The 115,343-nt window shown below is 43.8% G+C and carries 102 protein-coding genes and 1 pseudogene (1 of these 103 only partly in view); 32 read left to right on the top strand and 71 right to left on the bottom strand.

Going from position 1 to position 115,343, the window contains the following annotated elements; genetic code table 11:
• Positions 1-64 precede the first annotated feature (64 nt).
• From ybgF to ybgC, 7 genes are read right to left on the bottom strand one after another with little or no spacing between them, the layout of a single operon-like run.
• A complete protein-coding gene (gene ybgF / locus E2K93_RS14890) occupies positions 65-826 on the bottom strand; it encodes a tol-pal system protein YbgF (RefSeq protein ID WP_135439860.1) in 762 nt (253 codons plus the stop codon).
• 17 nt (positions 827-843) lie between these two features.
• Positions 844-1,386 (bottom strand): peptidoglycan-associated lipoprotein Pal, encoded by a 543-nt coding sequence (pal, locus tag E2K93_RS14885; RefSeq protein ID WP_135439859.1) that lies wholly within the window; start codon positions 1,384-1,386, stop codon positions 844-846.
• A gap of 48 nt (positions 1,387-1,434) precedes the next feature.
• The gene (gene tolB / locus E2K93_RS14880) at positions 1,435-2,790 is read right to left on the bottom strand and encodes a Tol-Pal system beta propeller repeat protein TolB (protein ID WP_135439858.1); all 1,356 of its coding nucleotides are present in this window, start codon (positions 2,788-2,790) and stop codon (positions 1,435-1,437) included.
• Between the two features lie 8 nt (positions 2,791-2,798).
• A complete protein-coding gene (gene tolA / locus E2K93_RS14875) occupies positions 2,799-3,791 on the bottom strand; it encodes a cell envelope integrity protein TolA (RefSeq protein WP_135439857.1) in 993 nt (330 codons plus the stop codon).
• A 4-nt stretch (positions 3,792-3,795) separates the two neighbouring features.
• Entirely contained in the window at positions 3,796-4,218 is a 423-nt protein-coding gene (gene tolR / locus E2K93_RS14870; protein WP_135439856.1) for a protein TolR, read from the bottom strand.
• A gap of 15 nt (positions 4,219-4,233) precedes the next feature.
• Complete coding sequence (gene tolQ / locus E2K93_RS14865; protein WP_135439855.1) at positions 4,234-4,935, bottom strand: protein TolQ; 702 nt, start codon at positions 4,933-4,935, stop codon at positions 4,234-4,236.
• A complete protein-coding gene (gene ybgC, locus E2K93_RS14860; protein WP_135439854.1) occupies positions 4,925-5,338 on the bottom strand; it encodes a tol-pal system-associated acyl-CoA thioesterase in 414 nt (137 codons plus the stop codon). The genes tolQ and ybgC overlap by 11 nt, the downstream gene beginning before the upstream one ends.
• A gap of 517 nt (positions 5,339-5,855) precedes the next feature.
• Here ybgC and E2K93_RS14855 point away from each other — a divergent pair.
• Both E2K93_RS14855 and E2K93_RS14850 read left to right on the top strand, forming a co-directional pair.
• Positions 5,856-6,845 carry an XdhC family protein gene (locus tag E2K93_RS14855; RefSeq protein WP_135439853.1) on the top strand — a complete coding sequence of 330 codons (990 nt, stop codon included), beginning with the start codon at positions 5,856-5,858 and terminating at the stop codon, positions 6,843-6,845.
• Positions 6,842-7,432 (top strand): nucleotidyltransferase family protein, encoded by a 591-nt coding sequence (locus tag E2K93_RS14850; RefSeq protein ID WP_135439852.1) that lies wholly within the window; start codon positions 6,842-6,844, stop codon positions 7,430-7,432. Before E2K93_RS14855 ends, E2K93_RS14850 begins: the two co-directional genes overlap by 4 nt.
• Positions 7,433-7,508: 76 nt before the next feature.
• Here E2K93_RS14850 and ruvB read toward each other — a convergent pair whose 3' ends face one another.
• From ruvB to aspS, 4 genes are all read right to left on the bottom strand, one after another.
• Positions 7,509-8,516: a Holliday junction branch migration DNA helicase RuvB gene (gene ruvB / locus E2K93_RS14845; RefSeq protein ID WP_135439851.1), complete on the bottom strand. Its 1,008-nt coding sequence runs from the start codon at positions 8,514-8,516 to the stop codon at positions 7,509-7,511.
• Positions 8,517-8,527: 11 nt separating this feature from the next.
• Positions 8,528-9,154 (bottom strand): Holliday junction branch migration protein RuvA, encoded by a 627-nt coding sequence (gene ruvA, locus E2K93_RS14840; protein ID WP_135439850.1) that lies wholly within the window; start codon positions 9,152-9,154, stop codon positions 8,528-8,530.
• A 114-nt stretch (positions 9,155-9,268) separates the two neighbouring features.
• Entirely contained in the window at positions 9,269-9,796 is a 528-nt protein-coding gene (ruvC, locus tag E2K93_RS14835) for a crossover junction endodeoxyribonuclease RuvC (RefSeq protein ID WP_135439849.1), read from the bottom strand.
• Between the two features lie 174 nt (positions 9,797-9,970).
• The gene (gene aspS / locus E2K93_RS14830; protein WP_135439848.1) at positions 9,971-11,743 is read right to left on the bottom strand and encodes an aspartate--tRNA ligase; all 1,773 of its coding nucleotides are present in this window, start codon (positions 11,741-11,743) and stop codon (positions 9,971-9,973) included.
• 416 nt (positions 11,744-12,159) lie between these two features.
• Between aspS and cmoA the strand changes: the two genes are divergently transcribed.
• Together cmoA and cmoB are read left to right on the top strand one after the other, a co-directional pair.
• Positions 12,160-12,894: a carboxy-S-adenosyl-L-methionine synthase CmoA gene (cmoA, locus tag E2K93_RS14825; protein WP_135439847.1), complete on the top strand. Its 735-nt coding sequence runs from the start codon at positions 12,160-12,162 to the stop codon at positions 12,892-12,894.
• Complete coding sequence (cmoB, locus tag E2K93_RS14820) at positions 12,894-13,862, top strand: tRNA 5-methoxyuridine(34)/uridine 5-oxyacetic acid(34) synthase CmoB (RefSeq protein WP_135439846.1); 969 nt, start codon at positions 12,894-12,896, stop codon at positions 13,860-13,862. The genes cmoA and cmoB overlap by 1 nt, the downstream gene beginning before the upstream one ends.
• Positions 13,863-13,989: 127 nt before the next feature.
• Here the strand turns inward: cmoB and E2K93_RS14815 are convergent, their stop codons facing one another.
• The gene (locus E2K93_RS14815; protein ID WP_135439845.1) at positions 13,990-14,877 is read right to left on the bottom strand and encodes an ATP-grasp domain-containing protein; all 888 of its coding nucleotides are present in this window, start codon (positions 14,875-14,877) and stop codon (positions 13,990-13,992) included.
• Between the two features lie 154 nt (positions 14,878-15,031).
• Between E2K93_RS14815 and E2K93_RS14810 the strand changes: the two genes are divergently transcribed.
• Positions 15,032-15,421 carry a hypothetical protein gene (locus tag E2K93_RS14810; RefSeq protein ID WP_135439844.1) on the top strand — a complete coding sequence of 130 codons (390 nt, stop codon included), beginning with the start codon at positions 15,032-15,034 and terminating at the stop codon, positions 15,419-15,421.
• Between the two features lie 77 nt (positions 15,422-15,498).
• Here the strand turns inward: E2K93_RS14810 and E2K93_RS14805 are convergent, their stop codons facing one another.
• Entirely contained in the window at positions 15,499-16,035 is a 537-nt protein-coding gene (locus E2K93_RS14805) for a redoxin domain-containing protein (RefSeq protein WP_228445335.1), read from the bottom strand.
• 274 nt (positions 16,036-16,309) lie between these two features.
• Positions 16,310-18,160 carry a M1 family metallopeptidase gene (locus tag E2K93_RS14800; protein ID WP_135439842.1) on the bottom strand — a complete coding sequence of 617 codons (1,851 nt, stop codon included), beginning with the start codon at positions 18,158-18,160 and terminating at the stop codon, positions 16,310-16,312.
• 217 nt (positions 18,161-18,377) lie between these two features.
• Here E2K93_RS14800 and rnt point away from each other — a divergent pair, with 217 nt between their 5' ends.
• Positions 18,378-19,067, top strand: a complete 690-nt coding sequence (gene rnt / locus E2K93_RS14795) for a ribonuclease T (RefSeq protein WP_135439841.1) — start codon at positions 18,378-18,380, stop codon at positions 19,065-19,067.
• A gap of 157 nt (positions 19,068-19,224) precedes the next feature.
• On the opposite strand, the gene E2K93_RS14790 is transcribed toward rnt, so the two are convergent.
• From E2K93_RS14790 to fadR, 4 genes are all read right to left on the bottom strand, one after another.
• Positions 19,225-19,614 carry a hypothetical protein gene (locus E2K93_RS14790; protein ID WP_135439840.1) on the bottom strand — a complete coding sequence of 130 codons (390 nt, stop codon included), beginning with the start codon at positions 19,612-19,614 and terminating at the stop codon, positions 19,225-19,227.
• A 164-nt stretch (positions 19,615-19,778) separates the two neighbouring features.
• Positions 19,779-20,384, bottom strand: coding sequence for a peroxiredoxin (locus tag E2K93_RS14785; protein ID WP_135439839.1), 606 nt, complete (start codon positions 20,382-20,384; stop codon positions 19,779-19,781).
• Positions 20,385-20,515: 131 nt separating this feature from the next.
• Complete coding sequence (locus tag E2K93_RS14780; RefSeq protein ID WP_135439838.1) at positions 20,516-20,848, bottom strand: Grx4 family monothiol glutaredoxin; 333 nt, start codon at positions 20,846-20,848, stop codon at positions 20,516-20,518.
• Positions 20,849-21,005: 157 nt separating this feature from the next.
• Positions 21,006-21,716, bottom strand: coding sequence for a fatty acid metabolism transcriptional regulator FadR (gene fadR / locus E2K93_RS14775; RefSeq protein ID WP_135439837.1), 711 nt, complete (start codon positions 21,714-21,716; stop codon positions 21,006-21,008).
• Positions 21,717-22,024: 308 nt separating this feature from the next.
• Here fadR and nhaB point away from each other — a divergent pair, with 308 nt between their 5' ends.
• Both nhaB and dsbB read left to right on the top strand, forming a co-directional pair.
• On the top strand, positions 22,025-23,611 hold the full coding sequence (gene nhaB, locus E2K93_RS14770) for a sodium/proton antiporter NhaB (RefSeq protein ID WP_135439836.1): 1,587 nt from the start codon (positions 22,025-22,027) through the stop codon (positions 23,609-23,611).
• 151 nt (positions 23,612-23,762) lie between these two features.
• Positions 23,763-24,284, top strand: a complete 522-nt coding sequence (dsbB, locus tag E2K93_RS14765; RefSeq protein ID WP_135439835.1) for a disulfide bond formation protein DsbB — start codon at positions 23,763-23,765, stop codon at positions 24,282-24,284.
• A 72-nt stretch (positions 24,285-24,356) separates the two neighbouring features.
• Here the strand turns inward: dsbB and E2K93_RS14760 are convergent, their stop codons facing one another.
• A complete protein-coding gene (locus E2K93_RS14760; RefSeq protein WP_135439834.1) occupies positions 24,357-27,428 on the bottom strand; it encodes an AAA family ATPase in 3,072 nt (1,023 codons plus the stop codon).
• Positions 27,428-28,609 carry an exonuclease SbcCD subunit D gene (locus E2K93_RS14755; RefSeq protein ID WP_135439833.1) on the bottom strand — a complete coding sequence of 394 codons (1,182 nt, stop codon included), beginning with the start codon at positions 28,607-28,609 and terminating at the stop codon, positions 27,428-27,430. Before E2K93_RS14755 ends, E2K93_RS14760 begins: the two co-directional genes overlap by 1 nt.
• Positions 28,610-28,852: 243 nt before the next feature.
• Between E2K93_RS14755 and E2K93_RS14750 the strand changes: the two genes are divergently transcribed.
• From E2K93_RS14750 to E2K93_RS14740, 3 genes are all read left to right on the top strand, one after another.
• Positions 28,853-29,647 (top strand): hypothetical protein, encoded by a 795-nt coding sequence (locus E2K93_RS14750; RefSeq protein ID WP_135439832.1) that lies wholly within the window; start codon positions 28,853-28,855, stop codon positions 29,645-29,647.
• A 77-nt stretch (positions 29,648-29,724) separates the two neighbouring features.
• Positions 29,725-30,180, top strand: coding sequence for a methylglyoxal synthase (locus tag E2K93_RS14745; protein ID WP_135439831.1), 456 nt, complete (start codon positions 29,725-29,727; stop codon positions 30,178-30,180).
• Between the two features lie 18 nt (positions 30,181-30,198).
• Positions 30,199-30,456 carry a hypothetical protein gene (locus tag E2K93_RS14740; RefSeq protein ID WP_135439830.1) on the top strand — a complete coding sequence of 86 codons (258 nt, stop codon included), beginning with the start codon at positions 30,199-30,201 and terminating at the stop codon, positions 30,454-30,456.
• Between the two features lie 84 nt (positions 30,457-30,540).
• Here E2K93_RS14740 and kdsA read toward each other — a convergent pair whose 3' ends face one another.
• From kdsA to rpsB, 24 genes are all read right to left on the bottom strand, one after another.
• Positions 30,541-31,383, bottom strand: coding sequence for a 3-deoxy-8-phosphooctulonate synthase (gene kdsA / locus E2K93_RS14735; RefSeq protein WP_135439829.1), 843 nt, complete (start codon positions 31,381-31,383; stop codon positions 30,541-30,543).
• Positions 31,384-31,398: 15 nt separating this feature from the next.
• Positions 31,399-32,643 (bottom strand): DUF819 domain-containing protein, encoded by a 1,245-nt coding sequence (locus E2K93_RS14730; protein WP_135439828.1) that lies wholly within the window; start codon positions 32,641-32,643, stop codon positions 31,399-31,401.
• Between the two features lie 102 nt (positions 32,644-32,745).
• Positions 32,746-33,558 (bottom strand): tetratricopeptide repeat protein, encoded by an 813-nt coding sequence (locus E2K93_RS14725; RefSeq protein WP_135439827.1) that lies wholly within the window; start codon positions 33,556-33,558, stop codon positions 32,746-32,748.
• Between the two features lie 62 nt (positions 33,559-33,620).
• Positions 33,621-33,983 (bottom strand): SirB2 family protein, encoded by a 363-nt coding sequence (locus E2K93_RS14720; protein ID WP_135439826.1) that lies wholly within the window; start codon positions 33,981-33,983, stop codon positions 33,621-33,623.
• A 396-nt stretch (positions 33,984-34,379) separates the two neighbouring features.
• Positions 34,380-35,591, bottom strand: coding sequence for a serine/threonine transporter SstT (sstT, locus tag E2K93_RS14715; RefSeq protein WP_135439825.1), 1,212 nt, complete (start codon positions 35,589-35,591; stop codon positions 34,380-34,382).
• Positions 35,592-35,608: 17 nt separating this feature from the next.
• Positions 35,609-37,003, bottom strand: coding sequence for a tRNA lysidine(34) synthetase TilS (gene tilS / locus E2K93_RS14710; protein ID WP_135439824.1), 1,395 nt, complete (start codon positions 37,001-37,003; stop codon positions 35,609-35,611).
• 89 nt (positions 37,004-37,092) lie between these two features.
• On the bottom strand, positions 37,093-38,049 hold the full coding sequence (gene accA, locus E2K93_RS14705; protein ID WP_135439823.1) for an acetyl-CoA carboxylase carboxyl transferase subunit alpha: 957 nt from the start codon (positions 38,047-38,049) through the stop codon (positions 37,093-37,095).
• A 109-nt stretch (positions 38,050-38,158) separates the two neighbouring features.
• The gene (dnaE, locus tag E2K93_RS14700; protein ID WP_135439822.1) at positions 38,159-41,638 is read right to left on the bottom strand and encodes a DNA polymerase III subunit alpha; all 3,480 of its coding nucleotides are present in this window, start codon (positions 41,636-41,638) and stop codon (positions 38,159-38,161) included.
• On the bottom strand, positions 41,638-42,249 hold the full coding sequence (rnhB, locus tag E2K93_RS14695; protein ID WP_135439821.1) for a ribonuclease HII: 612 nt from the start codon (positions 42,247-42,249) through the stop codon (positions 41,638-41,640). The genes dnaE and rnhB overlap by 1 nt, the downstream gene beginning before the upstream one ends.
• Before the next feature lie 60 nt (positions 42,250-42,309).
• Entirely contained in the window at positions 42,310-43,455 is a 1,146-nt protein-coding gene (gene lpxB / locus E2K93_RS14690) for a lipid-A-disaccharide synthase (protein WP_135439820.1), read from the bottom strand.
• Between the two features lie 23 nt (positions 43,456-43,478).
• Positions 43,479-44,249: an acyl-ACP--UDP-N-acetylglucosamine O-acyltransferase gene (gene lpxA, locus E2K93_RS14685; RefSeq protein WP_135439819.1), complete on the bottom strand. Its 771-nt coding sequence runs from the start codon at positions 44,247-44,249 to the stop codon at positions 43,479-43,481.
• A gap of 4 nt (positions 44,250-44,253) precedes the next feature.
• A complete protein-coding gene (fabZ, locus tag E2K93_RS14680; RefSeq protein WP_135439818.1) occupies positions 44,254-44,703 on the bottom strand; it encodes a 3-hydroxyacyl-ACP dehydratase FabZ in 450 nt (149 codons plus the stop codon).
• Positions 44,704-44,742: 39 nt separating this feature from the next.
• Entirely contained in the window at positions 44,743-45,774 is a 1,032-nt protein-coding gene (gene lpxD, locus E2K93_RS14675; RefSeq protein WP_135439817.1) for a UDP-3-O-(3-hydroxymyristoyl)glucosamine N-acyltransferase, read from the bottom strand.
• An 8-nt stretch (positions 45,775-45,782) separates the two neighbouring features.
• The gene (locus tag E2K93_RS14670) at positions 45,783-46,304 is read right to left on the bottom strand and encodes an OmpH family outer membrane protein (protein ID WP_228445333.1); all 522 of its coding nucleotides are present in this window, start codon (positions 46,302-46,304) and stop codon (positions 45,783-45,785) included.
• Between the two features lie 75 nt (positions 46,305-46,379).
• Positions 46,380-48,845 carry an outer membrane protein assembly factor BamA gene (bamA, locus tag E2K93_RS14665; RefSeq protein ID WP_135439816.1) on the bottom strand — a complete coding sequence of 822 codons (2,466 nt, stop codon included), beginning with the start codon at positions 48,843-48,845 and terminating at the stop codon, positions 46,380-46,382.
• Between the two features lie 44 nt (positions 48,846-48,889).
• Positions 48,890-50,248 carry a sigma E protease regulator RseP gene (gene rseP, locus E2K93_RS14660; protein WP_135439815.1) on the bottom strand — a complete coding sequence of 453 codons (1,359 nt, stop codon included), beginning with the start codon at positions 50,246-50,248 and terminating at the stop codon, positions 48,890-48,892.
• Positions 50,248-51,453: a 1-deoxy-D-xylulose-5-phosphate reductoisomerase gene (gene ispC, locus E2K93_RS14655; RefSeq protein WP_135439814.1), complete on the bottom strand. Its 1,206-nt coding sequence runs from the start codon at positions 51,451-51,453 to the stop codon at positions 50,248-50,250. The genes rseP and ispC overlap by 1 nt, the downstream gene beginning before the upstream one ends.
• Positions 51,454-51,460: 7 nt before the next feature.
• The gene (locus tag E2K93_RS14650; protein ID WP_135439813.1) at positions 51,461-52,327 is read right to left on the bottom strand and encodes a CDP-archaeol synthase; all 867 of its coding nucleotides are present in this window, start codon (positions 52,325-52,327) and stop codon (positions 51,461-51,463) included.
• A gap of 3 nt (positions 52,328-52,330) precedes the next feature.
• Positions 52,331-53,035 (bottom strand): polyprenyl diphosphate synthase, encoded by a 705-nt coding sequence (gene uppS, locus E2K93_RS14645; protein ID WP_416316113.1) that lies wholly within the window; start codon positions 53,033-53,035, stop codon positions 52,331-52,333.
• Positions 53,036-53,182: 147 nt separating this feature from the next.
• Complete coding sequence (gene frr, locus E2K93_RS14640; protein ID WP_416316112.1) at positions 53,183-53,704, bottom strand: ribosome recycling factor; 522 nt, start codon at positions 53,702-53,704, stop codon at positions 53,183-53,185.
• Positions 53,705-53,791: 87 nt separating this feature from the next.
• A complete protein-coding gene (gene pyrH, locus E2K93_RS14635; RefSeq protein WP_135439810.1) occupies positions 53,792-54,535 on the bottom strand; it encodes a UMP kinase in 744 nt (247 codons plus the stop codon).
• A 148-nt stretch (positions 54,536-54,683) separates the two neighbouring features.
• On the bottom strand, positions 54,684-55,172 hold the full coding sequence (locus tag E2K93_RS14630; RefSeq protein WP_135439809.1) for a hypothetical protein: 489 nt from the start codon (positions 55,170-55,172) through the stop codon (positions 54,684-54,686).
• 72 nt (positions 55,173-55,244) lie between these two features.
• Positions 55,245-56,096 carry a translation elongation factor Ts gene (gene tsf / locus E2K93_RS14625; RefSeq protein ID WP_135439808.1) on the bottom strand — a complete coding sequence of 284 codons (852 nt, stop codon included), beginning with the start codon at positions 56,094-56,096 and terminating at the stop codon, positions 55,245-55,247.
• 112 nt (positions 56,097-56,208) lie between these two features.
• Positions 56,209-56,937: a 30S ribosomal protein S2 gene (gene rpsB, locus E2K93_RS14620; RefSeq protein WP_135439807.1), complete on the bottom strand. Its 729-nt coding sequence runs from the start codon at positions 56,935-56,937 to the stop codon at positions 56,209-56,211.
• Between the two features lie 441 nt (positions 56,938-57,378).
• On the opposite strand from rpsB, the gene map reads away from it, so the two are divergent.
• From map to dapD, 3 genes are all read left to right on the top strand, one after another.
• Positions 57,379-58,224 (top strand): type I methionyl aminopeptidase, encoded by an 846-nt coding sequence (gene map, locus E2K93_RS14615; RefSeq protein WP_135439806.1) that lies wholly within the window; start codon positions 57,379-57,381, stop codon positions 58,222-58,224.
• A gap of 117 nt (positions 58,225-58,341) precedes the next feature.
• Complete coding sequence (glnD, locus tag E2K93_RS14610; protein WP_135439805.1) at positions 58,342-60,963, top strand: [protein-PII] uridylyltransferase; 2,622 nt, start codon at positions 58,342-58,344, stop codon at positions 60,961-60,963.
• A gap of 81 nt (positions 60,964-61,044) precedes the next feature.
• Positions 61,045-61,875, top strand: a complete 831-nt coding sequence (dapD, locus tag E2K93_RS14605) for a 2,3,4,5-tetrahydropyridine-2,6-dicarboxylate N-succinyltransferase (protein ID WP_135439804.1) — start codon at positions 61,045-61,047, stop codon at positions 61,873-61,875.
• Positions 61,876-62,020: 145 nt separating this feature from the next.
• On the opposite strand, the gene E2K93_RS14600 is transcribed toward dapD, so the two are convergent.
• Positions 62,021-63,049, bottom strand: a complete 1,029-nt coding sequence (locus E2K93_RS14600) for a zinc-binding alcohol dehydrogenase family protein (protein WP_135439803.1) — start codon at positions 63,047-63,049, stop codon at positions 62,021-62,023.
• A gap of 344 nt (positions 63,050-63,393) precedes the next feature.
• Between E2K93_RS14600 and E2K93_RS14595 the strand changes: the two genes are divergently transcribed.
• Positions 63,394-64,410: a DUF1214 domain-containing protein gene (locus tag E2K93_RS14595; RefSeq protein WP_135439802.1), complete on the top strand. Its 1,017-nt coding sequence runs from the start codon at positions 63,394-63,396 to the stop codon at positions 64,408-64,410.
• Positions 64,411-64,576: 166 nt separating this feature from the next.
• Here E2K93_RS14595 and E2K93_RS14590 read toward each other — a convergent pair whose 3' ends face one another.
• A complete protein-coding gene (locus tag E2K93_RS14590) occupies positions 64,577-65,431 on the bottom strand; it encodes an enoyl-CoA hydratase/isomerase family protein (RefSeq protein ID WP_135439801.1) in 855 nt (284 codons plus the stop codon).
• A gap of 233 nt (positions 65,432-65,664) precedes the next feature.
• A complete protein-coding gene (locus E2K93_RS14585) occupies positions 65,665-67,482 on the bottom strand; it encodes a DEAD/DEAH box helicase (protein WP_135439800.1) in 1,818 nt (605 codons plus the stop codon).
• Positions 67,483-68,137: 655 nt separating this feature from the next.
• Between E2K93_RS14585 and E2K93_RS14580 the strand changes: the two genes are divergently transcribed.
• Together E2K93_RS14580 and E2K93_RS14575 are read left to right on the top strand one after the other, a co-directional pair.
• Positions 68,138-71,245, top strand: a complete 3,108-nt coding sequence (locus E2K93_RS14580; protein ID WP_135439799.1) for an efflux RND transporter permease subunit — start codon at positions 68,138-68,140, stop codon at positions 71,243-71,245.
• Between the two features lie 20 nt (positions 71,246-71,265).
• Complete coding sequence (locus E2K93_RS14575; protein WP_135439798.1) at positions 71,266-72,327, top strand: efflux RND transporter periplasmic adaptor subunit; 1,062 nt, start codon at positions 71,266-71,268, stop codon at positions 72,325-72,327.
• Positions 72,328-72,497: 170 nt separating this feature from the next.
• On the opposite strand, the gene E2K93_RS14570 is transcribed toward E2K93_RS14575, so the two are convergent.
• The 18 genes from E2K93_RS14570 to E2K93_RS14485 all read right to left on the bottom strand — a co-directional run bounded on the left by E2K93_RS14570 (position 72,498) and on the right by E2K93_RS14485 (position 92,646).
• Positions 72,498-73,487: an efflux RND transporter periplasmic adaptor subunit gene (locus E2K93_RS14570; protein ID WP_135439797.1), complete on the bottom strand. Its 990-nt coding sequence runs from the start codon at positions 73,485-73,487 to the stop codon at positions 72,498-72,500.
• On the bottom strand, positions 73,487-73,972 hold the full coding sequence (locus E2K93_RS14565) for a magnesium transporter (RefSeq protein WP_135439796.1): 486 nt from the start codon (positions 73,970-73,972) through the stop codon (positions 73,487-73,489). Before E2K93_RS14565 ends, E2K93_RS14570 begins: the two co-directional genes overlap by 1 nt.
• 440 nt (positions 73,973-74,412) lie before the next feature.
• On the bottom strand, positions 74,413-75,432 hold the full coding sequence (locus tag E2K93_RS14560; RefSeq protein WP_135439795.1) for a lyase: 1,020 nt from the start codon (positions 75,430-75,432) through the stop codon (positions 74,413-74,415).
• A 218-nt stretch (positions 75,433-75,650) separates the two neighbouring features.
• On the bottom strand, positions 75,651-76,412 hold the full coding sequence (locus E2K93_RS14555) for a hypothetical protein (RefSeq protein ID WP_135439794.1): 762 nt from the start codon (positions 76,410-76,412) through the stop codon (positions 75,651-75,653).
• A gap of 154 nt (positions 76,413-76,566) precedes the next feature.
• Positions 76,567-78,051, bottom strand: a complete 1,485-nt coding sequence (locus tag E2K93_RS14550) for an NADH-quinone oxidoreductase subunit N (protein WP_135439793.1) — start codon at positions 78,049-78,051, stop codon at positions 76,567-76,569.
• On the bottom strand, positions 78,048-79,565 hold the full coding sequence (locus E2K93_RS14545) for a complex I subunit 4 family protein (protein ID WP_135439792.1): 1,518 nt from the start codon (positions 79,563-79,565) through the stop codon (positions 78,048-78,050). Before E2K93_RS14545 ends, E2K93_RS14550 begins: the two co-directional genes overlap by 4 nt.
• The gene (nuoL, locus tag E2K93_RS14540; protein ID WP_228445331.1) at positions 79,562-81,448 is read right to left on the bottom strand and encodes an NADH-quinone oxidoreductase subunit L; all 1,887 of its coding nucleotides are present in this window, start codon (positions 81,446-81,448) and stop codon (positions 79,562-79,564) included. Before nuoL ends, E2K93_RS14545 begins: the two co-directional genes overlap by 4 nt.
• Positions 81,449-81,450: 2 nt before the next feature.
• Positions 81,451-81,759: an NADH-quinone oxidoreductase subunit NuoK gene (nuoK, locus tag E2K93_RS14535; RefSeq protein ID WP_135439791.1), complete on the bottom strand. Its 309-nt coding sequence runs from the start codon at positions 81,757-81,759 to the stop codon at positions 81,451-81,453.
• Positions 81,752-82,345: an NADH-quinone oxidoreductase subunit J gene (gene nuoJ, locus E2K93_RS14530; RefSeq protein WP_228445617.1), complete on the bottom strand. Its 594-nt coding sequence runs from the start codon at positions 82,343-82,345 to the stop codon at positions 81,752-81,754. The genes nuoK and nuoJ overlap by 8 nt, the downstream gene beginning before the upstream one ends.
• A 60-nt stretch (positions 82,346-82,405) precedes the next feature.
• Positions 82,406-82,933: an NADH-quinone oxidoreductase subunit NuoI gene (nuoI, locus tag E2K93_RS14525; RefSeq protein ID WP_228445329.1), complete on the bottom strand. Its 528-nt coding sequence runs from the start codon at positions 82,931-82,933 to the stop codon at positions 82,406-82,408.
• Positions 82,926-83,942, bottom strand: coding sequence for an NADH-quinone oxidoreductase subunit NuoH (gene nuoH, locus E2K93_RS14520; protein WP_135439790.1), 1,017 nt, complete (start codon positions 83,940-83,942; stop codon positions 82,926-82,928). Before nuoH ends, nuoI begins: the two co-directional genes overlap by 8 nt.
• Positions 83,932-87,012: an NADH-quinone oxidoreductase subunit NuoG gene (gene nuoG, locus E2K93_RS14515; protein ID WP_189637788.1), complete on the bottom strand. Its 3,081-nt coding sequence runs from the start codon at positions 87,010-87,012 to the stop codon at positions 83,932-83,934. Before nuoG ends, nuoH begins: the two co-directional genes overlap by 11 nt.
• Complete coding sequence (nuoF, locus tag E2K93_RS14510; protein WP_135439788.1) at positions 86,999-88,381, bottom strand: NADH-quinone oxidoreductase subunit NuoF; 1,383 nt, start codon at positions 88,379-88,381, stop codon at positions 86,999-87,001. Before nuoF ends, nuoG begins: the two co-directional genes overlap by 14 nt.
• The gene (gene nuoE, locus E2K93_RS14505) at positions 88,365-88,988 is read right to left on the bottom strand and encodes an NADH-quinone oxidoreductase subunit NuoE (protein ID WP_135439787.1); all 624 of its coding nucleotides are present in this window, start codon (positions 88,986-88,988) and stop codon (positions 88,365-88,367) included. The genes nuoF and nuoE overlap by 17 nt, the downstream gene beginning before the upstream one ends.
• 11 nt (positions 88,989-88,999) lie before the next feature.
• Complete coding sequence (gene nuoC, locus E2K93_RS14500) at positions 89,000-90,811, bottom strand: NADH-quinone oxidoreductase subunit C/D (protein ID WP_135439786.1); 1,812 nt, start codon at positions 90,809-90,811, stop codon at positions 89,000-89,002.
• The gene (locus E2K93_RS14495) at positions 90,808-91,446 is read right to left on the bottom strand and encodes a NuoB/complex I 20 kDa subunit family protein (RefSeq protein ID WP_135439785.1); all 639 of its coding nucleotides are present in this window, start codon (positions 91,444-91,446) and stop codon (positions 90,808-90,810) included. Before E2K93_RS14495 ends, nuoC begins: the two co-directional genes overlap by 4 nt.
• The gene (ndhC, locus tag E2K93_RS14490; protein WP_135439784.1) at positions 91,446-91,922 is read right to left on the bottom strand and encodes an NADH-quinone oxidoreductase subunit A; all 477 of its coding nucleotides are present in this window, start codon (positions 91,920-91,922) and stop codon (positions 91,446-91,448) included. The genes E2K93_RS14495 and ndhC overlap by 1 nt, the downstream gene beginning before the upstream one ends.
• Before the next feature lie 235 nt (positions 91,923-92,157).
• Positions 92,158-92,646, bottom strand: a complete 489-nt coding sequence (locus tag E2K93_RS14485) for a GNAT family N-acetyltransferase (RefSeq protein WP_135439783.1) — start codon at positions 92,644-92,646, stop codon at positions 92,158-92,160.
• 202 nt (positions 92,647-92,848) lie between these two features.
• Here E2K93_RS14485 and E2K93_RS14480 point away from each other — a divergent pair, with 202 nt between their 5' ends.
• Entirely contained in the window at positions 92,849-93,217 is a 369-nt protein-coding gene (locus tag E2K93_RS14480) for a hypothetical protein (RefSeq protein WP_135439782.1), read from the top strand.
• 59 nt (positions 93,218-93,276) lie between these two features.
• On the opposite strand, the gene E2K93_RS14475 is transcribed toward E2K93_RS14480, so the two are convergent.
• The 6 genes from E2K93_RS14475 to E2K93_RS14450 form a co-directional block, all read right to left on the bottom strand.
• Positions 93,277-93,945, bottom strand: coding sequence for a cyclase family protein (locus E2K93_RS14475; protein WP_135439781.1), 669 nt, complete (start codon positions 93,943-93,945; stop codon positions 93,277-93,279).
• Between the two features lie 109 nt (positions 93,946-94,054).
• On the bottom strand, positions 94,055-95,128 hold the full coding sequence (locus E2K93_RS14470; protein WP_135439780.1) for a HupE/UreJ family protein: 1,074 nt from the start codon (positions 95,126-95,128) through the stop codon (positions 94,055-94,057).
• Positions 95,125-95,988: a peptidyl-prolyl cis-trans isomerase gene (locus E2K93_RS14465; RefSeq protein ID WP_135439779.1), complete on the bottom strand. Its 864-nt coding sequence runs from the start codon at positions 95,986-95,988 to the stop codon at positions 95,125-95,127. Before E2K93_RS14465 ends, E2K93_RS14470 begins: the two co-directional genes overlap by 4 nt.
• A 106-nt stretch (positions 95,989-96,094) precedes the next feature.
• Complete coding sequence (locus E2K93_RS14460) at positions 96,095-98,005, bottom strand: DUF3604 domain-containing protein (protein ID WP_228445327.1); 1,911 nt, start codon at positions 98,003-98,005, stop codon at positions 96,095-96,097.
• Between the two features lie 232 nt (positions 98,006-98,237).
• Positions 98,238-100,628 carry a Lon protease family protein gene (locus E2K93_RS14455; RefSeq protein WP_135439778.1) on the bottom strand — a complete coding sequence of 797 codons (2,391 nt, stop codon included), beginning with the start codon at positions 100,626-100,628 and terminating at the stop codon, positions 98,238-98,240.
• A gap of 100 nt (positions 100,629-100,728) precedes the next feature.
• A complete protein-coding gene (locus E2K93_RS14450; protein ID WP_169130072.1) occupies positions 100,729-101,220 on the bottom strand; it encodes a zinc ribbon-containing protein in 492 nt (163 codons plus the stop codon).
• A 205-nt stretch (positions 101,221-101,425) separates the two neighbouring features.
• On the opposite strand from E2K93_RS14450, the gene leuS reads away from it, so the two are divergent.
• From leuS to lipA, 14 genes and pseudogenes are all read left to right on the top strand, one after another.
• Entirely contained in the window at positions 101,426-104,005 is a 2,580-nt protein-coding gene (gene leuS, locus E2K93_RS14445) for a leucine--tRNA ligase (protein ID WP_135439776.1), read from the top strand.
• Positions 104,005-104,517 (top strand): LPS assembly lipoprotein LptE, encoded by a 513-nt coding sequence (lptE, locus tag E2K93_RS14440; protein WP_135439775.1) that lies wholly within the window; start codon positions 104,005-104,007, stop codon positions 104,515-104,517. Before leuS ends, lptE begins: the two co-directional genes overlap by 1 nt.
• A 13-nt stretch (positions 104,518-104,530) precedes the next feature.
• Positions 104,531-105,586, top strand: a complete 1,056-nt coding sequence (gene holA, locus E2K93_RS14435) for a DNA polymerase III subunit delta (protein ID WP_135439774.1) — start codon at positions 104,531-104,533, stop codon at positions 105,584-105,586.
• Between the two features lie 22 nt (positions 105,587-105,608).
• Positions 105,609-106,262: a nicotinate-nucleotide adenylyltransferase gene (gene nadD / locus E2K93_RS14430; RefSeq protein WP_135439773.1), complete on the top strand. Its 654-nt coding sequence runs from the start codon at positions 105,609-105,611 to the stop codon at positions 106,260-106,262.
• Positions 106,263-106,345: 83 nt separating this feature from the next.
• On the top strand, positions 106,346-106,669 hold the full coding sequence (rsfS, locus tag E2K93_RS14425; protein ID WP_135439772.1) for a ribosome silencing factor: 324 nt from the start codon (positions 106,346-106,348) through the stop codon (positions 106,667-106,669).
• Positions 106,670-106,674: 5 nt separating this feature from the next.
• The gene (gene rlmH / locus E2K93_RS14420) at positions 106,675-107,145 is read left to right on the top strand and encodes a 23S rRNA (pseudouridine(1915)-N(3))-methyltransferase RlmH (protein WP_135439771.1); all 471 of its coding nucleotides are present in this window, start codon (positions 106,675-106,677) and stop codon (positions 107,143-107,145) included.
• Positions 107,146-107,151: 6 nt separating this feature from the next.
• Positions 107,152-109,116, top strand: a complete 1,965-nt coding sequence (gene mrdA / locus E2K93_RS14415) for a penicillin-binding protein 2 (protein ID WP_135439770.1) — start codon at positions 107,152-107,154, stop codon at positions 109,114-109,116.
• Positions 109,116-110,236, top strand: a pseudogene (gene rodA / locus E2K93_RS14410) (rod shape-determining protein RodA). The gene mrdA and the pseudogene rodA overlap by 1 nt, the downstream one beginning before the upstream one ends.
• A 103-nt stretch (positions 110,237-110,339) precedes the next feature.
• A complete protein-coding gene (locus E2K93_RS14405) occupies positions 110,340-111,209 on the top strand; it encodes a septal ring lytic transglycosylase RlpA family protein (RefSeq protein ID WP_135439769.1) in 870 nt (289 codons plus the stop codon).
• Positions 111,210-111,389: 180 nt separating this feature from the next.
• Positions 111,390-112,553: a serine hydrolase gene (locus E2K93_RS14400; RefSeq protein WP_135439768.1), complete on the top strand. Its 1,164-nt coding sequence runs from the start codon at positions 111,390-111,392 to the stop codon at positions 112,551-112,553.
• Between the two features lie 90 nt (positions 112,554-112,643).
• Positions 112,644-113,426: an aminotransferase class IV gene (locus E2K93_RS14395; protein WP_228445325.1), complete on the top strand. Its 783-nt coding sequence runs from the start codon at positions 112,644-112,646 to the stop codon at positions 113,424-113,426.
• Between the two features lie 126 nt (positions 113,427-113,552).
• Positions 113,553-113,816: a DUF493 family protein YbeD gene (gene ybeD / locus E2K93_RS14390; protein WP_135439766.1), complete on the top strand. Its 264-nt coding sequence runs from the start codon at positions 113,553-113,555 to the stop codon at positions 113,814-113,816.
• Positions 113,817-113,972: 156 nt separating this feature from the next.
• Positions 113,973-114,629: a lipoyl(octanoyl) transferase LipB gene (gene lipB / locus E2K93_RS14385; RefSeq protein ID WP_135439765.1), complete on the top strand. Its 657-nt coding sequence runs from the start codon at positions 113,973-113,975 to the stop codon at positions 114,627-114,629.
• On the top strand, positions 114,626-115,343 hold the 5' portion of the coding sequence (gene lipA / locus E2K93_RS14380; protein ID WP_135439764.1) for a lipoyl synthase. The gene runs 266 nt beyond the window's last position; the window shows 718 of its 984 coding nt (coding positions 1-718); the start codon lies at positions 114,626-114,628; the stop codon falls past the right edge of the window. Before lipB ends, lipA begins: the two co-directional genes overlap by 4 nt.

The following is a 115,343-nucleotide window of genomic DNA, read 5'->3' as shown; positions in this document are numbered from 1 at the left end:
ATAAGAATAAAAAGGGCAATCATCCTTAGATATTGCCCTTAAAAATTCCTACGTTGCCAAATTATTATAGACTGGCTAAACGTGCTTTTGCCAATTGAGCTGCCGAAGATCCGGCATATTCTGAGATAACACGTTCGAACAGGGATTTTGCTTTTGCATTATTTCCTTGTTTTTGTGCGACCATGCCCAGTTTCAACATCGCATCACTGCGCTTAGTAGAACTTTCATAGTTATTGATAACTATATTAAATTCTGCTTCTGCACCGCTTAGATCGGCCTTATTAAACAACAATTGCCCTAACCAATAATGGGCATTCGCTGAATAACTCGAGTTCGGATACTGTTGAGTAAAGTTTTTGAACTCAGCAATCGCTTGATCATAGCGTTTCTCTTTTAAGACCAGATTAACGGCACGATCATAGGACTGATTCTCAGTTAGATTGGAAGAGTAATCTATTGACGATTGAGAAGCACCACCTGCATTCGATGCAGCAGCTGCTGGTGCTTGTGATAATCGACGATCAATCTCCTGATATAGCTCACGTTGACGCTGCAGGATTTGATTAATCGTATAGGCTTGCTCTTCGGTTACACCCCTTAGCTCACTGACTTCCGTTTGTAAGTCATCGATTTGCTGTTGCATATCGATCAGCGCTCGATTTCGTACTTGCAACATGCGCTGCAATGATTCGACATCGGTAGGTTGAGATTGATTAACATTAGCCGATTGCTCGTTAATGTCGAGGACAGGGGCAGGTTCAGCAGCAAGTGCACTATTGGCACCTGCTGCAACCGCAAAACCTAAAAGAAGTTTATACGATTTCATCGATTATTCCGCCTGAATTAGTATACCAATACAGCGCGACGGTTTTTAGCGAACGCACCTTCTGAGCGATCGTTAACCGCTGGCTTTTCTTCACCGTAAGATACAGTTTCAATTTGTGAAGAAAGTACACCAGAGTTTTCTAGGTATTTTTGTACGGCTTGTGCACGACGCTCGCCAAGAGCGATGTTGTATTCAGGCGTACCACGCTCATCGGCGTGACCTTCGATAACAACTTTAGTGTTAGAGTTTTTCACTAAAAATGTAGCGTGCATATCTAAGATAGACGTTACAGACGTGTCTAATTTCGCAGTATCGAAATCGAAGTAAACTGTGTTAGAAGCAGAAAGCTTTTCAGCTTCTTCTTGCTTGATTTGCTCTAGGCGAGCAATTTCAGCTGCTTTTGCCGCTTCTGCAGCTTCTTGCTCAGCTTGTGCTTGAGCCGCTGCATTATTTGCTGCAATTTGTGCTTCTTCATCAGTGGTATCGTTTGAAGAACAGGCTGCTAGAGCCAACATTGGCAAAGCTACTGCCATGCTTTTTACTAATTTATTTAAACGCATTATGTTTCCTTAATTAATATAAATTTTATTATTTTAAATTTATTGTTCTTATAAAAACGGTGACCATGCCGGTGATTTTACCTGGCCATTTTTAGCCGGTAAGCGGGCCTTAAAACGACCGTCCACAGACACAAGTCCCAGTACCTGACGATTACCGTGCAGGGTACTGTAAATTATCATGCCGCCATTGGGCGCAATACTTGGTGATTCATCCAGGCGCGTTTTGGTTAGCACCTGAACTTGCGCGTACGAGCTTAGCTCTTGTTTGGCAAGATGGTATTGTCCTTGTGTTCTGTTCACCATAACCAGCTGACTGCCATCTGGAGTGATTGAACCGCCTAGATTCATCTCACCATCAAACGTCAGACGTCTCACTTTACCATCAGCTAAATTTACGCGATATAGTTGCGGTTTTCCACCCCGTTCTGATGTAAAAATCAAAGATTTTCCATCAGGCGACCAATTTGGTTCAGTATCAATCGCTCTGTGGCGGGTAATACGACGTAACTTTTTAGTTTCCAATGCCATAACATAAACTTCTGGGTTACCATCTTTAGATAATACCAGTGCCATGTTTTTGCCATCAGGCGACCAACGAGGTGCACCATTGATGCCTTTATAGCTAGAAAGAACCTCGCGTTCAGCGGTGTAAATATTCTGAATATATATTTGCGCTTGACGTTTTTCAAAGGTCACGTAAGCCAACTTTGTGCCATCTGGAGACCAAGTTGGTGACATCAGAGGCTCAGACGAGCTTAATAAGACTTGTTCGTTATAACCGTCATAATCCGCCATAACTAACTGATATGGCTTAGCGCCACTATCGCGTACGACAATGTACGCAATTTTGGTTAAGAAGGCACCACGTGTACCAGTTAGTTTTTCATAGACAACATCAGAAATTTGATGCGCTTTAGGACGCAATAAATTGGCTGTGATGTACTGGGTTGGACGAGAATTAACTAATACATGGGAATTACCTTGCACTAACTGGCCATTTTGCAATGCTTGCCCTTCGCCGCCGGTCATTTGACCACGAATAATGTCGACCAATTTGAATGAAACCAAAAAGCGACCATCGTCGGTCTTTTCAATCTCGCCCATCACCAAGGCTTCTACGCCCATTGACGCCCACGCTTGGTAGTCAATGTCTTCAACCTTAGATGGTGCCTGTGGCATGTTCATAGTGGCTACTGGGTTAAACTTGCCACTGCGCAATAAATCTTCACTGATAATTTTAGCGATGTCTTGCGGCAATGGCTCTGCGCCATCATACGAAAAAGGCAATACGGCAATCGGTCTTGCGGTATTAACACCGCCGGTGATCACCAACTCCAGTTCAGCATGGGCTTTCGTTAAAGCCAAGCAACATAAAGATAAGGTTAATAATAATTTTTTTAGCATAGTCTTCTTTAATTAAACTCTGGTGCGTAAGTAATGATGATGTTTTCTAGTTGTTCAAACACTAACGGATCTTTCGATACAGGCAAAGTTCCGGCCTTATTAACTGCTTTAACCGCTTCTTGGCAAACCGCTCTATCGCCTTCGACCGCAGATGCGCTAATAACAAAGCCGCTAGAAGCCAGCTTAATACGTACTTTACAGGATTTACCGCGCATTGTGGCCTCGTCCTGAATAAAGTTGCGCTCAATAGATTGCACAATCAAGGCACTGTATTTATCAACTTCGCTCATCACCTGTTGGCTTCGAGCGCTTTGACGCGCCGCCATCTCTTCTTGCATTTGTTGTTCTAACAAACGTTCTTGCTCGGCTCGCTCTGCCGCTTCTTTTTGCTTGCGCTCTTGCTCGGCTTTCTTACGACGTCGCTCCGCTTCAGCTTGACGTGCCGCTTCTTCTTCACGTTCACGTTTCGCTTTTGCATCAGCTGCCGCTTTTTCAGCCTGTTTGCGCTCAGCAACTTTCTTTTGTCGCGCTTTTTCTGCAGCGGCTGCTTTGGCTTTCGCCGTTCTCGCAGCGTCTTCAGCTTTTTTGCGTTCAACTTCTTTTTTCTTACGATCGCTTTCTAACTTTTTAATGCGATCCGCTTCGGCTTGACGCTTCTTGCGCGCATCGTCAGCACGGCGTTCAAGATCCTTAATACGTTTTTGCTCACGCTCTTTCGCTCTTTGTTGTTCGCGTTTGAGCTTATCTACCTGTTGCTGCAACTTCGATTGATCAACAACCACCGCATCAATAACCTGCAATTGCGGTTTCGGTGTCGGCTTTTGCTTTGGCGAAAAATCAGTGTTTGCCATCAAAATAATCGCAAATACCGCATGAACAACCACCGCTGCACCAAGGGCGATTAGGTAATTTTGCTTGATGGTTTTGCCGTCGGGTAGATAGGTAAATATGCCCATACATCTATCGACTAAATTAGCAATCATCTTCTTGATAACGTTCACGCGATTAACTCTCCGGTGACTCAGTCATCAAACCAACCGAAGGCACACCAGCGTTTTGCAACAACACCATAAGCTGAATAACGGAATTGTAATTAACATTACCATCACCATTAACCACCACGGGTGTTTCAGGGTCTACGGTGAGTCGCGCCTTAACCAAGGTCGCGAGCTCATCAGGCTCTAACGGCTCACTTTTGCTTTCACCAACGTTTAGATAAAAACGACCATTAGCATCAACACTGGCTACCAAAGGTGTTTTAGAATCTTCCGATAGTGCCTCTGAATCCGCTTTTGGTAAGTCGACCTTTACCCCTTGTGTAATCAAAGGTGCTGTTACCATAAAAATAATCAGCAAGACCAGCATCACGTCAATATAAGGAACAACGTTGATCTCAGCTACGCGTTTGCGTTTGGAACGAACATACATAGTCGCTCTCCCGAATTACTGAGCAGGTTGCTGAGATTGTTGTGACATAGCCACAGACTGACGTTGTAAAATGCTGGAAAACTCTTCCATAAAGTTACCGTAACTGTTCTCTAGCTTTTCAACGCTGTGTGAGAAACGGTTAAACGCCATTACCGCAGGAATCGCAGCAAATAATCCCATCGCCGTTGCGATCAAGGCTTCGGCAATACCAGGTGCAACCATGGCTAGGGTTGCTTGTTGTACAGCACCTAAGGCAATAAATGAATTCATGATCCCCCAAACCGTACCAAACAAACCAATATATGGACTGATTGAACCAACTGTCGCTAAAAATGATAGGTGGGTTTCTAATTCGTCAACCTCGCGAGATAAGGCGACGCGCATGGCGCGGTGAGTACCATCAACGACTTCCTGAGACGACGCGCCTGGGTTTTTACGAATGCGGGCAAATTCTTTAAAGCCGGAAACAAATAGACTTTCTAGGCCGACAAAATTGCCTCGAGAATTGATTTCTTTATATAACTTACTTAGATCAGCGCCTGACCAGAATTTATCTTCAAATGATTGGGCATGATTCTTGGCATTATTTAAAACTTTTGAACGCTGAATGATCATGGTCCATGAAGCAATAGAGAAACCTAGTAAGGTCAACATTACTGCTTTTACGAGTAAACTGGCTTGCAAAAATAAATCAAAAAACGATAGTTCAGCGTGCACTGGTTAATGCTCCTAATATGACTTGAGGAATCGGGCAAGGTCGGGCTTTTTCTAAATTCACACTAGCAACCAACACAGAGATACTGCACAACAGCACACCGTCTTGGTTGTGTATATCTTGCTTAAATTGCAAACTTGCCTTTTTTAAATTCGAAATTGTTGTTGTTATGGTTAGTAAGTCATCCAGTTTTGCGGACGCTTTGTTATCCATTTCTACTTTTCTGACCACGAAGCCAAGTTTTTGTTCAAGAAAAAAAGATTGGTTAATACCTAAGGCTCGTAACCATTCTGTGCGCGCACGTTCAGCAAACTTTAAATAGTTTGCATAATAAACTATGCCACCGGCATCGGTGTCTTCGTAATAAACTCGGAGCTGATAGGTAAAATTATTATTTTTATCCATGAATGGTTCTTTGAGTGGCTACCACAACTATAAGGCCCTATCTTACGTCATATCTGGCCTTGGCCTCAAGTGCAGGCGGTTATTTTTTGCAGATTTTATAAGCAATACAACAAAAAAAATGGCGAAAAAATGCGAAGGCAAGAATTAGCGCAAATTTTTGTTATCCATAATAGGTCACTTTGGGTGACCTAAAACGTTAATAAATATTTAACAATCAGGCTTTATACGCATACATTACGGCAACAACTGCATATTTAGTCATTTTTTTCACACCACCCATTTCACATTAGATTTTCTTATGTGAAAATCAAAAAAATCTTGTTTGTTGCTGAAAAAAAATCTCTATAGAATGCGCGCATCTCAGAAACATCTCTTGTTATTTATTGTTCCTGGATTTATTTAACTTCCTACTATCAACTCTTATTGTTGTGCCCACTTGAATTCAAGTGGGCTTTTTTTTTGCCAAATAAACAATTAATCAGTAAGTTATAAGCAATGCTTTCAACTTAATATGCTCATGCAACTTACCGATATAACCGTTTTAGAACATGCCAATACCTTATTAAGCAATAATCACAGCTTTTGGTTGTGTACGATTACTAATACTTATGGTTCAGCCCCCCGCCCTATAGGCTCACTATTTATCACTGACGGTGTACAACGGTTTGGTTCCATATCTGGTGGCTGCCTAGAAGACGCATTTGTTGATATGCTAAATAACGATTATTTTAACAAATGTAATCAAACCTTTGTTTACGGCGAACATGGCCAACAAGCCGCCAGTTATGCTGAACTGCCTTGTGGTGGACGGATCCAATTGCTTATTGAATACGTTGACGCCAACCAAATTGAGCGGGCTTACTTTCAACAATGGTTAGACTTAGCACATGCCCAGCGCCCCTATCAAAGAATGGTACGCTTAGACTCCCAATCGCGGCAACTGTGCGCTATCGACACTGACGCTAAGCCTTTGCAAAACGTTGAACAAATTGGCGATGACATTACGCTGCATTATCAGGAGATATTTCAATTATTGTTAATTGGTATAGGCTTGGTTAGCGAACAAATCGCTCGCCTCGGGTTATTAAGTGGTTTTAACGTCAAAGTGTGTGACATGCGCAAAGAACTCAGCAATACCTGGCAGTTCGACAAGAAACGCGGCGGTGTGGATATTACCTGGATGTCCCCAGATGACTTTGTCAGTCAATACACGACAGCCAATAGTGCAGTATTGGCCTTAGCCCACGATCCAAGATTAGATGATGTCGCATTAATGACGGTATTTGAAAGCAAAGCATTTTATATCGGAGCCATGGGCTCCGTGCGCACCACAGAGAAACGTTTAGAACGATTAAAACGTATATGCGGTTTTAATGACCAGCAATTAAGCCGCCTTAATGCGCCAATTGGTTTGCACATCGGCAGTAAAACACCAGTAGAAATCGCCATTGCCACCATGGCTGATATTATTCGTGTGCGACACGGTGTAAGTAAACAAGAGTTATGATGACAGACCTGCCAGAGCAACACGTTGCGATCATTTTAGCCGCCGGTTATTCCAGACGATTTGGTGCAGATAAACGTTTTGTTGGTGAACCACCATTGCTGTTGCAAACACTGGCAACAGTAAAGTGCCATTTTGACACTGTCTATTTAGTGCATCGTCACGAGGATGCAAAACTTATCGAATTAATAGACGATAAGGCAATTCAATTAATCGCAGCACCGGCGGTCGATATAGGTTTGGGTAGCAGTCTAGCGGCGGCAATGTCGCGCATCACTCAACAATCGGCGGTTGCTTGGGTATGGGTGTTTCTAGCGGATATGCCAGACATTCGTGGGCAAAGCATTATTTCATTAAAACAGGCGGTGTTGCCTGAGCATATCATTCGGCCAACATATCGGGCACAACATGGTCACCCTGTGGGGTTTTCTAAACCGTATTTTCAGCAGTTGATTAAGCTTTGTGGAGATAGTGGCGCGGCACATATTATAAAAGCTAATAGTGCACAGTTGATCACTGTGGAAGTCGACGATAAGGGCACCATAACCGACTATGATCGCCCTGAGCAACTCTCTCAAAAGTCTAAATAAAGTCTCTAAATAAGTATCTAAACAAGCTCAATAAAAGAGACGCTTAACAAGTTTTGCGCTAACGCGTAAAAACCAATTAGCGTTCCGGCATATCAAGACCAAAATGCAAATACGCCTTGGACGTGACAATACGACCTCTTGGGGTGCGTTGCAAAAAGCCTTGTTGAATCAAGAAAGGTTCAATAACGTCTTCAATGGTTTCTCGTTCTTCACCAATTGCCGCAGCGATATTATCGAGCCCTACCGGTCCACCATCAAATTTCTCCATAATGGCCAGCAATAACTTGCGATCCATTAAATCAAAACCTTCCGAGTCAACCTCAAGCATATTTAACGCTCTAGCTGAAACGTCTTGATTGGCAACACCATCGGCTTTGACTTCGGCATAATCACGCACACGACGTAACAATCGGTTGGCAATTCGAGGGGTGCCGCGAGAGCGTTTGGCAACTTCTAAAGCACCATCGTCATCCATTTCTACATTTAAGAAATGCGCGCTACGGGAAATGATGTGCTTTAAGTCACTTACTTTATAAAATTCTAAACGTTGCACGATACCAAAACGGTCTCGTAATGGCGACGTTAATGCGCCGGCACGGGTTGTCGCGCCAATCAATGTGAACGGTGGCAAATCAAGTTTGATCGAACGTGCTGCCGGACCTTCACCAATCATGATGTCGAGTTGATAATCTTCCATCGCGGGATAAAGAATTTCTTCCACCATTGGGCTTAAACGGTGAATTTCATCAATAAAAAGAACATCGTTCTCTTCAAGGTTGGTTAACAATGCCGCTAAGTCACCGGCCTTTTCTAATACCGGGCCCGAGGTGGTACGTATATTAACGCCCATTTCATTAGCAACGATATTGGCAAGCGTGGTTTTACCTAAGCCTGGAGGCCCAAAGATCAGCAGATGATCAAGCGGCTCTTCGCGCTTTTTTGCTGCTTGAATAAAGATTTCCATCTGCTCTTTTACATGGTCTTGACCAGTGTAATCGGCAAGCATTTTCGGGCGTATTGCCCTATCGATGGTTTCTTCTTCTTTACTTAACGTAGGTTGTATTAAACGATCCGCTTCAATCATAATTCTTTAACTTATAACATCGATTTCAAGGCATCACGAATAAGCTCTTCAGAACTCATTTCTTGCTGATATACCGCTTTTACCGCTTTATCAGCCTGTGCCGGTTTATAGCCCAGCGACACCAGTGCGGTAATGGCATCTTCTTTCGCTGTTGTTACCGTCGCAATAGCTACTTCGCCGTCCATCATATCTAAGCTAATGGCATCAGTGACCGGCGTTTCAATATCGAGTCCCCAGTCTTTTAATTTATCGCGCATTTCAATGAGCAGGCGCTCTGCGGTTTTCTTACCTACCCCAGGAATTTTTACTATGGTAGTGACGTCATCAAGATTTACGCAATGAACAAACTGATTTGCCGACATGTTTGATAAGATAGCTAACGCCAGTTTTGGCCCGACGCCATTGACCTTAATCAGTAAACGAAATAGCTTACGTTCTGTTTGATTGGCAAAACCATATAATTGCTGCGCGTCTTCGCGAACCGCAAAATGGGTATAGATAATCGCTTCTTGACCGAGCTGAGGTAGATGATAAAAGCTGGTCATCGGTAAGGTGACTTCATAACCAACGCCGGCACATTCCAATAATATTTCCGGTGCCTGTTTATCAACAAGCAAGCCGCGCAATCTTCCTATCACTTTGTATCCTGATGTTATTCTTTATTGCTATGGGTTATACAGTAACACTGTATAAATATATAGTAAACTATTTTCCCTATTCGGCAAGTCAATACAGACCTGCGTTTTGGAAAACTATCGCAAACGTCCGCGTACGGTTTTCTTTGCCTGACCGGCCATCTTTATTAAAGAGTCATAACTATGGGCGTGACAGATAGCGACCGCTAAGGCGTCAGCAGCGTCCGCTTGTGGTATCGACGGTAACTTCAATATCGAGGTAACCATATGTTGGACTTGTTCTTTTTTTGCCGCACCTGTGCCAACAACGGCTTGTTTAATTTGTCTTGCGGAGTATTCGGCAACATCAAGTTCAGCATTCGTTGCCGCAACGATAGCGGCTCCACGCGCCTGACCTAATTTCAAAGCGCCGGCAGGGTTCAAGCCCATAAAGACTTGCTCAATGGCAAACATATCTGGCTTAAATTGGGTAATGAGCTCACTCACCCCCGCAAAAATGACTTGCAAACGCGACGCGATATCATCGCCGGCAGACAAGGTTTTGATGCAACCGCTGCCAAGGTATTGAAACTTACGGCCCTGTTTATAGATCACACCGTATCCGGTGATGCGAGAACCGGGGTCGATGCCAAGAATGATGCTCATACTGATATTATTTTACCGATGAATGACGACGGTTAGAGTTAGCATAAACGCAAATAGGTGTGATGCCAACCAATGTATCGCAGCATTATGTGCTGCGGTTGACCGCGACTTATGCTCGAACATAAAAAAGCCTCGAATGCTCGAGGCTTATTAACTCGCTTTAGTGACTAAAGATTACTGCTCTTCTTTAGGCTCAACAACAGATGCGATACCCAGTTCTTTCAACTGCTCTGGGTTTGCTTGACCTGGTGCGTTAGTCAATGGACACGCCGCGGTTGTTGTTTTAGGGAACGCCATAACGTCGCGAATTGATGTCGCACCCGTCATTAGCATAACCAAACGATCCAGACCGAATGCCAAACCGGCATGTGGTGGCGTACCGTAGCGTAATGCTTCTAATAAGAAACCAAACTTCTCTTGCGCTTCTTCATCAGAGATGCCCAAAATTCTAAATACCGCAGCTTGCATTTCTTGGCTATGGATACGTACTGAACCACCACCTAACTCGACACCGTTAAGAACCATGTCGTACGCATTAGATAGCGCGCCAATTGGATTTGCTTCTAGCTCTTGTGCGGTTAATTTGGTTGGTGCAGTAAATGGGTGGTGCAATGCATGCAAGTGACCATCGGCCTCTTCAAACATTGGGAAATCAACGACCCATAGTGGCTTCCATTCATCGCTAACGATGCCAAGGTCTTCACCAAGCTTCAAACGCAATGCGCCAAGCGCCTCGGTTACGACGGTGTAGTCATCGGCACCAAAGAAAATGATGTCACCAGATTTTGCATTGGTACGTTCAAGTAACGCCGCTACTGCGGTTTCTGGCAAGAACTTTAAGATTGGCGACTGGATGCCGTCCATGCCAGCATCGATGTCATTAACCTTCATCCATGCCAAACCTTTGGCACCATAAATACCGACAAACTTGCCGTATTCATCAATGTTTTTACGAGAGAACGTCGCTGCCGCACCTGGCACACAAATTACCGCCACGCGGCCTTTAGGATCATTTGCAGGGCCATTAAATACTTTAAATTCTACGTCTTTCAAAATATCCGCAACATCAATCATCTCTAATGGGTTACGCAAATCAGGCTTATCTGAACCATAACGGGTCATCGCTTCTTGGTAACTCATGTGCGGGAATGTGCCCAGATCAACATTTAATAAGTCTTTGAACAATTCGCTGATCATGGTTTCAGTTACTTGCATAACTTGGTCGGCGGTCATGAATGATGTTTCGATATCGATTTGGGTAAATTCAGGCTGACGGTCAGCACGCAAATCTTCATCACGGAAACATTTTACGATTTGGTAATAACGCTCTTGACCAGACATCATAAGCAATTGCTTAAACAACTGTGGCGATTGCGGCAAGGCAAAGAAGTTACCCTTGTGCGTACGGCTTGGTACAAGATAATCACGCGCACCTTCAGGTGTTGCCGCGGTTAGGATTGGTGTTTCAATATCCATGAAACCTTGGCTTTCCAATGAACGACGCACGGCTGATGTAACTTGGGCACGAAAACGTAAACGCTCAGTCATTTCTGGGCGGCGAAGATCTAAGTAACGATACTTTAAACGATTCTCTTCGCTGTTTTCTTGGTTAAAGTCGATTGGCAATGGCGCTGCTTTGTTCAGGATATTAAGCTCTAAACCTAATACCTCAATCGCACCTGTTGCCATATCTTTGTTTACTTGCGACTCAGGACGAGCGCGAACTTTACCTTTAACTTGTACGCAAAATTCATTACGTAACGTGTTCGCCACTTCCAAAACTTCTGGCAAATCCGGATCGAAAACTACTTGTACAATACCTTCACGGTCTCGCATATCAAGAAAGATTACCGCGCCCAAATCACGACGACGATTAACCCAACCACATAATGTAACTTCTTCACCGATGTGAGACTCATTTACCTCACCACAAAATACGCTACGCATTATAATTTATCCTGCTCATGTCTATTACTGGTCTGATCCTTTGCAGTGTTATTATGACACTGCTGCGCTAAGCCTTTTCTCTAGCTCAGCTCCTCGCGTATAACGCCATAAGGAACAAGACAAAAATCAAAGGCGGATATTATAGCGAATAGCGGTGCAATGTCACCTATTGGCTCGATATTTTACGAGAATAAATCGACACAACTTGCTTGCTGTTCAGCCACAAACATAAAAATTCAGGCTTTTTGGCTCGCAAAGCTGATAAAACGAACAAAAAGACGTCGTTAATACTCGTTTAAGCTTTTGTTTATCTGGTATAATTTGCCTAGACTCAATAAAAGATTGCGATATCATCCGTGTGGTTTCATGCAAAGTGTATAGCGCAGCCAATCAATTAAAGATTCAACAAACAGTTAATGACAGATAAACAGACCGATATAATTTATTCAAAGCCGCAAGCAAAGGTAGGCGATTTCCGTTTCGATGCACAGGTCGTTGAAGTATTCCCGGATATGATCAAACGATCTGTTCCTGGCTACTCCAACATCATAGAAACCATAGGCCAGCTGAGTAAGCGCTATGCACAGAGCAACAGTAACATATACGATTTAGGCTGTTCACTTGGTGCCGCAAGTTTGGTGATGCGTCAAAACATAGATGCCAACAACTGTAAAATTATCGCCATCGATAGCTCCAAAGATATGGTGCAGCGCTGTCAAATGCACGTTAATGCTTTTAAAGCAGCAACCCCATGCGAGGTTCATGAAGGTGATATATTAGAGTTCCCAATGGAGAATGCCTCGGTCGTGGTACTCAATTTCACCCTACAGTTTATTGAACAAGATAAACGACAACAATTGATGGATAAAATCGCGGAGTCATTATTGCCTGGCGGTATATTGATCCTGTCGGAAAAAATATATGATGGCGATGAAACCTGCCGAGAGTTGCTCAATGATTTGCATCATGATTTTAAACGAGCGAATGGTTACAGTGACCTAGAAATCGCCCAAAAACGTGCGGCCATTGAAAACGTCATGCGACCAGATGTTCTAGAAACCCATTATCAGCGTTTACGCCAAGCCGGCTTTAGTCATGCCACAAGCTGGTTTCAATGCTTTAACTTTTTCTCACTTATCGCCATAAAATAATGAATAACGTATTTAACCAATTCTATCAGCAAATCGCCGGTAACCGTCTGGCGCATTGGCTTACGCAATTACCTGAGCAATTAGCGCACTGGCAAAAACAAGAACTGCACGGCGAATTCAAGCAGTGGCAGAAAACTTTAGAGGCACTGCCACAAACAACACCATCAATGATTGACGTTAAAGACGGTGTGACTATTGGCGCTGCAGATGACATTCCTTTAGGCCAACAAAAACGCATAGAGGCGTTACTGAAGAATTTCAAACCTTGGCGCAAGGGACCCTATCACGTCCATGGTATTCACATAGATACCGAATGGCGTAGCGATTTTAAGTGGGATCGTTTGCAACCTCATATCAGTGATCTTAGTAACCGCTACGTATTAGATATAGGCTGTGGCAGCGGTTACCACTTGTGGCGCATGCGCGGCGCAGGGGCAAAGTTTGTGGTTGGCATCGATCCGACGCAATTATTTATGATGCAATTTTTATCGATGCAGCACTTTATTCAAGACCCTGCGGTAAATTTATTACCACTGGGCGTTGAGCATCTGCCTGAGCTAAAAGCCTTTGATACAGTGTTTGCTATGGGGGTTTTGTATCACCGCAAATCACCGATTGATTTCTTGCAACAACTTAAAGCACAACTGGTAAAAGGTGGTGAGTTAGTGTTGGAAACCTTAGTCATTGAGGGCGATAAAAATACCGTGTTAGTGCCGGGCGATCGCTACGCAAAAATGCGTAACGTGTGGTTTTTACCAAGTTGTGATGCCTTAGTGTTCTGGATGCAGCGCTTAGGCTTTAAGAATGTGCGCGTGGTCAGTATCGATCAAACCGCATTTGAAGAGCAACGCAAAACCGACTGGATAGATACCGAATCATTGCAAGACTTTCTTGATCCAAATGATGCCAACAAAACCATTGAAGGACACCCTGCACCATTACGTGCCATCATAGTGGCCAACACCTAAGGTTATCTGTGGCAGATACCCGCGTTAGGCGTTAGGTATTAGCTATTAGCTATTAGGCAAACATGAACAACAAAAAAGGACGCTCATAGCGTCCTTTTTTTTATCACTTGTCGTCAATCTGAGTGACTTATAGATTGTGCTTTCTCGCCATTCGCTCAGCAAACAACGTGGCAAATAATGGAGCTGAATTTTCATCCATATTGAAATACAAAGACGGCTCAATTAACTCTGCTTCCATCATGGCAAATTTATCGCCGATTCGCACAAAATCAACACGAGCGTACATTGGCATTTCATCAATCTGGGCAAGTTTTGCCATGGCATGCTCTGCTTGCTCACGTAATACAGGTTCAGCATCAACCAATTTAAGTCGACCACCGTGCTCTTCTTGAACGCGAAAATCATTTTCTTTTGGTGTCTTTAAAATACTGTGGCTGTATTGACCATCAAAGTAAAAACACGAATATTCACCTTCATTGATGACGCTTTCAACAAACGGCTGCACCATAAAATCACGTGACGCAAATGCGTTAGCTAAATCTTGTTTATACTCTTGCCAGTTTTGCGTGGTTAGCCAAAAGGTGTTGTCGGCATTGGCACTGACACAAGGCTTGATGACAATTTGTTGGGTATCAAAGCGCGCAAAGTATTCACCAACCAGGGCTTCATTGTATTGCTCTTCCCAGATAGTCGGGACGATGTTTACCGAATACTGCTCTAGCTCTCGCAGGTACTTTTTATTGATGTTCCATTCGACAATGTTGATTGAGTTCTCAAGCACGGCACGGGATTGTTCAATATCAGTAAGTACTTGCATGAACAATGGCGCATCATCTTGATAATCCCACGGGGTGCGAATTAGCACAACGTCGTATTGGTTCCAATCAACGTTGCTCTGGCGCCATGACACCATATGGGTTTGCCAGCCAAGTTCTAGCAATGGCTGATCGAATAAATGATCGTATGCCTCAAAATCATCTAGGCAATCCATGGTTAAAATAGCGCAATGTTTCAACAGACATCCCCTTACAAATTGAATTAAAAGTGGTTTTTATCACCGTAAAATAATACGGTAGGTAAAATTGTTGGCAGAGTTTAACCTGTTTTAGTTGACCGCAACAACCGAAACCACGTAAATTAACAAAAGATAATAACAGCAGGACCTGTTCATGAAAAAAATAACAACATTGACCGCGCTAAGTTTACTGTGTTTCGGTATCAACACTGCGATTGCCGAGCAATCTCAACCACTTGCTACATCATCTGATAGCGAGCAAGTCGGCAGTGAGTCCACCATAAATATTCCGGTATTAAATGATGCTCATATTTTTTCTCAATTCAATGATGAATTGCCAGCGATGGTGACCTATTTTACCAAGTCAGACTTTGACCAAGTTCGACAGTTTTACAGTGAGCAATTTGGCGCGCCAAGTTCAGATAGAATCCAGTACGGTCGCCTAGAGTTGCATTTTGATCACTTAGGCAATGACGTACGAGTTATTGTTGACGAACAACAAAGTCATCATGAAGTCGATGTGATCATGGTTGCTAAGCAATAAAGTCTGCATCTTTTAGACAAATAAAAAGCCTGCAATTGCAGGCTTTTTTGCTTGTAAGGGGTTAGGTATTGCCCGCCTTAAGGTGCATGCATACCACGTATCGGGTAGTTATTGTCTGGGTTGCGTATCCAACCAATACCATTAACCAGTGCCTCTAATTCAGGACGTACAAATGGGTTATTTGAGATATCAACCACGTGCAAATTGCCTTGTTCATTGACCACAAACAAGCCAGGCTCAGCAAATACATGATCGGTTTCTTGTGGTGAGCGTGGGTCAGATAAATACAAACCTAGAGTTTGCATTTGGGCGATACTCAAACCATAAGCAAAAGGGAAATTGACAGACAACTGCGTTTTGTGTTGCTGCAGTTGTTCTAAACTGTCCGCCGATACCGCAATAATATCTACGCCAACATCAAGCAATGCTTGTTGGTAGTTTTGCAGATTATTCAAATATTTTGTGCATAATGGGCAGTGCCGACCGCGATAAACCAACACCAATTGCCAATCAGCGTTAGCCTGTCTCGATTGACCCAGTCGTACCGTATCACCACTCTCTAGCACAACATCTATTGCTGGAAAGTGATTACCTGCGCTTAATTTAAGGCTCATAGTCGTATCCGTCATATTCAAAGTCGCTCTATTCACATCACAGTAATGGTTTATCGAGTTTAAAATGAATCAAAGTCTAGGCTTACTAGACTCAAGAACTTGTTCATCAGTGTAGTTAATCCACTGTACAGTGACGCCTTGGTGACATTATTTATTGCGGTATTCATTTTAAAGCTCTCGTCAAAGTGTAGTAAAAACTATGCCAACCGAGAAACTTCATAAAAAAAAGCCCAAGTCAGCAACGCACTTGGGCTTTAATTAAGGTAAATACATTTTATTTGCTGAGGATATCGTCAACAGTACCTTGCGCTAATGGATGATAGCCTGGGCGAGCGATGGCAAATACACGTTTGGCAAACACATGACCTTGCTCTGATTCAGCAAGCTTTTTATACAAAGGCACAATCAGCTTACGGCGACCAATGGCAATTAAATACTGCTCTAGTTCAGGCATAATCACATCATAGCCAGAGTGCAACGCCAATAAATACCATGCATGTGCAATTTCGGCGTTTTGACTCTTGGTTAAATTAAACGCTTTGTCTAATTCTGCCATCTTCTCTTCATTTAAATCACGATCCAAACCATTAATGAAATAAAGCCATTCATGCACGGTCCAATTGGCGGTTGGTAACTGACTTAGTGTTAACTCGCCCGCCTGCCATTGACGCTTTTGCTGTTCGACTTTTACAAACACATCGGATTGTGGTTGTGGTGCATCAGCGGGTAATCCGGTTCCAAAAATCCACTCATTCACTTCTTTATCGGCAACAATACCCGGGTATTTGTGGATTAAATGCGTATTTAAATAGCTGATAAACTCTTTGGTGCCGATTGATTTAAACGCAAAGTGATTAAAATAATCCAACACGAATGGGTCAAATTTTTCGCGACCAAATCGCTGCTCTAAAAACATTAGAAATAATTGGCCTTTAACATAAGGCACATCACTGAACGCCGCATCTGGGTCTCGACCTTGTAAATCGAGGTACAGTATCGAATCGCTGGCTGGCAAATCGGCTAGGTCAGTCTGCAAGTCTGCAACACCTAACACTTGCTCCATAATGGCTCTGTCGTTGCCAAATACGCGCTCCATAATGCGGTTTTCAACATAAGAAGTGAAACCTTCGTTCAACCAAAGGTCACGCCAGCTTTCGTTGGTGACTAAGTTGCCAGACCACGAATGCGCGAGTTCATGGGCAATCAAGTTAACTAATGATTTGTCGCCGGCGACTACAGTTGGCGTAATAAATGAAAGTCTCGGGTTTTCCATGCCGCCAAAAGGAAAGCTCGGTGGCAATATCAACAAGTCATAACGTCCCCAGCGATATTCGCCATACATGGCTTCAGATACGTCAATCATATCTTGGGTATCGTTGAATTCAGCAACCGCGCGTTCAAGGATATACGACTCCGCATAAACGCCGGTTTGTTCACTCATCGCTTTAAACTGTAGGTCACCCACACCGATAGCAATTAAATAGGCCGGTATGGCTTGTGGCATAGAAAAGAAATAATCGCCATCTTTTGTGGCATTTGGTTCATTATTGGCACTCATTACCGCGAGTAACGCCGGATCGGTTTTAATGCGAGCCGTATAGGTCATACGCACCGCCGGGGTATCTTGAATCGGGATCCAGCTTCGCGCATGTATTGCTTGGTTCTGGCTGAACATAAACGGGTATTTTTTACCTTGGGTTTGTTCTTTACCTAACCACTGCAGGCCCGATGCTTTTTCGGTTGATTGATAGTAAATTCTAACCGTTTTCGCTTGAAACTTAGGGTCTATGGTTAATTTTGAGCCCATAACGTCATCTCGAGATGCTAATTGGTGTGCGACGTTATGCCACTTGCCCTGCTCATCTTGTGCCATCGCACGGTCGATAATAAGGTCACGGGTATCAAGCACCACTAAGGTCGGTTCATCCTGCAACCAATTTAATGTCAGATCAGTAAACCCTTTGACCGCTTTTTGTTGAAAATCTATTTCAAGGTCAAGATAGGCGTGAGTTACATTAACTTGATCGTAATTGGCATAGGTTAAATTGTCTTTAACTTCGGCAACTGAGGCAAAAGACAGCAGCAACATGCTACAAAGCAAAGAATTGAAAAGCTTTATCATAATTATCCATCGTTATAATTTATATCACCGCTGATAGTCTACTTGGCAAGCCACTGTTTGCAAGGCCAATCATGATAATGCCTAGATAAATTGATAATAGTGGTAAAAACCTTGCTGGAAATGAAAACAACAGATGAATTTTTGCGGGAGATTTGCGATAATTTTGCATCCTAAGTAAAAATACTTCAATTAAATCAAGGCTTGCACTGCATTCGCTGTTATGGATTCTGAAAAATCACTTTTTGCCCGCCGTTTTCGCGGCTATTACCCAGTCGTAATCGACGTTGAAACCGCAGGCTTTAATGCCAAAACCGATGCTTTGCTTGAGATCGCCGCCAGTATCTTGCACATGGATGAAGTTACCGGTTTGATGTCGATAAAAGAAACCCTATGTTTTAATGTTAAGCCATTTGAAGGTGCCAACTTAGAGCCAGCGGCGCTTGAATTTACAGGTATCGACCCGCACTGTGCGTTACGCGCTGCCATCGATGAAGCGGAAGTATTAAAAACCATCTTTAAACGTATTCGCAAAGAAATGAAAGGCTATGGTTGCAAGCGCGCGATTATGGTCGCTCATAATGCTGCTTTTGATCTGGGCTTTGTCAATGCCGCAACGGAACGTTGTAATATCAAGCGCAGTCCGTTCCACCCATTTGTTAGCTTTGATACAGCCAGTTTATCAGGTTTGGCGCTAGGCCAAACCGTATTAGCCAAAGCATGTGAAAGTGCCGGCTTGGGCTTTGATAACAAAGAGGCACATAGCGCGTTATACGATACCGAGAAAACCGCTGAGCTATTTTGTTTTATCGTCAATAAATGGCAACAACTTGGTGGTTGGCCGATTGCAGAAGAAGCAGAACAAGAGCAAGAGCAAGAGACGAAACCTGAAGACGGTTCTGACGCGAGTTAGCATTAGCTGTTTCACCAATGTAATAACTCATACGCAACCAAACCCGTACGTATCATGCACCTATGCCTAACTGGGCCTAACTGGGCCTAACTGGGCACAAATTGGCCACAACAAAGCATAGGTATACACTTCTATATATGTGATTAACCGTATTTGGTTAAGAGCTTTTCGCGCCGTAACGCATCAAGTTTATCCGTCTAGATTGACGTCGTACATACATAATTTTTAATGCAAACAATGCCAATGGTAAAGCGATGCCAATACCAATGGCGTCGGCCTTATATTTTACCAAGACAATCGATACCGCAATAAAAGCCCAAGGATAATACTCGTAGACGAATTGTGGCAAACGCAAGCCAGGCACAGTTTTACTTATACGGGTTTGACGTCGATAGTCTGAACGCATAACCGACACCATTGCTGAAGCGACATATAACAATAAAGCCGAGATATGGGCGATGATATCATCGAAGCGAAAAAAAAGCGCAACGCTGGCTCCGAAATAAATCAGCGGTAGCTTTTCATAGATAGGTTTACTTAGTCTCATATTGTCATTCCATGATCCGTTATTATTTTACCCCTTACGACATTGAAACTAATGTCAGGTAAATAAACGCGCAGGAAGGTTATTACTCCCTACTTCCTTATTCTAGTCTACAAAAAAAAAGCTGCTTAAAAAAGCAGCTTTTGCAAAAATGTTTAAATTAATGCTTATAATTCGTCAGCATTGTCAGAAAGGTAAGATGCAACACCTTCTGGAGAGGCCGTCATACCTTTGTCACCTTTGTTCCAACCCGCTGGACATACTTCGCCGTGCTCTTGGTGGAAAGAAAGTGCATCAATCATACGCAACATCTCGTCAACGTTACGACCTAATGGAAGATCGTTAACCACTTGGTGGCGAACATTACCTTCTTCATCGATTAGGAAAGAACCACGGAAAGCAACACCAGCTTCTGGGTGCTCAACATCGTATGCTTGACAGATTTCGTGTTTAACGTCAGCAACTAGAGTGTATTGAACTGGACCAATACCACCTTCGTTTACTGGCGTGTTACGCCATGCATTGTGAGAGAATTGAGAATCGATAGAAACACCGATTACTTCAACGCCACGGCTCTTGAAATCATCCATACGGTGATCGAATGCGATCAACTCAGAAGGACATACAAAGGTGAAGTCTAGTGGATAGAAAAAGATAACTGCTTTTTTGCCTTTGATGGCTTCGCTTAAGTTAAAGTTATCAACAATTTCACCGCTTCCTAGTACAGCTGCAGCAGTAAAGTCAGGTGCTGAACGACCTACTAATACACTCATGGTTTTCTCCATTTTCGTTAACGCTAATGATTTAGCTAAATAAAATTATTATTTGGCGCAACAATATATTGCGCAATAAACCTGTAATTAAATATGGCGATGATTATCGCAATTACAAGCTCTTTATTGAATTATTCTGCGTCTTTATATTTTTCTGCTGTTTCTTTGATCAAAGGCTGTAGTTCACCTTGTTGAAACATTTCTAAAATAATGTCACAACCACCTACAAGCTCACCATCTACCCATAACTGTGGGAAAGTTGGCCAGTTTGCATATTTTGGCAGTTCTGCGCGAATATCTGGGTTTTGAAGAATATCAACGTAAGCAAATTTCTCACCACATGACATCAATGCCTGAGAGGCTTGCGATGAAAAACCACAACTCGGTAGCTTAGGTGAACCTTTCATAAAAATTAAAATAGGATTTTCAGCAATTTGCTGTTTGATTTTTTCGATAGTTTCCATAGATTCCTCTAACAATCTTGCCTGCGCCAGGCACAAGGAAAGCGCACCAATTAAAAGTCTGACTAGTTTACTAGGGTTTAAGGTAAAACGACAACCGCTTTTCAACGATTGTCGTTATTTTTTAGATCACTTTTATCTATAAGAGTTGAATAACTGCTTATTGGGCAAGCTCAGTTAATACCTGATCTTTAATTTCATTCCAAACTGGAATTTGCATTAATCCGTGTTCACGAACCGCATACACTGATTCGGTAAATTCACCTTGCTTAGCGAGTTCAATCAAACGCTTATAAAAATCAATACTGATTTGTCGTGCATTTTGGTTGGCAAAATAAATACCACCCAAGCGCGAATATAGATTTTTAAAACCATTAAGAACCAAAACATAGATTGGATTATTCGATGCCAGCGCTAAGTCATGGTGCAATTGGTAATCTTTTTCAGCGAATGTTTCGCCGTCATCGGATGCATCAATGGCATTTTCTAACAACTCAATCACTTTATCAGGGTTGTTTTTTATCGCGCCACGAATATAGATCGCACTGATATTGGTACGAGCCGACAATAAGTTTTCAACCAGATCAGGAATACCTTCTTGGTCTAGCTCGGCTAATCGGCCAAGGATATTTAGACCACATGTTTCCCAAAAATTATTTACTTTAGTTGGTTTACCATGCTGAATCGTTAACCAACCATCGCGAGCGAGTCGCTGTAGGACTTCACGCAAGGTGGTACGAGTAACGCCGATCAGCTCAGATAACTCTCTCTCGGCAGGCAATATAGATCCAGGTGGGAAGCCACCGTTCCAGATAGATTCAACAATATATTGTTCTGCAAACCCTGCTGGACTTTGAGCTTTTATAATCATTTATTATTCCATCGCTAGGTCCAACTTTAATAACAACGGATGTTGCTTGGACCCAAAAAACTGTTGATATGTTAGTGCTTATATAAACTGATTGTACCAGACTCTGTCAAGGTAAAATACTCGTTAAATCTCGTTAAATTTCGTTAATAAAAGCTAATTAGCAGTTTACCGAATGCTATCAGTACTTTAAAATACGGGCGCTTTAAAAAAATACCACCTATATTTGTACAAATGTCTGTAAAACACTGTAATTGGTGATTAAATTTCGTACAAAACTTATTTAGTACCGAGTAACTAGAGGCTGCGGCATGCAACAATCCTACTCACAAGCTCTGTTTAAGAACTTTCTGGGGCAAGCACCACAATGGTATAAGCTGACGATTGTCGGTTTTTTAATCCTCAACCCTATCCTGTTTTTCTTTATCTCACCTTATATAGCAGGTTGGGCATTGGTCCTTGAGTTTATCTTTACCTTGGCCATGGCTCTAAAATGTTATCCGTTGCAACCTGGTGGTTTGTTAGCTATTCAGGCTGTTGCAATTGGCATGACGACGAGCAGTCAGGTGTTGCATGAAATTGAAGTGAATCTTGAAGTACTGTTGCTACTGATCTTTATGGTTGCCGGCATTTATTTCATGAAAAACTTGCTGCTGGTGATGTTTACTAAAATCATAACCAAAATTCGCTCTAAGATTGTGGTGTCATTTATGTTCTGTTTCGCCAGTGCATTTTTGTCGGCTTTCTTGGACGCATTAACCGTTATCGCAGTTATCATCAGTGTTGCCGTAGGCTTTTACTCGGTCTATCACAAAGTCGCCTCAGGCAAGCACCATTCCCATAATCACGATTCAACCAGCGATGACGAATTGCCGGATTATTCTCGTCAAGATCTAGAACAATTTCGCGCCTACCTAAGAAACCTATTAATGCATGCGGGTGTTGGTACAGCGTTAGGTGGGGTAATGACCAAGGTTGGTGAGCCACAAAACTTGATTATTGCTGAGCAGTCGGGCTGGGAATTTATCGAATTTGCGATTCGTATGTCGCCTGTGACCATCCCTGTATTGATTGCCGGTTTGCTCACCTGTGTTTTGCTTGAGAAGTTTAAATGGTTCTCATACGGTGTTCATTTGCCAGACAATGTACGCAAGATTCTGGTAGATTTTGATGAAGATGAAACGGCATCACGTACCCGAGCGGACAATATGAAATTGGTTGCCCAAGGTGTTATTGCGCTTTGGTTGGTTATCGCTTTGGCGCTGCATTTGGCGTCCGTTGGTCTGATTGGTCTAACGGTCATTATTCTTGCCACGGCATTTACTGGTGTCATAGAAGAGCATCAAATCGGCCACGCTTTTGAAGAGGCGCTACCGTTTACCGCGCTATTAGCGGTATTTTTTGCGGTGGTTGCGGTTATTATTGACCAGCAATTGTTTACGCCTGTGATTGCTTGGGTGCTAACCTTTGAAGGCGATATGCAGTTGGTTATGTTCTATCTCGCCAATGGCTTCTTGTCGATGGTCAGTGATAACGTCTTTGTTGGTACGGTTTATATTACCGAAGTGAAGAATGCCTTAATTGAAGGCCAGATTACTCGAGACCAATTTGATATGTTAGCGGTTGCCATTAATACAGGTACCAACTTGCCATCGGTTGCAACACCAAACGGTCAAGCGGCATTCTTATTCTTGTTAACCTCTGCCTTAGCGCCGCTGATTCGCTTGTCATATGGCCGAATGGTTTACATGGCTTTACCGTATACCATTGTCTTAACGATAGTTGGTTTGATTACCATTCAATCAGGGATGTTGGTTGAATATACCGACCTGTTTTATGAGATGGGCATTATTGAGCATCATTCTATCGTAGATGGCAGTGGCGACTCAGGCCATTAATCATTACTTACAGAAAAGCGCCTAATTGGCGCTTTTTTTATGGCTAAAATGCCGTTAAATTGTTGATTAAGATCAGCAATCACCGTATTGTTTGCTGAGATAATTTTCTAACATAATCGTTATATAAAAATACTTAACAGGCAGGAAGTTAATGCTTAAAAAATTAAACGACTTTGTTCTCAACCCGCTTTCTTGGTGGCTATTAGCGTTATCGGCGCTTGGACTCGAGCTTAGCGCTCTTTACTTTCAATACGGCATGAAGCTAGAACCATGCATCATGTGTATTTATCAACGCGTTGCCATTTTGGCGATCATGGTGGCCGGTGTCATTGGTGCCGTTGGCAACAAATATACCTTGCTACGATTAATCGGCTTTGCTATCTGGGCGGTTGGTGCCATTTGGGGTTTAGCTCTGGCGGTTGAGCACGTTGAAATTCAAGCCAATGCAGGCTCGCTGTTTTACACCTGTGATCTGGTGCCTAATTTCCCAAGCTGGATGCCACTGCACGAATGGATACCATCATTATTCGAAGCCACTGGTGACTGTGGTGAAATAAGCTGGCAATTCCTCGGCTACTCGATGCCGCAATGGATGGTCGTTGTCTATGGTGTTTACACCGTATTGTTTGCGATTTTCTTTATCAGCAGAGTGTCCCAATTATTTAAAAAATAATGGTCATATATTACGACAAAGGGGCCTAGTGGCCCCTTTTTTTTATCACTGGCGGACGTAACGGCTTATGGGTTACACCGTCATGCTAATAGCACTGCCATCACGCTGACTCTTAACATCGATTCGCTTAGCCATTTGTTCTTTTAGCTCACTGACATGGGATATGATGCCGATAGTGCGACCCGTTGCCTGTAAATCAACTAAGGTTTGAATGGCCAACTGCAGTGAGTCTTGATCTAAGCTGCCAAAACCTTCGTCGATAAACAAGGTATCGAGCACGATTCCTCCTGAGCGCTGCTGAACCACGTCACTTAGCGCCAACGCCAGCGCCAAAGACGCCATAAACGATTCGCCACCAGATAAGGTTGCAACCGGCCTTGCTTTGCTACTGTAACTATCAAATACCGCCAAATCTAAGCCCGCTGTGACATTGCGCTTCTGCGCACTTTCGTCTTGACGTATTAATTGATATTGGCCACGACTCATCAGGTGCAATCGTTTCGAGGCAATGGCTAACACACTGTCGAGTAAGTCGGCGAGAACGAAGCGTTCTAATGACACCCTTACGTTGCCACGACCAGACGCCGCCAAAGCCAGATTTCCTATCACCTCATATTGACGTTTATTGTCACTTTGTTGATCTTCAATGGCGCTGATTTTACGTTGCGCATCACGTAAACGGTTATGCTGCATTGTGGTTTGTGAAAGCAGCTGTTCTGCGGCAATTAAGTTCTGCTGGGCAAGGTCGAGCTTTTGTTGCAATGCGTCTAGATTGGGTTGTTGCTTGTCCTCAAGCTGTTGCGCCAGAGCACTAATTTGGCCTTTTATTTGCTGGCGTTGCTCTTTGTGCTGGGTAAGTTGTTGCTGCAAGGCAGCAACCTGCTGTTCATCGAGTTCGACCACTTTAAACGCCTGCTCATTAGCAAAACCATGTTGCTCTAGCGCCGCTAACCACACTTGCTGTTGTGTATTAAGACGTGCGGATACCGTCGCTATATTCTGCTTGCCCTGATCAATATGTGCATTGATTGCGGTGACTTGTTGCAACAGTGCCTGCACCGCTTTTTCAGTCTCGTCATGAGTTTGTTCTAACTGAGCTATTTGTGCTGTCAATTCGGCTATTTCGGCCTCTAATACGCCCGCTGTACGGTATTTTTCAGCAAGCGTCTCACTGGCTTGTTGCAGTGCTTGTTGGGCACTGGCTTTGGCAGCAACCAGCGTAGGCAATTGTTGGTTTAATTGTTCAATATTCTGGGCAAGCGGCGCTAATGATTCACTCATTTTTTGCTGGTTTATTTGCCATTTTTTGATGTTATCGGCAACCGTCGTCAACTCCTGAATACGCAGCTCCAGCCGACTAACATGCTGCCTTACCTCAACCCTATCGGCGGAGAATCTATCAGCAAATTGCTCTTTAAGCTGTTGATTAATTTGTGCAATACGTTGTTCGAGTTGTTGACTTAGTAACTGTTGCTGCTGTTGATTGGTATCCGATTTTGCTAATCGTTGTTGCTGCTGTTGCCAAGCTGTTTGTGCTTGCTCCAACGTTGCTTGATCAACGCTGTTATCGCCACTTGCCTGACATGGCGCAGGATGCACAGCGGAACCGCACACTGGACATGGCTGGTTTATCTCAAGTTGAGCGGCCAATACTGCCGCTTGATTGGCATGATAATGACTCGCTTGTTGATGATAATGCTGCTCAGCTTGTTGCCATAGTCGATATTGTTGCTGGTAAGCCTGTTGCGCTTGCGTTAAATCGTTTTGAGTGCGTATCAGCTTTTGATTGAGCTGATCTCGTTCGTCCAATAATATTGCTTGCTGCTGTAAATTTTTCAATTCAAGCATTAACTCGTTTTGCTGGCCCAGTTGTTGTTGGCTTTGTTCAATTAACAGACGGCCTTTTTCACTGCGCTCAGCAATGGATTTATGCTCTTGTTGTTTGCTTTGCAGTAATAATTGTGCGTCTTGCAATGCCTTATCGTGGTCTTGATAATACTGCTGAGTTTGGGCAAAGCTTTGCTGCACTGGTAGCAAGGACTTTAACCCCGCAATACGATGTAATATCTCATCCCGCTGTTGCAGTTGTTGTTTGGCCGATTGCCATTGCTGTGTGGCATGTTGATGTTGTTTGTTAAGCTCAAGTTGCTCGTTTAGCCACACCTTTTTCTGCGTTTCAATTTGTTGAACGTCAGCCTTTAGCTGGTCTAACGCTTGTAATTGCGGCTTAATTTTTTGTGCGGTTAACGCCAGTTCAATTTTCTGCGCTAAAGCCTGCATAGCCTCACGTTGGCTTTCGATTGCGGTGAGTTTTTCTGTCGCTATGGCATGCAACTGAAACTGCTTACTTAGGCTTTCGCCATCTTTATATTGGCCTAAGCATAATTGACGATTAGCGTCTTCAATATGTTTGGCTTGCTGTTGCTGCTCGCACAATTGTTGTTGCTGTACAATTTTTTCCTGCAGTTGTTCATTACTGTCGACCAACACTTCGCTCAAGGTTTCATCAATCTTACTTTTAAATTGACTGTATTGGCGTTCAATTTGCAGGGCACGCTCTTTAATTTGTGTTTCAATTTTTTGATAAATGTCAGTGGCAAATAGCGTCGATAAAATCGCTTGACGGTCGCTTGAGTTGGCCAGTAACAATTCGCGAAATTTGCCCTGTGGTAATACCATGACCTGGCGAAACTGATCCACGCTTAATCCGACAATTTGCAAAATGTATTCGTCGGCATCCTTTTTCTTTTTGGCGACGAGCAGCTGTTCTGTGCCATCGTCAAGCAACTGCAATAATTCTGCGGTGGCGTTGTGTTTGACCAATTTATCGCCGCGTTTACCCGCTCGCATTTGCGAAGGTGTGCGGGTTATTCGATAGCGCTTGTCTTTAATGGCAAATTCTAGACCGACCGAGGTTAAGGTATCATCGCTGGCATGATCGCTGCGAATGCCCTGCTCTTTGCGCGCTTCGTCGGTCGTTTCGCCATATAAGGCGTAACATATAGCATGTAACACCGAAGACTTACCCGCGCCAGTTGGACCATCGATTAAAAACAGCGGATTATCACCTAGGCTGGTAAAATCAACTGTCTGCGTTTTTGCAAAAGGGCCGAATGCGCTGATGGTTAAATTAATCAGTTTCATTATTCGCCCTCCTGGTGTTGTTTCGCTTGATCAATACAGCTGTGTAACAAGTCACGTTGCGGTTGACTTAAATCCATGCCCATCACTTGTTGATAAAATTCAGCGAACACATCGGCTTCGGATTTTTGATTGTCAAAGGCAATTGGCTGATGTTGCTGCTCACTTTGAGCGAAATTAACCCGTTCGAGTTGCAAAATATTTGGGTAAACAGAGCGTAATTGCCCCATCGGATCAAGCATGATTTCAGTATCGGTTAGTTTGGCAAGATAATAATCATCGCTCGCTTTACCATGCTCTGTTATATGATTCTGGCCTTGTTCTATTAATTGTTGCAAGGTGCCTTCGAGCACTTTAACGTCGCGTTTCGCGGTTAATGGTAGTGAGGTCAAGGCGATGTCTTTGCCTGATTCTAATTCAACCAAGGTGACCGCTTTTTGTTGTTTGTATTCGGAAAATGAATACTTTAATAACGAGCCGGAGTAGCGAATATGCGGCTTACCCTTATATTGTGGTCCGTGTAAATGACCAAGGGCAACATAATCAAATGGCTCTAAAGGCTGCCAGCTCACTCTGTCTGCACCACCTATCGATAATGGTCGTTCTGAATCAGACTCACTGGCGCCATCAAGAAAACAATGTGAAATTAAAACCGCTGCCATATCACTATGGTGCAAATTTTTATGAGCTAATATTTGTTGCGCGCAATAACTGTGAGCCTGATCGTAACTGCGAATTGTTTGTGCGTTATCATCGTCTTTAAAAGTCAATCTCACTTCACTGGGATCATGATATGGCACGCCATAAAAAGCCACTTTCTGACCGGCTTTTTCGACGATCACAGGTTGTTCGATGTCCGCTAAGTCGGCAAGAATATGCACGCCAGCGTGCTGCATTTGCTTAGCACCAAAACGAAGACGTTTGGCGCTATCATGATTACCGCTGATCATTATAGTGGTCACGTTAAGCTGCTGAATTTCATTAATAAAGTCATCAAGGATTTGCACCGCTTCGGCTGGCGGCACAGAACGATCGAAGACATCGCCAGCGATAATTAACGCATCGACCTGATATTCGACTAAATAGCGCTTTATTTGTGCCAACACGTATTGTTGATCATCAAGAAGAGATTGGTTTTGAAACAACCGGCCAATGTGCCAGTCAGAGGTATGAAGAAAGCGCATCCTGTGTCTTTTCATTTAAACGACAATATTGATAACAAGATTATGCCAGAGATAAAGATGAGTGCACATAATTAATCGAGGAAAAAATCGGCCAATGCCAAGTTTTGCTGTTGATTGATGCTGGCGGGTATTTTAGTGCTAACGCTGTGCCTAATGCCCTGCTTGCTATGGTGCTCGTTGATGCCCTTGTTGACGAGATAGTTACATGCTACATTGCCTTTTTTAATACTGATTCAACTCGCTATGCTAGCATCATTATTTAAACCATCTCCTCTTCTCGATGCAGACTCTAAACAGTGGCTAATCGATACCTTTATTTGGGCCGTCGAAAACTTTGGCGAATCCTATTTCAAAGAACAAAGTCAGCTGATTCTACCAACAAACACTTTCTATCCCGGTAAAGTCAGTAGCGTTGAAGAAATGACGCAATTGGTGTTTCGAAATACCCTAGATTATGCCGGTATGCAGGATTGGCCAATCAGCCTCTACTCACCAGAGCAATACGCGCAATTACCGAACATCATGCCACAACTTGGTTTTACAGACGCATTGCGCGGTAATGATATTCAAGTCAGTCATAATGATTACCAGCAAGGCTCCGCTATGCGTATCCCGCTGAGCTTTAACCCACAACAAATAAATCAACCACAAGACCTAGTTGCCACTATGGTGCAACAGTTGTCAGCGGCTTTAATCCAGTATCGAAAGTCGCCGATCCCAGGTTCAGAAAAACTCGCCCCCCAAGCGGTCGATGTTGTTGCAAGTGTAATGGGCTTTGGTGTTATTTTTGCTAATACTGCGTATCAATTTAAAGGTGGCTGTGGCAGTTGCTATAACAAAATGGCGAATCGACAAGCCAGTTTGCCGGAAGCGGATACGGTATTCACGTTAGCGCTGTATTGCGTCGCTAAAGGGATAGATAAAAAACACGTTGTTCCCCACCTAAAATCACATTTACGTGGCCATTATAAGAAAGCCATCAAAGAGTTATCAAAGGATGGGATTAACGATTTAGCCAGTATGAAACTGCATCGGTAATGTTTCATAGTCAGTTAACACTTGCCCTGAGCGTGAAAAAGGCTTACAACAGAGTAAGACACATATAGGACAGGCAAATGAACTATAAACAGGTTACCACCGCTGCCAACAAAAATATTGCCTTGGTTGCCCATGACAATATGAAAGCAGCATTGATTGATTGGTGTAAACAACACAAACAACAATTGATTAAACACAGGCTTTTTGCCACCGGTACAACGGGCGCGCAATTAGAACAACAAGCAGGATTGGATATCAACAAGCTAATTTCAGGTCCTCTTGGTGGTGATCAGCAGATCGGTGCGCTAATTACCGAGCAAAAAATCGATATGATGATTTTTTTCTGGGATCCACTCGAAGCACAGCCACACGACCCTGATGTCAAAGCACTACTGCGACTTGCTGCTGTATGGAATATTCCTGTCGCCTGTAACATCTCAACCGCAGATATGTTGATTACATCACAGCTGTTTAATGCGCCAATGCAAAAACAAATTCCCGATTACGACGCTTATCTCACTACGCGTACGTAGACGAAAAGAGGAAATATTATGTTAGCCGCCCTGCTTGTTCCATTTATTCTCATCGCCTCAGGTCTTTTTTGTTTAAAACACACCTTGGCACTTAGGGACAAGCAAAAGCTCATGAGCTACATCAGCTGCAACCCTAAAGCCAAATATTGGGTGAACCGTTACGGTACTGACAAGGTACAACAAGTTTGCAGTAATAAATTGCTGCCATTAGCCGTCACCGTGTGCCTGCTGATCATGTTGACAGGTTTTATCGCTATGATTAATTTAATGGCGTAAAGGCAACAACCAAAACGCAAACATAAAACAGTACAAACAAAAAAAGGAACGCTTTAGCGTTCCTTTTTCGTTATGACAATATCATTAACCAGTAACTAATGGTGGGAATGATTTAACCAAGTCATCAACGGCTTTCATTTGCGCCAAATACGCTTCTAATGCATGTAATGGTAACGCACTCGGTCCATCACATTTTGCTTGGTCAGGATCAGGGTGTGCTTCGATAAACAAGCCAGCAATACCAAGCGCCATACCAGAGCGTGCCAATTGTGCCGCTTGAGCACGTCGACCACCTGCTGAATCTTCACGACCACCAGGCTTTTGCAATGCATGTGTGGCATCAAATATAACCGGCGCCATAGATCGCATCTCATCCATGGCTAACATATCAACAACAAGGTTATTGTAACCATGGCAGCTACCACGCTCACACAAGATAATATTTTCGTTGCCCGCTTCACTGAACTTTTTAATGATGTGACGCATTTCATGAGCCGCTAAAAACTGTGGTTTTTTAACGTTAATCACCGCACCGGTTTGTGCCATCGCAACCACCAAATCGGTTTGACGAGCCAAGAACGCCGGTAATTGAATCACATCAACCACTTCTGCCACCGGTTGTGCTTGATGGGTTTCATGCACATCGGTAATGATAGGTACGTTAAACGTTGATTTGATTTCTTCAAAAATTTTCAACCCTTCTTCCATACCTGGACCACGGAATGAATGTACCGACGAGCGGTTGGCTTTATCGAACGATGCCTTAAACACATAAGGAATGCCCAGTTTGTTGGTCACTTCAACATAATGCTCAGTGATCTTTAATGCCAAATCTCTTGATTCAAGTACATTCATGCCGCCAAACAAGACAAATGGCTTGTCGTTAGCAACACTGACATTGGCAAAATCGATAGTTTGTAAACCCATGATAATCCTTAATAATTACGAGATAGTTTGTAAAATTTGACCACAAAACCAGGCGGCAAACGTACCCAAAGTATAACCCAGTACCGCCAATAACACGCCCACTGGAGCGAGTGATGGATGGAATGCTGACGCGACCACAGGTGCTGACGCTGCGCCGCCAACATTTGCCTGACTGCCGACCGCCATATAAAACAACGGTGCCTTAATCATTTTAGCAACGAACAGCATCAATGAGGCGTGAATCGCCATCCAAATGATACCAATAACAAAATAAATTGGTGCGTCGGCGATCATGGTTACGTCCATCTTCATGCCGATAGAAGCAATCAATATATACAACATTGCCGAACCGACTCGTGAGGCACCGACCCCTTCGAGCTTGCGAAAACGAGTAAATGATAGGCCAATTCCGACAACCGTGGCAAACACGATCATCCAGAAAAACTTGCTATGGAAAGATAAACGGTCAAGAGTCGGGTAATTATCGACCATGAACGGCGTGATCAGGTCGGCAAAGATATGGGCGAAACCTGTCACACCAAAACCAATCGCCAGAATAATCATCAGATCATTTAAGGTTGGCATACGGGCGTGTTGTTGTTGGAAGTTTTCGACCTTTTCTTGTAAACGGCTAATTGCGCTGGTATCCGCACCAGATTTTGCGTCTATTTGTTTGGCATTTGCCGCCAAAATAAGCACCACGGCCATCCATAAATTGGCAACAATCACATCAACAGTGATCATAGCCGAAAATATTTGATCACCAACGCCATATATCTCTTTCATTGCTGCTTGGTTTGCACCACCGCCTATCCATGAGCCAGCAACAGTGGTTAAGCCTCTCCATACGGCCTCAGGCCCATCGACACCCAATAAGTCTGGTGAAAACGAGGAGACAATAAGCAAAGCGATTGGACCACCAATAATGATGCCCACCATGCCGGTAAAAAATAGAATAATGGCTTTTTTGCCAAGTCCGGCGATGGCTTTTAAATCAACACTCAGGGTGAGCAACACCAAGCAAGTCGGCAATAAGAATCGGGACGCAACGTAATAAAGATTCGATTCTTTACCACTGATGATACCAAAGGTGTTTAATAATGATGGTAAGAAATAACACAGTAACACTGCTGGCACGATAGAGTAAAAACGCTGCCAATGTCGGTTGGTGGAATTCGCGGTATAAAATACCAAACCAAGCATAATGGCCAGTAAACCCAATACTGACGCATCGTTGGTGAACATTGTGGTTGTTTCCATAAATCTCCCTATTTAGCCACGACGCAGGCTACTTTTTTATTATTATTGTTGCGGCAGCGCAGCTGCCGCTTTATTTTATGCCGCTTTAATTTATCTAGTGTGCTAGTGAACCTTGCTATCGGCAAGGTGGATATTTTCCAACTGCATTTTCAATAATTGAGCTTCCGGCTCATCCGGACATTTGTCCAGATAGTACTTATAATCATCAAATGCCACTTTGTAGCAATCGAGTTGCTGCAATAAGAAACCGCGATCACGATGATGATACGGGTCGTGAGGCTCTAATGCTAAAACCAACTCAACCAGAGTCAGTGCATCAAAATAACGATTTTCACGTATTAAGGCATTCTTAACACTGAGTAAGTATTGCACCAATAACTTGTTATCGCTGATTGGTTCTAACGACGCATGTTCGTCTTCGTTGTCATCATCGTTTAAACGCTGATCTAATTCCATCCAGCTGATCGGTTTGCCATCAATGCTGTGAAAAATTATCGCGTATTCATCGTCACAAATGATGCGTAACATCACCTGGTCAGGCACATAAACGGCTTCAGCATGAAAACCACAGGCACGCAGGATATGCAAAATCATCAAGTTTTTTGCCGCTGGAGCCAATGAACGATACGCCATACCATGATTTAATTGATGTTCGGCGATGGTCCAGTTTTCTTTGTGTTCGCTGACAAATAATTGTTCAACAAAAATCAGACGCAATAGGCGCTCTGCTCTATCTAATGGATCATCTATATCGGTTAGCTTGTCAGCAAAGTAATCAATAAAACCATTGATGTCTTCCATGTTCATCTGTGAGTCCGCATGATCATTCAAAAGGACATGCTGCTCAATCAAACACAGAGCTTGAGCTAAGTCGACTTGTTTGGCTTTAAGTTCTGCCAATAATAAATCTTTCATTAATTTGAATACTCATTACCCACTCAGGGGTACCACAATAAGTTGTCGCTACTTTGTTCGTTTTAAAGTAGAAAATTTTGTTTGGTCATGGCCACTCTGGCCACTAAAATCACCCAGCCCATCGCGCCAAGGTAACCAATAATTCGCATGGTATTGTTACGCGCAAGCTTTAAGGTGTAATAACCGGTAAAGATATAAGCGACTACGGCCAGTAACTTTTCCGTCATCCACGGCACTTGGCCTGGGTATAAGGCGTATTGCACCATCATGATAATGCCCACCACAAATAATAACGTGTCGATGACATGCGGGGTTATCTTTAACCAACGCGCTTGTAACTTCTCTGGGTTGGTCATTTTCAGCGCAAAGCGAAAAGTAAACAAAGCGATACTCAACGCCGCGAGTGTCATATGCAAATGCAACATCTAAAACATCCAAGATATTTTGCAAAAATTGGCGGCTAGAATAGCATAATTAAAGGTTTTTGTAATGTTTTGCGCTCTAACAGGTTAATGCTTGGCTTTCAAACAATAATGAATCGAAAAATAACCGTTAACATAATGTAAAGCGCACAGAATTACCGCACTGTTGATATTAAAAGTGAGCAATCAAACGGAGTGTCTAAATAACGAACACAACCGCTGAGGCTAGGATTCATTAGGGCTTAGATCTGTTGTAAAAGGTTAATGCACAACGTTATCCACAGCTTATGTGGAAAACTTAATGGTGCATTATTTGTGCAGTATAAACTGCGAAAGTTTACTCGAATTTTGCCGATAAAAAAGGCGGCTAACGCCGCCTTTTCTCAAACACGCTATTTATTAGTCTAACTTGTTGGTGATATGGTGCGATGCCGCAGCGGTAAATACCACGTCAGTCGAGCTGTTGAGTGCGGTTTCGGCTGAGTCTTGAATGACGCCAATGATAAAGCCAATCGCGACGACCTGCATGGCGATATCGTTACTAATGCCAAACAAACCGCACGCCAGTGGAATCAATAACAATGAGCCGCCGGCAACACCAGATGCACCACAAGCCGATATCGATGCGACAACGCTCAGTAGCAATGCGGTACCGAGATCGATGTTAATACCTAGAGTGTGCGCCGCAGCAAGCGATAACACGGTAATGGTGATCGCTGCACCGGCCATATTAATGGTCGCGCCAAGTGGAATGGACACCGAATAGGTATCTTCATGTAAGTCAAGTTGCTTACAAAGGCGCATATTGACTGGAATGTTAGCGGCTGAACTGCGGGTGAAGAACGCGGTTATACCTGATTTAACGAGGCAAGTGAACACCAATGGGTATGGGTTTTGACGGGTGATCACATAGACAATAATTGGGTTAACAACCAAAGCGATAAACAACATAGAACCGACTAACACCATCAATAACTCAGCGTATTCTAATAACGCAGAAAATCCGGTCGTGGCTATGGTATTGGCCACCAGACCAAAGATACCGATAGGCGCTAAACGAATCACCACACGCACCACCATAGTAATGGCATCGGCAACATCTTGAATCATACTTTTGGTGTTATCACTGGCACCTTTGAATGCAAAACCTAAGCCTAAGCCCCAAGCCAAAATACCGATAAAGTTACCGGTGACAATGGCATTGAACGGATTATCAACCAATTTATACACTAAGGTGGTCAATACTTCATTCAAGCCTTGTGGTGGATTAGCCGTCGCACCGGCTAAATCAAGCGATAAGGTGGTCGGAAACATAAAACTCATCATCACCGCGGTAAATGCCGCACAAAGAGTACCAATAAAGTACAGTATGATGATTGGTCGCAACTCCGCGTCACTATCGAGTTTTTGGTTCGCTATCGAGGCGATGACCAAGACAAAAACCAATACCGGGGCAACGGCTTTAAGACCATTGACAAATAGACCACCTAAAATCGCGAAGTTTTTAGCCGTTTCTGGTGCCACTGCTGCGACAACACAACCAATAATAATGGCAATGATGATCTGAACAACCAGACTTCCTGAAGTGAGTTTTTTTAATAGTTCTGACATAGAAGTTACATCTCTTGTTAATCACATCTGCGAATTCGCAGGAGTTTTTGGTGTTTGTCACTTGTCGTTGCAAGCGACTGTAAATAATCTTTATTGATAAAACGATCAACAACGGCGGCAAGGGTTTGCTCAATACGCACGTTGATTTGTCGACCTCGTTGCCAATTTGGTAAGGCGAGCTCTTGATACACTTTTTTCAATTCTCGGCGTTTGTCGCGAAAATCAGGCCATACCTTAACATTCTGATAATTAAAATCGAGTATTAGTTGCTGGCAGTCATTGCTGATTGGCAACAACTGCGGTGACCCTTTCAGCTCAAAGGCGTGTTGATGATCAACCATATCAAGCTGCAATACCCCCAGATCATCAGGCAATGATACTTGCTGTGGCAAGTCATTGATATCTATGGTTTGTGCCCAATTACTGAGATCTTGATATATAGGCGTTATCAACAGTTGTTGTTTATAACGGCGGACCATTGCGTTTGCCAACTTTACCTGAGGGTTGGCGTCGACTTTGGCATATACACAAGTGTGCATGATTTGCTCGAGCTGCGCTTCACTTGGCATCAATACGCCATGCTGTTTGCAGTAAAAACGAATAACGTTGCGCTGTCTGGCAGCGGATAAGGCTTTTAACGGCTCAATTAACAGTTGCTTATCGGCATTGCTGATGGTGTCTATATCATCTTTTGCATAGTGCTCTAATAATTGCTGCGCTTCGGAAAAATGTTTGGCGCTGCGACTGCTGCTGCTAAGCATATGTGGCCATCGCTCCAGCAAGCTGGGGATAATTCGTCGGCGTAGAAAATTGCGATCAAAACGTTCATCTACATTGGACTCATCCTCTACCCAATCAAGATTATGCTGCTCTGCATAGTGCTCGATATCCATTCTCGATGAACTCAATAAAGGTCTAGCCAATAACTGCTGCTTGTTATGTGCCCGAATATCAGACATCGCCGCTAAGCCCGACACGCCTGAACCGCGCTTAAGCGCCAATAACATGGTCTCTAATTGATCATCTTGATGATGTGCGGTAAGGATCACAGCGTCATCTGCGCTGTGCTCGCTTAGTGCTTGATAGCGTGCGTCTCTGGCAAGGGCTTCCAAGCTCTGACGTTTTTGCGCTGTTAAATCAACCTTAATCGCTTGATATGGGATGCCTAACTGCTGCGCTTGTTGTTTGGTAAAACGAAGCCAATCATCGGCATTCTCGCTTAAACCATGATGCACATGTATCGCTTGTAACTGGGTCGTTAACTGACTTTGATTTTTTAAGCTGGCAAGCAGGTGCAACAACACTTGTGAGTCACAACCTCCGCTATAGGCAAGCGTCAAAGGTCTGCCCAGTAACTGATGCTGGTTTAAAAATTCAAGTAACTGTTGGCAAAGGGAATTTGAGGTGTTCATTAGGAGTTTAAATTAGCACATGCATGACTTATAAGGAAAGTCTTTAGCTAAAAAAGGGAAGCTGATGCTTCCCTTTCAATATGCTGTGTTTAGCAGTAACCGTAATTCATCAAACGTTGATAACGGTTCTCAATCAACTTATCTGCGTCTTGATCATCAATATCACTTAAGTCTTTCTTAAGCGCTTGTTTTAATTGATTGGCCATTAAGTCGTAATCACGGTGCGCGCCACCTAACGGCTCGGCAATAATGTTATCAATCAAGCCTAAGCTTTTAATACGATCGGCAGTAACACCCATGGCTTCAGCAGCTAACGGGGCTTTTTCTGCGGTTTTCCACAAAATAGAAGCACAACCTTCTGGTGAAATAACCGAGTAAGTTGAATACTGCAACATATTGACACGGTCACCGACACCAATCGCTAATGCACCACCTGAACCACCTTCACCGATAACGCTACAAATGATAGGTACGTTCAAACGCGACATTACTTTTAAGTTACGGGCAATCGCTTCTGACTGTCCGCGCTCTTCTGCACCGATACCTGGGTATGCACCTGGGGTGTCAATAAAGGTAATGATTGGCATGTTAAAACGCTCAGCCATTTCCATGATGCGCAATGCTTTACGATAACCTTCAGGTCGAGGCATGGCAAAGTTACGACGCACCTTCTCAGCTGTTGCACGGCCTTTCTGATGACCAATAACCACAACTGGACGGCCATCTAATCGTGCTGTACCAGAAATAATCGCAGCATCATTTGCATAAGCACGATCACCAGCCAATTCATCAAAATCAGTAAAAATACGATCGATGTAATCCTGAGTATAAGGACGTCCTGGGTGACGGGCAATGCGAGATACCTGCCAAGGGTCAAGGTCAGCAAAGACTTTCTTGGTCAGCTCTTCGCTTTTCTTACGCAATTGCGCAATCTCAGCTTCAAGATCCAGGTCAAGTTCTTGCCCCTGGTTTACTAATTGCAGCTCTTCTATTTTTGCTTCTAATTCTGCAATTGGTTGCTCAAAATCCAAAAAATTGAGTGACATAAATTCGTTACCTAATATGTTGTCTATTGCCTTTGTCGCATTTATTTGCATGACAAAGGAGGTCATTCGAACCGCTCAAGTGGGCGATTTTACTAAAATTCTTTAACTTTTAAAACTGTAAAGCGATATTATTCTCGCCTAATAACAGTTTTAACTCATGTATTAAGGTATCACTAGGCGTTACTCGCCATTGTGTACCTAATTCAAGTACTGCCGATGCTTCAGGTCGTTGATAAAACACTCTTAGTGGACATGTCCCCTCTTTGTATGGTGACAGTGTGGTGACCAATTTCTCTGCGAAATCTGGTTCAAGTGTTTGTTTTACAACGTTTAAGTCAATTGACTTAATGAAATTTTCACGTGCCTGAGCAATTGTCATTACTTCTCGGGCGGTCATTGTAAGGCCTCCGGAGAAATCATCAAAGCTGACCTGTCCCTTACAGACCAAAATTGAGTCATTTTTTATGATTTCTTCAAAGCGCTCAAAATCATCTGGAAACAGTCGTAAATCTATACGGGCACTTTTATCGTCAAGGGTAACCAAAGCCCAACGTCGGCCTTTTTTATTGATTAACACCCTTACACCAATGACTAGGCCTGAGGCAGTAGATATTTTATCTTTGCCGCCAGGTTGCAGATTTACCAATCGAGGCGAACCGTATTTTTTAATTTCATCCAAATAACGATTTATTGGGTGACCGGTCAAGTATAGACCTAATGTTTCCCGTTCACCGTCTAGCCAAACCGCTTCTTCCCAATGTGGAACTTCCTGGAATGACTGAATATTATCATCGACTTCTTCGTTGATCAGACCAAATAAGTCATCCTGACCGATAGCTTGTGCTTTGGCGTGTTGATCAGCCGCCTTAATGGCTTCGGTCAAGGTTGCTGCCATAGCAGCACGATGTGGACCAAGGTTATCCATGGCGCCTGATCTAATCAAACGCTCTAACACGCGCTTATTAATTTTCTTCAGATCAATACGAGCACAAAAATCAAATAAGTCCCTAAACGGCCCACCACTTTCACGAGCTTCAATTATCGCTTCAATTGGACCTTCACCAACGCCTTTAATTGCGCCGATGCCGTAAACAATTTGATCGTCATCGTTGACGGTAAATTTATATAAGCCACTGTTCACATCAGGCGGTAATAAATCTATGCCCATGTTTTCACATTCATCGACTAAAGTGACGATTTTGTCGGTGTTGTCCATATCCGCAGACATAACCGCGGCCATAAATGGCGCAGGAAAGTGAGCTTTCATCCATAAGGTTTGATAGGAAACCAAAGCGTAAGCTGCGGAGTGCGATTTGTTAAAACCATAACCGGCGAATTTCTCAACCAAGTCAAAGATTTTCATCGCCAACTGACCGTCAATGCCCAAGTCAATCGCACCCTGTTCGAAACCAGAACGCTGCTTGGCCATTTCTTCCGGTTTCTTTTTACCCATTGCACGACGTAACATATCCGCGCCACCTAGGGTATAACCTGCCAAAACCTGAGCGATTTGCATAACCTGCTCTTGATATAGAATGATACCGTAGGTTGGCTCTAGGATTGGTTGTAACGATTCATGTTGCCAGGTTTCATCAGGGTAACTGATTTCTTCTCGACCGAGCTTACGGTCGATAAAGTTATCTACCATGCCGGATTGCAATGGACCCGGACGGAATAACGCTACCAAAGCGATCATATCTTCAAAACAGTCAGGTTTTAGACGTTTGATCAGATCTTTCATACCCCGTGATTCCAACTGGAATACGGCGGTTGTTTCAGCTCTCAATAAGAGTTCATAGCTTTTCTTATCTTCAAGCGGAATGGCAGCAATATCGATTGGCTCTTTGCCTTGCTTAAGCTGCTTTTCATCGGCCATTTCAATGGCCCACTGCAAAATGGTTAAGGTTCTAAGACCCAAAAAGTCAAACTTAACCAGACCCGCTTCTTCGACGTCATTCTTATCGAATTGAGTAACCGGGTTAAGCCCTTCGCTATCGCAATACAACGGTGCGAAATCGGTAATCGTGGTCGGTGAAATAACAACACCACCAGCATGTTTACCGGCATTACGTGTGGTACCTTCCAAAATACGACACATATCAATAAGGTCTTTAACCTCATTGTCTTGGCTGTATACCTCAGGCAAGCGAGGTTCAATTTCAAAGGCTTTCGCCAACGTCATACCCGGGTCGCCAGGTATTAATTTTGATATGCGGTCGACAAAACCATAAGGATGGCCCAATACGCGACCAACATCTCGTATGACCGCTTTTGCGGCCATGGTACCAAAGGTAATAATTTGCGATACCGCATCACGGCCGTACAAGTCAGCAACGTGATCAATAACTTCATCACGACGATCCATACAAAAGTCGACGTCGAAATCCGGCATTGAAATACGTTCAGGGTTAAGAAAACGCTCAAATAGTAGATCGAATTCGAGCGGATCTAGGTCGGTGATTTTCAGTGCGTATGCGACCAATGAACCAGCACCTGAACCACGTCCGGGTCCTACTGGAATATTGTTATCTTTCGACCATTGAATAAATTCCATTACGATTAGGAAGTAACCTGGGAAACCCATGTTATTGATAACTTCCAACTCGATTTTTAAGCGCTCGTCATACTCTTTACGCTTCTCTGCAAAGTCGTCAGCGTCTTTATCAACTAGAAACTCTAAACGCTCTTGTAAACCGTCTTCAGACACTTTGACTAAAAAGTCTTTGATATCCAGATCACCGGTTGGGAAATCTGGCAAGAAGTACTCGCCAAGACGCACTGTGACATTACAACGTTTGGCTATTTCTACTGAGTTTTGTAACGCTTCCGGGATATCACTGAATAACTCGCACATCTCGTCTTCGCTGCGCAAATATTGCTGATTGGAATAATTGCGTGGGCGGCGCTTATCATCAAGTGTGAAGCCATCATGGATTGATACTCGAATTTCATGAGCATCAAAATTCTCCGGTTCCAAAAATACCACTTCATTGGTAGCGACAACGGGCACACCGGTTTCTGCAGCCAATGCCACAGCCATGTGCAAGTATTCTTCTTCTTGTGGACGAGCGGTACGAATCAATTCTAAGAAATAATTATCTGCGAAGTGTTGTTGATAAAAGCTAAGACACTGTCGAACGGTTTCGTCGTTACCTTTGAGTAAGGCTTTACCGACATCGCCGTCTTTCGCGCCAGATAATAATATTAACCCTTCTTTATACTCGACCAACCAGTCGCGATCGAGCACGGTTTTACCGTGTAATTCACCGCGTAGATAGGATTTTGAAATCAACTCAGTAAGGTTTTTATAGCCAGTGTTATTGCTGGCTAAGATGGTGATACGGCAAATATCGTTTGCAAATTCAGGGGCATTTAACCAGAAATCACAACCAATTAATGGCTTTATACCCGCCCCTTGCGCCGCTCCGTAGTATTTAACTAAACCACACAGGTTCATTTGATCGGTCAAGGCAATGGCAGGCATCTGCAAATCATTTGCCTTGGCGATGATCGGTTTGACCTTATTTAGGCCATCACTCATGGAGTAATCGCTGTGCACGCGTAGGTGCACAAATTTAGGGTCTTGCATTAGCGCCCCACGACCGAACTGTTAGCCAGTATATTGGCGACAGGTTTAAAACTCTTGCGATAACAATCAAGCACGCCTAATTCTGCCAACTTCTCAAAGTGGGCTTTGGTTGGATAGCCTTTGTGACTGGCAAAACCATACTCCGGATACTGCTGGTGTAAGTCTAACATTTCCTGATCGCGCGTCACTTTCGCTAAAATTGACGCTGCAGATATTTCCGCAACCTTCAAATCGCCTTTAATTACCGATGTCGCCGGTACACCAAAGTCAGGACAGCGATTACCATCAACCAACACATGCTGTGGCGTTATCGGTAAACCAGCAACGGCACGTTGCATGGCAACCATGGTCGCTTGCAATATATTAATTTGATCTATTTCGTCGGGTTCCGCGCGGCCAATGCAGTAAGCCAGTGCCTTTTCGCGAATCTCTATGGCTAGGGCATTACGCTTTTTTTCCGACAATTTTTTCGAGTCGGTTAAGCCTTCGATAGGGTTATTGGGATCAAGAATGACCGCGGCGGTAACCACAGCACCTACTAACGGGCCACGGCCCACTTCATCGACGCCAGCAATTACAGCAACATCGGGGCGAATAAACTCTTCGCTCATTTACAGCCTACTCCAGAAACAGGGGAATTTATGGTAATCGTTTGCCAGCAGAACTGGCTATTAAGCGCCCATTAACGCAACCACCGCATCGGCGGCTTTTTCACTGGCATTTTGCTTCAGTGTTTGATGAATATGAGTAAATTCATCAATCAGCGTTTGCTGTTCTTCAAACAGCAAGGGTTCAACTTCTTTAGCCAAATTATCAGGGGTCACTTGCTCTTGCAAGAGTTCTGGCAATAATGATTTCTTCGCCAATAGATTTGGTAACGAAAACCACTCTAATTTGACCATAATTCGACCAATAATAGCGGTTAGCCAATTAAACTTATAGGCAACGACCATTGGCCTTTTAATTAACGCACCTTCTAAGGTGACGGTGCCAGACGCGGTCAATAAACAATTGGCGCTGGCCATTACGGTGTCGGTTTGATTAACCACCACGGAAATATCTAATTCCGGCGCATGCTGTTGCCAAATTTCGTTAAATTGTTGTTCACGAATATCGTTGATAACGGGTGCAACAAACTTTAACTCAGGGTACTTAGCTTTTAATATACGTGCGGTATCAAGAAAGTCTGCGAGCAACATATTCAGCTCACTGCCACGAGAGCCGGGCATGATGGCTAAATAGGTCGCTTGTTGATCAAGACCAAGTTCTGCTCTGGCGTCACTGCGTGAGCTGTGCATTGGGATTTGGTCTGCTAAAGGATGGCCAACAAAGGTACATGCCACCTGATGCTTATCGTAGAACTCTTTTTCAAACGGCAATAACGACAAAACCATATCGGTGGCTTTATCGATTTTAAAAATACGTTTTTCGCGCCAAGCCCAGACACTGGGGCTGACATAATGAACGGTTTTGATACCCTGTTGTTTTAGCCTAAGCTCGAGGCCAAGGTTAAAGTCTGGGGCATCAATACCAATAAAAACATCGGGACGATTATTGACAAAATATTGCACCAGCTCTTTGCGAACCTGCAATAAACGGCGCAAACGGCCTAATACTTCAACGATACCCATAACCGCGAGCTCTTCCATGGCAAACAGGCTTTCAAAGCCCAATTTTTCCATTTTAGGACCACCAATACCAACAAACTTGGCGTCAGGAAAACGGTTAAGTAAGGATTGCATTAAACCAGCACCCAAGGTATCACCTGAATGCTCGCCTACGATAATGGCAAAAACTGGCGCCGGTTTATTCGACATGGACAGACTACTCCGAACAATCGTTAGCGAACGATACCGCGTTGTGAGTTTTCAATGAAATCGACAAAGGTCTTCACTTCAGGGGTTTCGCTGGCAACCTCAGCTAACGCAGCACTTGCTTCGGCGATGGTTTGCCCTTTGCGGTACACTTCTTTATAAGCTCGTTTGACTTTAAGGATCACGTCCTTATCAAAACCACGACGCTTTAAACCTTCAGAGTTTAAACCAAACGGTTTGGCTGGATGACCAGAAACCATGACATAAGGAGGAATATCTCGCAGTACAATACCGCCACCACCAACGAATGAATGGGATCCGACTTGGGTAAATTGATGCGCACCGGACATGCCGCCAAAAATGACCCAATCGCCAATTTTACAGTGTCCGGCTAAGTTACAATGATTAGCAAAAATACCGTTATTGCCAATGATAACGTCATGAGCGACGTGTGCACCGGCCATAAACAAGTTGTCATCACCAATGATGGTAATGGCATTATCCTGCACTGTACCACGGTGTACGGTACAACCTTCACGAAACACATTGCGATCGCCAATTTGCAAACGAGTAGGTTCGCCAGCGTATTTTTTATCCTGGCAATCTTCACCAATAGAGGCAAACTGGAAAAACACATTGCCTTCGCCAATATGGCTTTCGCCTTTAATCACCACATGGGAATGGATAACGCAGTTATCACCAATGGTGACGTCGTTACCGATGTAGCTGAATGGTCCAACACTGACGTTGTTACCTAGTTTCGCACCAGGCTCTATAATCGCTTGCGGATGAATCACTTAATTAAACACCTTTTCTTGCACACATAAGGTCGGCAGAACAAACCACTTTGCCATCAACTTTTGCTGTACCAGCAAACTTCCACATACCACGTCGTTCTTTAACAAATTCGACATGCAAGTGCATGGTATCACCCGGTGTTACCGGACTTTTAAAACGGGCGTTATCAATCGACGCAAACAGGAACATTTCGCCTTCTTCGCCTTCAACGGATTTAAAGCCTAGAATACCACTGGCCTGTGCCATAGCTTCAAGGATCATAACCCCAGGAAAAATTTTATATTCCGGGAAATGGCCCTGAAATACAGGTTCATTAACGGAAACGTTTTTGATGGCGTGGATCGATTGACCCGGTACGTAATCCAGTACTTTATCGACCAATAAAAACGGAAAACGATGTGGTATCAGGGTCTGAATTTCTTCTATGTCAATGACGTTGTTAGTATTTTCCAAAACCAATTCCTTGTAATAAGCATCAGCACTAGGCTGATGTTAAGATTCTTTATTGTTCAGTTCTTCGACCTGTTTTTCCAACTCTTGCAAACGTTTATACATTTCATTGAGATGCTTATAACGACTGGCGTTACGACGCCATTCTTTATTGGTCAAAGCCGGTATACCTGAGGAATACAAACCAGGCTCTTTAATGCCTTTGGTTACCATACTCATACCGGTAAATGAGGTGCCGTCGGCAATTTCAACGTGCCCTGTAATCGCCACCATGCCGGCAATAATACAATGTTTGCCTACTTTGGTGCTGCCGGCAACAACGGTACAACCAGCGATAGCGGTGCCATAACCTATTTTCACGTTATGGGCTATCTGCACCTGATTATCGATAATACAATTATCATCAATTTCAGTGTTTTCCAGCGCGCCCCTATCAATTGTAGTACATGCGCCGATTTCAACACTGTTGCCGATCAGTACGGTACCCAATTGCGGAATTTTTTCCCAGATGCCTTTATCGTTAGCGTAGCCAAAACCATCGCTACCTATGGCCGTATTGGCTTGAACCAAACAGTCACTGCCAAGCTCGACTCGATGATAAATACTGACGTTCGACCAAAGTTGACTATTACGGCCAATTTTAGCGTCTTTACCGATAAAACAATTGGCACCGATGATGACATTATCACCAAGGATAACACCACTTTCGATAACGGAATTTGCGCCGATACAGACACCTTCACCAAGGCGAACATCGTCAGAGATAACCGCTGTCGGCGCGATATCGCTTGCCGCTTTTGGTGTGGTATCGAGTAATTGCGCGACTTTGGCAAAGCCAAGATACGGATTATCGAGAACCAAGGCATTGGTGCTGCAATATTTCGCGTGTGCTTTTGAAACAATAACCGCACTGGCTTGGGTATCTTCTAGATACTGACGGTATTTGGCATTAGCTAAAAAGGCTATTTGCCCAGATTTGGCATCTGTTAATGTGCCAAGGGAATGAATCTGGGTAGATTCATCCCCTTGTACTGAACCACCAAGCTGTCTGGCTAGTTCACCTAAAGTTACCATATAAGACCTTATTGGGTTTTAGAGGCTTGTTCTACAACTTTAGCTGAGATATCCAAATCTGGCTTAGAAAATGCAACAGCTGATTGTTGAATGACTAGGTCATAACCTTCTTTTGAAGCAACCGCGTCAACGGCTTTTTTCACTAGCTGAAGAATTTTTTGTTGTTCTTCTTGCTCACGACGCTTCAAGTTCTGCTGTAATGGTTGCGCTTGAGCAGCATAGTTTTGGCGTAATTCAATGATTTCACCTTCTAATGCTTCGATTTCTTTTTTGCTCATGATGGCTTCGTCACGTTGACGTTTTTCCATCTTGTATTTGATGTCACCTTCAAGCTTCTTCAATGCGTCTACTTGATCCTTGAATTCAGCGGTAATTGTTTGCTGAATATCTGCCATTTGTGGCAATTGTGAAATCACTTGTTGCACGTTTACGGTACCGATTTTCTGATCTGCTGCCATTGCAACAGAAGACGCCATCATCATGGTTGAGGCAACGGCCGTAAGCGCCGCAGATTTAAGTAAATTTTTCACACATATCTCCTATTAAATTTAATCTTGTTTACTGGCGATCTCGGCCGCCTTAAAGCAATTTGTTTACCTGGTAAATTAAAATGTTTTACCAATGTTGAAACTGAAGAATTCGGTATCATCACCATCTTCACTACGCAAGCGTTTTGCAAAGTTAAAGATCATTGGACCCATTGGTGATAACCACTGAATTGACAAACCCGCTGACGTACGAATACGACCTGGATCTGAGAAATCTGCAATTTTCTGAAACTCTATCGGATTAAGCGCACTGTAATCAGATAAACTGAACTCAGTATCCCATACGTTACCCGCATCGACAAACACACTGGTTCGTACTGAATTTGAATAACTTTCATCAAGGAACGGCGTTGGCACAATTAGCTCGACACCGGCAATGGCCATAGCGTTACCACCCACACTTCGATCAGAGATAACAATAGCATCTTGATCTGGAGGGCTTACCTCACCACCTTCACCTGGTAAACCTGGTGATTGGCTTGGATAACGATAAATCGCTCGAGGACCTACGGTGTTGTTTTCAAAACCACGTAACGTGGTTGCACCACCAGCACGGAAGTTCTCCCAGAATGGCAGTAATTGATCGTTGCCATTGATTGAACCATAACCGTTACCGTAACCTGCTTCAAAGCGTGCTAACACAGTCCAGCTGTGATCGCGGCTAAGCGGGAAGTAATACTTGGCATCGTACTTAAGTTTAAAGTATTCCACATCAGACACATCCGGAATAGTAATCTTACCAGATAGTATTTGCGATGAACCCGCTGTAGGGAATGTACCACGGTTAAGGGTAATACGTGAAATAGACGCATTAAAATCGTAAGTTTCGAAGTTTAGCTTGGCATCCGGATCATTTGGATCCTTGAAAATGTCATAAAACTCTTTAATTTGCTCGTAAGTCTGCAAGTTAGAGATGTCTGAGTTTTTATAACCAATACCAAAATTCAAACGAACATATTCATTTACCGGGTAACCAATATTGGCACCAACACCATATGAGGTATTGTTGTAGGCTACAAGGTTTGCTTCACCGGCATCGAATTCACTGTAGAAGATATTACCACCAAGAGAAATACCATCAATGGTGAAATATGGATCGGTATATGAAATCGTCGCGCTTTGAGAATAACGCATGGTATTAACCTGGAAGCCTAAACGATTACCAGTACCTAAAAAGTTATTCTGTTGAATACCGGCATTCAAACTCAAACCTGAGTATGAGCCATAACCAATACCTGCGGTAAATGATCCTGACGGTTGCTCTTTAACGGTAAAGTCAACATCGACTAAATCTTCTTCACCAGGAACTGGTGTTGATTCAAACTCAACCGATTCAAAATAAGGTAGACGCTGGACACGCATCTTAGAGGCTTCTAACCAGTTGTTTGACAACCATGAGCCTTCCATTTGACGCATTTCACGGCGTAAGACTTGTTCAGCGGTAACATCGTTACCAGTGAAGTTAAGTCGATTAACGTAAATACGCTTACCTGGGTCAACGGAGACGATAAGTTTTACTGTCTTATCTTCGTCATTAATTTCAGTACCTGTTTGCACTTTCGGATAAGCATAACCGAAACGACCTAGGAATTTTGAAATCAATTCTTCGGTATAGGTAACTTCAGCGCCATTATACAGCTCATCAGCACGTAACGGAGAAATGGCTTTAATGGTTTTTTCATAACCCGCCATATCACCGATAAACTCGATTTCGCTGACCATGTACTTTTCACCCTCAGATATATTCATGGTGATATAAACACCTTCTTTATCTGGGGTCATTGATACTTGTGTGGAATCGATATTGAAGCGCAGGTAACCACGGTCAAGGTAATGACTTTCGATGGTCTCCATATCGCCTTGCAGCGTTTGCTTCTGGTAGCGATCTTGCGCCATAAAGTTCCACCAAGGCGAGTCATAAGTTAACTCAACCTTGTCTAACAATTCGGCGTCTGAGAATAATTCGTTACCAACGATATTGATTTGTTCAATTTCTGCCGCATCACCTTCATCAAACTCGAAAGTCAGGTTAATACGGTTGCGCGGTAAGTGGGCAATTTTCGTCGTTACTTTAGCGTTGTATTTACCAACACTGTGATAGAAGTCTTCAAGTCCGGTTTCAATGCCAGTTAAAACTGAACGGTCAAGAGTTTCACCAACGCGAATATCCGAACCATCTAGACTTTCTTGCAATTGCTCGTCTTTGATGTCGTCATTACCATCGAAAATAATTTCCGAGATGGTTTCACGCTCTTTCACTCTAAAGATCAGTTTTTTACCGTCACGCAAGACTTTAATGTCATGAAAGTGACCAGATGCATACAGAGACTTGATCGACTGGGCGATACGAAATTCGTTCAGTTCGTCACCGACACTGAGCGGAATATGAGTCAAAGCAGCCCCTAAGGCAACTCTCTGTAGCCCCTTTACTTCGATATCTTCTACGACAAACTCATTGGCACCAAATGCTTGGCTACCAACGCTGCCCAATAATACTGCTAAGGCGAGTTTTTTTATTATCATGGGTTTTAATCAACTTTTCATGTTATGCGGCTAAAGCCGTCTTGTCAGAGTCTGGATACGTCATTGACGATAGCGATGCTCATCAAGGTCAACAATACCAGCGCTCCAATTTTAAATCCTATTTCCTGCACTTTTTCGGAAACCGGCTTGCCGGTTACCAGTTCAATGGAATAGTAAAGCAAATGTCCGCCATCCAATATAGGTAACGGCAACAGGTTAATAATCCCTAGATTGACACTTATCAGAGCGAGAAAGCTAAGAAAGTATACTAAACCTACCCCGGCGCTGCTACCCGCCCCCTGGGCTATGGCTATTGGACCACTTAAGTTATTGACACTGACCTGACCGGTAAATAATTTACCAATCATATCAAAACTGAGAACGATTAGATTCCAAGTACTATCAACAGCCTTCCCTGCGGCTTCGATTGGCCCGTAGGCAATCTCAACTTTGTGGCTCTCTGGCCAAGGCGATAATGTTGGTGATAATCCAACATAACCTAGACTACGACCCTCGTTATCGGTCTGAGTTCCCACAAGAACATTAATTGTTTGCTCTTGTCCTGCGCGAACCACAGTAATTGCCACTGAACGATTTGGATTTTGCACAATAGTATCCACAAATCGCTGCCAATTACCATCTATTTTCTGACCATTGACTGCGATTATTTCATCTTCGAGCAAAATTCCAGCATTTGCGGCGGCTTGATTTTCAACAATACGCGCAACAATCGGTATTATTTCTGGCATAAATGGGCTAAAACCAAGGCTCTGCATAGCGGTGGTTTCGCTCGGTTCAAACTGCCAATCTCGGGTGTCAAGCGTATGTTTTTGCACGTAAGTTGTATCGCTGGCACGGGTCTCTATTTCTATCTTAGGATCGCCGATATGACCAACTAAGCCCATATTCACCGCTTGCCAATCTAATGTGCGTTTATCGGCTATGCTGATGATTTCACTTTCTGAGGTAATGCCAGCTTGGGCTGCGATTGAATTCGCTTCAACCTCACCAACGATAGGTTTAAGATTGGTCATGCCAATCAAAAACATTATATAGAACGCCACGATGGCAAATAAGAAGTTTGCAATGGGTCCGGCGGCGACAATAGCAATACGTTGATAGACTGATTTACCATCAAATGCGTAAGGCTTATCTGCCTCGCTAACATCATCAACACGACCGTCAAGCATTTTGACATAGCCACCTAGGGGAATTAAGGCGACAACATATTCGGTCCCTTGCTTGTCGAAACGACGCCACAAGGTTTTACCAAAACCAACGGAAAATCTCTCTACTCGAACACCACATTTTCGTGCAACCCAAAAATGGCCATATTCATGCACGGTCACTAATAGACCTAACGCAACAACAAATGAACCGAGGTTCCAGAGAAATTCAAACATCAAATACGTTCCTTTATGGTCTCAACCAATACCACTGCCGCATGTCTTGCCTGACTGTCCAATTGCAGCACACCATCAATACAATCGATATCGGTATCTATAAATTGCTGCGTTACGTCAGCGTTAATACGAGCGATATCAGTAAATTTTATTTGTTTTTGTAAAAAAGCCTCAACCGCTACTTCATTCGCAGCATTCAAGGCCGTACAAGCGCCCTGACCGGCTCGACAAGCGTCTATGGCCAGTTTCAAATTAGGGTAGCGCTCAAAATCGGCTTCACCGAACTCAAAGTTTTGACAACGGAAAAAGTCAAAAGGTTCGACGCCAGAGTCAATACGTTGTGGATAAGCCATGGCATGAGCAATTGGTGTGCGCATATCAGGGTTACCCATTTGCGCGATTACCGAGCCATCTTTGTATTGCACCATCGAATGAATTGTCGATTGCGGGTGCAATACAACTTGAATATCATCGGGGCTCAGATTAAATAGCCATTTTGCTTCAATAAACTCTAAGCCTTTGTTCATCATGGTCGCAGAATCGACAGATATTTTACGGCCCATATCCCAATTAGGGTGAGCACACGCCTGATCAGGGGTAATGGCTTCAAACTGGTCTAACGGTAATGTTCTAAATGGACCACCAGAGCCGGTCAATAAGACCTTACTGATGCCGTTATCATTGATATGTGCACTGCCTATGCCTTGTTGCATTGGCTTTGGTAGGCACTGAAATATGGCGTTATGCTCGCTATCAATCGGTAATAACGTGGCATTAGATGCATGCAGAGCATCGATAAAAATTTGCCCAGATGTGACCAAGGCTTCTTTGTTAGCAAGTAATACTTTTTTATCGGCTTTAACCGCCTCAAGAGTCGGCAATAAACCGCTCGCACCGACAATGGCGGCCATCACAATATCTACCTGTGGTTCTTGAACCAAGGCAATCAGTGCCTGTTGACCTTGCAGTACGTGGATTTGATGGTCACCGCTTTCCATTAGCTTAAGCTTTAATTGCTCAGCCGCTTGTGGATCGACCATGACCACGGTTTGTGGCTTAAACTCAAGACACAATTGATGCATCTGTGCGACGCGCTGATTAGCACTCAAACTGATCACACGGAACTTGTCAGGGTGACGACGCACAATATCAAGAGTATTTAGACCAATGGAGCCGGTAGCTCCAAGGACGGATAAGCCTTGCATTAACTGACTACCAACCAAATAAAATCAAGCAAAGTGCAAATACAGGCGCTGTTGCCGTTAGACTATCGATACGGTCGAGCACACCACCATGACCAGGTAATATGCTGCCACTGTCTTTCACACCAGCTTGGCGCTTAAGCATGCTTTCGGTAAGATCGCCAACCACTGACACCGTACTAATAAGTAAGGCCAGCGCCACGACTTTAGCGATTTGTATACCGCTCCAACCAAACACTAGACCAGCAATAACCGCGACCAGTGCTGCACTTAACACACCACCGATAAAGCCTTCAATGGTTTTTCCTGGGCTAACATTTGGCATAAGTTTATTTTTACCAAAGCGCTTGCCGGCAAAATAAGCACCGATGTCCGCACTCCACACCATGGCAAACAATAACAGTATCAAATAGGTACCGTGATATTCATCCAATGTGTAGTTGTTGGCGCGCAAAGTTAAAAACGCTAACCAGGTTGGCGCTAGGGTGAGCAAACCAAACAAACCACGCACACTGCGATGGCTGCTCCAAAAATCAGAATGTCTTGGGTATTTAAAAATCATGATGGCGCTAATCGCCCACCAACAACAAGAGATTGATAACACAAACACAACCCAAGGGTTAATGTTGCCAACCAAGCTCCACACGTCTTGCGGTGGTATAACGTACCATATCGCTAGGATACTGATAATCAAAGCACTGACAAAACCAATGCGACGTGGCTTGGTATCGAAGCCCATTAAAGGCCCCCACTCCCATGCACCAATTGCCAAGACGGCCATTAGAATGGCGGCAAGGTTTTGCAAAGATAAGAAGAAAATAGCCGCGATCGCCAGAGGCGCTAATACTGCAGCTGTAATAATACGTTGCTTTAACAAACGTTAATCCTTTTCAGTTTTCTCGGCCTTTACCTGATCACCGGTTTTACCAAAGCGTCGCTCCCGATCGGAATATGATAGCAGCGCTGTTTCAAACGCTTGTTCCTTAAAGTCGGGCCATAATGTTTCGGTAAAATAAAACTCCGCATAGGCCGCTTGCCAAAGCAAGAAGTTGCTTATGCGATAGTCTCCCCCAGTCCTGATCAACATATCGAGTTCAGGTAAATCCGCTAAATTAATGTACTGATTAAGCAAATGCTCATCAATGTCGTTTACGTCGATGTCTCCCGCCAGAGCATGTTGAGCAATTTTTTGCGTTGCCTTGGCTATGTCCCAACGCCCGCCATAATTGGCCGCGATGGACAACACCATAGCATCATTATTTTTCGTTAGCTGCTCAGCATCAACGATCTTTTTTTGTAATTTTTCTGAGAAACGACGTTTATCGCCTATCAATTGGAAACGAATATTGTTCTTATGTAATCGTTTGACTTCTCTGGTCAATACAAACATAAACAAATCCATTAATACACTTACTTCATCTTTTGGTCGCATCCAGTTTTCAGAACTGAAAGCGAACAAGGTAAGTGCTTTAACTCCCATTTTTCTTGCCGTTGTTACACAGGCACGTACCGATTCAACGCCAGCCTTATGGCCTGCGACACGAACCTTACCCTGCTGCTGTGCCCAACGACCATTACCATCCATGATAATAGCCACATGTTGTGGCAGTGACGCATGCTCAATGTTGTTATTGTTACTTATTGTCACATCTCATCCATTTAACAAAATGCCGCAAACTCATTATCTGTCATGCAGATGCTAAGTTTACGGCTTTTACTTGAACATGAAGGATTAGATTTCCATCAGTTCTTTTTCTTTTGCTGCTGCAAGTTCGTCTGCTTGCTTAACGAATTCATCGGTAATCTTTTGAATTTCGTCTTCTGCTTGACGCGCTTCATCATCACTGATGTCTTTATCTTTATTTAATGACTTGATGTCTGAGTTAGCATCACGGCGAATATTACGGATGGCAATTTTACCATTCTCGATTTCACCACCAACAACTTTAACCAAATCACGACGACGCTCTTCTGTTAACGGTGGTAATGGGATGCGAATCAAGGTGCCTTGAGATGATGGGTTTAAGCCCAAATCTGACGACATGATCGCTTTTTCAACAGCACTGATCATTGACTTATCAAATACCGTAATTGCAATAGTACGGGCATCTGGTGTAGAAATAGAGCCAACTTGATTCAATGGCGTATCAACACCATAGTACTCAAGGCTGATGTTATCTAGCAAAGATGCGTGAGCACGGCCAGTACGAATTTTGTTAAGGTTTACTTTTAACGCGTCAATGCTTTTGCCCATACGGCTACGAGCATCTTGTTTAATATCGTTAATCAAAACAGTTTCCTTTTCTCTTTAAACTTTGGTTTTGCTAATACTTACAAAGTATTATTTATTAAGATTTTCAGCGTGATCGATTAGAGTGCCTTCTTCGCTACCCAAGATAATGGATTTTAAAGCACCTTGCTTGTTCATGTTAAATACACGAACTGGAATGGAGTGGTCGCGAGCCAAGGTAAAGGCTGCTAAGTCCATTACTTTCAATTCTTGATCTAAAACTTCGTTATAGGTTAGCTGAGAGTATAGTTCAGCGTCTGGATTGGTTACAGGGTCTGCAGAGTAAATACCATCTACTTTGGTACCTTTAAATACCGCATCGGCTTCGATTTCGATACCGCGCAAACACGCTGCTGAGTCCGTAGTAAAAAATGGGTTACCTGTACCGGCTGAGAAAATCACCACTCGGCCTGATTTTAACAAACTGATGGCTTCTGCCCAGTTGTATCCATCACATACACCTTTTAAGTCAATCGCTGACATCAAACGTGCGTTAACAAAAGCACGGTGTAGCGCATCGCGCATGGCTAAGCCATTCATTACCGTTGCGAGCATACCCATTTGGTCACCAACGACTCGGTTCATACCTGCAGCCGCTAATCCAGCACCGCGGAATAAATTACCGCCACCGATGACAAGACCAACTTGCACGCCCATTTCGACTAATTCTTTGATTTCTTGTGCCATGCGGTCAAGGATCTTTGGATCAATTCCAAAGCCTTCATCACCCATTAAGGCTTCACCACTAAGTTTAAGTAAAATACGACGATACGTTGGTTTTGGTGTTAGGCTCATACTTGCTAATCCTATTTCTATGGTGTCCGGCGGTTTGCTATGGGTAAATGCCCCAAACCAGCATGATTAGTATAAAATTTATACGCAATTCAATTGCATAATTAAATCTGCGCTATTTTAATACCTATTATCACAATTATCCACTGCTTTATGGCATGCGGCTCTTAGGGAGCATGATAATACAGGCCACCAACACCGCTGGGATGGCTACCGCTGCGGTAAGAGGTACTTGAAAGGTATAAAGGTCTATGCGGATGGTGACGTGAATCAAGGTTGGTGCCATCACTATCAACAGGTACTTGACCCCTTTAACATCATAGAGATAACGCGCAAGGCCAAGAAAAAACACGGTAACAGCAATACTGATAGCGACAATCAATGAAATGGAATATTCATCATAACTCAAAGGCTGATCAAAACCGACGTACTCAGGGACGTACAAAAACGGTTGATATTCGACAAGAAAATAAAAAAAACCGGTGATGATGCCACCAAAACCAAGCGATATTATTTCTCGTAAATACTTGCCAGTAAACACATTCGTTCCATATGCATTGCTATTATATTCATTTATAAAGCCATCATAACAGCGCTGACAGGCATCATCAATGCGCAATCTGACAACAATTTCAGGCAATAAAAAACCCCGCTTTAGCGGGGTTTTAAAAAGTCAGAAGATGACGTTATCGGTTGTAATCAACCAATAAAATTACTCACCTTTAGCAGCAGCGATTTGCGCTTCTACTTCAGCTGCGAAATCTTCTTCTTTCTTCTCAATACCTTCACCAACTTCTAGGCGAACGAAATTCGAAACAGAAACACCTTTCTCTTTAAGAACGTCACCAACAGTGCGCTTAGGTTCCATGATGAATGCTTGACCAGTCAAAGAGATCTCGCCAGTGAATTTCTTCATACGGCCAGTAACCATCTTCTCAGCGATTTCAGCAGGCTTGCCTTCGTTCATCGCGATGTCGATTTGGATAGATTTCTCTTTTTCAACTACGTCAGCTGGAACGTCTTCAGGGTTAACGTACTCAGGCTTTGAAGCAGCAACGTGCATTGCAACGTGCTTCAAGCTTTCTGCGTCACCTTCACCAGACACAACAACACCGATAGTGCCACCGTGGATGTAAGACGCTAGAGCTGCACCTTCGATGTACTCAACACGACGAACGTTCATGTTTTCACCGATTTTAGCAACTAGAGCAACACGAGTTTCTTCAAAGTGTGCTTTAAGCGCATCGATTGATGGCTTGTTAGCGATCGCGTAATCAGCAACTTCGTTAGCAAAACCAAGGAAGTTAGAATCTTTAGCAACGAAGTCAGTTTGACAGTTAACTTCAACTAGTGCCGCAACACCTTCAGCTTGCTTGATGATGATTGCGCCTTCAGCTGCGATGTTACCCGCTTTTTTAGCCGCTTTAGCTTGACCAGACTTACGCATGTTTTCAATCGCAAGTTCCATGTCACCGTCAGCTTCTTGAAGAGCTTTTTTACAATCCATCATGCCCGCGCCAGTGCGGTCACGTAATTCTTTAACGTCTTTAGCAGTAATTGCCATGACTTATTCCTCTAAATATCTGTATTTTTTCATGCGAAAGGGAAAGAATTCCCTTTCCTTAAAGGGTATCAGCCACAGATGTCAAAGAGATGACACCTGTGACATGCAGCAATTATTCAGCTTCTACGAAACCGTCTTTTTCTGCTGCAACGGCGATGTTTGTATCGCGACCTTCGATTACTGCGTTAGCTGCAGACTCAAGGTATAGGCTAACTGCACGGATAGCATCATCGTTACCAGGAACGATATAGTCAACGCCATCAGGGTTTGAGTTAGTATCAACAACTGCAACTACAGGAATACCTAAGTTGTTTGCTTCTTTAATAGCAATGTGCTCGTGGTCAGCATCGATAACGAAGATAGCGTCAGGTAGGCCACCCATGTTTTTGATACCACCAAGGCTTTTCTCAAGCTTTTCCATTTCACGAGTACGCATCAATGCTTCTTTCTTAGTAAGAGCATCGAAAGTACCGTCTTGGCTTTGAGTTTCAAGTTCTTTTAGGCGACGGATTGATTGACGAACTGTTTTCCAGTTAGTCAACATACCACCTAACCAGCGGTGATCAACGTAGAATTGGTCACACTTGCTAGCTGCTTCACGAACTGAATCACTTGCTGCACGTTTAGTACCAACGAATAAAACTTTACCTTTCTTAGCTGAAACGTCAGCTAGGAATTGAAGAGCTTCGTTGAACATTGGAACAGTAGTTTCAAGGTTGATGATATGAACTTTGTCACGAGCACCGAAGATGAATGGCTTCATCTTAGGGTTCCAGTAACGAGTTTTGTGACCGAAGTGAACACCTGCTTTAAGCATGTCGCGCATAGATACGTTTGGCATTTTAAAATCCTCTTGGGGTTATGCGTTCATACATTCCATATCTCCGACCTATGGTTACCTTAAGGCAGGTAACAGGCACCCCGGAATATGTTCGCTGAATGTATGTGAGATTAATAAAAAATTTAATTTATCTGTGATTAACATAAACATTAACCACAGGGTTTCCTGACCACAGATAAATGCTGTTTATCAGGAGCGGTGCTTTATACCATTATTGCCAGTAAAAGAAAAGCAGAAAGTACATAAAACGACCTAAATCTGGTGTCTTAGGGCATTTTTTTTAACGGTCACAGCCTAGACCGTTAAATTTCATGGCGTGCAGGTGCTTTTTCAATAAAGCTGGGTTATTATTTAGTCTTTTAAAATATTGATTTCGCAGGCTTTGATTCCCCTAGACGATTATCCTAGCCAAACGCCTGTCGCTAACCACTGAGGAAACTGATGAGTATTGCTATTAAAACGCAAGATGAAATCGAAAAAATGCGTGTAGCCGGTAAACTGGCTGCTCAGGTTCTGCAAATGATTGAGCCTCATGTAAAAGCCGGTGTAACGACCGCTAAGCTAGACCAAATTTGTGCCGACTTCACCGCCGAAAACAATGCCTTATCTGCACCATTAAATTATGGTGCGGATCAAAATGGCGAAGGTGGTTTCCCAAAATCCATTTGTACATCAGTCAATCATGTAGTTTGTCACGGCATTCCATCTGCGCATACCCTGCAAGATGGTGATATCGTCAACATCGATATTACCGTTAAAATTAGCCTAGATGATGACACGACAGCCGAGCAAGATCGCACTTACTTTCACGGTGACACCTCGAAAATGTTTCTGATTGGCGATGTATCGCCAGAGAATCGACGTTTATGTCGTATTACTCAAGAAAGCCTATATGCGGCCATTAAAAAGGTAAAACCAGGCAATACTTTTGCCGATATCGGTGCAACCATTCAAAAATACATTAAAAAAGCTGGCCGTTACGGCATTGTAAAAGACTTTTGCGGTCACGGTATTGGCAGTGTGTTCCATGAAGAACCACAAATACTGCACTACAAAAATGCCGATAACCGTAAAATGCAGCCTGGTATGATTTTTACCATTGAACCAATGATTAACTTAGGTAAAGGCGGCACGGTATTAGACAAAGACGACGGTTGGACAGCCTACACAGTGGACGGTAAAAACTCAGCACAATGGGAACATACGATATTAGTGACCAATACAGGTTGTGAAATACTGACCTTACGTGATGACGAAAAAGGTATTCAACGCATCATGCATAACTAGTAGACAATAAAGCCTTGACTTAGATATTGAGTCAGGGCTTTTTTATTGCCTAAACAGACTGACCTACGAAGTGCTAATAAACTAAAACCATATACTTGATATAGGCTGCGACGTTTCATGTTACATAACCCAATAATACCTGCACACCTCACCAGCAAACTTGCTCCGGCGGCATTGGCTTTATCCACCAGCGAACTGGTCGAACTCGGCCAAGAGTTTTACCAATGGTTGATTGACAATTTTCACAAATATGAAATCACCGCCCTAGTTCACGCTCGAGCCGACTTTGTTGATCAGGTTTTGCAAAAGGTATGGTGTCAACACCATTTGGACGAACATCAAATCAGCCTACTGGCGGTTGGCGGTTATGGTCGAGGCGAGTTACATCCGCATTCGGATGTCGACATTTTGATTCTGACCCAGTCCAAAATCAGTAAAGAATTGGAACACTATATTGCAGCCTTTATTACCGAGTTATGGGATATTCGACTCGATATTGGTCATAGCGTGCGCAGTGTGAAGGAGTGTGTAACTCGCGCTAAAGCCGATGTTACGATTGCCACAAACTTACTTGAATCGCGTTTGATCTGTGGCAATACCATGCTTGAAGAACAATTACGCCCGCACCTAAATAAAAAAGAGTTTTGGCCTTCGGATAAGTTTTTTATTGCCAAACGCGACGAACAAAAACAGCGTCACCAACAATACCGAGGTGCCGCTTATACCCTAGAGCCTAATTTGAAAGCCAACCCAGGTGGCCTGCGTGATATTCAAACCATAAGCTGGGTAGCCAAGCGTCACTTCCTTGCCAATACCATTCAGCAATTGGTCGAACATGATTACTTATCAGACAATGAACTGGCCGAATTGATAGAGTGTCAGGATTATTTGTGGCGTATGCGCTTTTGTTTGCATATCGTCGCTGGGCGCAGTGAAAATCGCCTGTTGTTTGATTATCAGGGCGACGTGGCCAACATGATGGGGTTTGGTGATGACGGTAAACCGGCGGTTGAGCGTATGATGAAACGCTTTTTCCGTATCATTAACTCCATTAACGAATTAAATGAAATGTTATTACAACATTTTGAGCAAGGCATTCTCGGTAAAGACCAACACGTTACCCCGGTTGATATCGACAAACATTTTGAGCAAGTTGGCACACTTATTCGAGTTAAAAACAGACGTGGCTTTATTCGCCATTCGATGTTTTTAAAATTGTTTATCGCGATAGCTGACAACCCTAAAATTAAAGGTATTCACTCGCAGACCATTCGTAATATGCGAAATACCCGCCGCCGATTAATTGGTGGTCTTAATGATTACGCGACCTGCCGTACATTATTTATGGAACTAATGCGTCATCCAAACGGCTTAGGGCGTGCTTTTAACTTAATGCATCGTCACGAAATCTTAGCCAATTACTTACCGGAATGGCAGAGCATTGTTGGTCAAATGCAATTTGACTTGTTTCACGCTTATTCCGTTGATGAACACAGTTACCGACTGATCAAAAACCTGTATCGTTTTTCTTTGCCTGAGCATAATCACGAATTTCCATTGTGCTCGACCATAGCGCAAAAAATTCGCAAGCCTGAGCTGTTATATATCGCCGGTATTTTTCATGATATCGCCAAAGGTCGAGGCGGTGATCACAGTAAATTAGGCGCAGTTGATGCTTTGGCTTTTGGTAAAGTTCATAAGATGTCAGAGCATGATTCTCGTCTCGTCGCTTGGTTAGTACAGCATCACTTATTAATGTCGGTTACGGCGCAACGAAAAGATATTTCAGATCCTGAAGTTATTGCCAAATTCGCTAGCGTAGTGCGAGATGAAAATAGACTGGACTATCTATACTGCTTAACCGTCGCGGACATGCGTGCCACTAACGAAAGCTTATGGAACAGTTGGAAGTCTAATTTATTGCAGGAGCTGTACTTTGCGACAAAAGCGGCATTTAGACGCGGTTTGGAAAAACCCGTTGAATTACGCACTAAAATTCGTGAAAACCGCCAAAAAGGCTTGGAGAAACTTGCCGAGCAAGGTATTGATGTTGAATCAGTAAAAACGTTATGGAAGCAGCTCAAGCCAGATTACTTCTTGCGCTACACGCCAACGCAGCAAGCTTGGCATGCGCGGCATATTCTCAGTCATGATAAGCAAAAACCCTTGGTGATAATCAGCGAAAAACCTTATCGAGGTGGTACCGAAGTATTCGTCTACACCAAAGACGAAAGCAATATATTTGCCACCATCGTATCGGTGTTGTCGGCGAAGAAGCTGTCTATTCATGACGCAAAAATCATGACATCAAAAGACGGTTACACCTTAAACACCTTTGTTGTGCTAGATGGTAAAGGGCATCCTTTGAAAGACCTTTTTTACTTGGACAATATCAAGACAACATTGAATCAGTACTTGACCGAAGGTGAAGCCATAGACGTTTCAAATAAGCCGATCCCGAGTAAGCTCAAGCAGTTTAAAGTGCGCACTAAGATCAGTTTCATTAAGCACAATAATCCCAATGTCTGCTCAATCGAAGTGGTGGCAATGGATAGACCTGGTTTACTCGCTGATATTGGTCAGGTTTTTCAGGAGTGTGATGTTATTGTTCACACCGCAAAAATCAGTACCTACGGTGAGCGCGTTGAAGATATTTTTATCGTTTCAAATAAAAATGAACAGGCACTATCAATTGACGAGCAAAATCAGTTAGAATCACGACTTTGTGAAATGGCGTAGCACCCGTCAACACGCGCAACAGCGCATATAAGAATAATAAATAACAGATCAAAATTTAGTTAATTATCTTTAGGAAATAGTATGAGCTCTCTACAGCAAATTATTGAACAGGCGTTCGAAAACCGTGCCGATATTACCCCTTCATCGGTGGCGCCTGATGTTAAACAGGCGATCCTTGACGCTCTGGAAATGCTGAATAATGGTACTGCTCGCGTCGCTGAAAAAGTTGACGGTGAGTGGGTTGTAAATCAATGGCTTAAAAAAGCGGTATTGTTGTCTTTCCGTATCTGGGACAACGAAGTTATTGAAGACGGCGACAAGAACGGCAAGTTCTTCGATAAAGTACCAATGAAATACAAAGATTATGATCATGCCCGTTTTGCTGACGAGGGTGTTCGCGTGGTACCAGGTGCCTCGGTTCGTGCCGGTTCATTTATCGGTAAAAATGTGGTTGTCATGCCATCATTCGTTAATATTGGTGCGTTTGTAGATGAAGGTACCATGGTTGATACATGGGCGACTGTCGGTAGCTGTGCACAAATTGGTAAAAATGTTCACCTTTCTGGTGGTGTTGGTATTGGTGGTGTACTTGAACCTCTGCAAGCAGGTCCTACGATTATCGAAGACAATTGTTTCATTGGTGCGCGCTCAGAAATCGTTGAAGGCGTTATTGTGGAAGAAGGCGCGGTGATTTCTATGGGTGTTTACATTGGTCAGTCGACTAAAATCGTTGACCGCGAAACCGGCGAAGTTCACTTCGGTCGTGTACCAGCAGGCTCTGTTGTTGTTCCAGGTAATATCCCATCTAAGTGCGGTACGTATAGCCTTTACGCTGCTATCATCGTTAAGAAAGTTGACGCCAAAACCCTTGGCAAAACAGGTCTAAACGAATTGCTACGTACTATCGACTAAGTCCTAGCGGCTAAGTCCTCGCGACTAAGTACTGAAAATAAGTACTGAAAATAAGTACTGAAAATAAGTACTAACAACTACGCATTGTATACAAACTAAAAAGGGCTGAATATTCAGCCCTTTTTTTATAAATGTTGGTCGAGCCTCAAAAGCCCTCTAAGACTATCTTACCTTTGGCTTTTTGCGACTCCAGCAAGGCATGGGCGTTACGCAGATTTTCGGCATTAATGGTACCAAAGTTTTCCCCCATGGTGGTTTGCAATTGCCCTGCTTCAACCATACTCGCCACTTCATTTAATATCATGCTCTGACTGACCATATCGTCGGTTTGGTACATAGAGCGGGTATACATAAACTCCCAATGCAATGACACACTTTTACTTTTTAGGGCTACCACATCCAAACTTGACGGGTCGTCAATTAAACCAAATTTACCCTGTGGTTTAATAACCTTAACGATCTCAGGCCAATGATCTTCGGTATTGGTTAGGCTCACCACATAATCAACCTCATCTATACCGGCACTGGCCAGCTCTTGTGATAATGGATTGCGATGATTAATGACCTGATGTGTGCCCAACTGCTGCAGCCAGGTTTTGGTTTCACTGCGTGACGCGGTACCAATCACCGTTAAGTTGGTCAAACTTGTCGCTAACTGCACCATAATAGAACCAACACCACCAGCCGCACCAATGATGAGTAATGTTTTACCTTTGCCCCCCTTTTCACTTCCACCTTGGCTGGTCTCTACCTGGAGTCGGTCAAACAACATTTCCCACGCCGTTAATGATGTTAACGGTAATGCCGCTGCCTGAGCATTGCTTAATGATTTAGGAGCATGACCAATAATTCGCTCATCGACCAATTGCCGTTGCGCATTACTGCCACTGCGCGTTAAATCACCAGCGTAATACACTCTATCGCCGGCTTTACAGCGAGTCACGTTGTCACCGACTGATTTGACGATACCGACCGCATCCCAACCAAGTACTTTCCATTGACCATTTTCGGGACTGACATGTTGACGTATTTTTGTATCAACTGGGTTTACCGACACCGCGTGCACTTCAACCAGTACATCATGACCATGAGCTTGGGGCTCTTCGAGTTCGATGTCTTGTAGTGCGTTTTCATCACTAATAGGCAGTGAATTTTGATAACCGATAGCCTTCATAAAGTGTCCTTAGCAAGAGAGTAGAGAATGAAATATGTATTTAACCATTAGTGTCATAAAAGATAGGCGAAAATGAGCATTTAGTGTCAATAACATGGGCATTAATAGTGTTAATGATAGTCAATAGTAACCGCTAATCAGCTTGTCCCGCCCCACCAGTCAACACAATAAAGGGTAATGCTTTGGAACTATTATGCACACAACACATATTAAGTATGCATTTTATCCGTTAGAAAAAAAACAAATCTTCAACCATAATTGTCACATATCAACTTGGTTTACTCGAAAAAAGCCCAGTAAAACATTTATTTAGTCAGATTATATATCTTTAAAGGAACCGAACCATGAAACTTAAAACATTATTAACCAGTACCGTGATGATATCGTCGCTGTTAAGTGGTGCAGCTTTAGCGGATATGGCCATTGATGGTAAAGAGTATGATAAAACCATCCCAGTGACCATGGACAATTTTGACCAAGTTGAAGCCGCTGTTAATTTCAATAAGTGGGCCAGCAAGGGCATTATGAATAGCTCGGTTGATTTAACCGACTACTACCCTGCAGGACCTGCACCAACGATTCGCGCTAACCGCGATACGCTATACACCGTCGGTCTTTATGACAATCAAAAAGGTATTCATATTGAGCAACCTGATAATGGCATATTTCAATCCGCCTTGGTGTTGGATGAAAATGGTTTTGCCAAAGACTACGTCTGGACGCCAGGTGGTTTTGATGTCGCTCCTTCCGATGGTTTCGTTTTGGTTATTTTTAGAATAGGCCTAGAAGAAGGCCTTGATAAAGCACGCCAAGCGCAAAAAACATTATCTGTAACGGATTTTGGCACACGTTCATATATCACACCTCGTTATAATAAAGCCGACCGAGATGCGCTATGGACCAAGCTAAACAAACAGGCCATTGATTCCGGTATATTTCTTGAGTATGCCTACGATAAGGACACCATTGACCCGCTGACGCGCTCGCTATCTAATGCGGCAGGCTGGGGTGGCATGGCATTTAGTGTCAACAACTACCAAATGTCAAACAACATCAAAGGCACACAATGTATGCAGACAACCTTTGAAGATCCACGTGTCGATGAGTTTTGGTCGTTCACTTTGTACGATGCCGAGGGTTGGTTACTGCCATTAGGCGACAACGTAATCAATAGTCGAGACGCTGTAGCTAACAAAGATGGTACCTATACCGTTAGCATCAACTGCGGCGAAGACGCCATCAATAACATTACGACCGATGGTGTCGATGAATGGTCAGTGACTTGGCGCTCATATGGTTCAAGCTACAAGGTTAAATCCGGTCAGTGGAACCCTCTCAAGGATCTAAAAGCGGTAAAATAACACGTAGCGCGTAACGTCAACGTATAATACACAGCAAAGCAGCTCTTAGGAGCTGCTTTTTTATTCTATATTTTCGGGCCTTACGGTTTTTACGGCCTTCAGGGCTTTCGCGGCTTCTACAACATCATCAACAATTACCGCCCCCGTTGATAGCAAAGCTCATTTGTTATTCATCGTTTTGTATCGATTGGATTTGCATCACCATTGCTGGCCAATTACGTTGGTTATCAATCTCAAACTGCGCGCCTTGCTCATCGGCCCAGGTAAACCGTTTAATCGCTGGGGTTTTACTGGTCGCCTGATACAACCAATATGCTTCGGCTTTTAACGCCTCAGCGATCGGTTTATCAATCGATTCATAGACCATCTGCTTGCACGCATTAATCGATTCTGCCGGAAACTGAGCGATGCGATTTGCGAGGTTTTCAACATAGGGGCCGATCTCATCGGGTTCCATCGCTTTGTTTATGGTGCCCCACGCTTCGGCTTCGTCGGCATCAAAATCACGAGCACTCAAGATGATTTCCATCGCTCGACCAAGACCGACCTGTCTTGCCATGCGAGATGCACCTCCGCCACAGGGTAAAATCCCCATACCAACTTCCATTTGCATGAATTTAAATTTGCCTCGTGCAGCAAACCTCATGTCACAGGCTAAAGCAAATTCATGGCCACCACCGCGGGCATAGCCCTCTAATTTGGCAATCGTCGCCTGTGGTACTTTACTGATGCGCTCGCACACGGCCTGTAAATCGAGTAACTGCGCCTCTTCTCGCGACACAGCTTGTTGTGACATATCGCGAAGTAAATTGGTGTCATAATGGCAAACCCATATCTCAGGGTTAGCGGATTGGAATACCACAACTTTAACGTCTCTATCACGTTCAAGTCGCAGTGCCAGACTGCTTAGATCAGCCAGCATTTCCTGTCCTTGGACATTAACAGGGCCAAAATCAAAGGTAACCCACGCAACAGCGTCTTTAACCTCGACAGTGAACGTTTGAAAATTCTTGTACTCCATTTGCCTCTCCAGAAAACATAATACATTACGATTAAAAAATGGCGTCTTTTAACGTCAAATGACAAGACGCGCATTAACATTTGGTTAACAGCATAGCGGTATTGAGCGGAGTTGATAATGCGAGAATACTGGAATCAGTTTTTAGCTTTTATTGATAATGGCCAAGGCGTGGGATCAAAAAAGGAGGCCTATGGCCTCCTTTTATCATTTAGATCACGTTTGTGCGTATCAGCTTAGTGGGCGCGACGACGCTCACCTTTGTTGGTACGACGACGCGGAGCTGCTGCAACCGCTTCATCTGACACTGTGATATCAAGCTGCTTACGACGAATACGTACTGTACGTAGCTTGTTGTATGAATCTTTCGGCATACCTTTTGGTAAATGCACGATCGAATGTTGTTCGTGTAAATCGATTTGACCAATGTATGCACTATCCAATGAGATTTCATTTGCAATGGCACCAACGATATCACCAGGACGAGCACCATGCTCTTTACCTACTTCAATACGGTATGCTTGCCAATCAACTTCTACACGAGGACCTGAACTGCGACGACGTTCACCACGATCTGGACGATTGTCATTACGTTCTGTGCGACGTTCATTACCACGTTCTGGGCGACGATCACCACGACGTTCACCGCGGTCGCTACGAGCACGACGCTCATCACGATTGTCACGACCATCTCGACGATCATCACGCATACGACGTTCACGAGGATCTTCTTTTGGTTGTAGAGGCTGTTTAAGCTGCTTTTGATACAACAAGGCAGCGGCCAAATATTCCATGCTAAATTCAGTCTGTTCGGTCATTTGCTCAAGCACTTTCATCATGTGAGATAAGTCTTGCTTAGCAGCGATGTCCATGATTTCTTTTTGCACACGTTGAACACGCTTTTTACCGATTTCTTCGATAGCTGGCATTTCAAAACTATTGATTTGACCAGAGGTAGCACGTTCGTAGTGACGCAAGTTGTACATTTCGCGAGGACGAACAAATGACAATGCGGTACCTTCGCGACCTGCACGACCGGTACGACCGATACGGTGCACGTATGATTCAGTATCGCCTGGTAAGTCATAGTTGATTACCATGTCAATGCGTGGAATATCCAAACCACGTGCAACAACATCGGTGGCGATCATCACAGAAATCTTACCGTTTTTAAGCTGTTCAACGGTGCGCTCACGCTGTGCTTGGTTCATATCACCATTCAATGCAGCACAAGGGTAACCTTGACGCTCTAACAGCTCGCTTACTGTAATTGTGTCATTACGAGTACGCACGAATATCAACATTGCATCAAAGTCTTGAGTTTCAATGATACGCTCAAGTGCAGTGTTTTTATTAACACCGGTTACTTTCCATGCCAACTGAGTGATGTTTTTCTTTGACTCTTTCTTATGTGCGATTTTTACATGCACAGGCTTGTCAAGGAAACGATCGGCAACTTTTTTGATTGCTGGTGGCATAGTAGCAGAGAACAACGCCATTTGGGTGTCTTTTGCAAGATGATCAAGAATCCACTCAATATCTTCCAAGAAACCCATGTTTAACATCTCATCCGCTTCGTCTAATGCACAAAAGCTTACATCAGCTAGCTTTAATGTTTTACGACGCAAGTGATCCATTAAACGGCCAGGGGTACCAACAACAACTTGTGCACCTTTTTCTAGCTGTGATAATTGTGGACCGTATGATTGACCACCGTATAACGTGGCAATGCGTAAACCTTTAACGTTTTTCGCAAAGTCTTCTAACGCCTCAGCAACCTGAATCGCCAACTCACGTGTTGGAGCCAAGACTAACATTTGCGGACGACGCAATTTAGTATCAATTTTTGCTAGCGCTGGTAAACCAAACGCAGCAGTTTTACCTGTACCGGTTTGGGCTTCACCCAATACATCGTGCCCTTGTAGTAAAGGTACAATGGTTTTTTCCTGAATCGGAGTTGGAACACTAAAGCCCATGTCCTTAATTGCAGATAATAAAAATTCAGGCAAGCCTAAGTCGTCAAAGCTGACGGCAGCATTGTTGGTATCAGTCATTAATAGTCTTCTATTTTAAAGGCAGCTCAGTACAGACGAGCTAAATTGTTCGTCCAGGCAAATAACTGCAAATTCATATTCGTTATCCACCTGGCGACTTATGGCGATAGTTAAGTTGAAAGCAACTTACTATTTAGACATGGGCTGGCTGCATAATACTCAGGGAACCAGCTTAGAAGTCGGATGGCGGAAATAACCCACTCTTTGTGCAACTTATGTTGGTCAGCAAGCTTATTTAGCTTTGACCCTATTACGTGTTGCAATCGAGGGCGCATCATACCTTTTTGTTAAAAATATGCAAGTAACATTATGTAATTAATGCTCAAATAATCATCAAACATATACAAACTGCTGTTTATTAGTGACTTTTCGACATATGCGGCACTGTTACTTAATTACAAGTGGATTACATTATCAGCACAATTTCAGCCTTGACATCTCCCGTCATTTATCCCGTAAAAATGGCGATAGACCTAAAATGCTTTGCTGATCATAGTCTAGCTATCCATAATCAGCACAATATTGTCGGCCAACTACATTTGCTAGTTACATTTGCCTGTGTTTACTCGATGGCAAATACATACAGCGCTCACTGTTTTTCGTTAAGCCGCGCTTAATGAATGTTCCGGCCTATCGCTACGTTAAAGGACAACGAATGAACTTAACCCGAAGTTCACTGAAAAATCCCGCAGCTGTGCTGGTGATAACCGCACTGATTTTTGTGTTTGGATTGATCAGTATCAGTAAGTTACCTATTCAGCTCACGCCAGATATTGAACAACCACAAATAACCATTTCCACCGGATGGCGCAGTGCCTCGCCGCAAGAGCTTGAATCGGTGATCATCGAGCCACAAGAAAATGTGGTAAAAAACACCCGAGGTGTCACCGACGTCACCACCAATATCAATAGCGGGTTTGGTAATATCACCTTAACCTTCGATATAGGGACCAACATGCAACAAGCGATGTTGGACGTGATTAACAACCTCAATCAGGCACCACCATTACCGCTAGATGCTATGGAACCTGTCGTCGCGGCAGGTGGTGGTCGTGGTGGCCCAAATGCTGCATCATTGTTAGTTAAGGTTGTCGAGAGTAACCCCAATAAAGACATTTCAAGCTACCAAAAGATTATTGAAGATGTGGTCGAACCGAGACTATCGCGTATCCCAGGGATTGGTCAGGTCAATCTAAATTCGCGACGAGCTAAAGAGTTACGTATCAGTTTTGACCCCTATTTAGCCGCCGCCATGGGTATCGAAATTGGCGAAATCAGCAGTAAAATTGCGCGTTCCTCTGATATTTCAGGTGGTTTTGCCGATGTCGGTCGCCGTCAATATACCGTGCGCTTTATCGGTCAATACGACGTTAGTACGATGTTGGAAATGATCATTGGTTATCAAGATCAACGACCTATTTACTTAAAAGATATCGCTCATGTTGAAGAAACCTTAGTCGACAGATTTGGCCTAACACTGCGCAATGGTGCGCCAGCTTATTATATTACGGTGACTCGAAATAACGATGCCAATACCGTCAAACTGTTAGATGATATCAATCTAGCCATCAATGAATTGAATCAAGGCGTACTGGCCGATAATGGCTTAACCATTGATTTAAGTTTTGATTCATCCGTACATATTCGCAACGCGCTAACCTTAGTAAAAAGTAATCTTGGCCTCGGTGTCTTGCTTGCCTTTGCCATCTTGTGGTTATTCTTACGCGGCCTTAAACCAACCTTGATCATCGCCACCACAATTCCAGTTTCTTTGATGGTGGCGTTTTTAGCATTAAGCGTATTCGATCGCAGTTTAAATGTTATCTCCCTAGCGGGTCTGGCATTTGCTGTTGGGTTAGTGTTAGATGCGGCGATCATCGTACAAGAAAATATTGTCCGACTTCGCGCCGAAGGCATGGATAAACACAAAGCAGTTGTCCGTGGTGCCACTCAGGTTACCGGAGCTTTATTTGCGTCAACCGCAACCAGTGTTGCCATTTTCTTACCTATCCTGTTTATGGAAGGCATTGAAGGTCAGTTATTTTCGGACTTAGCACTGACCTTATCGATTGCGGTCATCGCTTCGTTATTAGCGGCAATAACTGTTTTGCCTATTGCCAGTAAATACTGGTTAAAAGAATATTGCCAAGTTGACCCGATGGCGCAATATTGGCACAAGCTAACGCAATTTGTGATGCGCTTGACCGACACCACGAGTAAGCAACTTAGCTGGATAGCCTTACTGTTGGGCGGTTCATTAACGCTCAGTATATTGCTTATTCCAAAAACCGACTTTATGCCTCGTGCCCCGATTGATGGTTTCTTTTTCAATATCAGTTTACCACCTGGTGGCAATCTCAATTTTGTCGACCAAGAAATGGCACAACTGGTTAAAGAACGTATCGACCCGCACCTAAATGGTGACAAGATGCCTAAGATCAAGAGTTATAACTTTTACTCTTATGGCGCCAGCATGAGTGGTGGTTTTATCTATGCCGATGATGCAGAGCACGTCGAAGAGTTGATGGATATTGTGCAAAATGACATTTTGGCTGGATTGCCAGATACCCAAGTCTACTTATTCCGAGGTTCGATGATCAACGTCAGCGGTGGTGGTAATGGTCGCTCGATTAATATCGATATTCAAGGCTCCGATCTGGATGAGTTGATGCAAACAGCACAAGCCGGACTTGGTGCTATTCAAACTCATTTACCCGGTGTCGGTGCACAACCTGTGCCTGGCCTGTCTATGGCAGAGCCTGAGCTGCAATTATTGCCGAACGACAGACGCATCGCCCAAGCTGGATTAAACCGCAGTGACATCGCTAATGCCGTCAGAGCGTTTACCGACGGCTTATTTGTTAGCGAATACTTTGATGGTAATGAACGAATGAACGTTATTTTGCGTGGTTCGTTATGGAATAACCCAGACGAGTTAGCGCAGATGCCTATTTATACACCGCTTGCTGGTGTGCAAACCCTCGGCGAGTTAACCGAAATTCGTCGTACCGTCGGGCCAACGCAATTGCGTCGAGTTGATGGTAAACGCACGGTGACATTAACGGTGTATCCACCTGAATCTATGTCTATGGAAGAAGCGCTCAGCGCCTTAAACAACCAAGTCATCCCGCAGATGCGCCAAGTATTGCCAAGCGATGCCAGTATCAAACTCAGTGGTAATGCCAATAAAATGGCCAATGCCATTAATGATATGCTGACCAATTTTGCTTTGGCGCTAATCATTTTATTCTTGCTAATGACGGCCTTGTTCAAGTCCGCGAAAGACAGCTTTTTAGTGTTACTGGTTATGCCATTAGCGGTTGCTGGCGGCGTGATGTCTTTGTATGTATTAAATCTGTTCAGCTTTCAGTCGTTGGATTTACTGACCATGATTGGCTTTATTATTTTGCTTGGACTGGTCGTTAACAATGCTATTTTGCTGGTCGACCAAACTCGCAGTGCCGAACGACTTGGCGCCAGTCGCAGTGACGCTGTAGCGCAAGCGGTGCGCATTCGTGCGCGCCCAGTATATATGAGTACCCTGACCAGTTTATTTGGCATGTTACCTTTGATGGTCATGCCCGGCGTTGGTGCCGAAATATATCGTGGTTTGGCGACGGTCATTGTCGGAGGTATGGCAATCAGCGCCATTTTCACACTGATATTACTACCTAGTCTGCTACGACTTGGCAGTGCTCAAGACAATCAACTTGCCAAGACCAAAAGCAAGAGCAATGAACAACAACCTGTTGCCGTCAATTAACACGGAAATGAGAAACCATTATGAATAAGTTAACAAAAAAACTGACCGCCGTGCTGACTTCCACCTTGTTGTTAGCGACAGCTGCATGGGCTAGCGAAGCGCCTGCACCAGCGGTAAAAACCGAACAAGTAAAACAAACCAAGTTATCACCGAGTGCCAATTTACTCGGTACCGTGTATAGCCGCTCCAACATTGCCATTACCGCCGGTGTCAATGGTCAGCTTACTTGGTTAGTCGAGCCAGGCACATTCGTGAGTAAAGGCGATGTATTAGTGAAAATGGATACTCTGCCACTTGAACTGATGCAACTTGAACAACAAGCACAAATTAAACGAGAGAAAATTAATATCGGTTACCTCAAACGTGAGTTACAGCGTCTTGAAGCATTAAAGGCCAATAATAACGCCGCTGAATTTCAATTAGATCAAACCAAATCAAAATATGAATTGGCGATGGCCGATTTAGAAATAGCCGAATTAAAGCTAAAGCAAATACACGATCAGCTAGCACGTGCTGAGATCAACGCGCCATTCGCCGGTGTCATTACCGAACGACTAGAGCGCGAAGGCAGCGATGTGAACCGCTCACAAGTCTTATTGCGAATGTTAGATACCGAAAACCTGCAAGTGCGTATGTTTGTGCCTGTGCGTTACATGCCCTACTTAAACAACAAAAGCCAATTGCAGGTATTTAATGAGCAATATCAAACCATCGCCCGAATTCAAGCGATCATCCCTGCTGCCGATCAACGCTCACAGTCGTTTGAATTGCGCCTCGAGCTTGATGCTGACAGCGTAAGTCATTGGACTGCGGGACAACTGGTTAAGGTTGAAATTCCGGTACAAGCGGATCAAGAAACATTGGCCATTCATCGCGACGCTTTGATTTTGCGTAAAAACCAAACCTACGTGATGAAAATCGATAAGCAAAATATTGCTCACAAGATGACGGTGAATGTCGGTCAAGGACAAGGGGATTGGGTTGCCATCGAAGGTGAGCTTAGCGAAGGCGATCGTGTTGCGGTTCGTGGTGCTGAACGCTTGCGCGACGGACAAAAAGTGAACGTGCAAAGTAAGTCATAGGCGAGCACTCAGCGACAAAGGTATCACCCTATTTGTGACCAATATGTTGGTTACGAATATATTAGTCACGATTATATAGACTGCGAATATAACGCCGTGTCATGTATCGAAAACAAAACATACATGACACGATATATCGCAGATATCACAAGGCTTGCTGTGAAAGCCTATTACAATGCGTTCAAATAGGCTTTGTACGCTTTAAGGCGCACCGTCGCGGCGCCTATAATATCCATAAAGCCTAATATAGGGTGTGGCTTCGTTGCGGATATCCAACCGGAACCTGTGGCACCAATCGGCACGTTATATCCCTCAGGTTCTATAAACTCAATGACCACGGTTCGGCCATGTGACGGTGCATTTTGACCAATGTGTTGGCCAACCATTTGCTCGCCGCTTCTCACCGATAATTGTGCTTCACCCGTACCTGCGGTAATACTATGAACCCGTCCTCTAAATATTTCCCCCGGATAAGCATTGACATAAAATTCAGCAAATTGGCCTTTCTTAATGTATCGATAGGACTGATCGGGAATGCGCATTTCTAAAAACTTGCGACTGGTATCGTAAATATGCATGTTGCCCAAGCGAGAACCTTTGGCAATATTGGTGATCGACACTTGACCATCAAACGGTGCAATAACGGTTTTTCGACTTTGCTCGAACATCGCCTGATCGTATTCCGCTTGTAACGCTTCTTTGGCTGATACTTCAGCGTCCAGTTCGGTTTTTATGCGCTCTATATCGCGTTCAGCAAATACACCAGGTGCGTCGATGCTGCGCTGAATATCTCGTCTATGTTGGGCGATTTTCACTTCAAGCTGTTTAATGTCGGCTTCGATATTCTCCAGATCCGCGGCGGATTCGGTATCAACTAGGGTGTAGATGATCTCGCCTCGAGACATAATCTGGTTGTGAGTGACCAGTACCTCTGCTATTTGCTCGCCGATCAGTGGGCTAAGTATGGCTTGAGGTGCTTTGATTGTGGAACTGTCAGTAAGGTCTGCTGGCGACCAGAATCGGTGCGCTGTGAACAACATAAACGAGATAAAACAACCTAAACCGACAATGTATGTGGCGTTGCGTATGGTCCATTTTATCACACCAAGTTTTACTAAAATCCACATAATGAGTATGTAGGGAAGCATGATCTCTTTCATTATTGCTTCTCCTTATCTTCATTTACTTGAGCGCTGGCTACGCCTTTGCCGATAATATCACTGATACGCGTCATGATATGTTCCCAACTGGTGAACACGATAATCAACGCCAGAACCCACCATGTTTTATCAATAAATAAGCCACATAAAGACAATGCAAAGACGAGTTGTATTTGTGGCGACGAGTCATGCTTTGCTTTATGAAGAGCAATTTCATGCAGCTGCCACAACAAATACGCAACATAGGCGAAAACAGACAATGTAATAAGAAAAATAAGCCCCATAAACAGCTCAGAATCGAGCAATTTTAAAATGGTTGGGTAGCCAGCTGAGAAATACTCTTCTGGTAGTTCTTTGCCATGAATTGCACCAAGTGAGGCAAGTGCTTTAGACAATATGCCAACAACGCCAATAATAACCACAGCTTTAATTAAAAATGACACAACGCCTTTTATTCGAGATGTTGCATTACTTGTATCATTCATACTTTTTCCCTTTACGAGTTACTTATCTTAAATATTAGTCATTTATACAAAGAATGCATAAACTCGCAGGAAATAACCTAGTAATCTTTACGCTGTCGTTATATCGATGTTATTTACAATAAAACCAAAGGATTGCGAGATAAACATGAATTGCTCGTGGCGTTGAGTAAGGCTAGGCATACCAAGTCGCTAACTTGTATTAAATTGCATAGGCACAAATAACAAACAGCGTACAAGGAGCCCTTCTGTCAAACAGAAAGAAAATAGCTAATGTACTGTTGTTAATCATTAAAGCGGCATAAGTCAGGGGTTCAATAGGTCAATAGCCGCCAGTAGTAACGGCACTATCCCTTATCAGTCTCAGGCTACTATTGAAAAAACGTGGTGTTGATCGCTTATATGCGCCTTTGCCTTTTTAATAGTCGTTAATGGTCAGCAATTTAAGGCTGTTTGATGGTACTAAGTTTCACCTGACCAACAGTGTCATTGTCTGTACCAAACCATACCGTATCACTCGGTTGATGGTAATACATATACCTAATCGTACCAGCGCCACTGGGCACTTCTTTGCTGGCGATAAAACCTTTGCTATTGGTATCAAATACACTGATGATGTTAGGTTGCACTCCAGTTACGGCAATAAACACACGGTTTTTATCATCCATCGCCGAGCCATAAAGCTTGGCATCACTGCCCTGCTTGACCATATAACGCTGAGTTTTTTTCGTTACCGGGCTATATTGGCCTAAATAACCTAGGGTGTAATCAAGGTAATAAACATCGCCGTTACTGGCGATTTCTAAGCGTCGGGGACGCTCTGCTTGATCAGGTAAATCAACAGTGGTCAACGCCATACTCACCGGGTCAATACTGGCCAATTTGTTGGTACCAAACAATACCACCCAAGGCGTATTGGCCTTATTCACCTTGATGCCATATGGACGTGACCGCTCAATCTCCATATCGACTAAATCTACCTTGCCGGTTTTACGGTCAAAATAACCGACTTTGTTGCCCCATTGCGCGGTAAACCAGATATTTTGTTGCTCATCGAAGACCAAGGTGTGTGGATCAATAGGCTGCTCTACGGGCATGTCTATGCGTTTGATAGTGCCATCTTTTGGATTGAGCTGACCAATATGATTGTTGCGATTACCGGCATACCAAATCATGTCATCGGCATCGATAATGAGATTATGTGGGTAGGTTCCGTCAGGTAAGGAATACTGTTTAAACTCGCCAGTGGCGGGATCTAAACTGGCCAGATAATTACCAGCTTGGCCACAAAACCAAACGATACCTTTGGAGTCTACGGCCGGATCTCTCGGTCTGGTTTGTTTCCATGGCACTTGCCACTCTTTGATATCAAGTTGATAGGTCTCATACGGTGCATCTTGTGCTGCAGCGGAGCACAGCAGAAAAGAACAGATTAAGCCAATACACATGTTCATTTTCATCATAGTAATTTCCAAGCGATATGGTCGATAGATTTACTATAGTGCATTGCTCCCAAACTGCTAAATTAGTGTTCGATGAAAGCTTTATAATTAATTGATATTGTTGACATTAACAAGGTAGGTTTGACGATTAGATAAAGCATCCTGCCAGGCAATTGAAAAGATAATATGTAGAGCATAAAAAATCCCGCCGCAGCGGGATTTATTAACTCTAAAAATCATTACGAATCGATATTCATTTCGCCTTTAATTTCTTTAACGTTCAAGCCACCAGAGCCGCTTTCAACTATGGTTAAACCGCCAGCGTCGCGAACATTAATAGCACCTGAGCCATCATCAATGGTCACCATACCGCCAATATGACGTAAGGTCATTTCACCAGAGCCATCGTCAACTGATACGCTACCATTTACATCAGATACCCAAATCGAACCTGAGCCATCTTCGATATCTAAATTACCAGCTAGGTTACGCAATTCCATTTCGCCAGAACCATCATCGATGATCACGTCACCATTGATGTTTTTCATATCCAAACTACCAGAACCATCTTTTACGTTTACCATGTTGTTGATATCGGCAATTTCGATAGAACCAGAGCCGTCATCCACATCCAATTGCAAACTGGCAGGTACAGTAACCGTGACATCGATACTTGGTGAGTTATTCCACATACCCGATGTTGAACCGTGCTTGGCAACTAATACGGCTTTGTCACCTTTCTTCACTAACGTCAATTCATAATCACGATCTTTAGTGGTATAGATATCCGCATCGACACTAATGTCGGTGGCGTTTTCATCACCTTTAATAGTCAAGCTACCGGCACCAGCCTCTACATGCAACGCCTTCAAGTTGTTTGCATCCAGAGACAAGCTTTCTTGAATCTCGACGTCTGCGCTTTTCGCGCCAACATGAATAACGCAACCAGGTAAAAGAATAACGGCAGTAAGTAAACAAGCTAGATTTGATTTAATTTTCATTTAGGTATCCCTGAGTGTATTTTTTATCTCTGCGTAAATACAATCAAGTATCGCGCCAACTTTTTAAGCTATTGATATTTATCACTATTTAAATATACGGATACGAAAAACAAGTTAATAAATTGTTAATTAAACTAATTATTGGTGTTTTTCACTAACCAAAATGAGATAACGCCACCAAACGAACATGCTCACTTATCAGGTCAGGAAGAACGCCAAAGACAATGATATTTATCGCCAAAAAGATCAGTACCGCATGGGATATGCCACTGAGAGGCAACTCGTGTTGTGAAGGTCGTTTTGAAAACATAATGAATATGACTTTCAGATAATAAAACAAGCTGATGCTTGAACCGACAACTAAGGCAATCAATAATGCCCACGCATGGTTATCAACCGCGGTGGCCACCAAGTAAAACTTGCCAATAAATCCCGCCGTTAACGGAACCCCTGCCAAGGACAAGAATGCCGCAATTAAAGTTGATGCCTGTAATCGATTACGCCAAAACAAGCCTTGCCAGTTATGCCAGTTGTCGTTGTCACTAGGGTGCTGCGCATTTGAGGTTTGACTGATGAAACTAAACACCACCAAAGTCGCTAAAGCATAAACGAATAAGTAAAACAGCGCCGACTCCCAAGCCAATTGCATCGAGCTTTGATTTTGCACGTACAAAACAATCAATAAGTAGCCCATGTGGGCGATTGATGAGTAAGCCATCAAGCGTTTAATATTGCTTTGAAATAGCGCCAATAAATTGCCCACCAACATTGATGCGATGGCAATCACTGCAATGATGTTGATCATCAAGCTTTCTATATGTTGCTCAGCTCCCGTGTCGATGATGTATTGATTTGAAAAGAACCAAAACTTAAGTAACACCGCAAACACACTGATTTTACTCACCGTCGCTAATGTCATTGCCACCGGCGCCGGTGCACCGTGATAGACATCGGGCGTCCAATAATGAAATGGGACTAACGATAATTTAAAGGCGATGCCAGCTAACAGTAAGCAACACCCTAGGCTAAACATCCAAATATGACCGACTTGCGGATCTGCTACTGCGGTTTTTTGAGAAATAAAATAAAAACTCATTTCGCCACTGTAGGCATAAATAAACGCCATACCTAATAACAAAATAGACGACGCGGTTGCTGACAATATCAAGTATTTAAAGCTGGCTTCTAATGATTGTTGTCGACGTCTTAAATAACCGACCATAGCAACCAACGACAGCGACAGTAACTCTATTGATAAGAACACCGAGGCAAAATGATTGGAAATAGCTAATAGTGTTGCGCCAAGTAAAACTAACAGTAACAGCACATAAAACTCATCATGGACTTCCAGTGCACTTTTTAAATAACGATAACTGAGTAAGGTGATGATCAAACCGCAAAACAACAGGATGGCGTTTATGCCAAGCGAGAAACCGTCAAAGTAAAACAATATGGTGGCTTGTGTATTGATGGTGTCTAATATCATCGAATAACTGGTTAAACAACTTGCGATCGCCAATAAGGTTAAATAGAAAATGGCTTTGCGACTGCGATTAATGGCAATCAACAACAGCTGCGCAACAATAAACGCCGACAAGATAATTTGCGGCATAATGGTTTGTATTTCTAACCAGCTCATAAGTTAGCTCCCGGTAACGGCTGTGCCGTCAAGCTGCCTAAATGTGATTGAATTGGCTGCATAGACTCGTTCAGTACCACAGGGTAATTATCTGGAAAGTGGGAAAAAATAAATTCAGGATAGACGCCAAGAATCAACAACAAAGACAATAGGCTGACGCAAATAATAAACTCGCGTCCACTCAAATCAATGACCTGTTTATTTACCGGTCCTTGAAAGCTGGTCTGAAACAAGCGCATGCCATAGACAGCGGAACCAATAAGCCCAGCGGCAGAGACAACCACCAACACTGGAAACACCGAAAAAGCGCCGGTTAAGATCAAAAACTCACCGACAAAATTGAGTAACCCGGGCATGCCAAATGCCGCAGCGACGAACGCCAGTAGCATGGCCCCCATTTGCGGTGCACTGGCAAATAAACCGCCCATTTGTGTCAGGTCACGGGTATGCAGGCGACTATACAGCATGCCGGCCATTGCAAACAAAGCACCACTGCTTAAGCCATGAGCGATCAATGTCAGTAATGCGCCGTGATAGGCACTTTGGTTGAAACTAAACAGGGCCAACATAACAAAGCCCATATGCGAAATGGAGCTGTAGGCAACCAGTCGTTTAAAGTCGGTTTGTGCAAATGCCATTTTTGCACCGTACAGTATGCTGATGGTACCCAAGGTTGCGGCAACATAGGCAAATTCATGGCTTTGTCGCGGGAACAACTCAATAACAAACCGAATCAAGCCATAGGCACCGGTTTTCAACAGTACCCCGGCCAATAACACCGAGCCCGCGGTAGGCGCTTGTGTATGGGCATCGGGTAACCAGGTATGCACAGGAAATGACGGTAACTTCACCGCAAAAGCGATAAAGAATCCCAGCATCATGTACATGCCCATATCAGCCGGTAAGTTCATGGTCTTCAAGGCAAATAGGTCAAAGCTTAACTCGCCATGATATTGCTTGTGTAAAAACGCCATAGCAACAATAGCAATTAGCATCAGTAATGAACTTGCCTGAGTAAAAATAAAGAATTTAATCGCCGCGTAGATGCGATTTTCATGACCCCAAATGACAATTAAAATGGTCATTGGGATCAACATCACTTCCCAGAAAAAGAAGAACAAAAATAAATCGGTGGCAATGAATACGCCAACAATACCCGCCAAAGCGGCAAGTAAGTTAAAGTAATAAAAGCCTTGGCGAAAATGAATTTCTTGCCAAGACACCAGCACGCATATAAACCCTAACAGCAAGGTCAGTGCGATCAGAATAAAAGACAACGAATCGATGCCGGTTGCATAATGAATATTAAACGCTTCGATCCAATCAACTTCAGTGACGTGCATAAAGCCATGAAACAATTGTTTATTACTGCTGGCAAAGTCAATAAAGGTGATGCTGGCCATAACCAAACTAAACAGTGCTATCCAGCGGCCTGTGCCTGGACGACGAAAATCAAAGGCCCACGCTATGACAGCGCCTATCATTAAGATGATAATGATTTGCGTTAAAATCATGCGCTAGCCCCCATAACCGCCATGACAAAGGCGAGTACAACAACACAACCGAGTACCAACATCGCGGCATAGAATCGCAACAGGCCATTTTGAGAGGCGCGTAACATTTCAGACCATGCCGATGCATTAAACTCAATCAGCAGCACGATTTTATCGATGACATCGCGGCGATTAATGTGCGCGAGAAATGCAAACGGTTTAATCAATAGGTATTTATAGACCAAATCAAAACCACCACCGTCTTGCCAAAATTGATAAGCTCGACTTTGCGGTTCAATGGCATTGCCGGCGGCGTTGTCGGCGGTTTGCTTAGACGCTTTGGGGAAATAAACAACATAGGCAATCAACGCACCTAGGTATGGCGTCGATAATGCCAAAATATGAGTGAAACCGGGTTCGCTTTGACCATTGCTCACCACATCAGGCAAGACGAAGGATAAGTCAGCCAGTAACAGGCCACCGACAATTGATAAAATGGCCAGCAGGATCAATGGCAGATATTCCAAGACTGGTCGTTTAGATTCCACCTCGGCATGGCCTCGATAGCGACCGAAAAAGGTAATAAACACCAACCTAAAGCTATAAATACTGGTAAGTAACGCGCCAATTACCGCCATCCACCAAAACATAGGCCCCGCGGTAGGTGATAAATACAGCTGATTAATAATGGCTTCTTTACTGACAAAGCCACTGGTCAGTGGTAATGCCAATAACGCAGCGATACCGACAAAGAATAAGGCACTGATCATCGGCAAACGTTTGAGTAAACCGCCCATTTTAAAGATATTCTGTTCATGATGTAGGGCAAGGATAATCGAGCCTGCGGTTAAAAATAACAAGGCTTTGAAAAACGCATGGGTCATTAAATGATCTATGCCTTGGGCAAATGCGCCGGCCCCAAGAGCCAGCATCATGTAGCCGATTTGGCTCATAGTCGAATAGGCTAAAACCCGTTTGATATCGGATTGCGCCAATGCACATAGCCCTGCGAGCAGCAATGTAAGCCCACCGATCCAACTGACAATCATCATCGCATCAGGACTGAGTACAAACACCGCCTGCATGCGAGCAATAAGATAAACGCCAGCGGTTACCATAGTCGCCGCATGAATGAGTGCACTGACTGGCGTCGGCCCTGCCATAGCGTCAGGAAGCCAGGTTTGTAATGGCAATTGCGCCGACTTACCAACAGCACCGCCAAGCAGCAACATGGCAATGATAAAGACCACATCACCATCGACAAAATTATTCAGTTGCGCAAACTCGGATATCTCATCGATTTGCAAACTGCCAGTGTGTTTAAATAACATGAACAAGCCAATCGCCAGAAAGGTATCGCCAACTCGAGTGATGATAAAGGCTTTTTTTGCCGCCGCAGCGTTATTGGCATCCTGATACCAAAAGCCAATCAACAAGAAGCTGCATAAGCCAACGCCTTCCCAACCCAAATAGAGCAACACCAAATTGTCGGCTAGCACCAAAATAAGCATGGCGACAATGAACAGGTTCATGTAGGCCATAAAGCGATGATAGTGTGCATCACTCTTCATGTAGGCACTGGCATAGGTATGAATTAAAAAGCCAATATTACTGACCACAAGGGTCATCACCATCGATAAACTATCCAGTTTAAAGGCGATGTTAACCTCACTTGTGCCGATCATAAACCAACGCCACAACTCTACGTTGATTGTTGCACTGGCGTCACTAAACACGGTGAACTGCAAATACAGGGCGCTCGCAGCAGACAATAACACCGCGCCAACGCTTAATACGGTATTAGCAAACCAATTTAATTTATGGCCAACCGTGACCAACAGCAAAAAGCTCAATAATGGGAAAAACGGTAACCAAGCGAGGAGCAGTTGTTGATCGTTCATCATCATTACCCCTTCAGCTCACTGAGTTTGTCGACGTCTAAACATTGACGCTGTTTATGCAAAGAGATAAGTAACGCTAAGCCAATACCGACTTCTGCTGCAGCCAGCGTCAGAATTAAAATAAACATCACCTGACCGTCGGCTTGTTGCCAAGCCGAGCCTGCAGCGATAAACGCTACACCGGTGGCGTTAAGCATGACTTCAAGACTCATCAACATAAACAACATATTTCGACGTGCCAAAACACCAACTAAGCCGATAACAAAAAGTAAGGCCGATAAAATCAATGCATGAGTTAAGGGAATATCAGTCATCGCGTACCTCCCTGTTTGCCCCATCGCTTAGCTGAGGAATTTTTGCTTTGGCAAAATGGTAGCCACCAATAAGACCGGCTAGCAAGAGAAATGACGCCAGCTCAACCGCCAATAAATACGGCCCATAAAGCAGCGTACCAACTTGCTTAGCGCTTATGATGTTGCTGGCGGTGATTGCGTGATTGGCATCAATTACGATGGCATACACCACTTGCACCAATAAAATCGACACCAGAATAATCGGCAGTAAAAACACCCCAAACCAGCTTTGCAAATTGGCTTCTTTGTCGCCGTAATGAACCGGATCTTTATCGCCTTGTAAATCAAACATCATTACCGCGAATACAAACAGCACCAAGATAGCACCAGCGTAGACAATCACTTCAAGACCCGCGGCAAAAGGTGCACCGAGAAAATAAAAACACACAGCAACAGCCAACAATGACACCACCAGATACAACAAGGCATGCACGGCATTCGATCCGGTGACCACTTTTAATGATGCGACAACAGCAATTGCTGCGGCGACATAAAATGGAGTCTGGCCACTGGTTATCATTGCACTGATTAAGGCAACATTATTCACTATCAATACTCTCTTATTGTTGTTGTACTGTTATTCAAATTGTTTGTTGTTTGGCCTTGTTTAAGGCATTAAATCTCTTACGTTCACCGGTTTTTGTTCGCTCTCACCTTCGCCTTTTTGCTTGACGTTGGTGGCCACCCCGGAGTGTTTGTAAAAATTGTAATCTGGGTACTTTCCAGGCCCATTGATCAGCAAATTCTCTTTCTCATAAACCAAGTTTTGTCTGTCGTATTCACACATCTCGACATCAGGGGTAAGTTGAATCGCATAGGTTGGGCACGCTTCTTCGCAAAAGCCACACAAAATACACCGGGAAAAGTTAATACGAAAAAATTCAGCGCGCTTGCGGCCATCAGGGTCGATGGTTTGTTGTAAGGCAATACAATCAACCGGGCATGCGACCGCGCACAAATTGCAGGCTACGCAGCGCTCTTCACCGTCGGGATCGCGGGTAAGCACAATACGACCACGATAACGCGGTGCTAAATACGGTTTCTGCTCCGGATACTCTACGGTATCGGCTTTGCTAAAGGTGTGCTTGAGTACCAAGCCCATGGTGCGAAATTGGCTCCAGATTAGCTTAAGCATAGGCAACTCCCGATAAAAACAGGTTGTCGACAAAGGCCAATACGCCGGTTAACTTCAGCGCCCCGGTTGCCAATAAATTAATCAGTGACAATGGCAGCATGACTTTCCAACCAAAGGCCAGTAATTGATCAAAACGTGGGCGAGGCAGTGAGGTACGCAGCAGGATAAAAAACACGATCATCAAACTGACTTTGGCAAGGAACCAAATAATACCGGGGATAGCCGCAAACATTGTATCTTGCAGAAACGCCGGTGGCAGGTAACCACCAAGGAACAAGGTCGCTGACATCGCCGAAATAAGGGTGACACCTAAATATTCGCCAAGGAAAAACAAGGCGAATTTAATGCCTGAATATTCGGTGTGAAAGCCAGCGGTTAGTTCGGTTTCCGCTTCTGGTAAATCAAACGGTAAACGATGACTTTCAGCAATACCGGCGATAAGGAACACAAAAAAGCCAATAAACTGTGAGCTAATAAACCAACCACCTTGTTGCGCTTCGACAATATCACGCATGTTAAAACTGCCACTCAGCATGATCACCCCCATAAGCGACAAGCCCATAAAGACTTCGTAGCTGATGGTTTGTGCCGCGGCTCGCATACTGCCGAGTAAGGCGTATTTACTCTTTGACGCCCACCCCGCAAGAACAACCGCGTATACCGCCAAAGATGTCATCGCCATAAAAAACAACACTCCAATATTGAGGTTGCTTATACCGATGGTGTCGCTAAATGGCACCACGACAAAACTCATCAATACCGTAACGGCGGCAATTAGCGGTGCCAAAACAAATATAAATCGGTCAGCAAATTTTGGCGTAAATTCATCTTTGCCGAGAATTTTCAATAAATCGGCAACAGATTGTAAAATGCCAAATGGGCCTACGCGGTTAGGACCTAAACGGTCTTGCCAGATACCTATGAGACGTCGTTCAACCCATACCAACATTGCTGCGATTGGGATCAACAAACCTAGGATAACAACAATTTCAATCAACTTAGCTATCATCTAGGCCTCCAGCAACAAGGCGGATTGGAATATATTGATCCTGTTGTTTTAAATCGGCAATCAATTGTGCTTTTTGTTGTTGAGTGTTGTTCAAATGCGCTGCTAGCGACTGTTCATAGTCGTCGACTTGCTGCGCACTGGCGGCCGTTAACTGCAGTTGTGCGCCAATATCCGCATGGTTATTGGCAAAGGTAATATCAGCTTGTCGCCATGAACTGTTAAGCAATAACAAGCAGCCATTGGCCTGTTCATCGCAAACAAACAATTGTAAGGTTTGTGCTGGCATGACTTTGGCAAGCGCACTATCTTGCCAATTAAGGCGCAGGTGAGAGCTGTTCTCAAGCGCTAATGATTGTGCGATATCCGCCGAAATCACCGCCGCAGGTAGCGGCGATAACAATTCAAAATCAAAACCTAACCGACCTTTTGCATCATCGGCAAAAATGTGCGCTTCGCTACCTAGGTAGTTGAGTTCACCGTGGCTTTTTTGCGAGGCCGGCGGTGTTTGCTTAGCCACTTTATGTTTATGGGTTTGGTTGTGTTTCGGATGCGATTGACCGCTGGTTGGATCATAAATATGCACTACCGCATTGGGCTTATTCAGCGCTTGACCCGGTGCAGTTTGGTACTTGCTTACCGATTGGTTTGAGTTCCAACCTGGTGCCCAACTATATGCATTGGCAGGCGGTGCAGCCTGTTGTTCGCCGCTTAATTGTTGCGCTTGGTTTTCCCGTGATATAAAACCTTCCATTGAAAAGTTAAATGGCGAGCTCAAATCAATGGTTGATTTAGGTTCATGTACACTTTGATTGGCATACATGGCGGTACGTCCTGACGCTCGTGGCGTTTGCCTAGATGCTAATAACCACTGTCCCGTGCGTACATAGGCATCCGTATCGATAAAGTCGCTTTGCAGTTGTTTGAGTCGATGCCAAAATGTCGGTAAAGAATGTGCTAAATGTTGTTTTTCAGATGGTTGTAATCGTCGACTTAACGACAGCGAGGCGTTATCGTTTGCGTCATGCTCTGGCTGAGATAAATGACCATTGCCCATCGCCTCATCAATCAATTTAATGTATCGCCAAGCTGGCAATATAGGCAGTTTGGCGGTTAATGCGGGATAAAAGCATTGCGCTTTGCCTTGAAAATTGACCACCAATCCTTGTGACTCATCAAATGTTGCCACGGGCAAGAGCACATCCGCCGACTCACTGATTGGGTTGTGCCAATAATCTAAACAAATGATGGTAGCAAATGTGTCACGCATGGTTTGTAATTGAGCCTTGCTAAAGCTTTGCCCTGACTGCTCGGCAACGACCATGCCATCAAAGCTCTTGGCTTGGCTTAGCGCCAGCATTTGTTCAATCGAAAGACAGTCAGAATCAAGATATTGATACAAGCCCAAACTATTGACGTCATTGGGGACACTGCAAACTTTTACGGCCTTGCCCTGACGTGTCATGGCATGAAGTAATTGCTCACACGCACTAAGATGGTCGCTACCCGCTAAAGATTGACCGCAAATCAGCATAGGCTTTTGCGCATTTTTTAATGCGGCTAAGGCGACCTGAATAAAATCCTGTTGGCTACCATCGTCAGCGACAGATGAGTCCTCTATGGGGTGAGTCAACGCTGCAGTTAACTGCGCTAAGCTGACAACAATATCAGCAGGCGATTGATAACCATTCACAGCACAAATGTCAGATAATTTATTTTTACCAAGGGTTAATTGAAAAATGGGGGCTTGCATATCGGTCGCTAGGGTTTTTACCGCTTGCTGCTGCCACTGTGGCACATTTAATTGTGCCGCTTTGGCCTTGCTGACGTTATTGGCCATTTGTCGGACGGCCAAGGCAAGTCGTGGCGAGGTTTGCGTTAGATCCTCACCAACCACAAGTAACCAGTCACATTGTTCAATATCACGCACACTGTCACTGCCAAAACGACGATTAAACCCATCGAAATAAGCCAACTGCTCGGTTTGCGCATCGGTTAAGCCTGAGCAAAACTGAGCACTTCCAAATAAATGTTTTAATGCCAAGTTGGTTTCAATTGATGCACTGGCCGAGCCCATTGCCACAAAGCGTTGCTTTTTATAACGACTCAAACGGCCAATAATATGTTTTTCCGACAAACTGTTGCTAGCTTGGCCATTATTACCATTGCTGTGTTGCAGGCTCGGTTGGATATCAAACCCTTGAGGTTGGCGGATGCGTGTCGCGCTATTGACGTATTGAAAGCCGAAACGGCCCTTATCACAAAGGAAATAACCATTGATGTCGTGATTGTAACGATTGACTATACGACGGGTAATGCCGTACCGTTCGCCAACACTGATATTACAGCCAACACTGCAACCTTGGCAGACGCTGGGCGATGATTGTAAATCCCACTTGCGTGAATAATGCTGAGAAAACGGCTTATCGGTAAATACTCCGGTCGGACAGACTTCCACTAAATTACCAGCGAATTCAGATTCCAGCACGCCGTCTTGTTGGCGACCAAAATACACTTGGTTTTTCGAGCCATATACCGCAAAGTCTTTACCGTGAGCGTAATCACTGTAGTAACGATCACAGCGGTAACAGGTTATACAGCGATTCATTTCATGGCCAATTAGAGGCCCTAAATCCTGATTACTAAAGGTACGTTTAGCCCCTTGGAATTGACGTTGGCTATGACCTGTCATCACCGTCATATCTTGCAGATGACATTCGCCGCCTTCGGCACATACAGGGCAATCATGAGGATGATTGGTCATCATTGCCGAAATAATTTGTTGACGAAAGTCTGCGGAGTAGTCATCACTCAAACCAATATGCATGCCTTGCGTAATCGGCGTCATACACGCCATGATCAAGCGACCATTTTGACAGCTATCATCATTGTATTGAGTCACCGCACATTGGCGACATGCGCCAATGGAGCCCAGCTCTGGATGCCAACAAAAATACGGTACATTAAGCTTGTTAGAGAGCATCGCCGACAGTAAATTATCTCCGGCCTGCCCTTGGTATGGTTTACCGTCGACGTAAAACGTCACCTCGTTTTGTTGGTTATTTTCCGTCATGGCTTGCTCCTTGTTGCGCACTAGCACTAGCATCAGCGGCATTGGCCAAGCGTTGGCCAGTCAAGCCTAACGTGCCGGGGCGTTGCCCCTGAGCGATGGCACAGCAACCTTTTTCAACATGTTCAACAAAATCATCACGAAAATATTTAAGCGCACTGCGCAATGGCTCAACCGCGCCGGGTGCTAATGCACAATGAGTTTTGCCTATCCACATAAAGTCACACAAACGATCCAAGGCGTCGATATCTTGCATGGTGCCGTGGCCGTGTTCAATGCGAGTGAGCAACTCGACCGCCCATGGCGTGCCATCTCGACATGGGGTACAAAAACCACAGGATTCCTGAGCAAAAAACTGCAACAGGTTACGCACCATGCCCACAGGGCAATTATGATCATCAAGCACAATTAAACCGGCGGTGCCCAGTCGGCTGCCGGCTTTCGCAATGGAGTCATAGTCCATGGCAACATCCAAATGCTGTTCCACCAAAAAGTCGGTAGAGGCACCACCTGGCAGTAATCCCCGAAACTTCAAACCATCTTGTAATCCACCTGCGTTTAGGTACAACACCTCTCGTAAGGTTTTGCCAAACGGCATTTCCCATAATCCAGGATTTTTTAAACGACCACTGGCGCCATATATTTTCGTACCGGCGTCGCTATCGCTTGATAAGTCTTTAAACCATTGGCAACCATGAGCAAAAATATGCGGTAAATTGCACAAGGTTTCGACGTTGTTAACGATAGTTGGCTTACCAAATAGACCACTAACTTGTGGAAAAGGCGGTTTAGCCCTTGGGTTTGCTCGACGACCTTCAAGCGCATTAATGAGCGCGGTTTCTTCACCACAAATGTAACGTCCGGCACTGGTATGCAAATACAGTTCGAGTTGATAACCACTGCCTTGAATATTATTGCCAAGCCAGCCTTGGCTTTTCGCTTCATCAATCGCTGCTTGAATGCGTTGAGCTGCAAGATGGTACTCACCACGTAAAAAGATAAAGGCTTGGTTTGCGCCTATGGTATAACTGGCAATAAGCATAGCTTCAACCAATTGCAGCGGATTACCTTCCAGTAATAACCTGTCCTTAAACGTACCGGGCTCCATCTCATCCGCATTACAAATCAGATACTTACGCTCAGGAGCGCCGTCGCCCATAGGCACGAAACTCCACTTCATTCCTGTCGGAAAGCCAGCGCCGCCACGACCTTTTAACTGAGAGTCTTTAACTTGGCTGAGACAATCACTTTGATTCATTTCCAGCGCGTTCTTAGCGCCAACAAAACCGCCGCTATCGACATAGCGTTGATAATCTGGCGGCGATTGTAAATTCACATGCGCTGTTAGAGGGGTATTAATGGGCTGAGTCATCTTTGCCTCCAATAGCCAGTTCCGGCAAGCCATGTTCTCGTATCTGACCCAGCAAGGTCACAACAGACTCACTGGTGAGATGCTCAAAATGGCGATCAGCTATCATCATTACCGGCGCTTTATCACAGCCTCCTAAACAGGCATTGGTGATTAAGGTAAACAGGCCATCGTCGGTTGTTTGTCCGTAATTGATTCCTAGCTCATCTTTAATGGCTTTCGCTACACCTTCAAAATCGGTTAAATAACAGGAAATGGAGTTGCATAAATGAATCACATATTTACCAACCGGTTGGCGGTAAATAAGGTTATAAAACGTCGCTATGCCATCAAGTTCGGCGGCACTCATCTGCAATAAATCGGCAATCGCATATAACGATTCATCGCTGATCCAACCGCGCTGTTGCTGAACTATTTTTAGCGCTTCAATGCCCGCTGCTCGACGCTCTTCAAGAATATCGGCTTCGTGTTCAATATCGGCAATTTCGGCATCGGTTAAATAGTGTTTATAGTCAATGTAACGACAATCTATGCTTGATTGTGACTCATCGCTCTGGTCATCGATATGTTGTTCAAGGTTTTGCTTAGCTAGATCTATCAGTCGATTCATGATTATTCTCCCTAGCGATCCACGTCGGCCATGACGTAATCGATACTTCCCAAGGTGGCAATCAGGTCAGCGACCATTTGCCCGCGAGAGATCACCGGGATCATTTGCAAGTGGGCAAAGCTTGGGGTGCGAATGCGAGTGCGATAGCTCATGGTCGAGCCATCACTGACCAAGTGATATGCCATAATGCCTTTTGTGGCTTCGACACTAACCGACACTTCGCCCGGCGGAATAACTGGCCCCCAGGATACATTGACAAAATGCGGTATCAAGGTGTCGATATCGGTCATGGTGCGCGATTTATCTGGCGGTGTGGTGGCGATATGGTCAGCTTTGTATGGGCCTTCTGGCATATTTTCTAAACACTGTTTAATAATGCGGATGCTTTGGCGCATCTCTTCGACTCGAACTTTACAACGATCGTAGCAATCGCCGTTGTGACCAACGGGCACATCAAACTCAAATTGATCGTAACCGCCATAAGGACGTTGCTTACGAAGATCCCAAGAGTAACCGGTTGCTCGTAAACCCGGTCCGGTAACGCCCCACTCGATGGCTTCTTTGGTACTATAAGCACCAACATGTACGGTTCGCTTTTTCAATAATTCATTGGCCATAACCATCTTGTCGTATTCATCAAGACGCTTTGGCAAATACTCGACGTATTCTCGCACCAACTTGTCCCAACCTTTTGGTAAGTCTTGTGCGACGCCACCAATACGGAAATAGCTTGGGTGCATGCGCGCACCAGTGATGGCTTCAATAATGGCAAACAGCTTTTCACGGTCGACAAACATGTAAAAGATTGGCGATAAGGCACCAATATCTTGGGCAAATGTGCCGTAAAACAATAAGTGTGACAGGATGCGAAACATCTCGGCGGTCATAATACGAATGACTTTCGCTCGCTCAGGTACTTCAATACCCGCGAGCTTTTCCACCGCCATAACATAAGGGAAGTTATTCATTACACCACCGAGGTAATCAATGCGGTCGGTGTAAGGTATGTAACTGTGCCAAGATTGGCGCTCACCCATTTTTTCAGCGCCACGATGGTGGTAACCAATATCGGGCACCGAGTCGATAATCTCTTCCCCTTCCATTTGCAGCACAATGCGAAATGCACCATGAACACTAGGATGGTTTGGGCCAAGATTTAAAAAGCTAAAGTCGGCGGTTTTGCTGTGTCGTTTCATTCCCCATTCTTCAGGGCGAAACTTTAACGCTTGTTGTTCAATGTCTTGCTGACTGTCCGGCAATTGAAATGGATCCATTTCGGTGGCACGGGCAGGATGATCTTTTAATAACGGATGACCAACCCACGTCGGTGGCATTAAAATTCGGGTAAGATGTGGATGGTTACGAAACTCGATGCCAAACATGTCATAGACTTCTCGTTCATACCAATTGGCGTTAGGCCAGATATGCGAAATGCTGTCGACACCAGTATTGCCAACATTTAAGGCTAATTTAATGCGTACATCACGATTGCGCTGATAACTGCGCAAATGATAAACCAGGGTAAAATCGGCAATCTGCTCAGCCAATCGATGTTCGCGCAAACGCTCATCAATGGCGGTGATGTCAAAACAAAAGTCAAAGCCTTCATTAACACCATCACGCAGTACTTGCATTAAGGTTAATAACTGTTGCGGTTTGACCCAATAGGTTTCGATGCCATCTTTAATCGCTTGATCTGCGCCTTCGGGTTGCAGTTCAAGGCTTGGACTCTCAGCGAGAATTTCATCAAGCAAGGCAATATCAAACCTTGGTTGCCACTCTTTACTGCCGCTTAAAAAGTGAGGGTTATTGCTATCACTCATACGCTGTCCGGTTCATCCAGTTGGCGCACGTCGATGCGACTTTGCTGTTTAATATCCCGTAAAGAGGGCTTATCTATTTCTCGCACCCCCTGCTCACCAACAACGTAACTTACCGGTCTTGGTTGATTGGCAATTTTGGTTTGCAACAATAATAAACCTTCCATAAAGGCTTCTGGACGCGGCGGACAACCCGGCACGTAAACATCGACGGGGATAAATTTATCGACACCTTGAACGACCGAATAGATGTCATACATGCCACCGGAATTGGCACAAGAGCCCATCGAAATAATGTATTTAGGTTCGAGTAGCTGGTCGTATAGGTGACGAATAACCGGTGCCATTTTGCGAAAGCAAGTACCAGATATCACCATCAAATCAGCTTGTCTTGGCGTGGCGCGAATAACTTCGGCACCAAATCGAGCGATATCGTGGCGCGAGGTAAAACTGGTGGCCATTTCCACATAACAGCAGGATAAGCCAAAGTTAAATGGCCAGATTGAATTCTTACGACCCCAATTGAGCAAATCATCAAGCTTGGCAAACAATACGCTGCGCTTTAAATCTTGCTCAGCCTGAGCACGCGAGTCTTGCATTTGTTGATCAAGGGCTGCCTTTGTTAATGACCATTCCATTACAGCTCTCCTGATTGTTTGATGGACTCGTTCGGTAATTTCACCGGTTTGTGTTTATGCTTCAGTTCAAGCGCACCTATGCGCCATACATAGATTAATGCCGCTAACAGAATAAATATGAAAATAGACGCCTCGATAAATCCGGCTAAACCGACTTCATCAAAGGCAATGACCCATGCAAATAAAAAGATGGTTTCTAAATCGAAAATGACAAAGAAAATGGCGTAGAGGAAAAAATGACTGGTAAAACGGCTATTCGGCGCATCAGCGGCTACAATGCCAGATTCATAGGGGGTATGGGTGTGACGGCGATCGGTTTTGGGACCTAGATTTTTCGCCAAAAACAACATCAAGGCCAATAGCACGACCAAGGAAATAAAATACAAGGCAATAGGCCACAGCGTTGTACCACTGTCTGCATCTGCCAGTGTTGTTGTTGCGAGAACGCCTGATGTTATTACTGTTATTATCGACATAGTTCTGGTGCAAAGCGCCCCATGCTAAGTAGCGATAGCCAACAATACCGAAAACAGTTGAAGCCTAATTAGTTGCTCAACTCAGTGATTCTTATCGTACCTCAACGCCCGTTGCGTTGAGTTGTTGTTTTTGTTACTGATTAAATAATAGACAAAGAAATGAAAAACTTACAAAGATTTACGACAGAACTTGGTAAGTTTTTTCATGGCAATTTAGGAATCGCGAAATCTGGCATCACAGTGGACTTTTAGCGAACTGTATTAAGGCCTCGCCAGCAAGGCGATAACCAACCCATTCGGTCAAAGGTTTGGCGCCTATTGATTGATAAAATTCGATGGCTGGCGTATTCCAATCCAGTACGCTCCATTCAAAGCGACCACAGTCTTTAGCCACGGCTAACCCAGCCAAATGACGCAATAGCGCTTTGCCAGCACCAATACCACGAAAGTCTGGCGAGACATACAGATCCTCAAGATACAAACCGTTTTTCCCTAACCAGGTTGAATAATTAAGGAAAAACACCGCAAAACCTACAACGTTATCATCGGCATAACATAGTACCGCTTGGGTTGTGGTGTGAGGATCGAACAAGCTAGCGCGAATATCATCGGCGGTTGCTGCCACTTCGTGCTCGGCTTTCTCATATATCGCTAATTCTCGTATGAAATGTATGATGGTCTCGGCATCGCTGGCAACTGCGTCTTTAATGATAATATTGGCCATGTTGTGCTCCTGTGTCGGATTGCCTATTGTTTTGGTTTCGCTTTAGCACTTAGTACATAGCTCTTAGCTCTTAGCACTTAGTCCTTAGCACTTAGTCCTTAGCACTTAGCTCTTAGTCCTTAGCTTTTAGCTTTTAGCTTTTTGACAGACTAACTAACAAACTGATATTAATAGCTCATTATTATAGGTGTAAGGAACCATGATGCTGGTGTTTATCGTCTTTGGGCTGCTGATGTGCTATTTCTGCCTGCAAATGGTAGTAAGACCGGCACAGTTTGCCGAGCGTATCATTCACTTTAGCCACTGGCGCTATTTTCACCCGTTTGAAATTTTAACCCGCTTGGGGTTTGGTTTATTGTTCATTACCTATGCTCAAGCAACACGTTATCCGCTATTTTTCGATATATTTGGTCTGTTGATGGTCTTGGTGGCGTTGGGTTTGACCTTTACGCCGGTAAAAAAACATCAAGCATTTGCGCTCCAAGTAGCGCAACAACTTAAACCCTACTTTCGTTACGTCGGCTTACTTACCTTACCTTTAGGGCCGTTTATTATTTTAGCTGCAATCTAACCTCGAGCCTAACACCCACGCCTAAAACCCACGCCAACTGTGCAAGCAACGGGCTCGGTTTAACACGAAGTATCTTTGACTTGAGCGAATGCCCTGACCGGAAACGTACCGACATTTTTCATTTTCACCGGCACGGCAAAAAATTGAAAATCGCTATTAGGCAATGCATCTAAATTACACATATGCTCGACGATAAGAATATCGGCACCGAGTAAAGTCGAATGTACCGGTCGACTATCACTGCTGACATCATCAATATTGTAGGAGTCAATACCCACCAATTTCACCCCGTTATCACGTAAGTAAACTGCGGCATCGGCGGTTAGATATGGGTGCCCTTCAAAGTATTGTTCGCTATTAAAATGCCGACACCATAAGGTTTGTACTAACACCGCCTTGCCTTTTAAATCTACGCCCGTAAAGTAGCGTTTATCAATGGCGGTAACATTATCTTCAATGACGATCTTAATGGCCGGCAAGTCTGCTAAAGCCTGTAATTCAAGCTCGGAGAGGTCTCTACCTTCTGCATAACGATGAAAAGGCGAATCAAGATAAGTTCCAGTGTTAGAGCACAATTCAATAGAGCTTATCAAGAATGATGTACCTTGCTGATAATGTTGTTTCGAGGCTTCACGACTCAAGAAATCACAAACTAACGGCGCGGGTAAACCCTTATAGGTAATCATTCCTTCTTCGATGGTATGACTTAAGTCGATGAGTTTATTCATATATTTAGCTTCAATGATGATGTTAGGTATTACTGTAACAAGAACAGAGATTTGCGCAAATAACGACACCTATTTAGCAACGTTAATTAAGCCAAATAGCTTAGCCAGGTTAAAACAGTGCCAATCGCTGCCAAAACCAAAATGCTGCCAGCGAGCCAATTAAGTAACTGATCATCTTATGAAGTGCCGGCAATGATAGCGCCTGAGTAAGGTTTGTTTTTAATGAAAAGCTGTTTCGGCCGAGCCAATATAGGCCATACAAACTGGCGATAAACAATAATTGCCCGACTTCTATACCGAGATTAAAAAACAGTAAACTGATCAGTTTGTCATTTTGCGGCAAGCCAATATCAGCTAAAACCGATGCGAAGCCAAAACCATGTAACAAGCCAAAACTGGTGGCGACTATCGCCGGATAACGCCAGGTTAAGGTAGAGCCTTGCGGTTTAGTCAGTTCAACGGCAAGGAACAATATCGATAAGGCGATAATGGCTTCAATAGGCACAATATCGACCTCAACCAATTGCAGGCTCGTCAGCCCAAGTGTTATTGAGTGAGCAATGGTAAATCCGGTAATTGTCCACACTAACTTGCGCCATCCTCTGGCAAAGAATATCAAGCAACCGATAAAGAGCAGATGATCTACCCCTAACCAAATATGTTTCACTCCTAACTCGGCATATGCCAACCAGTCTTTATCAGCAACTTGCTGTGTATCTAATTGCCATTCTGTTTGCTGCGGCCCTAACAGCATCGTGTACTTTGCCGCATGGTTTAATTTAATCTCGACTAAGCTGCTAATTGAAGGGTTAGCTTTCGGGTAATCAATGCTAAATTCAGTACTTTTATTTAATTCACTGCAGTGCAACATGATTTGATAGGTTCCGGCTTCAAGACCTTGTTTTACCGTGGATTTTTGTGTGCAAACTGGGGGAATTATGATGCTTGGTTGATTGTCCCAAGCGAGACTTTGCGGCACTCGCCAACTCAAAAGAACGTCTTGATTGCTCTGTTGTACTAATTTGATATAAAGCGGTCGAGACTCATGGCTTTGCACCATGAATGATGGCAAAAAATAGCACAGGCACAACACGATTATTGTTAAGGTCATTGTCAGCCAACGTTGATTTAATTGGCGACTTGATTGACGGTCTTGTACTTTAGCAATGGCGTTGTTAATCACAAATCTACCTTGGTGTGAAACTGCTCAACAATGTCATTTATCGCGGCACGCTTGTCTTTGTTTTTTTGCTGGCGTATGAAGTCTTCGGTAACTTGTGCTTTGACCTCGTTAAATTCAGGAGATCTTGCGGCTTGACGCTTAAACACTTTGACGATGTGCCAGCCATGGGCTGATTGATATGGGCCTTGCCAATTCGCGTCATCTACAATGGTTTGTGCAAATATCTGCTCTGTAAACAACGGTCCAAAATGGTTCATAATCAAAGATTTAGGCCGCTCAGCATAATGGCGGTTATACATAAACAAGTCTTGCTCAATGGCTTTATGGCCATTTACTTTGGCATTTAACATGGCCATGGCTTGTTGTGCTCGTGCATCGGCCGATAAGGACGAGCGAGTGTTTTTATCTGAAAAATACTGATGACTAAAAGTTATGAACTCTGGTTGTCTATATTCGTCTTGATGCTCAATAAAATACGCTTGCAGTGATTGCGGTTCTGGTGGCGATGACGCAGAAATATCTTCGGCAATAAACTCCATTTTTTGAATCAGTCGCTTCTTAATGATGTAATCATTTTTATCGAGATTCATTTTCAGAGCTTGTCGGTATAACGCTTCTTGTTGGGTGTATTCGTCAATCAACTGTTGTTTTTGCGTTGCCGATAATTTACTCAAGTTCTGCTCAGCCTGACCTGGCTCAAACGCTTGATAACGGTATTGCATAAACGTCAACAACCCTTGCTTATCAATAACAATGGTATCTTGTTGTTGAGCAGATATGTCTTCAAAAAGCCAATAGATCACCGCTCCTAAAAACAAGAAGTGCACTAATGGTTGTCGAATTAGCTTGGTGATCATCATTTACCTTATTATTGTGTTGATGATTATTGCGCCTGAATTAACGTTAATTCAGGCGTTTTTTGCAAACAGTAATGTTAATCGTATGCCGTTTGGCTGCCCGCCTTAATTATTTCGGTGTATACCAAATCGGTGAGCTGTATGCGCGTTCTTGGATCACCGCGTCGTGCTCTTTGGGATGCTCAATACCCAAGGCTAAGCTGTCATATAATGTGTGCCTAGGGGTCGGGATCTGTAACACTCGAACATAATAGAAAGCGCGCATCGCAGGATCGAAATCTTTATCTTCCCAAACCACAGTGAGCTGCTCGGTACCAATATCATTGGTGTATAATCCGGTATCCATATCAACGGTATTACCAACAGGCTCGATGCTGCCATCTTTTGCCATATCGCGCTCTCCTGACCAGGCGACGTTATACACTTTTTCCTGCGCTTTGCCTGAAGCATCAACCCAGCCTTTTACCACCTGAACCCGATCAAGATTGGCATCGATTGGATCTTTAACCGCTTGAATAAGCAACTTAGGGCTATTTTGCTTACTACCTGGGGGTAAATCACTGCCCATAGGCACGCCTTTGCTATAACCAATGTCCGCCAAATCGGCAGCGGTTGCGTCCGCCTCTTTAAAGTCCCAACCGGCAAAAACTCTAAGCTTTATACGCGGTCCTGATGTGCCATAAACCTCTTTACGTTTAAAGGCAGCAACAATCGCTTCTCGAGTATTCTCTGCGGCCCAAACCGCTGCCAAACCTGACGCTGACATATCCCATCCGGTCACGCCAGGAGCGCCTTGTAAATCCTTGCCTTCCGGTCGGGAATCAAGGGAAAACTTACCCCAAAAGTTATCTTCTTCGGTGCTTGCAATACCAGTGTGCGCATCAGTTGAGCCAATCAAGCCGGCTTTATATGGGTTAACACCAACTTTTTGTTCAATCTCCAAACCACGCATTAACGCACTGCGAACATAGGATGCCGCATGATCTATTTCTGGTTCATCGCCTCCCTCACCACCAACTTTAATTAGGTGTTCGTACGTTTCAAAATCGGCAAATTCATCATCAGGCGATAGTGAACTTTTGGTTTCTGAGTCGCCTTTTATTTGGGTTATCTCAATAATAGGCTCCCATTGAATACGAGTTTTTGCGTACTCTGCGGTAATAGCATTGCCATCGCTGTCGACATTTTGGAACATCAAGCCCGCTGAGATATTTGAACCATGAGGGATGGCAACAAAGTTTGCGCCGGTTTCTTTTGATGTTTTATCAAGCCAGTTCCACAAGTCCTCTGGGCGATCACTCTCAAAGGCACTGTAGGGTGTAAACTGTTTCGCAACGGACGCATCTTCAGGCATAAACACCACGCGATGCAAGTTCGCGCCATTTGGCAATGAACTCCATTCCCAGCCAATCAATGTGGTAAATTTTCCCGGCTCATTATGTTTTTCAGCGGCTTCGTATATTTCTTGCCAAACCGTATTTCTAACGCGTTCGCTGAATAATTCTGGATTGGGTGTAGAGGCATTAACGTCTTTTATCAATTCAAAAAAGACATCGGTACCTTTGCCATTTTTGATCATTTCAATGTATCGCGCACCGGTTTTGGTTTTCAGTAATTCTTTATCACCTTCCCAGAGCATTTTAGGCACACCAGCGTATTCGGCATGATCCGTTACTGCTAAGAAATCCAATGGCGTATGCAAACGAACTTTGGCACGACTGTCATCGGCCATAATGGGCAGACCTTTAGCGAACCGATAGGCGGTATCGGGGTCTACATTAGTGTTTTTGTTTACGTAGGCATCGGGCGATAAATTAGTGTGCAGGTGTGTATCACCCCACAGTAAAACAGTTGGTCCATCGCCACCATCATCGGCAAGCAGTGGTAATGATGAGGAGATAGTTAAAAGTGCAATGGTGGCGGTTAAGGCTTTCATAAAACCCTCGAAAAAATGAATAGTGAGTTGCCAAATGCAACCGATTAATACGACATCAATATAGGCTTGAGCGTGCGCGCTCATTATTTTTATCGTGACTATACAAATCTATAAATGCTAATTAAAAGGTAATGCAAGTCGTGTATTTTTCCACTTTAATCGGCTAATTGACGACTTTTAAGCCTCAAATCATGACAATTAAGCGCTGTTCCATTTAATGAGTGGCAAAAAGCGGCAATAAAAAAGCGCCTAGGTAGAGGCGCTTTTATTGAGGGCGTTAAGGGTATTAACGCAGATTTAAGGCTAAGGTAAAGACTTAGTCATCACTGCCATTAAGCAGATCCGATAGCGTTTTAAGGCGAGTCAGTGCCTGCCCATGAATACTCTTTTTCGGATAGCTCCCGTCACGTTTGGCGGTACCAGCCTTTTCATCAAGCAATATCTCTAGCGCTTGGTCGACATTATCGACCGCGTAGATTGCAAAATGTCCTTGCTGTACGGCGTCAATAACGTCTTGGTCGAGCATCAAATTCATCATATTGGTTTTTGGGATAATAACCCCTTGATTACCGGTTAAGCCCTTGTCCTTACATAGACGATAAAAGCCTTCGATTTTTTCATTTACGCCACCAATAGATTGCACCCCACCATGTTGATTCATTGACCCGGTGATGGCGATTTCTTGTTTAATCGGCAAACCCGTAATCGATGAAATCAAAGCACAAAGCTCGGCCATTGAGGCGCTATCGCCATCGATATGGCCATAGGATTGCTCGATAGCAATATTGGCGGAAATGGATAATGGAAAACTTTGACCGTATTTATGACCCAGATAACCGATTAATAACAAAACACCTTTTGAGTGAATCGACTTACCAAGTTCAGCTTCTCGTTCAATATCGGTAACCCCTTGCGCACCAGCATATACCGTAGCGGAAATACGAGCAGGCGTACCAAATACGCTGTCACCAATTTCCAGTACGGTTAAGCCATTGACATTACCGACGGCTGCACCTTCTGTCGAAATAAGGACCTGTTCTTCTTTAATTTCCTGTAACCAAGTTTCGCTTAAGCGCCCAGAGCGACGTTTTTTCGCGGTAAGTGCGGCTTCAACATGGCTGGCTTGAATGGTCTCTTGATCATCCATGCGCCAAATAAACACCGCTTCGTCCAATAAGTCATTTATATTGACGATATTGGCCGACAACTTATTTTGATGCTCTGCTTTGCGCAGTGAATAACGCACCAATAAACTGACTGCTTCATCATCGACATACGGGTAGTCATGTTTTGCCGCATGTTGACGTATCAAGGTCGCATAAGATCTTAAATTTTCATCACTTTTGTCAACATGACGATCAAAGTCAGCTAATACCCGAAACAGCTCGGTAAATTCCTGATCGTACTCTTGCAAGGTGTAATAAATTTCCGCATTGCCAAGTAATACTACTTTGACTTTTAGAGGGATTTTTTCAGGCTCTAAAGAGACGCTGCCACCAATACTCATCTCTGCATAAGGGTGTTCAATTTGGATTTCACCGGTTTTCAACGCCAACTTTAAGCGCTGCCATACCATTGGCTGAGATAACAGCTTTTCCGCGTCCAGTAATAAATACCCGCCATTGGCTTTATGCATGGCTCCGGCACGAATTAAGCGGTAGTTGGTATACACCGCACCTTGAATCGATGAATAATCGAGGGTACCAAATAAATTTTGAAATGTTGGGTTTTGCTCATAAACAACCGGAGCGCCGTCGTTGCTTTCTCGCGCAACCAATAAGTTTGGCATAAAGCGTTCAACCAGTAATTTACGACAGGCTTTATCATCTCGAGGATTATCTGAATTTTCATCAACCAGAATATCCAGTACCACTTCGGTGATATGATCTTTTACCTGACGCAAATATTTAAGCACGCCAAGGTTGGCGGTAAACTCATGTTCAAGCTCTTTTAAAAGCGGACGAATACTTTGTTCTGCGGTATCGAATTTCAATTTCCGCAATGCCACACTTGATTCACGTTTCCACAGTGGCAGCTCAAGCAACTTCTCGCTGAGCATGGTTTCAAGCTCTTCTAGCAAGTGATAAAAGGCGGTACGGGTCTTTTCATCGAGATTGGCAAATTCTTTGTCACCTAGCGGCTTACCATCGACCAATGGCGAAAAACTGATTTCACCCTTCTCTTCGTATAAGACAACATCTTTTGAATAGGCATACTCTTCGAGCTCTTCAATCGCCGAGTCATAGCGTTTGTTAAACTCACGGTCGATGGCGGCTCTTTGACGTTGGTAGCCTGGGTTATCAAAAATTTCAGGGAACAAGTCGAGTAAGTCATCGAGCAAATCGTTAATTTTTGCCTGTAACTGCTTGCCTTCACCGGCATTCAAATAGAGCTTGTGAGGCGCTTGGGGATCATCAAAATTATTGATATAACACCACTCATCAGCAGTGTCTTCATTGGACGCGAATTCCGCCAGCATTTGGCTAATCAGCGTTTGTCGTCCGGTGCCCGGTTCGCCTTTAGCAAACACGTTAAAACCGTTAGACGTCATCGACAGACCAAAATTCAGCGCTTCTTTGGCGCGATCATGGCCAATAAATTTCTGTTTTACTTTGTCATCAACAACCGATTGGGTAAACAATTGTGCAGGCAACGCTGCGGTTAACTGTTCAACGGGAACCTGTAACGCATCTGTAGTCGCTGTCATCTACTGTCCTTATTTTTATTGCTTAAGGCCAGTGTAAACATGTGTAGCGGCAAAAATCAAAGCCTAAATAACCGCAATGTCACGGATTGAATTCAATTGCTTAAATATTGTGCTCAAATGCCTGTCGAATGTAGCTCGTGTGACCACAGTTTGGACAGTCTATGACTTTACACGCATGGGTGATATCCATCTTATGTTGGCAATTGGTGCAAATGATACGGCCAAAGCCAATTAAGTCACCGCTTTTGTATACGCCATCATGGTCTATATCATCGAGAAACTCTTGCCATTCTACTTGGGTTTGATCGGTCATATTCGCCAGGTGCTGCCACATCCCTTCTTGCAAGCCAACCAAATACAAAGACTGTTCGGCATCTTGTTGATAATGACGATAAAAGCCAAACAAATCATGTTTAAAGCTGTCGATGCTCAATTGATATTCATTGACCGATACGTCAGCAGCCGCATCGATGAGTTGTTCGGCTTTGCTAACCCATTGTTTAACATTATTCATTTCATTGGGCGCGGCCTCATTTAGCCAGTCACCAATGCGATCGAATAAGCTTTGATATTGCTGATTTTTCTCTGCCACTTTGAGCTCCTCGTTAAAAGCTCCCATTTGTTTTAAGTATAGTCACAAGAAAGCATTGTGAGACAGGGGCGAAATAAGGTAATATTGCCGCCATATTTTTAATTTGGGATGTTGCGCCTCAAGCACTACCAACAAGGCGAAAAATACGCCTTAACGAAACTTTGGTAGCGGCGCTTTACGACAATCATATTCGGAAAATCTTTTGATGGAAGCCATTTACAATCCTCAATCTATTGAGCAAAAAATTCAGCAACGCTGGATGGAGAAAAAAACATTTAAAGCCAAAGAAATTGAAGGCAAAGAAAAGTTCTACTGCCTATCAATGTTCCCTTACCCAAGTGGGCGCCTGCATATGGGCCACGTTCGTAACTACACATTGGGTGATGTGATCAGTCGTTATCAACGTCTGCAAGGCAAAAATGTTTTACAGCCTATGGGTTGGGATGCGTTTGGTTTGCCGGCAGAGAACGCGGCGATTAAAAACAAAGCCGCGCCAGCATCTTGGACTTATGAAAATGTAGATTACATGCGTAACCAACTTAAGTCGCTTGGTTTTGCCTATGACTGGGATCGTGAATTTGCGACCTGTCAAAAAGATTACTACCGCTGGGAACAATGGTTTTTCACCAAGCTTTATGAAAAAGGTTTGGTCTATAAGAAAAACGCCACGGTAAACTGGGATCCAGTTGATCAAACCGTATTAGCAAATGAGCAGGTTATCGACGGTCGCGGTTGGCGTTCAGGCGCTATTGTTGAGCGCAAAGAAATTCCACAGTGGTTTATCAAAATCACCGATTACGCGGAAGAGTTATTGAGCGACTTGGATCAGCTTGAAAACTGGCCTGAGCAAGTAAAGACCATGCAACGTAACTGGATTGGTCGCTCTGAAGGCGTTGATATGACGTTCGATTTGGCTGACAGCGACGAAAGTTTTGATATCTACACCACTCGTCCTGATACCGTAATGGGTGTTACTTACGTCGCATTGGCCGCCCAGCATCCGTTGGTGTTAAATGCTGCGAAAGACAATGCCGCGCTAGCCAGCTTTGTTGATGCATGCAAAAACAACAAAGCCAGTGAAGCGGAAATGGCGACCATGGAAAAACTTGGTGTTGATACGGGTCTTAAAGCGATTCACCCGCTAACCGGTGAACTTGTGCCAGTATGGGCTGCGAACTTTGTCTTGATGGATTACGGCTCTGGTGCGGTTATGTCAGTACCAGGTCATGATCAACGTGATTATGAATTTGCCAAAAAATACGGCCTTGAAATCAAACAAGTCATTAGCGCTACCGAAGGCGACGATATTAACCTAGCCGCTATCGTTGAGAAAAATACCTTAGTAAATTCTGGTGAATTTGACGGCTTAGATTTTGATGCCGCATTTAAAGCGATTGCCGCAAAACTTGAATCTCTAGGTAAAGGTAAAATCACCGTAAATTACCGCTTGCGTGATTGGGGTGTTTCTCGCCAACGATATTGGGGCGCGCCAATTCCAATGTTGACATTGGAAAACGGTGAATCAGTACCTGTACCTGAAGACATGCTACCCGTTGAGTTACCGGAAGATGTGGTTATGGATGGTGTTACATCGCCAATCAAAGCCGATCCAGAGTGGGCAAAAACAACCTACAATGGTCAGCCTGCATTCCACGAAACCGATACCTTCGACACCTTTATGGAGTCGTCATGGTACTACGCCCGTTATTGTTCTCCTGAGCACGATACTGGCATGTTGGATCCACAAAAAGCCAATTACTGGTTGCCTGTAGATCAATACATTGGTGGTATTGAACACGCCATTTTGCATTTATTGTATTCTCGCTTCTTCCACAAACTACTACGTGACGTCGGCTTAGTTGAATCCGATGAACCGTTCAAAAGCTTATTGTGTCAAGGTATGGTTTTAGCGGATACCTATTACCGTGAAGAAAGTAACGGTGCACAAACCTGGATTTCACCGACCGATGTTGATGTTGAACGCAACGACAAAGGCCAAGTTATTTCAGCAAACTCAAAAGTTGATGGCATGCCGGTTATTTCTGCTGGTATGAGCAAAATGAGTAAGTCAAAAAACAACGGTATTGATCCTCAGGAAGTTATCGACCTATTTGGTGCCGATACCGTTCGTTTGTTTATCATGTTCACCTCGCCACCAGAGCAAACACTCGAATGGTCTGATGCTGGTGTTGAAGGTGCGCATCGCTTCTTAAAACGTGTTTGGAAATTGGTTCATGACTTTACCGAAGCCGGTGATGCCTTAGCATTAGAGCAAGTAACACTTGAAGCAGCACATAAGAACCTTCGTCGTGAAGTACACAAGACCATCACTAAGGTCACCGATGATATTGGTCGTCGTAATACCTTTAATACGGCTATCGCAGCCATTATGGAATTGATGAACACACTAGCGAAAGCCAAGCTAGAGTCAGACGCTGATAGAGCGGTAATGAAAGAAGCGGTGCAAGCGATTGTCTTGATGCTTACGCCAATTACCCCGCATTTAGGTCATGAACTATGGGCACTTGTTGGTGACGGCAGCGAAGTTGAAGAGGCCGTATGGCCACAAGTTGACAAAGCAGCCTTGGTTGAAGACGAAAAATTGGTTATTGTACAGGTAAACGGCAAATTACGTGCTAAGATCACAGTAGCAAGCACTGCTTCTCAAGAAGATGTTGAAAAACAAGCTCTTAATGAGGAGAATGTTACTAAGTTTACTGAAGGAAAAACCGTTCGTAAGGTCATTTATGTACCTGGCAAACTGGTGAATATTGTGGCCAATTAATGTCATTAAAAAAAACCATTAAAAATCTGTTCACCCTGACCGTAAGCGCTTTGCTTACGGTCTCTCTAATCAGTGGTTGTGGATTTAAACTGCGCGGTGATTACTTACTTCCCGAGCAACTGCAAACACTTTATGTTAGCTCCCCGGATCCCCATGGTGAGCTGACTCGTTTGGTTAAACAACATTTGGCCGTCAATGACGTCAATATTGTAAAAACCGCCGATACCAATATTCCACATCTTCGTATCGTTAAAGACGGTTTAAGTCGTCGTACCTTGAGCTTATTCGAAAACGGTCAGGTTGCCGAATATGAACTGACCTACTCGGTAAGTTACGAAATCATTGTTGCTTACGATGAAAGTCAACAATTTAATTTCAACGTCACCCGAAATTATCAAGATGATCCCGATAGAGCATTAGCAAAGTCACGAGAATTAAGCTTACTGCGCAAAGAAATGCGTTTGGAAGCTGCTGATATCATTCTTAGAAACCTTGCCAGTATTGAAATTTAAGGTTGTCTGATTAATGCGCATTTATCATAGCCAACTCAACAAGCAGTTACAGAAAAAACTTGATCATACGTTTTTAGTATTTGGTGATGAACCTTGGCAGAAAAATGACGCACTTGCGCAAATCAAATTACACGCCAAGCAACAAGGTTACGATGAACTGATTCGGTTCAGCAATGACGAACACTTTAACTTTCATGACTTGCTCAATGAATTTAACAGCATGAGTTTATTCTCAAGTCTGCGCATCATTGAAATAGACATGGGCAACAACAAAGTTAATGAGCAAAGTAGTAAGGTTTTAACCGAGATTGCTGAACTGCAAGCAACCGGGCAATCCGATGTGATGTTGATCTTGCATGGCAATAAGTTAGATGCCTCAAGTAGCAAAAAGAAATGGTTTAAAACCTTAGAAAAGCAAGGCTGCTACATTCCCTTGTATGACCTTGAAGGCAAAGGTTTAACGATTTGGTTGTCTCAACAATGTCAGCGCCTCAACTTAAACTTAAGCGCAGATGCGCAACGCATGTTGATTGACTTTTTTGCTGGTAACATCCCTGCTCTAGCGCAAGAAATGGAAAAGCTAATGTTGCTGTATAATCAGCAGTACATTGACGCCAACCATTTGGAATCATTACTGATACGCCAATCTAAGTTTACGCCATTTCAATTAACCGACGCTTTATTGGCAGGCGAACTTAGCAAAGTTAATGACATGCTTACGCAAATGAAGCACGAAGGCGTGGTGGGCGCACAATTGATTTGGGCACTGCATAATCAGTTAAGTCAGTTAGAGCAGATGCAAACTCAGCTGAGTCAAGGCAGCAGCTTTAACGATGTCATGAAGCAGTTTAAAGTCTGGGATAAGAAAAAGCCGCTCTACCAAAATGCCTTAAAACAGGTATCAATTAACAACATCAAACAAGCGAAAAAACGTTTAGGGCAAGTCGACTTGATCAGCAAAACCGCCAGTGATTTCGACCCGTTTCTTTTGCTTAGCGATGTGTGCATCAGTGTTTACTTTGCCGATGGTACACAAGCATTGGCGCTAGATTACGATATGCAGGCATAAACAGTCGATTCACGAGCGAATTATGATGAATCAACAACGTATTGGCATATTTGGCGGCACCTTTGACCCCATACACTCAGGCCATATCGAACCATGTAAAGACCTCGCTAAGGCGCTAAACCTTAGCCAAGTGCGCCTCATGCCTGCCAACATTCCACCTCATAAAGCGGTAGCTCATGCCAGCAGTCAACAACGCTTAGCGATGATTACATTAGTATGTCAGCATGAACCATTATTTGTCTGCGATGACAGAGAATTGCAACGCCAGCAAGCATCATATACGTTAACTTCGATCATCGAACTTCGAGCAGAGAACCCTGATGCGCAGTTGTTTTTCTTCATTGGTACCGATTCATTATTGAATTTACATACCTGGTATCGCATCGATGACATCTTGCAACACTGTCATTTTGTGGTTAGCACTCGTCCAGGCTATGATCCAAGCGACATATCCAACTCCCCACTGCACGACAAGATTCGCGATGATGTCAATCAAGTATTGGCCAAGCCTTCTGGACTGATATTGTTGCTAACTACTTGTCAAATAGACATTTCTTCAACACAAATCCGCCACAGTATAGAAACTGACCAACAACAAAATTTGCCTTTACCTGACTACATCGCACGCTACATTAAAGAAAATCAGCTATATCAGCGTCCAAGCTCTGTAAATTAGCGCCAGTTCGGGCTAGAATAGCCGAAATGAGTAAGCAATTTTATGGCTATATACGGCCTTTAACCGACCAGTAAGGAATCCTATTGCAAACTGAACAATTAGTTGAATTTGTCCTAGAGCAACTAGATAACATGAAAGCTCGCGATGTTGTCACCATAGATGTGCAAGGTAAAGCAAGCTTTACCGACTTTATGATTATTTGCTCGGGTAACTCTACACGTCACGTAAAATCAATCACCGATAACTTACATACCGAAGTAAAACGTTCAACGTTTGATAGTTTGGGTATTGAAGGTAATGATATTGGTGAATGGGCGCTGCTTGATTTAGGCGATGTCGTTGTCCATGTTATGACGGATGACATTCGCGACTTTTATCAGTTAGAAAAACTTTGGACTGAAGACTAGCACATATGCGCATTACCCTGATTGCCGTTGGCAATAAGATGCCAAAATGGATTGCTGAGGGGTTTAGTGAATATGCCCGTCGCTTTCCTCGTGATCTGAGCTTTGATCTGGTAGAAATCACCCCAGGTAAGCGTGGTAAAAATGCTGATATCGCTCGTATTCTAGAAAAAGAAGGCGAGCAAACCATGGCTGCGGTACCAAAAGGTTCTCGTGTCGTGACCTTAGAAGTGGAAGGCAAGCCATGGACCACGCCACAACTCGCGACTCAATTGCAAAATTGGCAAATGGACGGCAGAGATGTGGCGTTATTGGTAGGTGGTCCTGAAGGTTTGGCGCCGGCATGCATAAAAGCATCGGAACAAAAGTGGTCATTATCGCCTCTAACGCTACCACACCCCATGGTAAGGATCATGATTGCAGAAAGTCTGTATCGTGCCTGGAGTATTAATAATAATCACCCCTATCATCGGGAGTAGTAACCCTTGGCAGTAAAACGGGTCAGTATAAAAAACCATAGCGCTGAAGCGAACCTATTCGCACGTCGCGCATTTATCACCTTTATCGGCGTATTGGTGATGATTTTGATATTGTTCAACAATATCTATGACCTAGAAGTTAATGCCTACGAGAAATATCAAACTCACTCTAACAAGAACCGCATCAAGCTGCTGCCGGTTGCGCCGAATCGAGGTCTAATTTATGACCGCAACGGCGTGTTGCTCGCTGAAAACCGCCCCGTTTTTAGTTTGTCGATCATTCCTGAGCAAGTCGATGATATCAACGATACATTGACCACCTTGGCAGAAATTATCGCCATTGACGAAGAGCAAAAGCAAAACTTTATCAAATCAATGCGTTTTAAGCGTCGCTTTAAACCGCTTGAATTAATCTCCAGACTCAATGATGAGCAAGTTGCCAAAGTATCCGTAAACCTGCACCGCTTGCCCGGTGTGGTTATAGATGCACGCCTAAAACGCTACTATCCGTTTGCCGATCTGACCACCCACTCGCTTGGCTATGTTGCCAAAATTAATACTCGAGATTTAAATCGACTTGAGCAACAAGATAAACTCGAACAATACCAAGCAACGCGAGATATCGGCAAGTTAGGGCTTGAGCGTTTTTATGAAGATATGCTGCATGGGCAAATGGGCTATCAGGAAGTTGAAGTGAATAACCGTGGCCGTATTCTGCGCACGTTAAACTATACACCACCGGTATCCGGCAAAGATCTAACCCTTAGCCTTGATATTGAATTGCAAATGATAGCCAAACGCGCCTTATCAGGTACCCGTGGTGCGGTTATCGCCATGGACCCGAGAGACGGCAGCATCTTGGCGTTTTATTCAAACCCCAGTTATGATGGCAACCTGTTTGTACACGGCATTTCATCAAAAAATTACAAGAAACTCCAAAACAAAGATAAGCCGTTAATCAACCGAGTTACCAAAGGTACGTACCCGCCCGCCTCAACCATCAAACCATTTCTTGGTTTAATTGGTCTTGAAGAAAATTTAATTCGTGAAGAATCAAAAATATGGGATCCGGGTTGGTTCCGCTTAAAAAATGGTAAGCGTAAATATCGAGACCACCTTAAATGGGGACACGGTTGGGTGACCCTTGAAGAAGCGGTTATGCGCTCCTGCAACACCTATTTTTACGATTTAGCCTACAAGATTGGTGTAGATCGTATCAGTGAAAATATGGCTAAATTTGGCTTTGGTGAATCTACCGGTATCGATATATATGAAGAGAGCCCTGCTATCTTACCAAGTCGAGGCTGGAAACGAGCTCGCTACAACCAACCTTGGTATCACGGTGACACGGTAAATATTGGTATTGGTCAAGGTTACTGGACAGTAACGCCGATTCAATTGGCCCAAGCGACAAGCATTTTAGTGAACAAAGGCCGTGTTGTTGAACCGCATTTTGTTTCACATATTCACGAGCCCGTTGAGTTAACCGCAGAAAATAGCTTAGCTGAGGCAACGGATGGTATCGACATTGCCACTTCCCGTGACGTAGAAAAACAAATTGTCCCGTTTGAAATTAATGAAAAGCCACCGATAGTGCTGGCCGATGAAAAAAACTGGGACATTATTCTTGATAGCATGCGCGCGACGGTTGGCAAACCTGCGGGTACCGGTTATAACGCGTTTTTAGGTAGCGATTACCAAGCCGCGGGTAAATCAGGTACCGGTGAAGTTGTTGGTCGTGCTGAAGATGTTGACTATGATGCGACAAAATTATCGGAAAATCAGCGTGATAATGCGATGTTTATTGCTTATGCGCCGCATGATAAACCAGAGATTGTTGTTGCCATAGCCATTGAAAATGTCGCGGTAGGTGGTGGTGGTTCAAACGCCGGCCCGGTTGCCCGTCAAATCATGGATCAATATTTCGCCAATCGCGCCTTGGTCAGTAAAAGTCAGAGCAAAAATAAATAATGATACGCAATACCGGTAAAGACGAAACAAAGAAGAAATCCTTTTTGCAGCGGATCCATATCGATTTGCCGTTGTTATTTGTGTTGTTGGTATTAATGAGTCTAGGCCTGGCTGTGATTTACAGCGCAGGTGGTCAAGATATGGACTTGGTAGTACGTCAAGTGATTCGCCTAGGCATAGGTTTAGGTGTCATGTTTGTGGTTGCGCAAATCCCCCGGTGGTTTATCAACGCTGGGCTGTGGTGGTGTTTGTACTCGGTCTATTGATGTTGCTTGGCGTGTTGTTGTTTGGCCATGTTGGTAAAGGTGCGCAGCGCTGGCTCGATTTGGGCTTTATGAAATTCCAACCCTCGGAAATCATGAAACTTGTGGTACCGATGACCGTTGCTTGGTTTATTGCAAAATATGATTTACCAGCAAAAACCAAACACATCATTATCGCCTTTGCCTTGGTTATGATCCCAACCTTAATGATCGCCAAGCAGCCGGACTTAGGAACCTCGTTACTGATTGCCTGCTCTGGTGTATTCGTATTATTTTTGGCAGGTGCCAGTTGGCGTTTAATTGGCGTATGTGCGGGATTATTATCGGCTTTCCTACCAATTTTGTGGATGTTTTTGATGCGTGATTATCAAAAACAACGGGTGCTGACATTCCTGAACCCTGAAGAAGATCCGCTCGGTGCTGGTTATCATATCATTCAATCTAAAATAGCTATCGGCTCTGGTGGTTTAACCGGTAAAGGCTGGTTACAAGGTACCCAATCACAACTGGAATTTTTGCCTGAACGTCATACCGATTTCATCTTCTCTGTATTCAGTGAAGAGTTTGGCTTATTTGGTGTCATTGGCTTATTAACCATCTACTTATTAATTGTTATGCGCGGTTTGTGGATTGCCACTCATGCTCAAGAGGCCTTCACCAAACTATTGGCAGGTAGCCTGACCTTAACGTTTTTCGTTTATGTGTTTGTAAACATCGGCATGGTATCCGGTATCTTGCCTGTGGTTGGTGTGCCACTGCCATTGGTAAGTTATGGCGGCACCTCCATGGTTACCTTGATGGCCGGCTTTGGTGTACTGATGGCAATCAGTACTCACAGGCGATTAATTTCCTCTTAAACGAATAAAATACCATATTGGCCTGAATGTGCTGTTGTACTTGCACTGCAGGCCATTTATAGTTGGAGTATTCGTTTCTCAATAATAATAAACAGAACTCTCCATGAAGAAGCCCGTTTTAAGTCTAGCGTTTTGCGCCTGTGTCACCTTGATTGGCTGTCAAAGCCCTGAGCCTTCCCGATATTCGCAAAAACATGACAGCATTCCGAGTCGCTTACCTAGCGAGCAAGAACTCAATGAACCACAGCCGCAAGTTGTCGAGAAGAGCCGTGGCGGCAATAAAGATTACCAAGTGTTTGGTATTCCTTATCAGGTCATGGACAATGCTGAAGGATACGTGCAAACGGGTACCGCATCTTGGTACGGAAAAAAGTTTCATGGTCATCTAACATCAAACGGTGAAGTGTACGATATGTATGGTTTTTCAGCCGCGCATAAAGCCTTGCCTTTACCTACCTATGTGCAAGTAACCAATTTAGAGAATAATCGTAAGGTCATTGTTCGCGTCAACGATCGTGGTCCATTTCATCAAGATCGCTTAATCGACTTGTCATACAGTGCCGCTTACAAATTAGGCATGCTTAACAAAGGCACTGCAAAAGTAAAAGTTGAAGCGATAACTAAATCTAATATCGCTCAGTTTGTGCCGCAACAAACACCTAACGACACGGCGGTAACTAGCCCGTTAATTGCAAAGCAAAACGCTGTGCAAAAAAACCAAGTTCAGAGTGATAATGGCAAGGTGTTTCAACCTTATATTCATGTGCTGGTAACCCGCAATAAAATGTTGGCAGATAATACAGCCAAAGGGTTAGAGTTTTTATTACAGGTACCGGTAAATTTAACGCAAAATAATGAACTTTTTCGGGTGCAAATAGGACCAATATCAGAGGCGAAGCAAGCGCAAGAATTATTAGCCAGTTTGCATAATCAGGGTTATAAAGAAGCATATCCGCTGTTTGCGCCAAAATAACAGAAAAAAGCCGGTCAAAAGGCGCTGATAATAGCAAAATAAGCGATCAAGCCTCTTAACAAAGGGGCCAATATTGCTATACTATTCGGCAATTTTGCAAAAACAGCACGTTCACCTAATAAAAGCATAAAGAACGTCGTTTCACTCACTATTTCAAATATAAAAATACACAGGTTAATAATGAGCAATTCAGCTAATAAATTAATTCAATTATTGTCAGGCATTGTGCTGGCTAGTACAGCCACAGTCGCAAGCGCTAAAAACATCATTCCAGCGCCTCCACAAATTAACGCCGAAGGGTATATTTTAATCGATCATGCAACCGGCCATATCATTGCCGAAGGTAATGCCGATATTCAATTAGAACCTGCATCATTAACAAAAATGATGACCAGTTATATTATCGGTAAAGAAATTGAATTAGGTAATATCTCGAATGACGACAAGGTCATGGTAAGTGAAAACGCTTGGGCGAAAAACTTCCCTGATTCGTCAAAAATGTTTATTGAAGTAGGTACTGAAGTACCGGTTAGCTTACTAAACCAAGGTATTATTGTTGCCTCAGGTAACGATGCTTGTGTGGCTATGGCGGAACATCTTGCAGGCAGTGAAAGCGCATTTGCAGATATGATGAACGCGTACGCACAGCAATTGGGTATGTCAGGCTCTAACTTTGAAAACTCGCATGGTTTAAGTGGTACAAACCACTTCACTACACCACGCGACATGGCGACGCTTGCTAGCGCTCTTATTGAAGACGTGCCAGATGAGTATGCTTTGTACAAGCAAAAGTCATTCACCTACAACAACATCAAGCAATACAACCGTAACAGCCTGTTATGGGATAAGAGCCTAAATGTTGATGGTTTAAAAACAGGTCATCACTCAAAAGCCGGTTATAACTTAGTAACCAGTGCGACTAAAGGTGACATGCGTTTAGTAACCGTTGTAATGGGCACTGACAGCGAACAGGCTCGTAAGATTGAAAGTAAGAAGCTTCTAAACTACGGTTTCCGCTTTTTTGAAACAGTGACTCCTTACGCTGCCGGTGAAAGCTTTGCTACCAACCGTGTATGGATGGGCGATATTAAAGAAGTTGACCTAGGTATTTTGTCTGACGTTGCGATTACCATCCCTCGCGGTCAAAAGAAAAACCTTGAAGCGAAAGTAAAATTAGATCGTCAATTAACCGCGCCTTTGGCTAAAGGTGAAGTTGTTGGCAGTGTGTCGTTGCAATTAAATGGTGACGAAGTGGCAAACTACCCATTAGTTACACTACAAAATGTTAATGAAGGCAGTATGTTTTCACGTCTAGTTGACTACGTTAAATTGCAGTTTCAATAATCGAGGCTAACTCATCTGGATACCGTCTATTTAAATGGCGAGTGGCTCGCCAAACAGCAAGCAAAAATCTCTATTTTCGATAGAGGCTTTTTGTTTGCAGACGGTATCTATGAGGTTATCCCCGTATACCATGGCAATCCCTTTCGCTTAAACGAGCACCTCAACCGCCTACAATACTGCCTAGAGCAAATTCAGCTCACATCGCCCTACTCGTCAGAACAATGGCAAACCATCATAGAGCAACTGATAGAGCGCAATGGCGGTGGTCATATGTCAATTTATTTACAAGTGACCCGTGGCGTTCATGACGAGCGAGATCATCTCTACAAAGAAAATATAACACCGACCGTGTTATTGATGGCCAGCCCGTTAACTGTCGCTGAACAACCCCTTACATCCTGCAAAGCAACGCTATTAGCAGACACTCGATGGCAACATTGCGACATAAAAAGTATTGCCTTGTTAGGTAATATCATGCTGCGCAATCAGGCCCAAGCTAAAGGCTATGATGAAGCCATTTTGCATCGTGATGGCAAAATTACTGAAGGCACCACATCGAATGTCTTTATCGTCAAAGACGGCACCGTCTACACGCCACCGCAAAACAACGACATATTAGGCGGCATTACTCGCGACGTAATTATTGAACTTTGCCATACTGCAGGGGTTGAAATACAACAACAGTGCATCCATATAGAGCAATTGTTGGCTGCTGACGAAGTATGGATAAGCTCTTCAAGCAGAGAAATTTCCCCTGTCATACAAATTGATGATAAAATAATCGGCCATGGTAAAGTCGGTCCGATCAGCAAAACGCTGTTTGCGGAATTTCAGCATTTTAAACGTCAATTATTGGCGACAAAAAGCAAATAAAGCTTGTTATCGCGGGTGCATCAACATGTACCGATACGAACCTTGTCAGCGCAAGACTCAAGCAGCCTACAACCACCATTAAATTTATATTTGTATATGGCCCAAGGCCAGTTATAAGAGAGTTATATGAAAGCTAGATTCGATGAAATAATTGAATTTCCTTATGTATTTAATTTTAAAGTGATGGGTTTAGCGGTTCCTAATTTGCCCGATCTGGTTGTTGCTGTATTGCAAAGTGACACACCGGGTGATTATGTACCAACGATTAAACCAAGCAGTAAAGGCACCTATCACTCTGTTTCTGTTCGCGTTACGGTAAATAGTCAAGCGCATATAGAAAAGCTGTACAAAGAATTGTCGGCCATTGAAGAAGTCCGTTACGTATTATAAACACCAAGCCTAGGCCAACAGTATTGTCCAATGGGCGATGATAGGTGTTACTTATTGATGACACTGGTTCCAGCAATGTTCAGGCGTAAGCCTTCAGCCTTGCTGGATTTTTAGATTTATATGGCTATAATGGCGGCCTAATTTTTTAACTTTGGAATGAATGTGAGCTACCCACTGGTTATTCGTCAACTCGGCAACATGGATTATGAAACCGTATGGCGAGCAATGCAGCAGTTTACCGATGATCGCGACGATAGCGTCGACGACGAACTTTGGTTAGTAGAGCACCCTGCGGTCTTTACGCAAGGACAAGCAGGCAAAGAAGAACATTTATTAATGCCCGGCGATATACCGGTTGTAAAAGTCGATCGTGGCGGACAGGTAACCTATCACGGCCCTGGTCAGCAGGTGATCTACTTTATGATCAATCTACGTAGACGCAAGATGGGTGTACGAGAATTAGTGACCTTAATCGAGAACGGCATCGTCAATACGCTCGCTCAATACGATATTAAGGCGTATCCAAAACCAGATGCACCTGGGGTGTATGTCGATGACAAAAAAGTCGCCTCACTTGGTTTAAGAGTTCGCAAAGGTTGTTCATTCCACGGTTTAGCGATTAATGTAAATATGGACATGTCACCTTTTTTACGCATTAACCCATGTGGTTATGCCGGTTTAGAGATGGTGCAAACGGCTGAATTAGATGGGCCGGATAACGTCAGTGAAGCTGGCGAGAAGTTACAGCTAGAATTACAACAGTTATTGCAAGCTGACAATGTCGAATACAAAACAGGTTTAGATGAATTATGAGCAACACAACTGAGCGTTTAAAAACCTCGCAAATTGCACCAGGTACAAAGCTACGTGATGCCGATAAAATGCAACATATTCCGGTGCAAGTGATCCCAAGCGAACGTGAAACCATGTTGCGTAAGCCTGAGTGGCTGAAAATTAAGTTGCCACGTACCACGGAAAATATCGATAAGGTAAAAGCCGGTCTACGTAAAGGTGGTCTGCACTCTGTATGTGAAGAAGCCTCATGCCCTAACCTGGCGGAATGTTTTAACCATGGTACAGCGACGTTTATGATCCTTGGTGATATCTGTACACGTCGTTGCCCGTTTTGTGATGTTGGCCATGGCCGCCCATTAGCACCGGATGCGGATGAGCCAAAGAAACTTGCTATGACACTTAAAGACATGGCGCTTAAGTACGTAGTTATTACCTCTGTTGACCGTGATGACTTGCGCGATGGTGGTGCTCAACAATTTGCTGACTGTATTCGTGAAATCGGTGAGCATGCGCCACACACGAAAGTAGAAATTTTGGTACCAGATTTCCGTGGCCGTATGGACAAAGCATTAGAGATACTTAATGCGCATCCACCACAGGTATTCAACCACAACCTTGAAACCGCGCCACGTCTTTACAAAAAGGCACGTCCAGGTGCGAATTATCAGTGGTCTCTTGATCTTCTACAGAAATTTGGTGAAGCGAACCCTGAGGTACCAACCAAATCAGGCT

Source organism: Thalassotalea sp. HSM 43 (assembly GCF_004752005.1).
Taxonomy (GTDB): Bacteria; Pseudomonadota; Gammaproteobacteria; order Enterobacterales; family Alteromonadaceae; genus Thalassotalea_A.
The sequence above is the reverse complement of the archived record's forward strand: the minus strand, read 5'-3'. Positions and strand labels throughout refer to the sequence as shown.

What these genes read in the sequence shown, in the direction of transcription:
- aspS (WP_135439848.1), bottom strand. Translation starts at nt 11,743, where the DNA reads ATGCGTAGCGTATTTTGTGGTGAGGTAAATGAGTCTCACATCGGTGAA.
- nuoC (WP_135439786.1), bottom strand. Translation starts at nt 90,811, where the DNA reads ATGAGTGATAGCAATAACCCTCACTTTTTAAGCGGCAGTAAAGAGTGG.
- ruvC (WP_135439849.1), bottom strand. Translation starts at nt 9,796, where the DNA reads ATGAGCATCATTCTTGGCATCGACCCCGGTTCTCGCATCACCGGATAC.
- E2K93_RS14595 (WP_135439802.1), top strand. Translation starts at nt 63,394, where the DNA reads ATGAAACTTAAAACATTATTAACCAGTACCGTGATGATATCGTCGCTG.
- E2K93_RS14810 (WP_135439844.1), top strand. Translation starts at nt 15,032, where the DNA reads ATGAAAAAAATAACAACATTGACCGCGCTAAGTTTACTGTGTTTCGGT.
- lpxB (WP_135439820.1), bottom strand. Translation starts at nt 43,455, where the DNA reads ATGTCGAATAAACCGGCGCCAGTTTTTGCCATTATCGTAGGCGAGCAT.
- frr (WP_416316112.1), bottom strand. Translation starts at nt 53,704, where the DNA reads ATGGGCAAAAGCATTGACGCGTTAAAAGTAAACCTTAACAAAATTCGT.
- pal (WP_135439859.1), bottom strand. Translation starts at nt 1,386, where the DNA reads ATGCGTTTAAATAAATTAGTAAAAAGCATGGCAGTAGCTTTGCCAATG.
- E2K93_RS14725 (WP_135439827.1), bottom strand. Translation starts at nt 33,558, where the DNA reads ATGAAAGATTTATTATTGGCAGAACTTAAAGCCAAACAAGTCGACTTA.
- glnD (WP_135439805.1), top strand. Translation starts at nt 58,342, where the DNA reads ATGTTACATAACCCAATAATACCTGCACACCTCACCAGCAAACTTGCT.
- rpsB (WP_135439807.1), bottom strand. Translation starts at nt 56,937, where the DNA reads ATGCCAAACGTATCTATGCGCGACATGCTTAAAGCAGGTGTTCACTTC.
- E2K93_RS14790 (WP_135439840.1), bottom strand. Translation starts at nt 19,614, where the DNA reads ATGAGACTAAGTAAACCTATCTATGAAAAGCTACCGCTGATTTATTTC.
- tilS (WP_135439824.1), bottom strand. Translation starts at nt 37,003, where the DNA reads ATGAACACCTCAAATTCCCTTTGCCAACAGTTACTTGAATTTTTAAAC.
- nuoH (WP_135439790.1), bottom strand. Translation starts at nt 83,942, where the DNA reads ATGATAGCTAAGTTGATTGAAATTGTTGTTATCCTAGGTTTGTTGATC.
- E2K93_RS14560 (WP_135439795.1), bottom strand. Translation starts at nt 75,432, where the DNA reads ATGATGAAAATGAACATGTGTATTGGCTTAATCTGTTCTTTTCTGCTG.
- cmoA (WP_135439847.1), top strand. Translation starts at nt 12,160, where the DNA reads ATGACAGATAAACAGACCGATATAATTTATTCAAAGCCGCAAGCAAAG.
- E2K93_RS14785 (WP_135439839.1), bottom strand. Translation starts at nt 20,384, where the DNA reads ATGAGTGTATTAGTAGGTCGTTCAGCACCTGACTTTACTGCTGCAGCT.
- lptE (WP_135439775.1), top strand. Translation starts at nt 104,005, where the DNA reads ATGTCATTAAAAAAAACCATTAAAAATCTGTTCACCCTGACCGTAAGC.
- map (WP_135439806.1), top strand. Translation starts at nt 57,379, where the DNA reads ATGAGTATTGCTATTAAAACGCAAGATGAAATCGAAAAAATGCGTGTA.
- ybeD (WP_135439766.1), top strand. Translation starts at nt 113,553, where the DNA reads ATGAAAGCTAGATTCGATGAAATAATTGAATTTCCTTATGTATTTAAT.
- E2K93_RS14575 (WP_135439798.1), top strand. Translation starts at nt 71,266, where the DNA reads ATGAATAAGTTAACAAAAAAACTGACCGCCGTGCTGACTTCCACCTTG.
- E2K93_RS14585 (WP_135439800.1), bottom strand. Translation starts at nt 67,482, where the DNA reads ATGACTGATACCAACAATGCTGCCGTCAGCTTTGACGACTTAGGCTTG.
- rlmH (WP_135439771.1), top strand. Translation starts at nt 106,675, where the DNA reads ATGCGCATTACCCTGATTGCCGTTGGCAATAAGATGCCAAAATGGATT.
- E2K93_RS14760 (WP_135439834.1), bottom strand. Translation starts at nt 27,428, where the DNA reads ATGAAACTGATTAATTTAACCATCAGCGCATTCGGCCCTTTTGCAAAA.
- E2K93_RS14805 (WP_228445335.1), bottom strand. Translation starts at nt 16,035, where the DNA reads ATGAGCCTTAAATTAAGCGCAGGTAATCACTTTCCAGCAATAGATGTT.
- nuoI (WP_228445329.1), bottom strand. Translation starts at nt 82,933, where the DNA reads ATGCTTAAGCTAATCTGGAGCCAATTTCGCACCATGGGCTTGGTACTC.
- dsbB (WP_135439835.1), top strand. Translation starts at nt 23,763, where the DNA reads ATGCTTAAAAAATTAAACGACTTTGTTCTCAACCCGCTTTCTTGGTGG.
- E2K93_RS14730 (WP_135439828.1), bottom strand. Translation starts at nt 32,643, where the DNA reads ATGGAAACAACCACAATGTTCACCAACGATGCGTCAGTATTGGGTTTA.
- E2K93_RS14480 (WP_135439782.1), top strand. Translation starts at nt 92,849, where the DNA reads ATGCTGGTGTTTATCGTCTTTGGGCTGCTGATGTGCTATTTCTGCCTG.
- tolR (WP_135439856.1), bottom strand. Translation starts at nt 4,218, where the DNA reads ATGTATGTTCGTTCCAAACGCAAACGCGTAGCTGAGATCAACGTTGTT.
- E2K93_RS14755 (WP_135439833.1), bottom strand. Translation starts at nt 28,609, where the DNA reads ATGCGCTTTCTTCATACCTCTGACTGGCACATTGGCCGGTTGTTTCAA.
- fadR (WP_135439837.1), bottom strand. Translation starts at nt 21,716, where the DNA reads ATGATTATAAAAGCTCAAAGTCCAGCAGGGTTTGCAGAACAATATATT.
- ispC (WP_135439814.1), bottom strand. Translation starts at nt 51,453, where the DNA reads ATGCAAGGCTTATCCGTCCTTGGAGCTACCGGCTCCATTGGTCTAAAT.
- E2K93_RS14780 (WP_135439838.1), bottom strand. Translation starts at nt 20,848, where the DNA reads ATGGAAACTATCGAAAAAATCAAACAGCAAATTGCTGAAAATCCTATT.
- bamA (WP_135439816.1), bottom strand. Translation starts at nt 48,845, where the DNA reads ATGATAATAAAAAAACTCGCCTTAGCAGTATTATTGGGCAGCGTTGGT.
- E2K93_RS14570 (WP_135439797.1), bottom strand. Translation starts at nt 73,487, where the DNA reads ATGAAAGAGATCATGCTTCCCTACATACTCATTATGTGGATTTTAGTA.
- accA (WP_135439823.1), bottom strand. Translation starts at nt 38,049, where the DNA reads ATGTCACTCAATTTTTTGGATTTTGAGCAACCAATTGCAGAATTAGAA.
- ruvB (WP_135439851.1), bottom strand. Translation starts at nt 8,516, where the DNA reads ATGATTGAAGCGGATCGTTTAATACAACCTACGTTAAGTAAAGAAGAA.
- E2K93_RS14565 (WP_135439796.1), bottom strand. Translation starts at nt 73,972, where the DNA reads ATGAATGATACAAGTAATGCAACATCTCGAATAAAAGGCGTTGTGTCA.
- E2K93_RS14400 (WP_135439768.1), top strand. Translation starts at nt 111,390, where the DNA reads ATGAGCAATTCAGCTAATAAATTAATTCAATTATTGTCAGGCATTGTG.
- dapD (WP_135439804.1), top strand. Translation starts at nt 61,045, where the DNA reads ATGAGCTCTCTACAGCAAATTATTGAACAGGCGTTCGAAAACCGTGCC.
- E2K93_RS14455 (WP_135439778.1), bottom strand. Translation starts at nt 100,628, where the DNA reads ATGACAGCGACTACAGATGCGTTACAGGTTCCCGTTGAACAGTTAACC.
- E2K93_RS14600 (WP_135439803.1), bottom strand. Translation starts at nt 63,049, where the DNA reads ATGAAGGCTATCGGTTATCAAAATTCACTGCCTATTAGTGATGAAAAC.
- E2K93_RS14855 (WP_135439853.1), top strand. Translation starts at nt 5,856, where the DNA reads ATGCAACTTACCGATATAACCGTTTTAGAACATGCCAATACCTTATTA.
- uppS (WP_416316113.1), bottom strand. Translation starts at nt 53,035, where the DNA reads ATGGATGGTAATGGTCGTTGGGCACAGCAGCAGGGTAAGGTTCGTGTC.
- rseP (WP_135439815.1), bottom strand. Translation starts at nt 50,248, where the DNA reads ATGTTTGAATTTCTCTGGAACCTCGGTTCATTTGTTGTTGCGTTAGGT.
- lipB (WP_135439765.1), top strand. Translation starts at nt 113,973, where the DNA reads ATGAATGTGAGCTACCCACTGGTTATTCGTCAACTCGGCAACATGGAT.
- tolB (WP_135439858.1), bottom strand. Translation starts at nt 2,790, where the DNA reads ATGCTAAAAAAATTATTATTAACCTTATCTTTATGTTGCTTGGCTTTA.
- E2K93_RS14545 (WP_135439792.1), bottom strand. Translation starts at nt 79,565, where the DNA reads ATGATTTTAACGCAAATCATTATCATCTTAATGATAGGCGCTGTCATA.
- leuS (WP_135439776.1), top strand. Translation starts at nt 101,426, where the DNA reads ATGGAAGCCATTTACAATCCTCAATCTATTGAGCAAAAAATTCAGCAA.
- E2K93_RS14740 (WP_135439830.1), top strand. Translation starts at nt 30,199, where the DNA reads ATGTTAGCCGCCCTGCTTGTTCCATTTATTCTCATCGCCTCAGGTCTT.
- E2K93_RS14485 (WP_135439783.1), bottom strand. Translation starts at nt 92,646, where the DNA reads ATGGCCAATATTATCATTAAAGACGCAGTTGCCAGCGATGCCGAGACC.
- E2K93_RS14580 (WP_135439799.1), top strand. Translation starts at nt 68,138, where the DNA reads ATGAACTTAACCCGAAGTTCACTGAAAAATCCCGCAGCTGTGCTGGTG.
- E2K93_RS14495 (WP_135439785.1), bottom strand. Translation starts at nt 91,446, where the DNA reads ATGGAATGGTCATTAACAAAGGCAGCCCTTGATCAACAAATGCAAGAC.
- E2K93_RS14750 (WP_135439832.1), top strand. Translation starts at nt 28,853, where the DNA reads ATGCTAGCATCATTATTTAAACCATCTCCTCTTCTCGATGCAGACTCT.
- ybgF (WP_135439860.1), bottom strand. Translation starts at nt 826, where the DNA reads ATGAAATCGTATAAACTTCTTTTAGGTTTTGCGGTTGCAGCAGGTGCC.
- lpxD (WP_135439817.1), bottom strand. Translation starts at nt 45,774, where the DNA reads ATGGTAACTTTAGGTGAACTAGCCAGACAGCTTGGTGGTTCAGTACAA.
- nuoL (WP_228445331.1), bottom strand. Translation starts at nt 81,448, where the DNA reads ATGATGAACGATCAACAACTGCTCCTCGCTTGGTTACCGTTTTTCCCA.
- nhaB (WP_135439836.1), top strand. Translation starts at nt 22,025, where the DNA reads ATGCAACAATCCTACTCACAAGCTCTGTTTAAGAACTTTCTGGGGCAA.
- cmoB (WP_135439846.1), top strand. Translation starts at nt 12,894, where the DNA reads ATGAATAACGTATTTAACCAATTCTATCAGCAAATCGCCGGTAACCGT.
- pyrH (WP_135439810.1), bottom strand. Translation starts at nt 54,535, where the DNA reads ATGAGCCTAACACCAAAACCAACGTATCGTCGTATTTTACTTAAACTT.
- E2K93_RS14460 (WP_228445327.1), bottom strand. Translation starts at nt 98,005, where the DNA reads ATGAGCGCGCACGCTCAAGCCTATATTGATGTCGTATTAATCGGTTGC.
- nuoF (WP_135439788.1), bottom strand. Translation starts at nt 88,381, where the DNA reads ATGACTCAGCCCATTAATACCCCTCTAACAGCGCATGTGAATTTACAA.
- sstT (WP_135439825.1), bottom strand. Translation starts at nt 35,591, where the DNA reads ATGTCAGAACTATTAAAAAAACTCACTTCAGGAAGTCTGGTTGTTCAG.
- ndhC (WP_135439784.1), bottom strand. Translation starts at nt 91,922, where the DNA reads ATGTCGATAATAACAGTAATAACATCAGGCGTTCTCGCAACAACAACA.
- ybgC (WP_135439854.1), bottom strand. Translation starts at nt 5,338, where the DNA reads ATGGATAAAAATAATAATTTTACCTATCAGCTCCGAGTTTATTACGAA.
- rnt (WP_135439841.1), top strand. Translation starts at nt 18,378, where the DNA reads ATGGATTCTGAAAAATCACTTTTTGCCCGCCGTTTTCGCGGCTATTAC.
- kdsA (WP_135439829.1), bottom strand. Translation starts at nt 31,383, where the DNA reads ATGGGTTTACAAACTATCGATTTTGCCAATGTCAGTGTTGCTAACGAC.
- tsf (WP_135439808.1), bottom strand. Translation starts at nt 56,096, where the DNA reads ATGGCAATTACTGCTAAAGACGTTAAAGAATTACGTGACCGCACTGGC.
- dnaE (WP_135439822.1), bottom strand. Translation starts at nt 41,638, where the DNA reads ATGCAAGACCCTAAATTTGTGCACCTACGCGTGCACAGCGATTACTCC.
- rnhB (WP_135439821.1), bottom strand. Translation starts at nt 42,249, where the DNA reads ATGAGCGAAGAGTTTATTCGCCCCGATGTTGCTGTAATTGCTGGCGTC.
- E2K93_RS14720 (WP_135439826.1), bottom strand. Translation starts at nt 33,983, where the DNA reads ATGTTGCATTTGCATATGACACTCGCGGCGTTGAGTATCGCTTTGTTT.
- E2K93_RS14745 (WP_135439831.1), top strand. Translation starts at nt 29,725, where the DNA reads ATGAACTATAAACAGGTTACCACCGCTGCCAACAAAAATATTGCCTTG.
- E2K93_RS14405 (WP_135439769.1), top strand. Translation starts at nt 110,340, where the DNA reads ATGAAGAAGCCCGTTTTAAGTCTAGCGTTTTGCGCCTGTGTCACCTTG.
- holA (WP_135439774.1), top strand. Translation starts at nt 104,531, where the DNA reads ATGCGCATTTATCATAGCCAACTCAACAAGCAGTTACAGAAAAAACTT.
- E2K93_RS14465 (WP_135439779.1), bottom strand. Translation starts at nt 95,988, where the DNA reads ATGATGATCACCAAGCTAATTCGACAACCATTAGTGCACTTCTTGTTT.
- E2K93_RS14555 (WP_135439794.1), bottom strand. Translation starts at nt 76,412, where the DNA reads ATGAAAATTAAATCAAATCTAGCTTGTTTACTTACTGCCGTTATTCTT.
- nuoK (WP_135439791.1), bottom strand. Translation starts at nt 81,759, where the DNA reads ATGACTGATATTCCCTTAACTCATGCATTGATTTTATCGGCCTTACTT.
- E2K93_RS14475 (WP_135439781.1), bottom strand. Translation starts at nt 93,945, where the DNA reads ATGAATAAACTCATCGACTTAAGTCATACCATCGAAGAAGGAATGATT.
- nuoE (WP_135439787.1), bottom strand. Translation starts at nt 88,988, where the DNA reads ATGAATCGACTGATAGATCTAGCTAAGCAAAACCTTGAACAACATATC.
- nadD (WP_135439773.1), top strand. Translation starts at nt 105,609, where the DNA reads ATGATGAATCAACAACGTATTGGCATATTTGGCGGCACCTTTGACCCC.
- E2K93_RS14850 (WP_135439852.1), top strand. Translation starts at nt 6,842, where the DNA reads ATGATGACAGACCTGCCAGAGCAACACGTTGCGATCATTTTAGCCGCC.
- E2K93_RS14590 (WP_135439801.1), bottom strand. Translation starts at nt 65,431, where the DNA reads ATGGAGTACAAGAATTTTCAAACGTTCACTGTCGAGGTTAAAGACGCT.
- nuoG (WP_189637788.1), bottom strand. Translation starts at nt 87,012, where the DNA reads ATGACGGAAAATAACCAACAAAACGAGGTGACGTTTTACGTCGACGGT.
- E2K93_RS14550 (WP_135439793.1), bottom strand. Translation starts at nt 78,051, where the DNA reads ATGAGCTGGTTAGAAATACAAACCATTATGCCGCAAATTATCTTGTCG.